94 protein-coding genes, 1 tRNA gene and 1 pseudogene are annotated in these 97,812 nt (G+C 53.0%); 24 read left to right on the forward strand and 72 right to left on the reverse strand.

Annotated features, from left to right (window positions below; genetic code table 11):
• The first annotated feature begins 121 nt into the window (after positions 1 to 121).
• Positions 122 to 1,522, forward strand: a complete 1,401-nt coding sequence (locus tag BLP93_RS13705; protein ID WP_092121910.1) for an IS1380 family transposase — start codon at positions 122 to 124, stop codon at positions 1,520 to 1,522.
• 786 nt (positions 1,523 to 2,308) lie between these two features.
• On the opposite strand, the gene BLP93_RS13715 is transcribed toward BLP93_RS13705, so the two are convergent.
• The 19 genes from BLP93_RS13715 to BLP93_RS13815 form a co-directional block, all read right to left on the reverse strand.
• Positions 2,309 to 3,223, reverse strand: a complete 915-nt coding sequence (locus tag BLP93_RS13715) for a glycosyltransferase family 2 protein (RefSeq protein WP_092122942.1) — start codon at positions 3,221 to 3,223, stop codon at positions 2,309 to 2,311.
• A gap of 2 nt (positions 3,224 to 3,225) precedes the next feature.
• A complete protein-coding gene (locus tag BLP93_RS13720; RefSeq protein ID WP_208596656.1) occupies positions 3,226 to 3,888 on the reverse strand; it encodes a class I SAM-dependent methyltransferase in 663 nt (220 codons plus the stop codon).
• 683 nt (positions 3,889 to 4,571) lie between these two features.
• Complete coding sequence (locus BLP93_RS16735; RefSeq protein ID WP_139163011.1) at positions 4,572 to 4,973, reverse strand: class I SAM-dependent methyltransferase; 402 nt, start codon at positions 4,971 to 4,973, stop codon at positions 4,572 to 4,574.
• Complete coding sequence (locus BLP93_RS13730; protein ID WP_092122948.1) at positions 4,966 to 5,646, reverse strand: class I SAM-dependent methyltransferase; 681 nt, start codon at positions 5,644 to 5,646, stop codon at positions 4,966 to 4,968. The genes BLP93_RS16735 and BLP93_RS13730 overlap by 8 nt, the downstream gene beginning before the upstream one ends.
• A 13-nt stretch (positions 5,647 to 5,659) precedes the next feature.
• Positions 5,660 to 6,793, reverse strand: coding sequence for a glycosyltransferase (locus tag BLP93_RS13735; RefSeq protein WP_092122951.1), 1,134 nt, complete (start codon positions 6,791 to 6,793; stop codon positions 5,660 to 5,662).
• 3 nt (positions 6,794 to 6,796) lie between these two features.
• Positions 6,797 to 8,602, reverse strand: coding sequence for an asparagine synthase (glutamine-hydrolyzing) (asnB, locus tag BLP93_RS13740; RefSeq protein ID WP_092122954.1), 1,806 nt, complete (start codon positions 8,600 to 8,602; stop codon positions 6,797 to 6,799).
• Positions 8,602 to 9,327 (reverse strand): class I SAM-dependent methyltransferase, encoded by a 726-nt coding sequence (locus BLP93_RS13745; RefSeq protein ID WP_092122957.1) that lies wholly within the window; start codon positions 9,325 to 9,327, stop codon positions 8,602 to 8,604. The genes asnB and BLP93_RS13745 overlap by 1 nt, the downstream gene beginning before the upstream one ends.
• A 27-nt stretch (positions 9,328 to 9,354) precedes the next feature.
• The gene (locus tag BLP93_RS13750; RefSeq protein WP_139163012.1) at positions 9,355 to 10,863 is read right to left on the reverse strand and encodes a lipopolysaccharide biosynthesis protein; all 1,509 of its coding nucleotides are present in this window, start codon (positions 10,861 to 10,863) and stop codon (positions 9,355 to 9,357) included.
• 1,039 nt (positions 10,864 to 11,902) lie between these two features.
• A complete protein-coding gene (locus BLP93_RS13755) occupies positions 11,903 to 12,445 on the reverse strand; it encodes an ORF6N domain-containing protein (RefSeq protein ID WP_092122963.1) in 543 nt (180 codons plus the stop codon).
• Between the two features lie 64 nt (positions 12,446 to 12,509).
• Positions 12,510 to 12,737, reverse strand: a complete 228-nt coding sequence (locus BLP93_RS16935; RefSeq protein ID WP_092122965.1) for a hypothetical protein — start codon at positions 12,735 to 12,737, stop codon at positions 12,510 to 12,512.
• 261 nt (positions 12,738 to 12,998) lie between these two features.
• On the reverse strand, positions 12,999 to 13,763 hold the full coding sequence (locus BLP93_RS13765; RefSeq protein ID WP_092122968.1) for a transposase: 765 nt from the start codon (positions 13,761 to 13,763) through the stop codon (positions 12,999 to 13,001).
• A gap of 320 nt (positions 13,764 to 14,083) precedes the next feature.
• Positions 14,084 to 14,224 (reverse strand): type II toxin-antitoxin system RelE/ParE family toxin, encoded by a 141-nt coding sequence (locus BLP93_RS17750; protein WP_208596660.1) that lies wholly within the window; start codon positions 14,222 to 14,224, stop codon positions 14,084 to 14,086.
• Positions 14,225 to 14,360: 136 nt separating this feature from the next.
• Positions 14,361 to 14,591, reverse strand: a complete 231-nt coding sequence (locus BLP93_RS13775; protein ID WP_092122971.1) for a hypothetical protein — start codon at positions 14,589 to 14,591, stop codon at positions 14,361 to 14,363.
• Positions 14,592 to 14,957: 366 nt separating this feature from the next.
• Entirely contained in the window at positions 14,958 to 15,719 is a 762-nt protein-coding gene (locus tag BLP93_RS13780; protein ID WP_092122974.1) for a PDDEXK nuclease domain-containing protein, read from the reverse strand.
• Between the two features lie 133 nt (positions 15,720 to 15,852).
• Positions 15,853 to 16,197 (reverse strand): MarR family EPS-associated transcriptional regulator, encoded by a 345-nt coding sequence (locus BLP93_RS13785; protein WP_092122977.1) that lies wholly within the window; start codon positions 16,195 to 16,197, stop codon positions 15,853 to 15,855.
• A 743-nt stretch (positions 16,198 to 16,940) separates the two neighbouring features.
• On the reverse strand, positions 16,941 to 17,822 hold the full coding sequence (locus BLP93_RS13795; RefSeq protein ID WP_092122983.1) for a nucleotidyl transferase AbiEii/AbiGii toxin family protein: 882 nt from the start codon (positions 17,820 to 17,822) through the stop codon (positions 16,941 to 16,943).
• A complete protein-coding gene (locus tag BLP93_RS13800; protein ID WP_092122986.1) occupies positions 17,815 to 18,435 on the reverse strand; it encodes a type IV toxin-antitoxin system AbiEi family antitoxin domain-containing protein in 621 nt (206 codons plus the stop codon). Before BLP93_RS13800 ends, BLP93_RS13795 begins: the two co-directional genes overlap by 8 nt.
• A 649-nt stretch (positions 18,436 to 19,084) precedes the next feature.
• Positions 19,085 to 19,297: a type II toxin-antitoxin system HicA family toxin gene (locus BLP93_RS13810; protein ID WP_092122989.1), complete on the reverse strand. Its 213-nt coding sequence runs from the start codon at positions 19,295 to 19,297 to the stop codon at positions 19,085 to 19,087.
• Positions 19,290 to 19,490, reverse strand: coding sequence for a type II toxin-antitoxin system HicB family antitoxin (locus tag BLP93_RS13815; RefSeq protein ID WP_092122992.1), 201 nt, complete (start codon positions 19,488 to 19,490; stop codon positions 19,290 to 19,292). The genes BLP93_RS13810 and BLP93_RS13815 overlap by 8 nt, the downstream gene beginning before the upstream one ends.
• Before the next feature lie 835 nt (positions 19,491 to 20,325).
• On the opposite strand from BLP93_RS13815, the gene BLP93_RS13820 reads away from it, so the two are divergent.
• Both BLP93_RS13820 and BLP93_RS17755 read left to right on the forward strand, forming a co-directional pair.
• Positions 20,326 to 20,547 (forward strand): ribbon-helix-helix protein, CopG family, encoded by a 222-nt coding sequence (locus BLP93_RS13820; RefSeq protein WP_092122995.1) that lies wholly within the window; start codon positions 20,326 to 20,328, stop codon positions 20,545 to 20,547.
• On the forward strand, positions 20,525 to 20,779 hold the full coding sequence (locus tag BLP93_RS17755; protein ID WP_092122998.1) for a type II toxin-antitoxin system RelE family toxin: 255 nt from the start codon (positions 20,525 to 20,527) through the stop codon (positions 20,777 to 20,779). Before BLP93_RS13820 ends, BLP93_RS17755 begins: the two co-directional genes overlap by 23 nt.
• Before the next feature lie 89 nt (positions 20,780 to 20,868).
• Here BLP93_RS17755 and BLP93_RS13830 read toward each other — a convergent pair whose 3' ends face one another.
• Positions 20,869 to 22,818 (reverse strand): M48 family metallopeptidase, encoded by a 1,950-nt coding sequence (locus BLP93_RS13830; RefSeq protein WP_092123001.1) that lies wholly within the window; start codon positions 22,816 to 22,818, stop codon positions 20,869 to 20,871.
• 35 nt (positions 22,819 to 22,853) lie between these two features.
• The gene (locus BLP93_RS13835) at positions 22,854 to 23,444 is read right to left on the reverse strand and encodes a LemA family protein (protein WP_092123004.1); all 591 of its coding nucleotides are present in this window, start codon (positions 23,442 to 23,444) and stop codon (positions 22,854 to 22,856) included.
• Positions 23,445 to 23,654: 210 nt separating this feature from the next.
• On the opposite strand from BLP93_RS13835, the gene BLP93_RS13840 reads away from it, so the two are divergent.
• Positions 23,655 to 23,855, forward strand: a complete 201-nt coding sequence (locus BLP93_RS13840; protein ID WP_092123007.1) for a type II toxin-antitoxin system VapB family antitoxin — start codon at positions 23,655 to 23,657, stop codon at positions 23,853 to 23,855.
• A complete protein-coding gene (vapC, locus tag BLP93_RS13845; RefSeq protein ID WP_092123010.1) occupies positions 23,852 to 24,247 on the forward strand; it encodes a type II toxin-antitoxin system VapC family toxin in 396 nt (131 codons plus the stop codon). Before BLP93_RS13840 ends, vapC begins: the two co-directional genes overlap by 4 nt.
• Before the next feature lie 71 nt (positions 24,248 to 24,318).
• Here the strand turns inward: vapC and BLP93_RS13850 are convergent, their stop codons facing one another.
• Entirely contained in the window at positions 24,319 to 25,146 is an 828-nt protein-coding gene (locus BLP93_RS13850) for an alpha/beta hydrolase (protein ID WP_092123013.1), read from the reverse strand.
• 244 nt (positions 25,147 to 25,390) lie between these two features.
• Positions 25,391 to 26,260, reverse strand: a complete 870-nt coding sequence (locus tag BLP93_RS13860) for a zinc dependent phospholipase C family protein (RefSeq protein WP_092123019.1) — start codon at positions 26,258 to 26,260, stop codon at positions 25,391 to 25,393.
• Positions 26,261 to 26,901: 641 nt separating this feature from the next.
• On the opposite strand from BLP93_RS13860, the gene BLP93_RS13865 reads away from it, so the two are divergent.
• Positions 26,902 to 27,540 carry a peroxiredoxin gene (locus BLP93_RS13865; protein ID WP_092123022.1) on the forward strand — a complete coding sequence of 213 codons (639 nt, stop codon included), beginning with the start codon at positions 26,902 to 26,904 and terminating at the stop codon, positions 27,538 to 27,540.
• A 413-nt stretch (positions 27,541 to 27,953) separates the two neighbouring features.
• Here the strand turns inward: BLP93_RS13865 and BLP93_RS13870 are convergent, their stop codons facing one another.
• The 6 genes from BLP93_RS13870 to BLP93_RS13890 form a co-directional block, all read right to left on the reverse strand.
• Complete coding sequence (locus BLP93_RS13870) at positions 27,954 to 31,517, reverse strand: S41 family peptidase (protein WP_092123025.1); 3,564 nt, start codon at positions 31,515 to 31,517, stop codon at positions 27,954 to 27,956.
• Between the two features lie 439 nt (positions 31,518 to 31,956).
• The gene (locus BLP93_RS16745) at positions 31,957 to 32,142 is read right to left on the reverse strand and encodes a hypothetical protein (RefSeq protein WP_139163014.1); all 186 of its coding nucleotides are present in this window, start codon (positions 32,140 to 32,142) and stop codon (positions 31,957 to 31,959) included.
• A 66-nt stretch (positions 32,143 to 32,208) separates the two neighbouring features.
• Positions 32,209 to 33,984 carry a sodium:solute symporter family protein gene (locus tag BLP93_RS13875; protein ID WP_092123028.1) on the reverse strand — a complete coding sequence of 592 codons (1,776 nt, stop codon included), beginning with the start codon at positions 33,982 to 33,984 and terminating at the stop codon, positions 32,209 to 32,211.
• Between the two features lie 59 nt (positions 33,985 to 34,043).
• Positions 34,044 to 34,295, reverse strand: a complete 252-nt coding sequence (locus tag BLP93_RS13880) for a DUF4212 domain-containing protein (protein WP_092123031.1) — start codon at positions 34,293 to 34,295, stop codon at positions 34,044 to 34,046.
• A gap of 138 nt (positions 34,296 to 34,433) precedes the next feature.
• Positions 34,434 to 35,186: a 3'-5' exonuclease gene (locus BLP93_RS13885; RefSeq protein ID WP_244148769.1), complete on the reverse strand. Its 753-nt coding sequence runs from the start codon at positions 35,184 to 35,186 to the stop codon at positions 34,434 to 34,436.
• Positions 35,187 to 35,286: 100 nt separating this feature from the next.
• Positions 35,287 to 37,221 (reverse strand): DUF294 nucleotidyltransferase-like domain-containing protein, encoded by a 1,935-nt coding sequence (locus BLP93_RS13890; RefSeq protein WP_092123034.1) that lies wholly within the window; start codon positions 37,219 to 37,221, stop codon positions 35,287 to 35,289.
• Between the two features lie 404 nt (positions 37,222 to 37,625).
• On the opposite strand from BLP93_RS13890, the gene BLP93_RS13900 reads away from it, so the two are divergent.
• From BLP93_RS13900 to BLP93_RS13910, 3 genes are read left to right on the forward strand one after another with little or no spacing between them, the layout of a single operon-like run.
• Positions 37,626 to 38,222, forward strand: coding sequence for a CvpA family protein (locus BLP93_RS13900; protein WP_161946340.1), 597 nt, complete (start codon positions 37,626 to 37,628; stop codon positions 38,220 to 38,222).
• Positions 38,185 to 38,991, forward strand: coding sequence for a nucleoside triphosphate pyrophosphohydrolase (mazG, locus tag BLP93_RS13905; RefSeq protein ID WP_092123043.1), 807 nt, complete (start codon positions 38,185 to 38,187; stop codon positions 38,989 to 38,991). The genes BLP93_RS13900 and mazG overlap by 38 nt, the downstream gene beginning before the upstream one ends.
• Positions 38,972 to 39,172: a hypothetical protein gene (locus BLP93_RS13910; RefSeq protein WP_092123045.1), complete on the forward strand. Its 201-nt coding sequence runs from the start codon at positions 38,972 to 38,974 to the stop codon at positions 39,170 to 39,172. The genes mazG and BLP93_RS13910 overlap by 20 nt, the downstream gene beginning before the upstream one ends.
• Positions 39,173 to 39,235: 63 nt before the next feature.
• Here BLP93_RS13910 and cmk read toward each other — a convergent pair whose 3' ends face one another.
• From cmk to BLP93_RS13950, 8 genes are all read right to left on the reverse strand, one after another.
• Positions 39,236 to 39,943: a (d)CMP kinase gene (gene cmk / locus BLP93_RS13915; RefSeq protein ID WP_092123047.1), complete on the reverse strand. Its 708-nt coding sequence runs from the start codon at positions 39,941 to 39,943 to the stop codon at positions 39,236 to 39,238.
• Positions 39,936 to 41,057: a histidinol-phosphate transaminase gene (gene hisC, locus BLP93_RS13920; RefSeq protein ID WP_341844803.1), complete on the reverse strand. Its 1,122-nt coding sequence runs from the start codon at positions 41,055 to 41,057 to the stop codon at positions 39,936 to 39,938. The genes cmk and hisC overlap by 8 nt, the downstream gene beginning before the upstream one ends.
• A gap of 93 nt (positions 41,058 to 41,150) precedes the next feature.
• Positions 41,151 to 42,890 carry a type IV pilus secretin PilQ gene (locus BLP93_RS13925; protein WP_161946341.1) on the reverse strand — a complete coding sequence of 580 codons (1,740 nt, stop codon included), beginning with the start codon at positions 42,888 to 42,890 and terminating at the stop codon, positions 41,151 to 41,153.
• Positions 42,891 to 43,101: 211 nt separating this feature from the next.
• Positions 43,102 to 43,587 (reverse strand): pilus assembly protein PilP, encoded by a 486-nt coding sequence (locus tag BLP93_RS13930; protein WP_161946342.1) that lies wholly within the window; start codon positions 43,585 to 43,587, stop codon positions 43,102 to 43,104.
• Between the two features lie 170 nt (positions 43,588 to 43,757).
• Positions 43,758 to 44,405: a type IV pilus inner membrane component PilO gene (locus tag BLP93_RS13935; RefSeq protein WP_092123057.1), complete on the reverse strand. Its 648-nt coding sequence runs from the start codon at positions 44,403 to 44,405 to the stop codon at positions 43,758 to 43,760.
• Entirely contained in the window at positions 44,398 to 44,982 is a 585-nt protein-coding gene (locus BLP93_RS13940) for a PilN domain-containing protein (protein WP_092123058.1), read from the reverse strand. The genes BLP93_RS13935 and BLP93_RS13940 overlap by 8 nt, the downstream gene beginning before the upstream one ends.
• Positions 44,979 to 46,037 carry a type IV pilus assembly protein PilM gene (pilM, locus tag BLP93_RS13945; protein ID WP_092123060.1) on the reverse strand — a complete coding sequence of 353 codons (1,059 nt, stop codon included), beginning with the start codon at positions 46,035 to 46,037 and terminating at the stop codon, positions 44,979 to 44,981. The genes BLP93_RS13940 and pilM overlap by 4 nt, the downstream gene beginning before the upstream one ends.
• 48 nt (positions 46,038 to 46,085) lie before the next feature.
• Positions 46,086 to 46,550 carry a universal stress protein gene (locus BLP93_RS13950; RefSeq protein ID WP_092123159.1) on the reverse strand — a complete coding sequence of 155 codons (465 nt, stop codon included), beginning with the start codon at positions 46,548 to 46,550 and terminating at the stop codon, positions 46,086 to 46,088.
• 903 nt (positions 46,551 to 47,453) lie between these two features.
• Here BLP93_RS13950 and BLP93_RS13955 point away from each other — a divergent pair.
• The 3 genes from BLP93_RS13955 to BLP93_RS13970 all read left to right on the forward strand — a co-directional run bounded on the left by BLP93_RS13955 (position 47,454) and on the right by BLP93_RS13970 (position 52,435).
• Positions 47,454 to 48,311, forward strand: coding sequence for a transposase (locus BLP93_RS13955; RefSeq protein ID WP_161946343.1), 858 nt, complete (start codon positions 47,454 to 47,456; stop codon positions 48,309 to 48,311).
• Positions 48,312 to 48,657: 346 nt separating this feature from the next.
• Positions 48,658 to 51,696: a formate dehydrogenase-N subunit alpha gene (gene fdnG, locus BLP93_RS13965; RefSeq protein ID WP_092123067.1), complete on the forward strand. Its 3,039-nt coding sequence runs from the start codon at positions 48,658 to 48,660 to the stop codon at positions 51,694 to 51,696.
• A 13-nt stretch (positions 51,697 to 51,709) separates the two neighbouring features.
• Positions 51,710 to 52,435, forward strand: coding sequence for a 4Fe-4S dicluster domain-containing protein (locus BLP93_RS13970; protein ID WP_092123069.1), 726 nt, complete (start codon positions 51,710 to 51,712; stop codon positions 52,433 to 52,435).
• A 462-nt stretch (positions 52,436 to 52,897) separates the two neighbouring features.
• Here BLP93_RS13970 and BLP93_RS13975 read toward each other — a convergent pair whose 3' ends face one another.
• From BLP93_RS13975 to BLP93_RS14005, 7 genes are all read right to left on the reverse strand, one after another.
• Positions 52,898 to 53,221: a hypothetical protein gene (locus BLP93_RS13975; protein ID WP_092123071.1), complete on the reverse strand. Its 324-nt coding sequence runs from the start codon at positions 53,219 to 53,221 to the stop codon at positions 52,898 to 52,900.
• Positions 53,222 to 53,270: 49 nt separating this feature from the next.
• Positions 53,271 to 53,750, reverse strand: coding sequence for a MauE/DoxX family redox-associated membrane protein (locus BLP93_RS13980; RefSeq protein WP_092123073.1), 480 nt, complete (start codon positions 53,748 to 53,750; stop codon positions 53,271 to 53,273).
• Positions 53,747 to 55,435, reverse strand: coding sequence for a rhodanese-like domain-containing protein (locus BLP93_RS13985; protein ID WP_161946344.1), 1,689 nt, complete (start codon positions 55,433 to 55,435; stop codon positions 53,747 to 53,749). Before BLP93_RS13985 ends, BLP93_RS13980 begins: the two co-directional genes overlap by 4 nt.
• A gap of 92 nt (positions 55,436 to 55,527) precedes the next feature.
• Positions 55,528 to 56,094, reverse strand: coding sequence for a peroxiredoxin family protein (locus tag BLP93_RS13990; protein ID WP_161946345.1), 567 nt, complete (start codon positions 56,092 to 56,094; stop codon positions 55,528 to 55,530).
• A 61-nt stretch (positions 56,095 to 56,155) separates the two neighbouring features.
• A complete protein-coding gene (locus BLP93_RS13995) occupies positions 56,156 to 56,878 on the reverse strand; it encodes a response regulator (protein ID WP_092123079.1) in 723 nt (240 codons plus the stop codon).
• Positions 56,879 to 56,892: 14 nt separating this feature from the next.
• Positions 56,893 to 58,878 (reverse strand): ATP-binding protein, encoded by a 1,986-nt coding sequence (locus BLP93_RS14000; protein WP_092123080.1) that lies wholly within the window; start codon positions 58,876 to 58,878, stop codon positions 56,893 to 56,895.
• Positions 58,879 to 58,900: 22 nt separating this feature from the next.
• Positions 58,901 to 60,187 (reverse strand): ABC transporter substrate-binding protein, encoded by a 1,287-nt coding sequence (locus BLP93_RS14005; protein WP_244148764.1) that lies wholly within the window; start codon positions 60,185 to 60,187, stop codon positions 58,901 to 58,903.
• A gap of 609 nt (positions 60,188 to 60,796) precedes the next feature.
• Between BLP93_RS14005 and BLP93_RS14010 the strand changes: the two genes are divergently transcribed.
• The 11 genes from BLP93_RS14010 (at position 60,797) to BLP93_RS14060 (ending at position 72,143) form a co-directional block, all read left to right on the forward strand.
• On the forward strand, positions 60,797 to 62,206 hold the full coding sequence (locus BLP93_RS14010) for a DegQ family serine endoprotease (RefSeq protein ID WP_092123084.1): 1,410 nt from the start codon (positions 60,797 to 60,799) through the stop codon (positions 62,204 to 62,206).
• A 117-nt stretch (positions 62,207 to 62,323) separates the two neighbouring features.
• Positions 62,324 to 63,202, forward strand: coding sequence for a 4-(cytidine 5'-diphospho)-2-C-methyl-D-erythritol kinase (gene ispE, locus BLP93_RS14015; RefSeq protein WP_092123086.1), 879 nt, complete (start codon positions 62,324 to 62,326; stop codon positions 63,200 to 63,202).
• 25 nt (positions 63,203 to 63,227) lie between these two features.
• Positions 63,228 to 63,302: transfer RNA gene (locus tag BLP93_RS14020), tRNA-Gln, on the forward strand.
• Between the two features lie 20 nt (positions 63,303 to 63,322).
• Complete coding sequence (locus BLP93_RS14025) at positions 63,323 to 64,276, forward strand: ribose-phosphate pyrophosphokinase (RefSeq protein ID WP_092123088.1); 954 nt, start codon at positions 63,323 to 63,325, stop codon at positions 64,274 to 64,276.
• 29 nt (positions 64,277 to 64,305) lie between these two features.
• Positions 64,306 to 64,920: a 50S ribosomal protein L25 gene (locus tag BLP93_RS14030; RefSeq protein ID WP_092123090.1), complete on the forward strand. Its 615-nt coding sequence runs from the start codon at positions 64,306 to 64,308 to the stop codon at positions 64,918 to 64,920.
• Positions 64,921 to 65,121: 201 nt separating this feature from the next.
• The gene (gene pth / locus BLP93_RS14035) at positions 65,122 to 65,748 is read left to right on the forward strand and encodes an aminoacyl-tRNA hydrolase (protein WP_092123092.1); all 627 of its coding nucleotides are present in this window, start codon (positions 65,122 to 65,124) and stop codon (positions 65,746 to 65,748) included.
• A gap of 107 nt (positions 65,749 to 65,855) precedes the next feature.
• The gene (locus BLP93_RS14040) at positions 65,856 to 66,380 is read left to right on the forward strand and encodes a CarD family transcriptional regulator (protein WP_092123094.1); all 525 of its coding nucleotides are present in this window, start codon (positions 65,856 to 65,858) and stop codon (positions 66,378 to 66,380) included.
• 631 nt (positions 66,381 to 67,011) lie between these two features.
• Entirely contained in the window at positions 67,012 to 68,259 is a 1,248-nt protein-coding gene (rho, locus tag BLP93_RS14045; RefSeq protein ID WP_092123096.1) for a transcription termination factor Rho, read from the forward strand.
• A gap of 81 nt (positions 68,260 to 68,340) precedes the next feature.
• On the forward strand, positions 68,341 to 69,837 hold the full coding sequence (locus BLP93_RS14050) for a beta-barrel assembly-enhancing protease (RefSeq protein WP_092123098.1): 1,497 nt from the start codon (positions 68,341 to 68,343) through the stop codon (positions 69,835 to 69,837).
• Positions 69,838 to 70,481: 644 nt separating this feature from the next.
• The gene (locus BLP93_RS14055) at positions 70,482 to 70,820 is read left to right on the forward strand and encodes a P-II family nitrogen regulator (RefSeq protein WP_092123100.1); all 339 of its coding nucleotides are present in this window, start codon (positions 70,482 to 70,484) and stop codon (positions 70,818 to 70,820) included.
• A 63-nt stretch (positions 70,821 to 70,883) separates the two neighbouring features.
• Positions 70,884 to 72,143: an ammonium transporter gene (locus BLP93_RS14060; protein WP_092123102.1), complete on the forward strand. Its 1,260-nt coding sequence runs from the start codon at positions 70,884 to 70,886 to the stop codon at positions 72,141 to 72,143.
• A gap of 267 nt (positions 72,144 to 72,410) precedes the next feature.
• Here BLP93_RS14060 and BLP93_RS14065 read toward each other — a convergent pair whose 3' ends face one another.
• From BLP93_RS14065 to BLP93_RS14105, 9 genes are all read right to left on the reverse strand, one after another.
• Entirely contained in the window at positions 72,411 to 73,172 is a 762-nt protein-coding gene (locus BLP93_RS14065; RefSeq protein WP_092123105.1) for a hypothetical protein, read from the reverse strand.
• Complete coding sequence (gspM, locus tag BLP93_RS14070) at positions 73,169 to 73,675, reverse strand: type II secretion system protein GspM (RefSeq protein ID WP_092123107.1); 507 nt, start codon at positions 73,673 to 73,675, stop codon at positions 73,169 to 73,171. The genes BLP93_RS14065 and gspM overlap by 4 nt, the downstream gene beginning before the upstream one ends.
• Before the next feature lie 67 nt (positions 73,676 to 73,742).
• The gene (locus tag BLP93_RS14075; protein WP_139163015.1) at positions 73,743 to 74,891 is read right to left on the reverse strand and encodes a YbeD family protein; all 1,149 of its coding nucleotides are present in this window, start codon (positions 74,889 to 74,891) and stop codon (positions 73,743 to 73,745) included.
• Between the two features lie 66 nt (positions 74,892 to 74,957).
• A complete protein-coding gene (locus tag BLP93_RS14080; RefSeq protein WP_161946346.1) occupies positions 74,958 to 75,965 on the reverse strand; it encodes a type II secretion system protein GspK in 1,008 nt (335 codons plus the stop codon).
• A complete protein-coding gene (locus BLP93_RS14085) occupies positions 75,949 to 76,581 on the reverse strand; it encodes a prepilin-type N-terminal cleavage/methylation domain-containing protein (protein WP_092123113.1) in 633 nt (210 codons plus the stop codon). The genes BLP93_RS14080 and BLP93_RS14085 overlap by 17 nt, the downstream gene beginning before the upstream one ends.
• 5 nt (positions 76,582 to 76,586) lie before the next feature.
• Complete coding sequence (locus BLP93_RS14090; RefSeq protein ID WP_092123115.1) at positions 76,587 to 76,925, reverse strand: prepilin-type N-terminal cleavage/methylation domain-containing protein; 339 nt, start codon at positions 76,923 to 76,925, stop codon at positions 76,587 to 76,589.
• Positions 76,922 to 77,365 (reverse strand): prepilin-type N-terminal cleavage/methylation domain-containing protein, encoded by a 444-nt coding sequence (locus BLP93_RS14095; RefSeq protein WP_092123117.1) that lies wholly within the window; start codon positions 77,363 to 77,365, stop codon positions 76,922 to 76,924. The genes BLP93_RS14090 and BLP93_RS14095 overlap by 4 nt, the downstream gene beginning before the upstream one ends.
• A 5-nt stretch (positions 77,366 to 77,370) precedes the next feature.
• Positions 77,371 to 77,808 carry a type II secretion system major pseudopilin GspG gene (gene gspG, locus BLP93_RS14100; RefSeq protein WP_092123119.1) on the reverse strand — a complete coding sequence of 146 codons (438 nt, stop codon included), beginning with the start codon at positions 77,806 to 77,808 and terminating at the stop codon, positions 77,371 to 77,373.
• Between the two features lie 52 nt (positions 77,809 to 77,860).
• Positions 77,861 to 79,396, reverse strand: a complete 1,536-nt coding sequence (locus tag BLP93_RS14105; protein ID WP_161946347.1) for a hypothetical protein — start codon at positions 79,394 to 79,396, stop codon at positions 77,861 to 77,863.
• Positions 79,397 to 79,411: 15 nt separating this feature from the next.
• On the opposite strand from BLP93_RS14105, the gene BLP93_RS14110 reads away from it, so the two are divergent.
• Complete coding sequence (locus BLP93_RS14110) at positions 79,412 to 80,131, forward strand: heparan-alpha-glucosaminide N-acetyltransferase (RefSeq protein ID WP_161946348.1); 720 nt, start codon at positions 79,412 to 79,414, stop codon at positions 80,129 to 80,131.
• An 84-nt stretch (positions 80,132 to 80,215) separates the two neighbouring features.
• Here BLP93_RS14110 and BLP93_RS14115 read toward each other — a convergent pair whose 3' ends face one another.
• The 19 genes and pseudogenes from BLP93_RS14115 to BLP93_RS14210 all read right to left on the reverse strand — a co-directional run.
• Positions 80,216 to 81,664, reverse strand: a complete 1,449-nt coding sequence (locus BLP93_RS14115; RefSeq protein WP_092123125.1) for a sensor histidine kinase — start codon at positions 81,662 to 81,664, stop codon at positions 80,216 to 80,218.
• A 287-nt stretch (positions 81,665 to 81,951) separates the two neighbouring features.
• On the reverse strand, positions 81,952 to 82,314 hold the full coding sequence (locus BLP93_RS14120; RefSeq protein ID WP_092123127.1) for a response regulator: 363 nt from the start codon (positions 82,312 to 82,314) through the stop codon (positions 81,952 to 81,954).
• 316 nt (positions 82,315 to 82,630) lie between these two features.
• The gene (locus BLP93_RS14125) at positions 82,631 to 83,404 is read right to left on the reverse strand and encodes a sulfite exporter TauE/SafE family protein (protein WP_092123129.1); all 774 of its coding nucleotides are present in this window, start codon (positions 83,402 to 83,404) and stop codon (positions 82,631 to 82,633) included.
• A gap of 119 nt (positions 83,405 to 83,523) precedes the next feature.
• Positions 83,524 to 84,300 carry an ABC transporter permease gene (locus BLP93_RS14130; protein ID WP_092123131.1) on the reverse strand — a complete coding sequence of 259 codons (777 nt, stop codon included), beginning with the start codon at positions 84,298 to 84,300 and terminating at the stop codon, positions 83,524 to 83,526.
• A complete protein-coding gene (locus BLP93_RS14135) occupies positions 84,297 to 84,947 on the reverse strand; it encodes an ABC transporter ATP-binding protein (protein WP_208596658.1) in 651 nt (216 codons plus the stop codon). The genes BLP93_RS14130 and BLP93_RS14135 overlap by 4 nt, the downstream gene beginning before the upstream one ends.
• A 44-nt stretch (positions 84,948 to 84,991) precedes the next feature.
• Positions 84,992 to 86,203: a chromate efflux transporter gene (gene chrA / locus BLP93_RS14140; protein WP_092123133.1), complete on the reverse strand. Its 1,212-nt coding sequence runs from the start codon at positions 86,201 to 86,203 to the stop codon at positions 84,992 to 84,994.
• Positions 86,200 to 86,541, reverse strand: a complete 342-nt coding sequence (locus tag BLP93_RS14145) for a PadR family transcriptional regulator (protein WP_244148765.1) — start codon at positions 86,539 to 86,541, stop codon at positions 86,200 to 86,202. The genes chrA and BLP93_RS14145 overlap by 4 nt, the downstream gene beginning before the upstream one ends.
• A gap of 538 nt (positions 86,542 to 87,079) precedes the next feature.
• On the reverse strand, positions 87,080 to 88,033 hold the full coding sequence (gene trxB / locus BLP93_RS14155) for a thioredoxin-disulfide reductase (protein ID WP_244148766.1): 954 nt from the start codon (positions 88,031 to 88,033) through the stop codon (positions 87,080 to 87,082).
• Positions 88,034 to 88,496: 463 nt separating this feature from the next.
• On the reverse strand, positions 88,497 to 88,889 hold the full coding sequence (locus BLP93_RS14160) for a type II toxin-antitoxin system VapC family toxin (RefSeq protein ID WP_092123139.1): 393 nt from the start codon (positions 88,887 to 88,889) through the stop codon (positions 88,497 to 88,499).
• The gene (locus tag BLP93_RS14165; RefSeq protein ID WP_208596659.1) at positions 88,877 to 89,131 is read right to left on the reverse strand and encodes a type II toxin-antitoxin system Phd/YefM family antitoxin; all 255 of its coding nucleotides are present in this window, start codon (positions 89,129 to 89,131) and stop codon (positions 88,877 to 88,879) included. Before BLP93_RS14165 ends, BLP93_RS14160 begins: the two co-directional genes overlap by 13 nt.
• 178 nt (positions 89,132 to 89,309) lie before the next feature.
• The gene (locus BLP93_RS14170) at positions 89,310 to 90,239 is read right to left on the reverse strand and encodes a transposase (RefSeq protein ID WP_092123141.1); all 930 of its coding nucleotides are present in this window, start codon (positions 90,237 to 90,239) and stop codon (positions 89,310 to 89,312) included.
• Between the two features lie 310 nt (positions 90,240 to 90,549).
• The gene (locus tag BLP93_RS14175) at positions 90,550 to 91,119 is read right to left on the reverse strand and encodes a hypothetical protein (RefSeq protein ID WP_092123143.1); all 570 of its coding nucleotides are present in this window, start codon (positions 91,117 to 91,119) and stop codon (positions 90,550 to 90,552) included.
• Between the two features lie 8 nt (positions 91,120 to 91,127).
• On the reverse strand, positions 91,128 to 92,252 hold the full coding sequence (locus tag BLP93_RS14180) for a glycoside hydrolase family 71/99 protein (protein WP_139163017.1): 1,125 nt from the start codon (positions 92,250 to 92,252) through the stop codon (positions 91,128 to 91,130).
• Between the two features lie 656 nt (positions 92,253 to 92,908).
• Entirely contained in the window at positions 92,909 to 93,778 is an 870-nt protein-coding gene (locus tag BLP93_RS14185; RefSeq protein ID WP_092123147.1) for a transposase, read from the reverse strand.
• Positions 93,779 to 93,832: 54 nt separating this feature from the next.
• Positions 93,833 to 93,988: pseudogene (locus BLP93_RS14190) on the reverse strand (IS3 family transposase); the annotation flags it as partial.
• Positions 93,989 to 94,008: 20 nt separating this feature from the next.
• Complete coding sequence (locus BLP93_RS14195) at positions 94,009 to 94,224, reverse strand: hypothetical protein (protein WP_092123151.1); 216 nt, start codon at positions 94,222 to 94,224, stop codon at positions 94,009 to 94,011.
• A gap of 107 nt (positions 94,225 to 94,331) precedes the next feature.
• Positions 94,332 to 96,461 carry a winged helix DNA-binding protein gene (locus BLP93_RS14200; RefSeq protein ID WP_092123153.1) on the reverse strand — a complete coding sequence of 710 codons (2,130 nt, stop codon included), beginning with the start codon at positions 96,459 to 96,461 and terminating at the stop codon, positions 94,332 to 94,334.
• 35 nt (positions 96,462 to 96,496) lie between these two features.
• Positions 96,497 to 97,030 (reverse strand): hypothetical protein, encoded by a 534-nt coding sequence (locus BLP93_RS17475; protein ID WP_244148767.1) that lies wholly within the window; start codon positions 97,028 to 97,030, stop codon positions 96,497 to 96,499.
• A gap of 489 nt (positions 97,031 to 97,519) precedes the next feature.
• Positions 97,520 to 97,812, reverse strand: a 293-nt coding sequence (locus tag BLP93_RS14210; RefSeq protein WP_244148768.1) for a transposase, incomplete at its 5' end; no start/stop codon positions are given.

The following is a 97,812-nucleotide window of genomic DNA, read 5'->3' on the forward strand; positions in this document are numbered from 1 at the left end:
CCTAGGTTGAGCGATTACGATACATTCGCACTACAGTTCTGATTGCATAACATATTGTTTTTGTTTATAATTCTCTCCATTCAGGTCACTGCAAATATGCACCCCATGGGTGGAGGAGAATATGTCCAGAAACAATCACAACAAGGCTCATATCGTGAAAAAAGTTGAGGCCACCAACGAGACCTTGACCAGCCGGGCCGGCATCAATTTGTTCACGAGGTATCTGCATGCAATCCAGATCATCCCCTTGATTGAACTACTCTTCGGGAGAGTCCGCAAAAATTCAAAAGGGGCGTCCATCGTCGAGTTGTTCACTCAAATTTTGTGCTGGCACTTTGATGGTACCTGCCGTCATTTGTCATCCTTTGACACGCTGGCCAAAGACCCAGGATATGCGGCCAGCATTGAAATGGACCATAAACATATGGTTTCTTCGCATGCCATCAAAAGGTTTTTCAACTCGATCCCGTTACGTTTTTCGTCCATGTTTCGGATGCTGCTGATGCGCCTTTTTGTTTGGAGGCTGAACATCAGCAAGCCGGAACTGATCATCCTCAATATCGACGCCATGGTCATGGACAATAATGATGCTCCCAAGCGCGAAGGCGTCGAGCCGACTTATAAGAAAGTATGTGGTTTCGCACCATTGCAGATGACCTGGGGCAGGTTCATCATCGACGCTATATTTCGCAGTGGGAAGAAACACTCCAACCACGGCAACGATACCGCCAAAATGATCCACCGCGCGGTCAAGCTGATCCGGAGCAAATATTGCCAGGACGTGCCGATCATTGTTCGAATGGACTCCGGATATTGCGACCAGAAACTGTTCGCCGAAATGGAACGTCTCCAGATCGGATATATCTGCGGCGGCCGGTTTTTGCCTGATGTGAAAAGCTACATTAGTTCATTGCCCCAGAAAGCCTTTGATCGCCACTACGGCAAGACCGAGGAGGACATCTGGGAATACTGCGAATTCGGCGACCATCGCTCAACGTGGAAGCGTTTCCGCCGGGCCATCTTTTGGCGTCCACTACTGGAAGAGAAACGCTTTCTTCTCCCAGGAGCACGACCAGGAACCATGATCTACACCAATCTGGGCATGGGCCAAGCCATTGACGAACAACTCAAAAAATCCGGATATGAATACTTGACCAAGTCAGAAGAGATCATCAGCTCATATCACCAACGCGGAACGGACGAACTGGTCCATCGCTGCCTGAAGGATTTCGGTTTTGAACAGCTCCCCTTCAAGAACTTTGCTCCCAACGCGGCCATGTACTACACAATGCTTCTGGGGTTCTTTCTTTTCGAAACGTTCAAAGAGGACGTCAGTAATCCGGTGGTGTCCATATCCGCTACTCCGACCACCCTGCGCCGCAAGCTGGTGGATATAGCCGGGAAGATTGTCAGGACCGCGAAACAGGTCAAGCTTAAGGTGAGCGTTGCCGTCATGGAGGCTTTGAATTTCAAAGAACTCTGGGAGCGTTGCGCTAAGGCACCGCTTTTACTCTGGACTTAATCCTGAGCTTGGTCCTAGGGTTGATGGAAAGACAGAAGTATTGCGCCCAAAAAACGTTAAAGTGCCAATAAATTTGTTAAAAATTGCTGAAAAATTGAAAAATTAAGTCTACCTTCTCAGCAACATCGATAATTATCCTGATGCAAAGTCAAAACTTAACCTCAAATCGGCCCGAGTGGCTTGCGTGAATATTGAATCGATCAATTCAGGCACGAAAAAATAATGCCATTTAAATTTATGAGCCTCATCATAAATATAACAGGGAAGTAAAAGATTGCTATTATATGAATAAACGCTGCAATAAAAATTTTCAGAAAATCAATAGGCAATGATGTTTTTTTATAATAAAAGCCAAAGAAAAAAAGAAACGAAACAGCTAATCCTTGACGGATTACTAAAGTCGACAGCGATTCAAAAACAAAAAAAAAGTAAGACAAAAACAAGACAAAACAAGAAATAAACTTCATTTTTGATATTTGGTAAAAAAAAATCGATGCTGTAAAATAAAATATTACAACAAAAATACTAAGCGCAAACTCAAAAGACAATAATTGCGCAAGAATCCAAAAAAAAATATTGAATAAAATATAGTCATTGTTCAACGCAAAAACACCAGAAATATTGATTGAAGAAAAACTAATAAAATATTTATAATATATGCCAATATCGCCAACAAAACTTCCATCTAGAAATAGCAAATACACATAATGAAATACCCCAAAAATAATACTGAGACTATACATTATGCTGAGTGAAATGCTAATTCTAAAAATAGGCATCAGATTTCTACTTAATTTTATGGCTACTAATCACCAGCTTCAAGACGTCGTTACAATACAGCACTAATCCAGGGAGCCAGACTAGAGCATGCCACCATTTTAAAAAAATCATCATATTTGCATGGTGCGCGTACCTTGCCCAAAGAAGGCGAGAGCGCCATCGATAGCTCCTGGACGTATACGCCTTGCTTTCGGACAATAAAGCATACAGTTCGACCAACGGCACGGGATTCTGAACCTTCAGGGCAAGAATCCGGTCAGACATGCCGCCGGGCAAATATTCCTTAACGGCAACAGGATGTGGAATTGCAAGGCATTGGTTGTTTTCAGCGATCTTTGACCAAAGTAGGCCCGTTGGCACCCTGCGGCATGTCTTGTCGGCGCTAAAGATGTTTGCTTGTATCACATCCGTTCTGACAACTTCCTTCAAGTCCAACTTTACCCCGTGGTCTGCCCGCAATGCCGTGAAGTTGGTCATTGAAGCGGGAGGAATATTCGCGAAGTGTTTTTGTCCGGAGGTGATTTCAACCCCAAAGACAAGGCAAGTCAGAGGCTTTCCCGTATCCTTCAAGGATTCCATTTTTTGAATTGACGAGGCAATGATGTGCAGGGCGCCATGGGTAAAAAAATCATCAGAGTCCATCAAGATTGTATACTGTCCGGTCGCCATCAAAATGCCTTTTTTCAGGGCATGCGCTCTCCCCGAATTCTCCTGCCACATGTATACGAGTTTAATTTTATCCCCAAAGTAATTATTGCACAGTTCCCGCGTCCCGTCAGTTGATCCGTCATCCACGACAACAACCTCGACAAAGTAGTCCTGCTCAACAATGCTCTCAAAAAGTCTCTTCAGCAAATCACGCCGGTTATAGGTAGGTATAACAATTGACAAGAAAGCTTTTTGCATCTCTTCCTCAAGCATGTTCAACTTGCACGCACGGCAACCGCATAGCCGCGCTGGCCAGAGACTTTGAGTCGCGCGATTCGATACAGACCCTGGTTTTCGATTTCCCCAGCAGCCTGGACCACACCGTCAAATAATCCCGGTGTCACGTCGTCAAAGACGATCATGTCGCCTGGTCCCTGCCGGTCACGAACATAAACATATTCCGCCAGCACGTCGTCCAGGGTGTGTTGGGCGTCGAGGTAGGCGAAGTGGATCCGGGACAGGCCAGTACGGAGCAACTGCTGCTTGGTCCAGCCCTGGGTGAAGATGATCCGCTCCAGTTCCTCCGACCAGGGCGACAACAATTCGGATCGGGTCTTCTTGCCGTTAAGATCGTCGATGCAGTTCCAGTACAAGGGCGTGTTGTGGGGCAAGATATCCAAAGTGAGTACCGTGCCAGGACATCCGGCGTCAATCATGGCCCGGGCCATGCAAACGGCGGAAAATCCGCGTGCCATCCCCGTTTCCAGAATGGTCGCCGGTGAATGGCCACGTTCTTCGTGCGCCCTGGTGTGGAGGAATTGGCGCAGGGTGGCGTAGAGTAGCCGTCCATGCTGCCAGTTGAGCCGGGACTTTTTGATCACCACCTGGGTATGCAGGGCCAGGCTGTCCAGCCATTGACGGTCAACGGCAAAGCCCATGCGCGCCTCCCAGGCGTCCATTTCAGGGTACTTTGCCGCTTTGGCTTCCGCATGCAACTGCTCATATGTGCCCCGGTCAGCACGGGGCGAGAACCAAAAGGGTCCACGGGAAACGTCCGCTCCCGGAAAAGCAAGCCAGCAATCATGGATTTGAGTTGTGTCAGGCGCATGATGGTCACGTCTCATTGGAAGCATCAGATAAATTTGTAACAACCTGCGACGCGAACCTGCTCTCCATTACGAGTGCATGGAAGCAAGCCACGTTGGTCACAGGGTGGTGCATGTCACATTCAATCGCCTTCCGTAGTGCAAGGTCATAGGCATCAGTCCGTGTATCGCGCAAATCCGTCCGTTTCCATATGCGGGGGTAAGTAGTGAAGCTGCGATGCACCTGGTTTCAGGCCCGAAAAGCCTGGTAATCTTTGAGACTGACCTTGGCATATACTGTCTGGCCCCATGCCAGGGGTATGAGGTCAGGCAGGCGGCGGAAGGCATCAGATGGATCTGAAGCAGCGGTGCTTTCGTTGCCTGAACATGTTCCGCTATGTGCTTAAAAATAGCAAATCCTGATCAAAGTGTTCCAGGGCGCTTTGGGTGATGATCATGTTGATTCCAGCCAGGAACGGTCGAACCAGGGTGCAGTCGGCTACATGCATCTCAAACCGGGAATCAGCGGACTGGTCTCACTGGTCCCAGTCACGATGCCTTTTCACATCCACTCCGACATAGCGCTGAAACGAATCACCAAGGAGGTTCTGCAACATTCTCCCATACCTTCCGCTCCCGCAGCCAAACTCAAGAATATGTACATCCCCGCCCAGCGCATCAGCCACCCTGGTCCACGGCAATGACATCCAGAACATATCGCTTAACCTTCTTGCCGGTGGAGCCTTCATACTGATTGTCGGCCAAAGCCCTTCCAATTGCCATCGGGGTAATACAAAATGACGCAGATCCAAATCCAGATCGCATTGTTTGCGAGAAAAACGGTTGTTCATCCATTTCACCAAAAAACATGTGATCCGTTGAAAATTGGTAGGGCCATGGTCGGCATTAAGGGAGTGTAATGATGTTGCTTCAGTCATCACACTTTTCCAAACAGCACCACAACGTTCCGTGATGCATTTCCAGTTCTGTAACATCTTTCCGGAATAAAAGTTTCAGAATAATATTTCCTGCAATAATTTTGAGACGTCGCTTGTAATTTGAATGTAGTATTCCTTCGCTATCCAACTGAACGATCCTGTAGCCAGCATTTGATGCATTATGTCGTAAAAATGCCTTGGCTTCTTTTGTGCTGAAGAACCAGCGGTGCCGATCAGAAGGAGGCTCTACGGGGAGTCCGTAGAATTTTAGATGTTTGTCCGGCGCATAGTCCCCACGACGCAACATTGACAAAAAACCGCCGTAGGGATTGGGGAGAGAGATGATGACATTTTTTCGGGCGACCCTGCACAATTCATGGAACATGAAGTGAATTTTTTCCAAATGTTCCAGAACATCCAGGCAAAGCACCGTGTCAAAGCTGGTATCTTCAAAGGGCAGTGGACCTGCGTCCAGGTCTATTTCCATATCAACTCTCTCACCAAAACCAATCCCGCAGTACGCCCCCCCCCCTTGTTCCACATAAGGTTTCAGATATTTCCCATCCGCCCCAACATCCAGCACGCTGCCCAAAAGAAGGGGGTTGTACTTGTCATAAACATAGGCCGGTTTTGTCTCGCGGTCAGTATATGCGTTATCAGTAGTGTACTTCATTGTAGTAAGCTCCCTAAATATCCATGTTCTCTATTTCAGGCACTTCTGCAACCTTCAGAATCCTCCTGCACCTCTCCTTATAGGAAATCCTTTGAGCCAAGGCATACGCTTTTATTCGCATATGCTCGGCATAGTCCCGCTCTCTCAACACGGCCCGTATCCCCTCCACCAGCCCTTGCGGGTCTTCGGGCGGGACAAAATGCACTTCTCCATTTCTGAGCCAGTATTCTAGGGCTTGGATGCGGGTGGCCACCACGGGCGTGCCTGAGGCTAAGTATTCACCCAGCTTGACCGGGCTGGTCCACTGGGCGCTGGGGTGATGGGCCGAGGGGGGCAGCAGGAGGACGTCCGATGCCCAAAGCTGCTCCGGAACCTCGCTGTGCGGAAAGCGGCCGGCCAGGGACACGTTGTGCAGCGACCTAGCCCGGACCTGGTCAGCCACCCGGGCAATGTCCTGATCATGCCCGCCCACCAGGCGATAATCGAATTCCGGTGATAGCGCTGCAGCGTCCAGAATCGAGGGAATGCCTTTATAGTCGTACAGATGGCCAGCGTAAACAACAAGGGGCCGGTTTCGTTCTGGCTTGCTGTAGTCTGTGGGCCGGGTGAAAAGATCAAGGTCCACGGCGTCGGGCAGAACGTGAACTTTGTGTTTTGGGGCCCCCAAAGTCGCAAAATTGTCCCGCAGGACCGGGGCAATGGTCACCAGGGCCTTGAACTGATGCAGCTCGCCCAGCCCCTGGATCATGCGCAGCAACGGCCGCGATGTATTGCCCACATGAGCGTGCGACTCGGCAACAGTAGGCACACCTATTGCGGCGAGCCGGACCGGGGCAATGTAATTCCTGGAAAAGGCGAAATCCGGCCGGATATCTCTTGCATGGTGCAAAACCTGTCGGGCAAAAGCGTTGTGGATGTTCAGCGGCAGCATGTACCATCTGCCAGGAGATTGGATAAACGTTACACGGGTTGACAGATGAAATCGTTCCTGAAGCTGTTTGTCGGTCAAATGTCCGCATTTGGCTTTCCGGCACACCACTGTCACGTCATGCCCAAGCTTTGCAAACCCATCAGCCATCTTGATGGTGTTGACGGCATTGGCGAACAGAGAGTCTGCGGGAAAGGCAGAGGCAACAAGAATATTCATACATCAATTTCCATATTTGGCATTATGCTCATACCATTTGGATAGTGCCGAGAGAGTCCAGGCCCGGGCGGTGCGATAGGGTATGCCAGGAGCCAAAAGTTTTTGAAAATCCTCTGCGAGTAGACCGTGACGAAACATCAAGCTATTGCGAATTTCCACCTCGAGCTTGTCAAAATCGTACCAATGCAGGGTCTTCATTGAAAAGCCCTGCTTGGGGTGGTTTAAAACCCGGTCTGGTACCTTCCCGGCTATGGATCTCCGGATGAGTTGTTTACCGTGTCCAGGCCGATACAGCGGCGTTGGCTGACTCAGTGCACGGTCAATCATTCTGCGGTCCAGAAAGGGTGCTCGGACTTCCAGAGAATGGGCCATGCTCATATTGTCCGTCTTGGCACAGATGGAACCGCTGCAAAAGGTCATCAGGTCAACGCGCTGTAATGCGTTTTGGGATGGCAGATCCTTGATCCAGTGTTTCCGTAAAGGGGCGAGCATGGCTTCATCATCAAAGCCTCTGCCCAAAGGAGCGAACATCAGGGCTGCTTCTTCCGGCAAAAAACGGGGAAAAACCTTCATGGCGTGCGCATGCAGGGAGGATTTTCCAGCAAATGTGGCAAACATCCCGGCTGATTCTTTCGAAATTAGACTGCGCACTGCTTTTTTCAGTCGGATCAAAGTAAACAGGCGCTCATCATACCATACATACCCGCCGAACAACTCATCTCCGCCGTCCGCGCTAAGTACGGTCTTAAAATGACGCACCACTTCTCTGGACAGATGATGCCAGGTCAAAAGTGCGGAATAACCCTGCGGCTGGGCAGCGGATATGGCAACCTGGTTCCGTAGATTGTCAACATCTTCGGGGATCAGATCAACAGTTATATTGTCCAGCCCCAAATATCTGGCCGTCTCCTGGGCCAGTGGCGCCTCGCTGCGAGGCTCATCCACAAAGTGAAGGGTAAAGGTTTTCAAATCCGCAATTCCAGCCCGTGAAAGCAGGCTGGCCATGCAAGTGGAATCCAGCCCGCCAGAGAGCAGCAGCCCCACAGGGACATCTGCAATCAAATGTTCCTTACAAATATCAGTAAAAAAAGAGGCAAATCCCTCGGGGGTATCAGGCGTTCCGTCAACACGGTCCGGAGGGCTCCAAAATTGCCTCGGGGTGCAGGACTCTCCCGGTGTCCAGACCATGTAATGTCCAGGGCACAAAGCCTGCATTCCCTCCCATACAGCCAAAGGCGCAGGCACATAACCCAGTGTCAGAACAGAGCACAGAGCTTCGTACGAAATGGTAGCGGGACGGGGATCAATAATCCTCAGTGCCTGGGGAGTGGAGCCAAATGCAAGATTTTCGTCCCACACGGTATAGTAAAGGGGTTTCTGGCCAACAGGATCCCTGGCCAGAAAACATTTCTGCCTGTACCCATCCCAGATCGCAAAGGCGTACATCCCTTCAATGCGGGACAGCAGGTCAACATCCCAGACTGCATAGGCATGCAACAACACCTCGGTGTCGCTGGTTCCACGAAACACGCATCCTTTGTCCTCGAGTTGTTCCCTCAATGCCCGTGCATTATAGATTTCGCCATTGTAGGTGATGACAATTTTTGGCCGATCCGGATGCACCATGGGCTGTGCACCGCGTTCAGACAAATCCTGAATGGACAGCCGACGATGAAACAACCAGACCGGGATCGAACGGTCAACCCATTCGCCCCCAGCATCAGGACCGCGGTGATGTAAAAGTTTATCAACTTCCTGGATAGACTTTTTATCTGGTAAATAATTTATGCTTCCGAGGATGCCACACATCAAAGATTTTTCCTACACACAACTACCTGATTATATTTAAACTTGCGTCCATCATTAGCAAATAACTGCCTTAATAGTATGGTAAAAAAAACTTTATAATTCCAAAAAGTAAATCGAAGTGGCGTTTGATGAAAATGAGATAGAATTTTAAAATTGTTGTTCTCTATATATTTTTTAAACTCAGAAAAATTCCATTCTCTTACATGCTCTGGTTTTTCAGAAGACATGCAACTATATCCTCTTAACCTATCTCTGTCAGGTGTTGAAAATATAATTTTTGTATCATATGAAATTATTGAGTGAATAAAAGAAATTAATTTTTCGGGATTAATTAAATGCTCAATGACATCAGAACATATTAAGTAATCAACTTTATCGCTAACTTTTACAAAATTGGGACTTTCAAAGTCTACATCAATCCATTTGCCAAACATATATTTATTTTGGCAGTATTGAATAGGTGCAGGTTGATCTAATCCTATTATATTTTTTGATTTACTTCCTATAATGTGATGCAATTTGTATCCGCAACCACATCCAATATCAACAACGACATCGTTTTTTTTAATATCCCCAGCTATGTACTGATAAACTCCCCATTGATAATATTTAGATGATAATTCTCTGTTTGCATCCCAATAACTTTCTTTTCTGTTTGTATCGAAAGTTAGGTTTCTATCAGTCTTGTATTCAGTATAACCATCTTTTATAAAATATTTGCTCATATAAACCTCAAATTATTTCAATTTAATCTATTTAAAATGTCTGACTATAGAAAAAATATCATTTTTTAAAATGCTAAATCCATTTGGAGTTGATGTAAAAATTAATACAAATACGAACAAAAAAAATAATCCACTACACAAAACATTTAAAAATAGCAATTCGAAGCAGGGAGCAGGCAAATGAAAAAAAATCAACCCTGACAAAACACTAGCAAAAACAGGCCTTGCAATTGATGTAAAAAAATCTTTAGTAGTGTAAGGAACGTGCTTAGACATATAAAACAGCATTGGCAAAGACAAAATATATGTACTAGCCACATAAGCAAAGGCCACACCGGTTGTTCCCCACATAATCCCTAAAGAAATGAAAAAAAGAAAAAATGTCGAGGTCAATATGCCTATTCTTAAATATTCTTGTGACTTGCCACAGGTGACTAACAAAAGTGAAGTTATTGTCAATGGTAACTGAATGAAACCAGCTAAAGACAAAATTCTAAACAAAGGAACGACTTCATCCCAATTCTTTCCAAGCAAAAGCAAAATGAGGCTTTCTGAGTAAACAAAACAAAATGCCATTACAGGCATCGAAAAAAAAGAAATTATTAAAACATACTTATCGGCATATTTTTTAATTTTGTCTGGCTCATTTTGTATTCTTGAAAAAGCACTTACAGACACATTCGCTATAGGTTTTCTTATGGCAAAGATAGGCATCTGTACAACGCTGTGTGCCCTATTATATATACCCAAACCATATGGGCCTATGAACTTGCCAATTAGTATTTGATCTACATGCTGTGTAATGTAAGTTAGTATGTTATATCCAGAGACATGCATGCCAAATCTAAGCATTTTTCTAGCGCCTGTTCTTCTTTTAGGCAAGTTGGGAATCCAGGGGCAAAATATATAAGTCAATGATACTGAAGCAATTGATATACTTATAGTACTTAAAACAAGTGCCCAGTAATTAAAGCCTTGCAAAGCAAAAAAAATAGCTATTGACAACCCTACAATAGAAGAAAATATTTCAATAAATCCAAGAGTCAAAAAATACATATGTCTCCGAAGTAAAGCTGCGTGCTGAATACCAAACCCTTGAATAACTACGGACAATGATAAGGCTATAGTAACATATGTAAGCTCTGGCTTGTTGTAAAACAAAGAAATAAATGGTGCCAAAGCAACAATAGATAAGCCCACAAAAATGCTTATTGCTATGTTTAGCCAAAAAAGCGTGCTTATCTCACCTGGAGAAATGGTTTCTTTTTGAACAGTAGCAAGGGAAAGGCCAGCATCTTTAAACAAAGCTGCAAACCCAACAATCACAGAAACCATAGATACTATACCAAAATCTTGTGGTGTGAGTAACCTGGCTAAGACAACTGTCCTCAATATATTCATAACTACCATTACACACCGAGAGGTAACAGTAGTTACGCCACCGCGAATTGATCTGCGTGACAAATCATGAGATAGTTGATCAGAATCAAAAAGATTTTTTCGGGAAAGGCGTAGGTATTTATTAATGTTTTTCAATTGAAATATCCGGGAGCCTCGGGCGGGCCGTGGGCCGGGGGCTAGCCCCTCTAACCAAAGAGATTAATTTTGATTTTGGCTGAATCTCTGAGACAAGCAATCCACTATTTTTATTAAACTTTATCTTCAAAAAAGGCCTATTTTTGGGCCTTACAGACAACTTTTATCTCGAAAACCGGCGCATTTGGCACTTAAACATACAAGATAATATAATAAAAATTATAAATCGCCTGGACTGTACACTTCCCATTCCAGCATATTCTCGCTTGATTCCTGACCGTAGCCCTGAAAGTTTCCCGCATTGCAGCAGAATCTAATTTACTCCTCGGCATGGCCCCCATCTTCAACCGAAGCATGTCTACAAAGCTCTGGCTTCCGACCGCTAACTCGACTGACCAGATTTCACTCCGACAAAATACGGTATCTCACGCCCGCCCGAAGACTCGATAGATAGAGGGTTGGACGCCGAGGCGTAGTCTTTTATCAGCGAGATCAGAGAGATCAGCCTTTAAAAAATAGGCTGGGTCTCTGAGACCAGCAAGTCTTTGCTTTTATTGAACTTGACCCTCAAAAAAGGCCTATTTTGGGGCTTACAGACAACTTTTGCAGCCAAACACATCGCTTTTTACATATAACTATTTAATATATTGTGATAAAAATCAAAAATCAGCTGGGTTGTACACTTCCCAATCCAGCATATTTCAACTCGAATCATTTCCATAGCACTGGATGTCTTCTCGCATAGCAGCAGAATCTGGTTTACACTGCGGTGCGGCCCCCATCTTCAATCATACTTTCTCCCCACGAATCTTCACAAATCGACACGAATCTTTATCGCTTCGCGGTTAACTCTCGTACGCTCGCTGACTCGCCCAGTGCAATACGGCGTTGCCGTAGACCGAACGCCTATTTAACCGGGCGAGCTTGAGGCACCGAGGCGCGAAGGGAGAATTCTTTTACGTTCGGCACGTTAAACCTCCGCGGTCTCCGCGGCTCTAGGGCCGCAGGCTCGGGCGGAGATACAATGATGCAAAGCTTCTCATTTGCCTTTCTTCTTGATCGTATGCTTGAACTTGAGCACCGCGAAGTTCAGCTCCACGACTGTTTCCGTATCCGTTGTCTGGAGTTCATCGTCAAGAATCTCGGCAATGATTTCTCCGCTTTTGCGCATCAGGGTTTGTTGTTCGGCCTTGTCCTGAACACCGGAAAGGGTTTTGATGTTCCGGGAGAGTTCCCTGATCTTGGCGAAGGTTTCGATGATGGCGAATGTTGTCTGCACGGCCTGGGGGCTTTTGAGTATCGTTGCCAACATGTACAGGCCTTTCTCGGTGAACGCCTTGGGAAGAACCCTGGTTTTTACAAACTTTGCGGTGGAAAATTTCCCCCGCAAATCATCAAGCTCAAGATTCGTTAGCTCCATCAGGTATCCAGACGGAAATTTATCAGGATTGTTCTTGACGGCTTTGTTGATATCCCTGGTTTCCACGCCGTAGAGTTCCGCCAGATCACTGTCCAGAATGACCGATACACCACGGATTTCTTGAACTTTCGATTCAACGTGCTCAAATTTTACCATATCCATGCGTGTTCCTTCTCCGTGGGCTCCGCGTCTCTAGGTCCGTTGCGGCCCGGGCGTGAGATCTAAATCATCGGTCTTTGTTACCTGCCAAGTCCGCGGTAAATCCAATGGACCGTGTTCCGGCCATCGGTTGGATCATCCGTTGCCTGACGGCTTCGAGCAAGCTGAGAATCGCCTGATCATGGCCGATCAGTTTCGTTTCCCATTCCTCAATCTTCGCTGCAGGTTCCTTGTTCGTTGCAAGCAGCCCTCGTAACTTTACAAACGTTTTCACGACCAACAAGCTGACTTCCACGGCTCCGGGTCCGTGGGCTCTGCGTCTCGTTAACATACCACCCCATTGCCGCTTCCAACCCTTCGTCAATCGCGTGCGTTGGCTGATAACCGAACAGTTGGCGTGCCTTGCTGAATAGATGGCTGGGTCTCTGAGACCAGCAAGTCCTTGTTTTTATTAAACTTGTCCAAAAAAACACCCCTTTTTAGGGCCTTACAGACAACTTTTGTCGCACAAAACTTCAGCTTTAATGCCTAAAGCATTAATATAGCTCAACAAAAGTCAAAAATCGCTTGGATTGTAAATTTCCCACTCCAGCATATTCTCGCCATCTATCATCCCGTAGTCGTGAAATCCTTCATGCACTGTTGCGGTACTTTTTTTGTTGCGCGGCATCGCGCCCATCTTCAATCGGAGCATGTCAACAAAGCTCTGGCTCCCGACCGCCAACTCCACAGACCAGATTTCGTTCCGAGACAAGTTCCCTTTTCTAATCGCGTTGTCAATCCAGCCGGAATAATGCTCTCGGAAATCAAAACCATCGGGCATCCCCATGAGACGCGCAAGCTCCTTGACGGCTATGAGACGATATCTTTGCTTGGGTTGGGTAATTTCATGATAACCACTATGTTTCCAATCTTTGGGATGATCCACGGCTCCGGCGCGGTTCATATTCAAATCAACATACAGTGAACAGCGTGCCAGATACTCGTCCGTCTCAATTGCCGTGGCGTGATACCGTTTTTCCCAGAAAGCTCCCTTGCGTCCTCGACGCTTGTTGAACGTCGCTCCAACCCTTGATGCTACAAGCTGCATCATTCTCGGTATCGCATCTCTGTCTTCCTGTCCCAGCACCAACAGATGAATATGGTTCGACGTGACCGTAAAATTGAGAATCGACACATTGTACCGATCACGGCCTTCCTGGAGCCATTTTACCCATAAATCACGATACCATGCGTACTCCAGAAGAAAATCCCGGTTATGGCAGCGATGGGTAATATGCCATACATGGCCAGGGACAAAATATCGTAGAGGGTAGCCCATCACACATCATATTTACATTGCTGGGTCATGAAACCAATTCGGCTGGGTCTCTGAGACCATCAACATTTTGTTTTCATATCGCCCAGCCTTGGAAATCTGCCGACGGCATCGGTAGTCGCGATCCACTGCTTGGGAGAAAGCGTAAAACTGTTGAGCACAGCCTGTGATCTAACCCTGTCGAATTCGACGGGGTTGAAGCGCGGGTTGTTCCGTCGCTCCCATAAGTCAAGAATTTCCAGTGTGTTGCGGTTCCGCAACCAGTTGCGAACGATAGGATAATCACAAAAAAATCGAATCGTTTGCAAGCATTGCTTCACTGCTCAGTAAACCTCATCGTGTTTCCCAATATCAACGAGTACGATCAGTTCATTATCGGTGTCAGAAAGTTTTTCAAACGTGAAAACAATGCGGCAATCATATTCTACGTGGCAGGACCAAAGTCCCTCTAACTTTCCATGCAGTTTGTGCGTTTACAATCTCGCATCAAAAGGATTCATACAAAGATTTGTCAAAACGAAAAATATCTTTTCCTGCAGAGGTACATTATTTCGGGTCGTCTTTTTAAAACCTCTTTTAAACCCTTGGCTCCAGGCAAGCTTATAGGTCATTGGTCAAAAGATCCTTTTTCAGGTCTTCGACGCTTCCAAAGCAGGCTCGTTTTTCACGGACAGCTTGCAGGGTTTCTCTTGCATTGGCCGCGATCTGATCCCGTCTGTCCTCAACTGCACGCAATCTCAAAGTTTCCAGTACGGCTTCCCTGTCCTCCAGCGGCAAGGTTTCGACGGCTTCGATGGCCCTTTGAAAGGGCGTATGTTGGTGAATGTTCATACTATCTCCTAGCTGTTCTGCTTTGGGCTGGGGTCTGACACCTATCAGAGGGCTGGGTCTCTGAGGCCAACAAGTCCTTATTTTTTCAACTTGACTCTTAAAAACACCCCTTTTTAGGGCCTTACAGATAACTTTTATCGTCTAAAACTTCGAATTTATGGCTAATCTATTGATATTGTACAACAAAATTTGAAAAAACGATTGGATTGTAAATAATACATTCCAGCATATTCTCGCCTTCTTTCATCAGCGGGATCAGCGAGATCAGCGTTAAAGAAAAACATTTTGACGCTGATTGCGCGGATCGGGCGGATAATTTAATGCTTCGTGCCGCGGTCTGCCCCCTTCAACATTCTGCAATGCCTTTCACTTTCCCTCCTGCAACAGCTTCATGTCTTCTTCGATCTCTTCAACGGTAGGAAGGGATCCTTTTAATTCATCGGGAAGAACTTCAGTAAGAGTGAATTCACTAACACCCATTGGCTTGTTAATATCCCGAAGGGCAAACTCCGTTTCGATTTTATTTTTATCACGGCAAAGCAACATACCGATCGTTGGATTGTCATCATCTGCTTTGAGTAGACTATCAACTGCAGAAAGGTAAAAGTTTAATTTTCCAGCATATTCAGGAATAAATTTTGTATTCTTAAGTTCGATCACTACATAGCATTTCAACTTGACATGGTAGAAGAGCAGATCCAGGTAATAATCCGAATCTCCAACTTCTAAATGATATTGTCTGCCGATAAAGGCGAAACCTTTTCCAAGTTCTAAAAGAAATTTCGTAATCTGCGCGACAAGCTGCTGTTCAATATCACGCTCATTGAACGGCTGAGCCATACTTAGAAAATCAAATGTATAAGGGTCTTTGATGGCCTGCTGAGCAAGATCAGATTGTGGCTTGGGCAATGTGACTTTAAAATTGCTGATTGATTTTCCTTGCCTGGCATAGAGGCTGGCTTTGATCTGCAAAACCAGCACATCCCGGCTCCAGCCGTTTGCAATAGTTTCCTGAATATAGAAAAGAGCTTTATTATGATCTGAAACTTTATCCAGTAGAATTTTGATATGAACCCAGGGTAATTGTCCCCCGATCTGAGGGATTATTGCTGGAACCGTTTCTGTCATCTGCGAGATCAGCGAGATCAGCGTTAAAGAAATACATTTTGACGCAGATTGCGCGGATCCATTCAAATTATTTCTCGCCCGCTCGAAGACTCGCTAGAGGCGCGGAGGCGCAGAGGGGGGAGGCATTAATTCCTCAATCCTTAAATCCCTCAATTCCCCCTATCTTCCGCACCTCTGCCTTCAACTCCGCAATCTCCAGCGGCAGTCGGTCGTACTCCTCCACCTTGCGCCGCAAGAACTGCACCGTAACCCGGGCCTTTTCCTCCAGCCCGCTCGGCGTCAGCTTATAGAGATAGTTGACCTTATTCTCGGCATTCTTGAAATTCATTACCTTGATGCAACCTTTGTCCACCAAGGCTCTCAGGCAGTAGTTGACCTTACCCAGTGATATCCCGGCCTTTCGCGCCAGTTCGCGCTGGCTGACCTCGGGATTGTCGTTTATTGTTTTGAGGATATGGTAATGGATGGCTTCGTTCATTGAGCGCCTCGCTGCAAGTCGTTCAAGCTTGAACAGGGTGCCTTCTGAATGATGTTGTAGAAAAAGTCAATTCAGTCTTCGCCATATGTTAAGAATGCTCTCGCCCGCTCGTGGACTCGCTAGAGACGCGGAGGCGCAGAGGGGAAAGGATTTAAATTCCCTCTCCGTGAGCTCCGCGGCTCTAAGCCTGCTGCAGGCTGGGCGTGAGATAATCAAAGCAGTCGGCTCTCGCCCGCTCGAGGACTCGCTAGAGACGCGGAGGCGCAGGGGGAGGATTTTAAATTTCCTCTCCGCGTGCTCCGCGACTCTAGGCCTGCTGCAGGCCGGGCGTGAGATATTCAAGGCAGTTGGCTCTCGCCCGCTCGAGGACTCGCTAGAGGCGCGGAGGCGCAGAGGGGGAAAGGATTCAAATTCTTCTCCGCGAGCTCTGCGACTCTAGGGCCGCTGCGGCCCGGGCGTGAGATATTCAAGGCAATTGGCTCTCGCCCGCTCGTGGACTCGCTTGAGGCGCCGAGGCGCAGAGGGGGGAGGATTTAAATTCTCTCTCCGCGAGCTCCGCGGCTCTAGGGCCGCTGCGGCCCGGGCGTGAGATATTCAAAGCATTGGCTCTCGCCCGCTCGAGGACTCGCTAGAGGCGCCGAGGCGCAGAGTAAGTGATGAAAGAGCTTCCAGTTTTTTCCGCGTCCGGGGATGGAGGGGATCTTCCTATAGCCCATCGCCCCTTACCCCATAATCCTTAATCCTTACCCCATCGCCTCTACCCTCATATCCATCTTCCCCAAAACATGATGAAAATAATCCTTGGACCAGACATCCAAATCCCGGGGGTCGGAGATAAAGGGCGCGACATCAGCCCTGGCCAGTTCGAAGTCTACGGATTCGATGCGCCGGGCGATCAGGTCCTTGCATTGGTCGGCTGAAAGCGGTTCTTCATGGGTATAAACACCACGCTGCCGGAGCCTGGCCTCCAAATGTGGAAGCAAAAGCGGCACTTTTCTGCGTACCAGGAAGGCAAAGTCAAACCAGTCTCTTCCTTTGACCCTGTTTTTCCATCCCCGGTACAAAATAGCGTCCATCTTTCCGGCAAACAGGGCAGGTCCGCTAAAGACCCGGACTGAAAACGGCACAGGATCGTCAACATACCTGACCTCATATTCCGCTCCGGGCGGAGGATCAGTGTCGATTTCCAGTTTGACCTTGCACAGGGCGTTTTTATGAATCCTTTTGGCAACGGCCTGGGGCGCTTTGGCCTTGATAATATGAAGCCTGGTATTGGCCTTGATAAAGGCCGACTCGATGGGCGTATGCACGTCTTTTTGGCGATCTTCGATGTCCACACTGAATCCGAATGCCTTCATTTCATATTGCAGGGCTTCAAGATACGGCGCAAGCTGAAATGATTCCGCGGATGCCAGGAGTGAAAAATCAAGATCTTCGGAAAACCTGTCCAGATTGTATAAAAATCTCAGGGCTGTGCCGCCGTAAAACGCGGCATGGGTGAAAAAATCCGTTCGCGACAGGCCAAGCAGGGCCACGGCCTGGATGGTCTCGGCCAATGCCCTGTGCGCGGAGCCATGATTTTTCTCCAGGTGCTCCTCAAACATCTGGACACAGGCTTCACGCATGGCGCCTCCTTTGAAGAAATTTTCCAAAGACCTTTAAGGTTGAGGTATGATAATATGCGCTCAAGTCCCTCAGAATCTTCCGGTCCAATTGCCTGAATTCATCCAGGTCCAGACGCAGGTCCTCGAAAAGCAAAGCCTCGATCCCCTTGATGGAGCGCACTCCGGATGCGCGGTACAATTCATCGCACAGGGCTTTTTCCGGACAGGCCATGAGAAAACGGTCCGGCGCATCACCCATGAGGGTTACACCATGAGGATACGCGGCCGCAGGGACATCCTGATAAAAAAAAGACCCGGCGGGTGTGTCGTATCTCTTTTTCCTGCCCTTGCTCAAAGTAGCTGAAGTGATGTGTGCTGCATGCTCGGGGATCAGGCCGTACCAGGCAAGGGCATAAACAAAGGAGACATACGAAGGGCCGTAGATCCGATTGGCCGCCCTGCACCGCGTTACAATATCATCCGCGCTTCGGGCCCGAACATACAATCCCCTCTTGAGGCGGTGCAGCACCCCCTGGCGGACAAGGCGGACTGTCTTTTCCCTGGGGTTGGCATGATGGGCAAAGTGATGCTGCAGCCATAATGAGTCAGGCAAATCAACAAGTGCGTTTTGCATATTTACTCCAACAAATACGCTTTACCTATACTTGCCGGAGAAAATACGCAAGCAGCACTCATCTTGCGAATTCCGCCCCATCTTGATGTCACAAATTGTGATTTCAAGTTTTCCGATTCTTCCCTGGTAATCTGGAACATGAAATCAGAGGAAGCGCTTAATATTCCGCTTGACAGCTTGCATCAGGACACGGTGTTCAACTCCGTATAGTTCCCCTCGGCGGCTCCGCGGCTCTAGGCCTGCTGCAGGCTGGGCGTGAGATAAAATCCTTTGGCTCTCGCCCGCTCGAGGACTCGCTAGAGACGCAGAGGCGCAGAGTAAAGAGTTTTTTTCCTCTCTGTGAGCTCTGCGGCTCTAGGCCTGCTGCAGGCCGGGCGTGAGATAATCAAATCAGTTGTCTCTCGCCCGCTCGCGGACTCGCTAAAGGCGCGGAGGCGCGGAGAGGAAAAAGATTTTTGACTGAGCCTTTTCAAACCCTCGGCGGCTCCGCGGCTCTAGGGCCGCTGCGGCCCGGGCGTGAGATATTCAAGCCATTGGCTCTCGCCCGCTCGCGGACTCGCTTGAGGCGCGGAGGGGAACTATTTGTTCTTATCCGAGATGGAGCAACGGACAAGGTCCTCCGATTATAACTCACTACAGCTTGTCACTATTACAAAAGTTCCTTGAATTCCTCCACGGTCAGGCCCGTGTCCTTGATGATCCCACCCATGGTGAAAGCATCAATGGGATTGGCTCGGGGTATGGTGATGATCCTCTCGCCATTGGTCATGGTGATGTGTTTTCTAACTCTGGCGACCCAAAATCCATGCTTTTCAAGAGCATTCACGGCCCTTTGGTGATTGATCCCGGGCAGTTTAGGCATGAGCGACGTCGACGTACCTGATTTCGTTTTCAACGGTCAACAAATTAACCGTATGCAAATAGTCCTGAATGGCTTCCTTAATGTTCTCAAGCGCTTCATCCTCGGTCGCCCCTTGCGACCAGCATCCCGGCAACCCTGGGACCCAGACCGCGTATCCTTCTTCAGTCTTCTTGATATTCACGGAATACCTCATTCTGTACCTCCTCATATATAGCTGGTTGGATTCTGACCCTGAACCATCGTGGGAGCCACGGGGTCTGTCCCACCGACCGTCTACAATCATTTTTTTAGCCCAAAAAAGCCTGTTTCGATTTGGAATCAAACGATGGTACCGCAGAAAGACCTTTCTTCCAAATACAACACTTCTCAAGATAATCATCAAAACGTGCCACTAAAAGCTTCGATACCGAGCAAGTGGCAGCCCCTGCTGTTCGACAAACCGACATGAAACTTGCCATTGCGTCGCGGTTGCTCTCGATCCATAGAGCTCCCCTTTTCTTTTATCAGCAAGATCTGCGAGATCAGCGTTAAAGAAAAATTTTGACGCGGATTGCGCGGATCCATTCAAAATTATCTCTCGCCCGCTCGAAGACTCGCTAGAGACGCAGAGGGGGGAGAGTTTTAAATTCCCTCTCCGCGTGCTCCGCGGCTCTAGGCCTGCTGCAGGCCGGGCGTGAGATAATCAAATCAGTTGTCTCTCGCCCGCTCGCGGACTCGCTAAAGGCGCGGAGGCGCGGAGAGGAAAAAGATTTTTGACTGAGCCTTTTCAAACCCTCGGCGGCTCCGCGGCTCTAGGGCCGCTGCGGCCCGGGCGTGAGATATTCAAGCCATTGGCTCTCGCCCGCTCGCGGACTCGCTTGAGGCGCGGAGGCGCAGAGGGGAGGGAGATTTTATTCTTCTCCGCGTGCTCCGCGGCTCTAGGGCCGCTGCGGCCCGGGCGTGAGATATATTTGGCTCTCGTGGCTTGACCGGGTGAAGATGGCTGCATATTACATTGGTTGACATCGTTTGACATCGATGGAGGTTCCATGACTCAAATTACCGCCCGCTTATCGGATGAAGTTCTCTCTTCCCTGGATGCTGCCGCGACTCGATTACGCCGCTCGCGTGCTGAAGTGGTACGCCAGGCGGTAGAGTACTACCTTGATGATTTCGAGGACATCTCCCTCGCCATCGAGGTATTGCAAGACCCGGCGGATCTGGCATTGGATTGGGAGAAGGTAAAGCGTGACCTACTCAATCTCGATTAAACGAAGTGCTGCAAAGTCACTCGAGAACATCCCCAAACCCGACCGACTACGCATCATCGAAGCGATTGATTTTCTGCGGGAAAATTCTAGCGCCGGATCTGTCTTGAAGGGCGAGTTCTCCGGATTGCGTCGGATACGGGTTGGCATGTACCGAGTCGTGTATGAAGTCCAGGATACACAATTGACGATTTTAATCGTACGGATTGGTCATCGACGCGGGGTTTATCGCTGAAACACCCTCTCATGATCTCCTCACGGCCGAGATCAGCATCCATGACATCTTCTTCCGGGAACCATGAGCCATGGCCGTAGCTGCGATACCTACTCCTGAACCGTCTGCCCCGGCAGCAACGGCGGCATCGGGCATTCCAGGGCGTCGCAGACGGCCCGCAGCACTTCCGCCTGCGAGATGCTGACCATCCCGTCCGCCACGATCACTTCGGAGCAGGCCGTAATCAGATCCCTTTTGGATGACTCCCGGAGCCGGTTCAGCTTTTCCAGGGCCTGGTCCAGGGCTTGAATGGCGCATTCTTCTTCGGAACGCAGAGAAAGGCCGGGCAGACCTAGCTCCTCTGCTCCCTTGGCAAAGGCCATGGACACGTCTTCAGGCCTGGCGCCCACATGGGCCAGGGATGAGAGAATCAGCGAGATTTCCAACACGGCCTGGTGCAGCGCCACATGGCCGAACACGTGGGACTTTCGGATTTCGAAGGAGGGCTCCAGATGGCGCAGCACGGCGCGGTGCACGGCCCATTCGAAGAGACCCACCCGTCCATCGGCCTTGATCATGGCCTGCAGCGTGTCCTGAAAGACCGGATAGCGGTCAAAGGGCATTCGGCGCAGGGCCGGAAAGCACAGGTCCAGGAGCGGCAACCGCAGCTCCGGCCGGACATTCGCGGCGGCGAAGTTGAGGACGTCTTGTTTCAGGATCGTTCCGAATCCCGCGCCAATGGCATCCAGCTGCCTGCCGGCCACGACATCGTCCTTGTCCAGCAACAGGGCGAACATTACGGCGAAGACGTGGACGGGGTCATGAGCGGCCTCCACAAGATGCGGAGGGATTCGGCGCTTGAGCTGTTGGGCGTGGGCCACATGGGCCTCGTCCAGCTGCCCCACCGTGGCGGTCAAATCCGCGGCCCGGGGAGCACGAGCCGCGCCGGCCGGTTCGGCGGGAGCGGCCGGGGCCAGCCCGGAGAAGGCGAAATCCTCCCGGGGTGCATGCCGGTCGTCCCGTACTCCAGGCGAAACATGTTCGTTCAAGGCCGGATACGTTCCGTCCCAGCGCGGATCCACCCGCCGGATGCGTTCCTCCAGGGGCGGATGGGTGGCGAACAGGGAATTCATGAACCCTCCCACGCCCTGGGCGAAAAACATGTGGCTGGCCTGGGCCGCGTTTTGGTGTTCCAGCCGTGATCCCTGGGACAGGACGCCGATCTTTTTCAGCACTCCGGCCATGGCCTGGGCATCCCTGGTGAACTGCACGGCCGAGGCATCGGCAAGATACTCCCGTTGCCGGGAAATCGCCGCCTTGATCATGCTGCCGAAAAACATGCCCAAGGAACCGACAATAATGAACCCGACGCCCGCAACCAGAGGCAAGGCGGACCCTTTGCGGTCCCGGGAGCGCCCTCCGCTGTAAACGGCCATGCGCAGCATCATTCGCCCGGCCAGACCGAGAATGATCAGACCGTGGATCACGCTCATCAAGCGAATGTTCAACCGCATGTCGCCGTTCAGGATATGGCTGAATTCATGCCCGATTACGGCCTGCAGTTCCGAACGGGTCAAGAGCCTGGCGCTGCCGTTGGTCAGGCCGATCACGGCGTCGCCGGGCGTCTGCCCCGCGGCAAAGGCGTTGATGCCGCTTTCCTGGTCGAGAAAATAAACCGGCGGAACCGGCACGCCGGAAGCAATGGCCATTTCCTCCACCACGTTCAGCACCTTGCGTTCGTCGGGATGGCTGCTGTCCGGAGACAAGAGGCGACCGCCCAACAATTCGGCAACGGCTGCCCCGCCCCGGCGCAACTGGGCCATCTTGAACAGGGTGCCGGAACCGATGATAAAGAGGATCACCACGCCCAGCAGGACCAAAAACTCGGCCATGGCCAGAAATTCGCGCCATGCCGAAGCCGCTGTCGGCGCCTCGACCATCAACAACAAGAACACCAGCAGGTAGACCGTGAGCACGATCCCTGCCGTAGCCGCAATAAACAGCACGACCATCAGGCCGCTTCTGCGGCGGGCCCGTTCCTGACTCTCGAAGAAATCCATGACTGTGCCGGGATAAGGTTGCGATACGGTTGACGCTAGAACTGCACTTTCGGCGCTTCGCGGAATTCACTCCCATCGAACTCCAGCAAGGCGGCACGCTCGAAGCCGAACGCCCCGGCAAACATGTTCTGCGGAAAGGATTCCCGGTAGGTGTTGTAGGTCATCACCGTGTCATTGAAGGCCTGGCGGGCGAAGGCCACCTTGTTTTCCGTGCTGGTCAGTTCCTCGGTCAACTGCATCATGTTCTGGTTGGCCTTCAGGTCCGGATAGTTCTCCACCAGGGCGAACAGCCGGCCAAGCGCTCCGGAGAGCATGCCCTCGGCTCCGGCCAGACCGGCCATGGCAGTGGCCTGCCCGGGATTGGCCGCCGCGGCCTGCATGGCACCATGAGCCTGATTGCGGGCCATGATCACGGCTTCCAAAGTGCCCCGTTCATGGGCCAGATAGGCCTTGGCCGTCTCCACCAGATTGGGAATCAGATCGTAGCGCCGCTTGAGCTGGACGTCGATCTGGGCAAAGGCGTTCTTGTAGCGGTTTCGCAAGCTGACCAGCCGGTTGTAGATGCTGACGACCAGGAATCCAAGGACGACGAGCACGACCAGAACGACGATCAACGAAGTGGACATGTCGAATTCTCCTGTTTGAGGACGAAAAGGAGGGGTAAAGGCCGTTACGCGGCTTCGCCGGACAACATCTTGTTGAAGTTGATCAAAAAGCAGGAATTGTCAACTTTTTCGGAAGCCGAGCGGCACCAGATGGAATGTTTCGAGTAGCCATGGGGTGAGTCTTGACTCGGCAACCCCATACACATACCTATACACATCAACGGAGGTTCTATGCGTACGAACATTGATCTTGACGATGTCCTCGTGGAGGAAGCCATGCGCCTTTCTAAGGCAACAACAAAAAAAGAGGTTGTCCATCAGGCGCTGAAGGAGTTTGTCGCCAATAAGCGTCGCAAAGATTTACGCGACCTGCGCGGCAAGATTTCCTTCGCACCTGATTATGACTACAAGACCCTGCGGGAATCTGCATGATTCTGGTGGACACCTCGGTATTGGTGGACTGGCTGCGCGGGATGAACAATAAGGCCGGGGAACAGTTTGATCATATTATCAACAGTGATCAACCGTTCGGCATCTGCTCCATTGTCTGTCAGGAACTGCTCCAGGGATCAAAAAACCGGCAGGAATTCGAATTGCTCAAAAACTATCTGCAGACACAGCGTTTTTTTCACCCGCTTCATCCCATCGGCTCCTACATCGAAGCCGCAAATATTTATTTTGCCTGCCGTCGTAAAGGTCTGACTCTCCGAAGCACCGTGGACTGCCTGATCGCCCAGATCGCTCTGGAAAATGATTTACTGCTCCTGCACAACGACCGGGACTTTGAGTTCATCAGCCAAGTGACGGACCTGCGTTGTTATTGAGTCACCGAAGGCAACAGGCATAACGGCATCAAGATGGATGCATGCCACTCCAAAACTTACGGGAACTATGGTCAATGCTTTTCCTCGAAAACGTATTGCTCCAGAAACGACCGCAACCCTTCCACGTATACCGCTCCGGAGCTAAGAAAGCCCATGTTGTGGCCCCCGGAGATTTCCAGAAACATCTTCGATTCCGGTGCGGTTGCGTACAGAGCCTGCCCATGGGCGAAAGGGACCAGTTCATCCTCGGGACTGTGCACCACCAGCACGGGGGCCTGCACATCGCTTATTCGGGCCAGGGAATTGTAGTTGTATTTGGCCAGCCAGCGCACGGGCAGGAGCGGATACAGTCTGGCGGCCATGTCCGGCAACGAGGTGAAGGCGGATTCGATGATCAATGCCCCGACGGGTTGGCTGGAGGCCAGATATGTGGCCACGGCCCCGCCCAAAGAACGGCCGAACACGACAATCCGTTCCGGAGCGACGTTTTTATCCTCCAGAAGAAACTTCCAGGCCGCCCGAACATCCCGATAGGTTCCCGACTCGCTGGGCCGGCCTTCGCTATTGCCGAAGCCTCGGTAATCGAAGATCAGCACGGACAGTCCCAGATCGCGGAAGATCCGGATGGAATCCAAACGGTGTCCGATGTTCCCGGCGTTGCCGTGGCAGAACAGCACCACGCCGCGTGCATTTTCCACGGGCACGTACCAGGCGTGAATATTCACGCCGTCTTCCGTGCGCAGGGTCAGGTCATCGAACTCCCATCCGTAATCCGCCGGCGTCTGGGCAATCTCGGCGACAGGATAATAAATCAGGGCATCCTGGCGCAGATACACCAGCCCCGTCAGCCCAAGATAGAGTAAAACCGCGACAGCGGCGATGGAAACCGTGGTATACATGGTTGTCTCGTCGATAATTTATCAATGCCGCACGGAACTACTCAGCTTCAAAGCAGGAAAAGGTTACTTTTTAAATCCTGTGGCAAGCATGACCTGGATTCCCGCCTGCGCGGGAATGACTTTGTTTTTCAATGCCGTCACCGAGTCAGTCATACCCGCGCAGGCGGGTATCCAGTCCACTTGTACTCGGATGAGCTGATTAGTTACGGCCGCACGAACAATCCGTTCATTCTTTCCACCTACGTCAATCACACGCTTTCTGGGGAAAGGCCTGCCGCAGCTCGGCGAAATCCAGCCGCTTCGTCCAGTGTTCGGAGCAAAGACAGAACAGCTTCAAGGCAAGGTTTTCAGCCCGCTCAAAAAGGCGATCCCAGTTCACCTTGTGAAAGGCGGTCCAGACTGTGGGTGCGGCGGCGGCCTTGTCCGGGTCGAACCCGTCCTCCTCATCCAGTTGGGCATAACACAGGTTTCGCAGTTCGGAGAGATCCAATGCCGGAGGCCAATGAAAAAAGCTCAGCAGCTTGTGCGCAAAGCGGCCCTGCGCAAGCCGGCTCACCAGCAACTGGTTGCTCAGGGCGCCGCGGACGTCGCCGAGTCGCAGGCCCGCATGCCCGGCCAGAATGTGCAGGACTTCAGCCCGGTCCGCCAGGAATGGCGCAATAATGTCCGGATAACGACTTGTGCGGTTGACGAGTCGGTCGAGACCGGTTTCCAGGAGACGGTGCAAGGATCTGGTAACGCCTGAGGACGGCCGGCCGGGACGTCTTCCGGAAAGAGCGTGGATAACCGGATGAAAGGTCGCATCCAAAGCAACATGGGACAGGTACCCCAGGACAAAGGCCTGATCCCGCCCGGAGGCGTCCTCTCCGGCCTGCACGACCATGAAACTGAACGCCTCGGCCCGCATCACGGGGTCTGACCCATGTAGGACCTTGGCCATGCGCCGGCCCCGAGCGCGGTAGTGATAGAAAAACGCATCCGGAATAATCGAACCCAGCGAGAACATCCGTGGCTGATTCAATACGAGATTGGCCGAAGGATGAGGGAGATCGCCGTTCTGCAACCGCGTCATGAGTCTTTGCGCGAACCAGAGATGAGTGTTTTCCTTGGGCATTGACCGTCCGATACGCGTAAGTAGTTAATGGAGGAGTCAAAAAAACTGTAACTACTTAGCTGAGGTCCGTCTTGCCTTGATTTTGCGGCCTCGCGGACTCCTTCGCCGGCTTCGTAACATCAAACCATTGCGAGAATAAACAGCACTTGGAGCTTCAAGTGCTTGGCAATGGTTTGATGAACGTATCCTGGCTCAGTCAAACATGCGAGACCGCAAAATCAAGGCAAGCCGGACCAATCCTGGGTACTTTCAGAATATGCTGAAGAGTTACAAAAAACTAGACAATAGATAGTAGGTAAGCAAGCCCGCTCCCAGCGGACCGTAGATGAACAGTCACGGCAGGCAATTCGAGCCTTTCTTCCTGGCGAGCAGCCCGAAAACGATCCCCCCGGCCAGAATGGAGATCAAAATGATCCAAATCGAAGACATGCTTTTCCTCCTCACATCCATCCGCTCTCGGTTCACCATTCGAGATTACGATGCTGTCGGTGAATTATTTCGCTGCCAAGCGCATAATCGATGCATTTAAAATAGCGGCTTCACGTATTGACAGAACCAAATTCGTTTCGATAATGTGAATCATTCATTTTTTGAAAGCTGATTAAACTTTCGTGTTCACCTTAATCCCAGGAGGTATTGTCATGAGCTGCGAAGTCAATGTTCCCCATCATCACCATCCCATCGAGCACGCCAAGGTCGGCAGGAAAGTCTGCGACTTCACGTTGGAGACCTATGTCCCCCGGGAAGGATCATTTGGAACGGTGAACCTGGAAGAAGTCCAGAAGGCCGGGAAATGGACCATCCTGTTTTTCTATCCGGCTGATTTCACCTTTGTCTGCCCCACTGAGTTGGCCGATCTGGCCGAGAAGCACCAGGCACTTGAGCAATTGGGATGTGAAGTGATTGCCGTTTCCACGGACACGAAATTCGCGCACCTGGCCTGGCGCACCAGCGAGAAGCTGCTGGAGAACGTCAGGTACATCATGGCTGCTGACCCCACGGGCGCGCTGTCGCGATACTTTGGGGTATATGATTGTCAAACGGGTCTTGACCTGCGGGGCACGTTCATTATCAACCCCGACGGGGTCCTGGTCTCCACGGAGATCAATTTCTACAACGTAGGAAGAAACTCCGACGAGCTGCACCGCAAGATGGAGGCCAACATCCACCTGCGCGAAAATCCCCAGGAAGCCTGCCCGGCCAAATGGACCAAGGGCGCAAAGACCCTCACCCCCTCCGAAAAACTGGTGGGCAAGGTGTATGAGTCCCTCCAGGAATAGTTGGAAGTGACAAGATCACCACTATTCAGCAGATTCTCATCCGAGCCACCCCCCCGGCTTGCATAACGAAGCCCCCCTTCCTGTGCCGACAGGCAAAGGTTGGGGGGCTTAGAGTTTTTTATGCTTCATCCGCCTGGAGCTAACTTTTTATTTGAACCGCCCGTTTCGCTCAAGACACGGAGGACGCCAAGGAAATAATTTTTGAAAGCAGGGAAAGAGCTGCTTTCCAAAAGGATTGCTGCTCCCTCGCGGGAGAAAACAAACATCGCCGTCAGGCGTGAAGCCTTTTGACTTCCGCATCTTTCTTGGCGGAAGTCAAAATATCTTCTTTACGTCCTCCGTGCCTTGAGCGAAGCGGGCGGTTCCTAGATTTTACCACTTTCCCCATGTACTTGAACCGGATGAGCCGTTTTTTAAGGCACCGTTACCGCGGCATGGAGCGGAAGCTTTTGCAGCATTTCCCTGACCGCCGCCTCCAGTTGCCGGTCGCGGCCGGCTATTTCATCCGCCGGAGTGTGTTCGACGACCAGATCCGGCATGGCGCCGTTGTGCTCCATGTCGGTGCCGTCCGGCAGATACCAGCCCCGAAACGGCGTGCGTACCGAGGCCCCGTCGATCAGGGAATGGCTTCCGGTGGAGATCACGCCGCCGTATGTCTGTCGGCCGACGAGCGTTCCGCGCCCAAGGGTGGTGAATGCATGCGCCAGGATTTCCGAATTGGAAAAGCTCTTCTCGTTGGCCAGCATGTTGATCGGCAAGGTGTACCGCGGGGCGTCAAGCCGATCCTGGGGATATCGGCCATACCTGTAGGGCTCGGCTCCCGCCGGAATGGTGTAGGCATGCTCCGAGGCCATGATGGACGTCAGGATTCGGTCAGAGGTGTGCCCGCCGCCATTGTTGCGCACATCAATGATCAGTCCGTCCTTGCCTTCCGCGGCGGCATACAAATACGCCTGAAACCGTTCCAGCGACGCCTCGTTCATGGCCTGGATGTGAATATATCCGATTCGTCCTCCGGACATCTCGGCAACTCGACGCCGACTCTCCTCCTGGAAGGCCTCATATCGCAAATGCGCAAATTCACTATAAGAGATCGGGGTGAGGATTGTCTGGTATGCAAGCCGTCGATTCCCCACCGGTCGCTCAAAGCCCACGATGACTTCCTGGTCCACTTTCCCCCGTAATCGTTCCAACAGCGTGTCTGATTCGTCAAAACCACGCATGTCGATGCTCGTGACGACATCGCCTTGCTGCATGCGGACCGGACCGCGATCCGCGGGACTGCCGGGGATGATCTCCGTGATCCGGTATCCCTTCCGCCCATTCTCCAGGGCTACTTGTTCCGAGTCGATGCCCAGACGCCCCGACGGCTCGCGCAACGCGGAACCGGGGCCCGGATTGTGAAGTCCCATATGCGAGGCAGCCAGCTCTCCCAGCAACCGATTTGTGATGTCACTGAATTCGCCGGCTGTCCGAGCCCGGACGACAAGTTCCTCGTAATCCGCCACGAGGGCCTTCCAGTCCAGGCCTTTCAAGTCGGGACGATAAAACGCTTCCTCGATCACTCGCGCGGCTTCCCGGAACTTCTGCAGGGACTGCCGGCGAAGATCAATCCGGATGCGGTCGGAAATGTCCACGTTCGTATTGGTCCGCCCGTTCAACGTCGCGATGCTGACACGGCCGTCGACAATGTAGACCACGCGATCGCCGACGATGTTCAAATGCTGGACATTGCCACGAGGCCCCAGGCGTTTGCGGTCGCGTCCATCCCAGTTCACGACGACAAGCCCCTCACTGCCATTGTTGAAAACGTAGCGGTCGCCGCTCGGCGTCATTTCGTTGCCGATCTGATTTGCGGGAGAGAAGGTCACCCGCTCCACCCGGCGCCAGGCATTTTCCAGTTCAAGCCCCCGGTCGACCTGCCATTCAGGTTGGGAGATGGAGAGCATTGTACCGGGCTTGCGAACCGGCAGAGGGCGACGCTTTTCAGCGGCTTGTTGCGCTTCCCGGTAGTAGTTGTTCAGCTCGGCCCTGGTCCAGTTTTCCATGTCCGGATCGAGATAGACCCTGTACAGGTCATAGCTGTCGCCCGTCCGATTTGAGACGAAGGTCAGCTTTCGGCCGTCCGCGGACCACCTCGGGCTGAAATCATTTCGCGGATGGCGGGTGATGTTCACGGGTTCCTTTGACCCGTCAGCTGGAACAATGAAGATGTTCGTGCTGAAATTCAGATCGTTCTGGGCATAGGCGATATGGCGGCCATCCGGAGACCAGCGCCACTCCAGGTTGCTGTCCCAGCCCCTGACAAGGGTGCGCTTGTCGCCCGTGAGAAGATCCATGACCACAAGATCTCCACGGCCGCGGCGAAAGGCAATGGAGTTGCCGTTTGGGGAAGGAGAGACATTGCGGTCATTGGTCTGCTCGGCAACAACCGGCAGGACGCGGAACTGCACGGCGTCGTGCCAACGGGCCGGCTTCTGCTGGCCGGGAGTCAGAGCGGACTGATCCGCCGTGCAAACATCTTTGGACTCCGAGGTTTCATCCTCGGGCAACTCCAGACCCGGCTCCGGGTCGACGGGATCCAAAGGATCGTTTGGCCCCACCGGGGTAAACGGATCCTCCGCCATGCCGCTGTCAAGGCTCGCATACATGTACTTCGGATCCGGCGATACATGAAGCGGCACGAAAGCCAGGTCCGAGGCCTGCGCTTGCTCCGCGATTTTGAGCGCTTCCGCCGCCTGACTTTCGGAGGAAAGTTGGATTTCCTTGCGGGTCAGTACCACCTGGGCCTTATAAATTGAAGACGTGCCGTCCTCATCGCTGCTGAAATACAAATACAATCCGTCCGGCGACCAGGCGATATCCTGGTGGCGCGCATGGGAATCCGGAGTCACGGCACGGGTGGGGCTGTACGCATCCATATGACGGACATAGACTCGCCCATAGGCGATAAATGCCATCATCTTTCCGTCCGGACTCAGCGCCGCCTCGGTCACGTCGCGGTTGATCCAGCGCAGCGCATGGCCATCCCACCCGTCATCTCCCATCCGAAGGGCAATGGCCGTGGGTTCGGCCTCGGGATCTCCCAGATCCAGGGAATAGAGGCGATCCCACACCTGGAGAACGGCTGTGCCTCCATCCCGGGATACGTCAAAATGATGAACATCCCGACCTTCGAAATTCGTCAGTCGCTGCGGCTCACGAGTGTCATCGTCCAGGCGGATGCTGTAGAGATTCACCGTATCGAGTTGGCGATCCGACATGAAGACCAAAGTATTGTCGTCGATCCACCTGGCATTGCCGTCGTCGCCTTCCCATTCCGTCAGCGCCTCGAAACGGTCATTGATCAGATCGTGAACCCAGACGTTCATGGCATCCGGTCCCCGGTAATGTCGCCGGTTCCAGTCGTGGTAATGCCCTCCGCGGGTAAAGGCGACTCGCTTGCCGTCCGGAGAAAACCGGGGATCGGAACCGAACGCGTCATGGAGACGTTCATGCTCTCCGCCTTGCGGAGATACTCTGTAGGGACGCTGATCGCGGTAGACATCGGCCTCGAGCAAACTTGAGAAGGTGATGACCTCCCGGCCCTCCCGGTCACGCGTCCAGTCCGGATTATTGATGAAGCGGTCGCTGTAGGTGAGCTGGGTTGATCGGGTGCCGTCGCGCTGGATGCGCCAGAGATTCATGTACCCGTCGCGCATTGAGGTGAAGACGATGGATTCACCGTCCGGGCTCCAGCTTGAATGCAGATCATCAAGGTTGTGGCTGGTCAACCGCTTTGCTTCGCCGCCTTGGACAGGCGCCAGCCAGAGATTCCCGCCGGCACTGAAGACGATCTCCGAACCGTCCGGGCTGATGGAGGGAAAACGTGGCAACTTCAAAAATTCGGATTCAGCGGAAGCATGATATGGCGCGAAAACGCCCATTCCCAATGCGAGCAGCATGATTACGGCAATCCGCGCGGCATACTCACGCATCCGGGCTCTTTTTACGTTATTTCCTTCGCCTGCCTTCCCTTGACTGATACACTTCATGAAATATCCCCAAAATTTATACTGCAACAACTCACGGCGAACGCGGGAAACTCGCTGCCCCGGCGTCCAACCGATGTATTCCTGGCCGATGAGCCGCCGGTTTATCAAAACCCATACCAAGCGCCGGAAGACGCTGCGTCGGATTTCGCGCAAGCATCTGGCCGGTCAATCGGCATAATTTTGCCCATTAGAGGCCGTTTTGCCCCTCTCTTTGAGACGAATCCTTCACCCAATCCGGTTCACGAGCGGAAAAGACAGTGAAAGATTGCTCCTATTAGAGAAAAAGCATGAATGTTGGAGTCCTCGTCACGGTTTCTGCATCGAGAGATTCCACTTGGACGATCCGTTATTGATTATGTTGCGTTTTTACAACGGCTGATATCTACCGAATACTATTTATTTCAAAAAAATAATGCAGCACTTCAGGTCCGGACGAGCCGCCTTGCCTGACGATCGTCATAACATTGACGCGCGTCATTTTCTCGACAAATTCCACGAAATGCTCAACATGTAATTTTGCCAACTCTGCATCTGGTGCGGATTGCTGGGCAGGCTCTGATGTACGCATAAAAAAAGCCCCTGACCCATGTAGTGACATGGGTCAGGGGCTTTATGGCTTCCGCTGCGTTGAATGCTAATGGTCCACGGCTGCTCCGGCTCCCCGAGGCGAGCGGATGGACTCCACCAGATCCTGGATTTCCTGGGGCGGGGCCTTGGTCACCGAAGACACCGCAAATGCCACGAGGAAGTTCAGGACCATGCCCACTGTGCCGATGCCTTCCGCGGTAATCCCGAAGAACCAGGGGTCGACACCGAGGAACCTTGTCTGGATGATGTAGAACATGGTGAACCCGATCCCGGCGATCATCCCGGCAATGGCCCCTTCCTTGTTCATCCGCTTGGAAAAAATTCCCATGATGATCACCGGAAAGAAGGACGAGGCGGCCAGACCGAAGGCAAAGGCGACGATCTGGGCCACGAATCCCGGCGGGTTGATCCCGAAGTAACCGGCCACGAGCACGGCTATGCCGATCATGATCCGACTGAGGAGCATGCGTTGCTTCTCCGAAGCCTGCCGATTGATCATCCGGTAATACAGGTCATGGGACACGGAAGAAGAAATTACGATCAAGAGGCCTGAGGCCGTGGACAAGGCCGCGGCCAGACCTCCAGCGGCCACCAAGGCAATGACCCAGTTCGGCAGGTTGGCGATTTCGGGGTTGGCCAAAACGATGATGTCGCGGTCGATATACAGTTCGTTGTCGTTGGGCGTGGGCTGATTGGCCACGATCCGCTGCCCGTGCTCTCCTCTCTCGTCGGTGAACCGCGGAGTTCCCTCAAATGCCGGTCCCGCGCGAAACTGCATGATTCCGTCGTTGTTCTTGTCGATCCAGGCCACGAGGCCCGTCCGCTCCCAGTTGAGAAACCAGCTTGGCGCTTCGGCGTACGGCTGCTCGTTCAAGGTGTCGATGATGTTGTAGCGGGCGAAAGCGGCCACCGCCGGAGCCGTGGTGTACAGGATGGCGATGAACAGCAGGGCGTAGCCCGCGCTGATCCGGGCGGCCTTTACGCTGGGCACGGTGTAGAAACGGATAATTACGTGCGGCAGACCGGCCGTGCCGACCATCAGAGCCATGGTGATGCAAATGACCGAGAGCATGCTCATGTTCCCTTCGCCGAATGCCGAGGTGTACTCCCGGAACCCCAGGTCCGTGGCAATTCCGTCAAGGGCCGTGAGCAGGTATTGTCCGGCATACTGGCCCTCGGCGATGGTGGACCCGAAGCCGATCTGGGGAATGGGATTTCCGGTGACCTTGATGGAAATGGCCACGGCGGTGATCACGAACGCCGTAATCAGCACGCAGTACTGGGCCACCTGGGTCCAGGTAATGCCTTTCATCCCGCCCAATGCTGCATAGAAGAAAACGATGGCCATGCCGATCATGACCCCCGTGTTCACCTCCACCTCCAAAAAGCGGCTGAAGACGATGCCAACGCCGCGCATCTGCCCGGCGACATAGGTCAATGAAACAAAAATGGCGCAGATCAGCGCCACGAGGCGAGCCGTATCCGAATAGAAGCGGTCGCCCACGAAATCCGGCACGGTGAATTTTCCGAACTTGCGCAAATACGGAGCCAGCAACAAGGCCAGCAGCACGTATCCGCCCGTCCAGCCCATCAAGTAGACGGCTCCGGTGTAGCCGAGAAAGGATATCATCCCGGCCATGGAAATGAACGATGCGGCGCTCATCCAGTCCGCCGCGGTGGCCAGACCGTTGGCCAAGGGCGGAATCCCGCCTCCGGCGACGTAGAAACCCTTGGTGTCCTTCACCCGCGAACGCCATGCAATGGTCAAATACAATCCAAAGGTCAAACCGACCATTATGTAGGTCCAGTGTAATATAGACATGGCATTCTCCTTTCTCACGAGATGCTGTCGATTGCGTCCCGGTGAAATTTATTGTGCTTCTATTCTTGGACGTCGTATTCCTTGTCCATTTTGTTCATCAACCAGCAATAGACAAAAATGAGTACGACAAAGACATAGATCGATCCCTGCTGGGCGAACCAGAAACCGAGCGGAAAACCTCCAATCATAATCTTGTTCAACGGATTCACCAGGAGAATGCCGAACACGAAACTTACAAGTCCCCAAATCCCCAGAAGAATGCCGATCAGGCGCAAATTCTTTCCCCAGTACTCATCCATTCGTGTTTTCATCTTACCCCTCCCGAGGATTATGGTTGGATATGGAAACTGCCTGGAAAAGACCCCATTGTCTTTTCCTCCGCAGGGCGCCGCACGTTTGTTCCGATCGCGCACCATCTCAACCACCAACGGCAACGGATCAAGTGCTTTCTACAACCACCGCCAGCTTCGTCCGGCCAGATACAGATCCCGCAGAGTCTTGATCTTCCCGCCGTGCAGCTTGTGCACGAAATACAGAAAGAGATAGGCTGTCTGCATGGCGTCCTGAAGCGCGTTATGTTCGGAGAAGAGCGGCAGGCCGTACTCTTTGCTCAAGTCCCCAAGCGTGTAGGAGACGTTCAGGTTGTAGCGATCGTAGTAATTCTCCCATTGCGATTCCTTGTATTGCATGGCCAGACGCATGGTATCCAGACAGGGATTGCGCAGGATGCCACCCAAATGCTTCTTCAGCGACCGGTTCACGAAGCCGATGTCCATGCCGACATTGTGACCCACCAGCAATGCCTGCCCGCAGAAGGAAACGAACTCCGGAAGCACCCCTTCCAGTTTCGGCGCGTCATCCGTCTGGCCGGGAGTGATGCGGTGAATCAGCGTGCTGCTTTTCGGTACGCATTGATCCGGCTGAATGCAGGTATAGAAGCAATTCTGAAGATCGACCCGCATTTCGCGGATCCGCACCGCGCCGATGGAAACGATCTCGTCCCGCCGCTCATTCAGCCCGGTCAGTTCCGTATCAAAAACGACAAACTCATAGTCCGTCAAAGGCTTGTCCTGACTGAAGGCGGCAAAATGCTCCCGGTTTGCCTTGAGTAACGGATGCTCTTCGGGTCTGCTCCACGACCAGGCCGACCACCTGGGAATCAGGCTCTGGAGGGGAGAAATCATGGACAGGATAGTGGTCATCTTCACACTCGCGTCATGTTGTTTTGGAAGCGGGCATTGTGTTTCAAGCATCATGAGCAACGCATTTGCGTCACTGCGTGGTCCATCATTCCCGCTTCCCTCATACATTCAACTTGAAGGACGATTTCAGATAATTTTGCAGACTGGTAATGACCGAAAAAGCTCCCTTGAGAGTCTGCTTTTCCAATTCGGAAAGTTTCGCCGGGTCCACATGGTTGTTCGGAACAACTCCGCTCTCCATCAGCTTCAGTTGATGGACCAGGCGCATCTGCATCAAAAACTCATATGCTTCTTTGGACTTGCTGTAGAGTTCGCCGGGAATGTGCCCGCCGTCGGCCACTGCCTTGAACCGCTGGAGCGTGTTTGTCTCCCGGATGCCGTGACGCAGGGCCATCAGCCGGGCAAAATCCCAGAAAGGAACCAGACCACGGGATTTCAAATCCAATCGATTCTTGTGTTCCCCGTCGCGCTCCACGATGAAGTTGCGGAAAAAGGACAGCGGCGCCCGCGAGGTAACGCAGTCCTGCGCCAGGTGCCGAAAGAACAACTCCTTGCCCTTCAGTGAACTCGTCAGATGATCACGCAGCCGTTCCGCCAGCGACTTGTCGCCGTATCCGGCCCTGAAATCGAAGAAAATGGTCGAGTGCAACACTTCCTGGGGCTCCGGAACGCTCACCCAGCGGTCAAAGTTGGCGCGCCACCCCGAATAGGTCAGACGCCACTTCGGGTTGGACGCCATGATCTCGCCCGGACACCGGGGAAATCCGCATGCCACAAGATGTTCAATGGCCAGCTGCGAAAATTTCTCGAAATATTGTTCGGCCTTGTCCGCTTCCTGGGCATCCCGCGGATCTGCGTAGATCAAGGCATTGTCCTGATCGGTGCGAAAGGTTTGCTCCTTGCGCCCCTCGCTGCCCATGAGCAGCCAGCAAAAGGGCACCGGGGCTGGACCGAGTTTTTCCTGCAGCATGGTCAGCAGGCGATCCAGGATCATGTCGTTGAGCACGGTGATCACCCGGGTAATGTTGTTGGCCTTGCCGCCTTCCTCGATCAGCGGACGAACAACCATCGGGACGTGCCTGGAAACCTCGTGCAGGCCCTCGAAGGTCCGCTGCGCAAGTATTTCCCTGAACAGGTAGAGCGGCGACTGCCCCTGCAGAACCATAATGTCGTGGCTGGTGATCACGCCGATGATCTTGCCGCCGTCTTCCACGGCCAAGTGGTGGATCTGGTGAGTCATCATGGAGAGCAGGGCATCGAAACAGACAGCATCGGCCGGGATCGTCCGCACCGGGGAACTCATGATCTCGCGCACCGGCGTTCGGTACTCCAAGCCCTTGGCCACCACCTTGGACCGTAGATCCTTGTCCGTGATGATCCCGCGCACCACGCCCTTGGCGTCCTCCACGAGCAGAGAGCCGATGCGCAGCCGGGCCATGTATTCCGCGGCCTTTTGCACCGAGTAGGTTCCCGGAGTGGCTTCCACGTCGCGCTTGATCAGGTCCGTCACCGGAACGCTGAACAGCAACAGCGAGCCTTCGCCCTTGGGCGTCAGCCTCTGACGGCGCAGTTCGGAAAAAGATTTGTGGATGTAGTTTTCCGAAAAGGACTTCAGATAATATTGCGCCAGCCGGATATCCTTCTGAACAAGGGCCAGGAATGACTTCTTGTTCAACAGAAAACAGAAGGTGTCCTCCACCGTTTCCACCGTCATGCTGGCCGGAGCGCCTCGGATGATGCCCAACGCCCCAAAGACGTTTCCCTCGCCTCGAAAGTCCTTCAGCGTCACATCGCCGGATTCGTCCTGCAGGTAGAGCTTCACTCCGCCTTTCTGGATCAAGTAGAGATGAGTGACTTCCGTGATCCCCTGGGTCAGGATGACGGCGCCTTTGGGAAAAAAATCCAGAGCCGCATCCTTTGCCAGCTCTTCCAGAGCTTCTTCCGGCAACTCGTTGAACGGAAGGGTGTTCCGAAGAAAATCCAGAACAACTCCGGAATTGAGCGTGTGGCTTTGCGGGGCTTTTTGCGAAAACATCGGCAGACTCCGGAGAATGGCTCTCTTGTTCAATGCTGGCTATGATATTTTTGATGGTGCGTCATCATTGAAATATTGAAGATGTTTTGACAAGACACCTGTTTTTAGGTCAAAGGCGGAAATCAACCGTCAACAAGATGACAAGAGCGTCTCGTTTCATCTTCAGTTCGGCCATGTGCCATTGAACTGGCTTTTTCAACCTTTCATGTCCACTTCGAAAATGCCGACATGTTGCCCAGGATATCGAAACATGGCAGGTTGAGAGGGATCATTGATCCGATCAACAAGCTGCACATGCTCAAAGATCATGTTTTGATGATGATCTACAATTCTTCTTGATTCCGGCAATTCCTGCAACTGCACACCAACATATTTTTCATGGGATCCAAATGCCGACAACCGACATGAACACACTGGACATCCTGATCCTGATCATTTTGGGATTTGCAATGATTCGAGGACTTTTTCGCGGCTTCATCGGCGAGATTTCCTCCGTCATCGGACTCATAGTCGGTTTCATCCTTGCGAACCGGTACTATGCCCAGCTCACGCCTCTCGTTGAAAGCATACTTCCCGACCCAGGCACCGCCCAGATGCTCAGCTACGCTCTGGTTTTCTGCACCGGGCTCGTAGGCGTGCTCATGGTGGCCTCAGTCTTGCGCCATCTGCTCAGGGTCGTTTTGCTGGGCTGGGTGGACCGATTCGCGGGCGGCGTGATTGGTTTGCTCAAGGGCGGACTGATCTGCGTTCTTCTGGTCCTGCTTCTGACGACGTTTCTCTCTCCCAAGGCCGATATTCTGGTCGAGTCCCGCCTGGCCCCCCAGGTCAACCGCTTTTCGGCTATCCTGGCGGATCTCCTGCCCACGGAGATGCGCCGCCAGTTCGAGGACAAAAGCCAGCCACTGCGCCAGAAATGGCGTGAAAACGTACAGCAGCGCCTGACCCGCGCTCCGGAAAATAGCCATGAACACAGACCACATTGCCTTGCAACGCCTGCGTGACGTTCTGGAACGACTCCTGGGTCCCGGCGGCTGCCCATGGGACCGGGATCAGACTCCTCAAACATTGGCCGACTACTTGGTGGAAGAAGTCCATGAATTGGTGGATGCGATCCGGTCGCACAATACCGAGGAGATGCGCGAAGAACTGGGGGATGTCTGGTTCCTGCTGCTGTTCGTGACCACATGGATGGAACGCCGGGGCCGGTTCACCTTGAGCGAGGTGCTGGATCAGTCCGCGGCGAAAATGATCCGCCGTCATCCTCATGTTTTCGCGGATGCCGAATTTGCGAATCTGGAAGCGCTATGGGCGAACTGGGAAAAGGAAAAGAAAAAGGAAAAAGCCGATCGCGGTCCATTTGAAGGGATTCCCACCGCATTGCCGCCGTTGCTGCGGGCGTACAGAATCCACTCCAAGGCCGCACGCCTGGGCTTTACATGGCAGGATGAAGAAGGAGTCCGGGAGCAGCTGGATCAGGAGTGGCGGGAATGGCACTGCGCGGAAAATCCAAGCGCAGACGGAGCGGACGACGAGGCGGACACAGCTCTGGATGAATACGGGGATTATCTGTTCACCCTGGTGGAATACGGACGACGCAAGGGACTCAAGGCCAACGAGGCTCTGGACCGCGCCAACCGAAAATTCCTGCGCCGCTTTGAACAACTGGCGTCATTGGCCGAAGGCAGAGGAATCGATCTGGAGGAGCTGGATTTGGATGCCTGGAATGCGTTGTGGAACGAGGTGAAAAAAAATGGACCAGACAAAGGTTGATGAAATCCTGAAACTGTGCGCCGAGCTGTCCGTGGAAGAACTCGAACAGCTGTCCAAGGATCTCAAGAAACTGCTGTTCCGATGCCGGGTCCAGGAAAAAATAGACGTCCGTCGCGAGGACATGGCCCAGCGCCTCAGCGAAGCCATGTCGCACCGCGCGGACAAGACCGGAGATCAGTGATCAGCATTCTTGATTGCTCGCGTTAGTTTCCCTGTGAGGTTGCGTGTTCACGATGGCGTGTTTTCACGCATCTGCCGCTGGAAGGCGTGCTACGATCTGAACGATCCTTTCGGCGACCGCCTCCGGAGTCAAACCCGCCGTGTCGATGATCACGGCATCAGCCGCGGGCTTGAGCGGAGCGATGGTCCGGTTGCGATCCTGATCGTCGCGTCGGCGTAAATTCTCGGCCAGGGCGTCCAGGTCCTCCTCCACGCCCATTTCCTTGAGTTGCAGCCAGCGCCGTCTGGCTCGTTCCTCGGGTGCGGCTTCCAGGAAAAACTTGAACTTGGCCTGGGGAAACACCACGCTGCCCATGTCCCGCCCCTCGGCCACCAGCGGAGTTTCAGCGCCGAGACGCTGCTGGGCCTGCTTCAGTATCTCCCGGACCACGTCCAGCCGGGCCAGGTTGGAAGCCCACATCCCCACCTCCTCCTGCCGAATCTCCGCGCCCAGCGGCTCCCCGTTGAGCAGCAAGGCGGACTCTTCGCCTCGACCTTTCACGGCGAACCCCAACCCGGCCAGACCGTTCCGCAGATCAGCCTCGCTCCTGGTCCAGCTTTGTGGCCCCAGGTGCAGAGCAAAGGCTCGAAACATGGCTCCGGTGTCCAGATAGGCTATGCCCAACCTTGCCGCGACCATCTTGGCCACAGTGGTCTTGCCCGATCCGGCCGGTCCGTCCAGGGTGACGATCAGAGGTTGGTCAATAAAATGTTCGCGGGATTGTTCAGCCATGGAGCACGGCCTCTATTTCCCGGATAAAAATCTGATTTTCCTCTTCAGTCCCGATGCTCACCCGCAGGTATTCATCCAAGCCATAGCTTTTCAGCGGCCTGATGATCACTCCTCGCCGCAGCAGTTCCTGGAAGACGTGCTGCGCCGACAATTCATTACGGTTCGCGCGGCCAAGCTTGAAAAGCAGGAAATTGGCCTGCGACGGGAAGACGCGGCATCCCATACGTTCCAGTTCCGTGGCCAGATATGTCCGTCCGGTGATCACGCAATCCAAGGTAGCCCTGGTGAAATCGATATCTTGCAGCGCGGCCGTACCGGCGACTTCCGCCAGAATATTCACGCTGAACGGCGGCTTGACGCGGATCAGGGCATCCGCCAGCCAGGGCGGCATGACCCCGTATCCCAAACGCAGTCCCGCCAAGCCGTACAGCTTGGAAAATGTCCGGAGCACGACCACGTTGGGCATATCCTTCAGACGCGGCAACAGGGTATATTCATCCATGGGCCGTGCGAAATCCATGTACGCTTCATCGACAACCAGCAATACGTGCGGGGGCAGCTGTCCGGCCACGCTCTCCAGTTCCTGGACCTCCGGCGCATATCCGGTGGGATTGTCCGGAGTGGTCACGAAAACAACGGCTGTTTCCTCCGTGACGCTTTGCAGCATCCTGACCCAGGGAAAATGAAAATCCTCATCCAGGGGAATGGTCCGCACCTCCACGCCGCACAGTCTCGCCAGGAGACGATACATGCTGAAGCTGGGCTCAAAGAGCAGGACATGGTCCTTGCCCGGTCTGGCCTTGACCCGGATCAACAGGTCGATGATCTCGTCCGAACCGTTGCCGGCCACGATCCATTCCTCCGGCACATCCAGATGACGGGCCAGGGCCGCGCGCAAGTCGGGGCTGCCCGAGCGCGGGTATCGGAACACGCCGCCGATATGTTTGGCCAACGTCTTTTGAACCAGGGGAGAAACACCCAGCGGATTCTCGTTGCTGGCCATCTTGATCACGCGTTGCAGGGCATATTTCTCCCGAATTTCATCTATGGACAGTCCGGGACTGTAGGGGCTGAAGTCTTTGATCTCTGGACGAACAAAGGTATCTGATTGCACAATATTCTCCATAAAAAAGCCCAATGGCGCCTGCCGACAAGCTCCACCGGGAAATTGGGCGAAGTTACCCCTGCAGGGTACAGCGCGTTCGTGTTACAAAATGCTCGGTCGGATAAAAATCAACAATTCCTGATTTCTTGATCGTTCGGAGCGGCTTTTGAAGAGCCATCCCAAACCGGGAATATCTGCAAATCCTGGAACGCGATTTTCCAACCGATCTTCGGTACTTTTGAGCACTCCTCCAAGGACAAGGGTCTGGCCGTCTTCAACCATCAGTCGCGTCCGTGTCGTCTTGGTATCTATGTCGCTTCCCACGGGATTGTCGTCCCTGATCTCCAAGTCCAGAATCAAATTATTGTTTGGCGTGATTTGGGGGATGACAGAGAGCATGAGCACTGCGTCGACGTAGTCGGTCCGGGTGCCGCGCTCATCAGTAACCTGTATCGCAATACGCGTGCCCTGCTCAATCTGGGCGCGTTGATTGTTCAGAGTGACGACCCGCGGTGAGGATACTGTCCGGGCAATGTTCTGGAGCTCCGCCAACTGCAGTTGCGCGTCCAACGTAAACATGTCCGGCCCCATGAGCTTGGAGATGAAGCCGCCTATTCCAAAGGTCGGCGCCATTGCTAACGGCGTATTGACCAGATATCCTGACTGGGCGACTCCGGCTCCCGGAGGTGGCGGAAGACTGCCCGCCCCGCCGTACAGACCACGATGATACCGCGTGGAAACTGTCTCAATGCCGCCTCCCCATTGGATGCCCATGCCACGCTGAAAATCTTCCGTTGCATAGACCACTCGGGCTTCGATAAGCACCTGGCGCTCAGCTCGGTCCAATCGATCGACCGATCCCTGAATTTCTCTGATCCGCGATGGAGAATCCGTGACTATCAAGGTGTTGGTCCTGGGATCGGAGCTCAGCCTGCCCCTCTCGCTGAGAAACGGACGTGTGCGGACATCCATCTCGGCGGCTGTGGCGTAATTGACCTGAATGTAGGCCGTTTGCAGCGGTTCCAGGCGTTGGATGGTTTCCTCGGCCTGCATGGCTGCTTCCCGGACCCGGCGCACCTGCTCCCGCTCGGATTCCAGCTGCTGGGCCGTGCTGATGCGCAGGATATTGCCACGTACCACCATACCCAGGTTGCGCTGAAGAAGAACGAGATCCAACACCTGATCCCAGGGTACGTTGTTCAGTTTCATGGAAATCCGGCCGCCGACCCCGGCGTCCAGGATTAGATTGTATCCCGCCACCTCTCCGATCAGCCGCAAAACATGCTCCACCTCTGCATTCTGCAAATCGATGGAAATCGGCTCGCCGAAATACTCATCCCGCATGCCGGGAAAGAGGGTCTCTTCCAACACCGTCGGCATTGCCGCAGTGTCCCGTTGCAGCGCATCCCGCTGGATGCCACGAGGACTCGACACGGTCGGCGCTGGCCCCCTTGCAGGAGGTTCAGGCTTCGTCTCATCGACAAATCTCAACATCACCCTACCGGGGAATGCTTCGGATTCGATGATTACCGGGCTGGTGGCGGTCAGCAGCACTTCGAGCCCTTCCATGGTATTGCGGAGCAAGGCGCTTTTTACTGGATGGGCGTAACCATGCAGTTGATGCAGCTTGGTCAACGCGGGCGGACTGACGAGATTCGGAAAAACAATCCGAATTTGCCCGGGCCGGGCTGGCGCAAGTTCCCATGTCGGCTTCCATGATGTCTCTAAGTTGACGCCGATTGTCGCGTCGTCATCCTGAAAAAAAATCACCCGTCCCAATTGGTTGCGTGGCGGCTCGGCTACCGGCGCCAATGTCCGCGGCAACGAATCAGAATCGGGCAATAAATTCTGGTTAACAAAGGCAATTTCCGGGGTTGAAGCTGTTCCAACTCCCTCGGACAGATTCACTTCGGCGTGTGCCGGGGAAGTATGTAAGGGTTGCGTTTTTGCGGTGCAGCCAAATAATACCGTAATGAGAAATATTATCACTGCCGCCGCCAGATTGAAACATGCCGAGGCTCGGTTGCCTGCACCAAGCGGAGTTCCCTCGAAACTACGAATCATGACCATCTCCCCGGCTTGGATTCAACCTGAGTATGATTTCCCTGGTCTGCTCCCGTCCTGCGATATCCCGACCTTGTTCCACGATGACAACCTCTCCCGTCGTTATTTGATGCACAGCGCCTCCATATTGCCCAACAAACATCCCGGGCCGAAGAACATACCCCTTGCCGTCGGGCATTTCGACCATGGCGGCCAGTCCCCGCTCCGGAAACAGTTCATTCCAGAGGATGCCCACGACTCGTAGCTGAGTCGCCTCGACACGTTCCAAGGGAGTGAGGGCTCGCTGCGGGATCTGCGGCTGAAAGCTTTCCTCGGGGGGAATGGGACGGACAAAAGGACGAAACGGATCCGGCTTATCGTCAGGCCTGTACCAGTAGCCGTCAGGAGTCTGCAGCCAGAGCGGCAACTCCAGAGCTGTTCCCATTAAATCAGGTTCAATGTTGTTGGTGTTTTCGTCTGCGTCACTATCAAACAAATTGGCTGATCCCGGCGCTATGGACATGAATATGACCAACATCGCCATGACCAGAGGGAACTTCATGCTTGTATACGAAGATAAAGCAAATTTATTCAGAAAATTACTCATTATGCTCATTAAATAGAGTTGATCAGACTTATCCTGATTCTGGAGCGAGCGAAGCACGGCTATCGCCGCCGTCCGCCCTGCTGTTGTTGGGCCTTGCGTTCCTCGGCGGCCTTGATCTCCTGCTCGGTTAGTGCGCGGTACACTTGAATGCTGCTTTCGGCTGTAAGGGTTACGGGACCGACGCCGGCCGCGGTTGCGGCGTTCGGCTGCAATCGCAGACGATCCAGACTGACCAGCCGGTCCAGGCGCGACATTCGATCAAAGAAAGTGATCAGGTTATGGAATTCGCCTCGCATTCGCAGTTGGACCTCCCGTGATGCGTAAAAATCATGCGCCACCTCGCTCCCCGGCTGAAACAGCAGAAACTCAACCCCCACATCCATTCCCAGCCGCTCGATGGCCGCCAGAAGCCGCTCGCGTTCCTGCGCGTCTGCGGGAAGCAGCATTTTGGCCAACAGCAACTCGTACTCGCGGGCAGCCATTTCTTCCTGCAACTCCGGCAACCGGGCGGCCAGGCGTCGATTGGCCGCGATGGAGTTTTCCAGACTCTGGATCTCCTGCTCCAGCTGCGTTGTCCGCTCCAGCTTGGGCATGAAGGAGAAAAAGGCGTAACCGCCGAGAGTGCCGACGACCAGAACGATCAATATCAACAGTTTGTGGAGCTTGCTCAGCGTCTCAAGACGTTGCGTCAGGGCCTGGCTATCCATAATTCGCCTCCCGTTGATAATACTCGTCAGGCGGCGGGCCAAAGGTGATCCGGAAGTGAAATTCCACCAAGGTCAACCCCTGGACTTCGCGGCGCAGAGTCCGCTCGGTCACGACTCCCCGCACGAAATCGGAGGTCCGCAAGATCTCGACATATGCTGCGAACGACTGATTATCCATGGCCACGCCCTTGAGCTGGAGAGCGCCGTTGTGGTCCAACTGGAATGTTTCGAACCAGATCCGGTCCTCGGGAAGCAGTGAGATCAAGGCGTCGATATAGCGTACCGGAAGCGTTTGAATGCTTCGGATGCCGGTGATAATTTCAATCTTGGAGGCAACAGCCTTGATCTCATTCTCCATCCGCCGAACCTGGGCGACTTCGGCTGTCAGCGCCCTGTTTTCAACCTGTCTTGCTTCGTGCACTCTTTCGAGATCGGACAGCTTGGCACTGACCCAAAGATGGGACAAGAGGATGGCGCCGCCCACCAGAACCAAAGCAAACACCAGGGCTCCCAGATCCAGCCGCAGGGTGGATATTCTGGGTCGCTTTTCCGGCGGCAATAAGTTGATGCGGATCATTTTACGGCCTCCCGCAACGCCAGTCCGGTGGCCACGGCGTACTGGGGTCCCACGGCCCGCAGATAAGCGTGATCAAACCGGGAAACGTCCGGTTCGAGTTTACGCCAGGGATCAAGATACTGTACATCCATTTCCAGATCCCTGGCCAGCTTGTCCCGCAATCCGGAAAGCAGGCTTCCGCCGCCCGCCAAAAACAAAGTGGCGGCAGGTTTGGAACCGGGTGACGATCCAAGATAGAAACCGATCAACCGGCGAACCTCGGATGCCCAGGAAGCGAATACGTCGTCCAGCTCGTCTTCCATGGCGGCAACCTCTGTCGCCGGCATCTCGCCAGGGCCGTTGATTTTCATTTTTTCGCATTCGGCCTTGGTACGGTTCAACAGCTTTGCCAGCCGATCCGTCAGCTGCTGCCCACCAATGCTCAATTCCCGATGAAAAACCAACTGATTCTTCCAAACCACGCAGAACACGCTTAAGTGTCCGCCAATATCCAGAAGATAATGGGGCTCATCGGCATATTCCGGGTAATTGAATTCAAAGCAATTGCTCAAGGCAAAGGCGTCCACATCCATCACCCGGACCTCCAGCCCGGCCTTGGTCAGAATGAGAAGGCGCTCTTCCACCTCACGCTTCTTGCTGGCCACCAGGAGAATGTCCGTTGTCCCTTCCTTGGAGCCCAGGCCGAGATTTTGATGGTCCAGATAGACGTCCTGAAGATCGAAGGGAATGTATTGCTTGGCTTCCTTGGCCAGAAAGAGTTCCATGTTTGTCGCGGCCTCGGTGGAGATATTCACTTTCTTGACGATCACCGCATGTCCGGTCATCGCGGAAACGACGCTTTTTTCCCGGATCTCCAGATTTCGCCAGAGTTCTGCCAGCCTGTCCGCGGCCTTTTCTCCCTTGTCCATGTCGCCGATAGCCAGCGGCAGTCGGCCGATCCGGCTCAATTGCGGTTTCTTGCGGCGCAGGTCCAGAGCAACAACTTTGATCCAGCCGCTGCCGAGGTCCACGCCCGGAGGAGGACCTTTTTTTCGGAACTCAATGGTAATTGCCAAGAACTTACTCCAAAAAGACTTGTCTCGCGGCCGAAACCGCGCGCGGGATCATTTGTTTGGAAAGTGAACGGCGCAGAATGGTCGCAAGGTCAACACAGGACAATTGGCGGCTTTGACGACCTTTTCCGCGACGGATCCGAACAAGATCCGGTCAATGCCCTTGCGGCCGTGGGTCCCCATGACGATCATGTCCACATTTTCCTCGTCCGCGCATTTGACGATTTCCTCCGCGGCATACCCGCTGACCACGCGTCCGGTTACGCTCACATCCGGAAGGTATTGGGAAATGAACGCTTCCATGCTCTGCTCGGCACCGGTGACTATTTCGCCGACAAAGGTCTCGATGGAGTTCGGAGGGACATGGAAGCTGACGTACTGGTTCAATGAAGGGGCCGAGTACAACAAAATCACTTCAGCGCCAAAGGCCTTGGACAGTGAATGCGCATACTCCGCCACCATGGGGCTGACTTCAGAAAAATCAATGGCGCAAAGAATTTTTTTCATCTCTACCATCACCATTACCTCCTGCGTTAGATGCGGACCTGGAATACGTATGGCATACTCGGTTCAGTTTGGTAAACCATGTTTCTGGTGGGCAGTTTCTGCAGGCGCCTCAGGGGATCCATACCTTTAACAAATTGAATGCCAAGTTCTCCTGAGTCGCGGCCCGGAAACAGAAAAGGAATTTGTAGCAACATAAATTATTATTTGAGTCCATGCTAAATTACCTGAAACCGATAATGCGTTCATTTGCCACTAATGTCCATTTTTTTCCCGCTTGCTGGTTTCAGGGTTGGCAAAGCGGCCTTACGAGGCTGATCATCATTTTCAGGCATCGGTTTCGATCAGCTTGATTTGAATTTCGGAATGCAAAAAATATTGAAAAAGCTTCAAAACTAGCGCACATTGCAGCGAGAAGAAGCGTAATCCCGGCGATGCCTCAAGCGTCGCCGGCTTTGGGACCTATTCGGGCATCGACGTTGACGTCCGATCATTATGTAAAGAATCGATCTCTTTCCATTGCCGAAAAACGCTCGCACTTTCAAGTATCCAGTCAAAAAATGCTGCGAGGCGAGCGAGGCATGACAATGCCGGGTGATTGCCAGGAACGTTAAGCGTATCCAGGATTTTCTTTTATTTCATGGCAACTACGCAGCCAAGTTCGATGAAAACTGGAACGAGTCCGGGTTGCCCTGATTTTGCGGTCTCGCATGTTTGACTGGGCCAGGATCGTTCACCGAACCATTGCCGGACGCCTGGAGCACAAAATGATGTTTATTCGAGCAATGGTTCGAAGTTACGAAGCCGGAGAAGGAGTTTGCGAGGCCGCAAAATCAAGGCGACCCGGACTCAGCTGAATAGTTGCATTTCATGCGAAAATCTCTGTCGTTTTTAAGAAAAACTGGAAGCCAGGTCATGCGTATTGCCGATTACGAAAAGCACATTCAGTCCGAGACCAGCGCTCGCCGGTATCTGTTGAAATTCTGCTGGAAAAACCACCAGCGCTTCTGTCCCCGCTGCAGACAACGCAGGAATTATCCCTTGACCGACGGCCGACGCCGTTGCGCCCAATGCGCCTACACATATCATGACTTTACCGGCCGCTGGATCAACAATTGCGACCTGAAAAGCCGGGAGTGGCTACGACTCATCAAACTCTTCGAACTCGACCTGACTGTCCTGGCCATGACCAAGGAGATGGATCTGGCCTACAACACCGTCTACAAGGCCATCACGACCATCCGTTGCGCCATTGCGGCCAATGCCATCGATGCGCGGGATTTTTTCGGCTCTGAGCGCAGCATAGAACTGAAGACCTCCGGAAGGGTTCTGACAGTTAAGCCCTGCAGCAATCTTACGACCCCGGTCTTCGGAGTAATTGAGCATTCCGGACTGGCTTTTGTCGACCTCGTGCCGGGCTTGCATCCGGAAACGGTCTTCCATTTCCACCAGAACTTCGGCCTGCGCCTGGGCCACTGGGGAAAGACATATTTCAGCGCACCGTATCAACGCTACCATGCCCTGCTGTTCTGCTCGCCCCAACCTCCCCCCAGGTTCATGGAATTCGCCTTGTCTCCGGAAACGGGCGAAACAACAAAAACACCAGAGTTTTTAGGCTACCTCCTGGGCAAGATTCGCCGCTACCGCGGCCTTTCTCCGGAAAAATTCCCCCTGTACGTCAAGGAACTGGAGGCCCGCTACAACAATCGCGACCAGGATATATTCGAATTGTCCGCAAGCCTGCTTTGCCGGTTTGTGCCAAAATTTGCGTAATCAGAACAGTTGTTGACCTGCAGTCCATTTCATTCCATTATTCGATATAGGATCGAAACCATTACACCCTGGATTGAAACGCTATGTCCCCGAACCAACCCCTTGCATCAACCCTGCCTTTTTTCGGGCTCGGCTTTCAGCTCGAACCGCTGTTGGTGCGGACGAAAGTTCGGCTTCGTAATGCTTTCTTGCGGGCGTGCCGGAGCATATTGCTTCATTTTCATTTAGCCGGCCATAGGAACATGATTTTCTGCCAGGCCTATGGATACGATCTTTTGGTTTTTCAGGCTCGGGAAATACGAGGTCAGTGAGTTCTTCCGTCAACCGTTTCAGGTAAGGAGGCTGTATGCAGATTACCCGCAGAAACTTTTTAAAATTCTCGGCCGTGGCCGGCTCGGCGCTGGCCTTCGGTGGTTTGGGGTTTGATCTCAAACCCACCGTAGCCAGGGCGCAGTTGCTGAAACTGCAGGAGGCCAAGGAAACAACTTCCATTTGCTGCTACTGTTCCGTGGGCTGTGGCTTGCTGATTCACACAGCCCAGAGCGGACCCGACAAGGACCGGGCCATCAACATTGAAGGCGACCCGGACCATCCCATCAACGAAGGTTCGTTGTGCGCCAAGGGCGCGTCATTGCTGCAGCTTGTCGAGAACGAAAACAGAATTTCCAAAGTCCTGTACCGCGCCCCCAACTCCGACAAGTTCGAGGAAAGATCCTGGGATTGGGCTCTGGACCGAATTGCCCGGAACGTCAAGGATGCCCGTGATCTGACATTCATTGAGAAAAACGCCATGGGGCAGGTCGTCAACCGCACCAACGGCATCGCCCATACCGGCTCCGCAGCTCTGGACAACGAGGAGTGCTGGTATCTTTCATCCCTGATGCGTTGCCTTGGCCTGGTGTACATAGAACACCAGGCCCGGATCTGACACAGCGCCACTGTAGCGGCTCTGGGAGAGTCGTTCGGACGCGGTGTTATGACCAATCACTACATCGACCTGATGAACAGTGATTGCATTCTGATGATGGGCGCCAACCCTGCTGAAAATCACCCCATCTCCTTCAAGTGGGTGATGAAGGCCAAGGAAAAGGGCGCCACCCTGATCAACGTCGATCCCCGCTTCAACAGGACTTCATCCAAGTCCGACCTGTACATGCCCATGCGCTCCGGAACGGACATCCCGATTCTTGGCGGCATGATCAAGTACATCCTGGACAACGAGCTGTACTTCAAGGACTACGTCCTTAACTACACCAACGCCAGCTTCCTGGTAAATCCTGAATTCGGTTTCGATGACGGACTGTTCACCGGTTTCAATCCCCAGACTTCGACCTACGACAAAACCACCTGGTCTTTCCAGATGGATGACCAGGGCATCCCCAAAAAAGATCCCAGCCTCCAGGATCCGAACTGCGTCTTCCAGCTGATGAAAAAGCACTACGAGCGCTACACCATGGATATCGTCGTTGAAACGGCGGCTACGCCCAGGGATCAGCTCGAAGAGTTCTACAAGACCTTCGCGGCCACTGGCGCTCCGGACAAGTCCGGGACCATCATGTACGCCATGGGCTGGACCCAGCACACCACCGGCGCGCAGGTCATCCGCACCATGGCCATGATCCAGCTCCTGCTGGGCAACATGGGCATGGCCGGCGGCGGCGTGAACGCCTTGCGCGGCGAATCCAACGTTCAGGGTTCCACGGACCAGGCGCTGCTCTTTCACATCATTCCCGGCTACAACCCTGCTCCCCGCTCCACCATGGCCACCTTCGCGGATTACCAGAAAGCCACCACCCCGGTGACCAACGATCCGAAAAGCGCCAACTGGTGGCAGAATCGGCCCAAGTACGTGGCCAGCCTGCTCAAGGCCATGTACCCCGATCAGGATCCGGACGTGAGCTACAACTACATGCCCAAGCTGGATCCCGGCCAGAACGCATCCTGGTTGGTTCTCTTCGACCACATGCTCCAAGGCCAGTTCAAGGGCTACTTTGCCTGGGGGCAGAATCCGGCCGCCTGCGGCGCGGACTCCAACAAGACCAGAAACGCTTTGGCCCAGCTGGACTGGCTGGTGGTGGTCAACCTCTTCGACAACGAAACCGCCTCCTTCTGGAGAGGCCCGAACATGGACCCGGCCAAGGTCAAAACCGAGGTCATCGTCCTGCCGCCCGCGGTCTGGTGCGAAAAGGAAGGCTCCATTTCCAACTCCGGCCGCTGGGTCCAGTGGCGCTACGCCGGTCCCAAGCCCATGGGCGACTGCATCCCTGACGGCGACATGGCCCTGGAGCTGGTGCGCAGGATCCGCGCCCTGTATGAAAAAGAAGGCGGCGCTTTCCCGGATCCGATCATGAACTTCAACACCGCGGGCGTTACCAATCCGGACAAGAAGTTCCCGCACGACTTCGATCCGCACCGCGTGGCCAAGCTGCTCAACGGGTACTTCGTCAAGGACGTGAAGATCGGCGACACCACCCATAAGGCTGGAACCCAGGTTCCCAACTTCACCGCGCTCCAGGCCGACGGCTCCACTGCCTGCGGCAACTGGGTCTACAGCGGCTGCTACACCGAAGCCGGAAACATGATGGCCCGCCGCGACAAGACCCAGACCGAAATGCAAGCCAATATCGGCATCTTCCCGGCCTGGTCCTGGGCTTGGCCCTTGAACCGACGCATTGTCTACAATAGGGCCTCCTGTGATCCGCAGGGCAAGCCCTATGCTCCGCACAAGGCGGTCATCGCCTGGGACGGCAGCAAGTGGGTAGGCGACATACCTGACGGCGGATGGGCGCCCGGAGAACGGCACCCCTTCATCATGCAGGCTGAGGGCGTTGGCAGGCTGTTCGGACCGGGAATGGCCGACGGCCCCTTCCCGGAACACTTCGAGGCCATGGAATGCCCCTTCGAAGAGCATCCCTTCTCCACCCGGCTGCACAACCCAACAGCCCTTGAATTCGTGGGCGAGGCCGTCAAACGTGCGGTGTGCGATCCTCGCTATCCCTTTATCGGCACGACATACCGGGTGACCGAGCACTGGCAGTCCGGGGTCATGACCCGCTGGACTCCCTGGTTGATTGAACAAATGCCGCAGAACTTCGTGGAGATTGATCCGGAACTGGGCAAACTCCGAGGCATTGAAAGCGGCGACTTGGTAATTGTCGAGAATATGCGCGGCCAGATCAAGGCCGTGGCCATCGTGACTCCCCGGCTGCAACCGATGAAGGTCATGGGCCAGACCATCCACATGGTCGGAACCACATGGCACTACGGCTGGGTTCATCCAAGAGACGGCGGGGATTCAGCGAACCTGCTGACACCGTCGGTGGGCGATCCCAACACCTTCATCCCAGAGACCAAAACATTCATGGTCAACATCAGAAAGGCTTAAGGAGGAGTGCGCGATGCAAGGTAAAACATTCTTTATCGATCTGACCAAGTGTACTGCCTGCCGGGGCTGCCAAGTGGCCTGCAAGCAGTGGAAAAAACTGCCGGCAGAGGAAACCAGGAACTGGGGTTCTTTTCAGAATCCCAAGGATCTGACCTTCAATACCTATAAACTGGTTCGCTTTACTGAAGTCATGGAAGGGGAGAAATTCAGGCAATGGTATTTCTTCCCGGATCAATGCCGCCATTGCATTTACCCGCCTTGCAAGATGGTCGGGGACATGTACGACGACAAAGCTATTCTTCAGGATGAAGAAACCGGTGCCGTGCTCTTCACTGAGCATACCCGGAATCTGGATTTCGAGGAAATCAGGATGTCCTGCCCCTATGACATTCCACGCTTGGACGAGGACTCGTTGATCCAAAGCAAGTGCGATATGTGTTTCGACAGGGTCCAGAACGGCATGTTGCCGGCCTGTGTTCTGAGTTGTCCCACGGGAACCATGAACTTCGGTGAACGCGACGCCATGATGGAACTGGCGAACAAGCGTCTCGAAGAAGTCCGCAAGATCAGACCCGAGGCGGTTCTTGCCGATGCGCGAGACCTGCGGGTGGTCTTCCTTTGCGAGGAAAGTCCGCGCGCATATCACCGATATGCCGTGGCATCCGCGGACGTACCGACTATCAGTCGCAAAGCCGCGTTGGCCAAGGTGGTTGCACCGGCCAAACGGATATTCGGGTAATCAGTTTCGGGACCGCATCAAGCGGTCCCGGGACTTTCTCTTTTTCGAAACAAAGGCCGGAGCCCTCAGGGGCTCCGGCCTTTGTCATTTCAGTCAGGAGCAATCAGATTATGCGCTAAGAGTACGAAGGTTGGGTTCGTCTTTCGCGGCCTGCCTCTCCCTTCGTGATCTTCGTGCCCTTCCTGGAGATAAAGAGACGTAATTATTCAGCATGTTCTAAAGTACACAAATTGTCCGGCTTGCCTTGATTTTGCGGTCTCGCATGTTTGACTGAGCCAGGATTCGTTCATCAAACCATTGCCTAGCATTTGAAGCTCCAAATGCTGTTTATTCACGCAATGGATTGATGTTGCGAAGCCGGTGCGAGGCCGCAAAATCAAGGCAAGCCGGACCTCAGCTGAGTAGTTACATAGAGTCTACATGGACTCAGAAAAACATGTTGCACAGAAATTGCTGAAATGGCTATGAAACTCTTTCAAAAGCGATGGGGCCGACGCCGGGTATCACTATCCGCAACGTTGACCTGTCCACGATCTCTCCGACGATCACTCCTCCTGTCTGCGTATGCAGCCAAAGCTCCCCGTCCCGTTGCTGCCAGCGAAAGGCGACCATGTCCATGTCCGTTTCCCATGTTCCCTGTCCGGAAGGTTTGAGTTCCAGCAGGATAAACAACGCCGCTTGCGAAGAGCTTTGATATTTTCCCTCCAGGTACGAAGGATCCGCGCAGGCGCCGCTGAATAATGCGACACACGCCAGTGCAACGAACATGAGCCAAAATTTTCGCATGGAGTACCTCGCACAACCGCCGGCGAATCTTCATCGCCTGCATCCACGTTTACGCCATTTTCTCAAGCTTGGATGTAAAATGGTTTTCCAGGTGGAGTATCTTATCGAAAAAAAAGATGTGCACCGTCATGGCAACCCAGATCACGTCCCGAACCGCGGTCCGCCAGGAGATGGGATCATCCACGCTGGTGAAACACCCGCATGGTATGGGTGAACCGCGCCAGAGATTGATCGTCACGGCGACGGTGAAGACGACCAGCAGGCCCCCGATGATCGTTACCGCGGATTTTGCCCGAAAACCGACAACCAGAAGCACTCCGCAGACCAGCTCCAACCAGGGCATGAATATGGCCAGAAAATTGACCGACCAGTAGGGCGCCAACTGATAGCTGGCGATGGTCTCGGCGAACTCGGCCGGATAATTGATCTTGTACATGCTTGCATAGATGAACAATGCCCCGATATACAATCGAAGAGCCAGGGCCACATATTCATGAGTAAGGATCCGGATCAAGAGATTTCGGTTCATGGTTCCACCGGGAGGCCTTGTCGTTGCCATTGCCGCAGACCGCCGTCCATGACCCGAACATTGACCATGCCCCGCTCAGCAAGCTTCGCGGCCACCAGTTCGTCATAGCGCCTGCTGACGTTTCGGCCATAGACAACAATATCCGTCTTCGGATCCAGTTGCGCGAAACGCATGGAATACACGAACTCGAACAGGTTCAACGGCAGGCTCTCCGCTCCGGCAATGCGGGTTTGATTATAAAATTCCACAGGCCGGGCATCCAGAAATATCGAGCCCTGTGACGCATGTTTCAGCCGCGCCCAGGAAACGTCGATCAGATTCGGAGGCGGCAGGCTCCAGGTTTCAGGACGAACGGGTATCCTCCCGGGGCTGGTCACGTTAAAGATCAATCCCAAAAACAGACTGATCATGAACAGGGCCATGCAGTCCACAAGCGTGACCCGTTTAATGCGCAAGGTTTCCGTCTTGAGCAGAGAATTGATCCGGTTGGCCGCGGCTTCCAGCAAACTGATAGTTTGGCGACTTTGCTGAAGATCTTCAAGTGTTTGCCGCAGTTCGGCATTCCTTTGCAGGAGATCGCTGTTCAACTTCTGGATTGTTTCAAAGGCCAATGCGTTTCCCAGACTAACGAGAAACCCCTGCAACAGGGTCGGAAACAGTTCCTCGTCCGACAACCCGTCTTTTTGCTGAGCCAGGCAATTGCCTACTACCATCAGTCCATAAAAGTTCGCGTCAATCAAAAACGCGGCGGCGATTTGCGACGTATCGTCCAGCCCCAGAGACAGTAGCGTATCGAGGTCCAACACCTGGTAATGCTTTTCCCCTTGGCTGGGCACGAACGGGGGGTGCAGCAAGGCTCTGAAAACCTGATTCAGCCGTTGGACGTCGAAATCCGGAACAGATTCGACGGGGTACCCTCTGTGAATCGAAGAAATGCTTTGATCATCGCGGTTCCATAACACGATGAATCCATGCTGGGCACTGAAAGCGCCCATGACCGAAAGCAGAAATGAGGAAAGTAGGCTGTCCTTGTCCAGATTGCCGCTCAGCTCCCGGGTGGTGTCACAGACGGTTCTGAAGTGAAAGTAGCGCTGATCCAAGCGCGTTTGCGTCTCCTGGGAAATCAGCAACGCCTGATGAAGGTTTTCGTTCCTGATCCGCAATTCATCATTCAACCGGCGGATGGTCTCGTTGACGTTGGAAACTTTTAGGGCGTCCATGAACGCGGACGTCAGGCGGAGCAAGAACTCCTCGTCCTGATGATCATAGGGTTCCCCGCTGACTTTCGGACCATACCCCAGCACCCCGAAGCAATGCCTGTCCACGTACCACTCGACCAGAATACGCAACGACTCAGGCAGCCCCTCATTCTTGGCATTCTCATTCATCGTCACGACACGAACCTGATGGGGCAGCATTTCCTCTCCAGCGGAAACCTTGTCGGTGAGGCCCGTCAGGAGATCATCAAGCGCATCCTGAAAGTCTGCTGCGAAACCGCGCAATGCTACTGTCTCATTTCCTGATTGAGCATCCTTGGCAGCGAGCAAAGCCTGAGCCGTGCCCAGAGGTCCCATGCTCAACAAAACAAAGCTCTTCATCACATCTGACGGATCGGTCAATTGGCTCAACTCACGAACCGTCTCGAACAGCACATTGAGCTGAAAGTCCCGACGCTCTTCATTCACGGGCGCTGATACGTTCGTCTCATGCGAATGGTCCATGGCTCACCGTGGGTTGAGGCTGTCCCGTTGACCCCGCTGGTGCGGTCAGTCGGCAGTTATGGAAGCTTCTGGAGTTCGTTGAACAGGTTGTCCGGATTGATGCGGCCAAGATGGGCATAGAGGACATTTCCCTCGCCATCGATGAGAAAGGTAAACGGGGTGTCCGGCTCGCCAAGGATTTTGTGCAGACTATAGTCGCCGTCCTGAAGAATTGGGAAAGGAAACCGCCATGTTCTGAGCAAGTGCTCCACCTCCATTGGCGTGGCCCCGGCAGCCAAGGCCACCATGGCCAGCTTGCCGGAAAGAGCCGTGTCCCGCTGGATGCGATGAAATAGCCGAACCATGTCCGGGGCTTGGGTATGACAAACCGGACAATAGACGCCGACGACTTCCACCAGAACGTATGCTGCTTCCAGTTCCTGAAGAGTCATGCTGTCCTGGTCCGGCGAAAGGCCCAGGTAGGTTCGATGTTCCTCGGGCCCGGGAGCGGGAAGGCTGTAAGACATGACATCTTCAAGCCGGTCGCCGACTTGCGGCGGATTCTTGGCCGCGGCGTAGTTTACCGTCAGGCAGAACAACAAGCACCCCATGCTGATGGATGTGAAAATTCTTTTGGAAAACATCTGTATCCTCCAAATCAAGGTCGGTAAAACCTGTTGCATAGGCAGGCGGAAGAGAAGCTGCCTACATGCTTTTCAATTGTTTGCGCGCCTCTGTCTCGTCAACCATGATCCGGGCCAGCTTGGTAACTCCGACCATTTCAAACACCTTCCGGAAATTTTCGGCCAGCCCGGTCATGATTACCGCTTGATCCCGATTCTTACTCTCTGTCAGCAGTTGAATGAGCACGGCGATACCCGCACCGTTGACGGAGGCGTTCTCGCTGAACCGGAACAAAATCCTGCGCAGGTTGCGCTCGTTTATCTGTCCGTAGGTCTCCAGAAGCAATGGCTCGGAGGCGGCGTTCACGTTGCCGCGGATGTCGATGCATGCCAATTCTCCATCCTGATCCCAGGCGATGTCTTTTTCCTCGCTTTCAGCCATGGCCAGGCGTTCTTCGGCCCGACGCAGGGCTTGATCCAGAGCGGATCTTTGAATCGGTTTGTTGATGAAATCCGTTGCATTCATGTTCAAGGCGCGAATAGCCAGATCCAGGTCGCCGTGTCCGGTGATGATGATCACTTCGGCCAGCGGGTTCAATTCCTTGATCCGTTTCAGGACTTCGAGGCCGTCCATCCCCGGCATCTTGATATCCGTAATGACGATGGCCGGATCTTCTTTTTGAAAAACATCAAGGCCATCCTCTCCGTTCTCGGCAGTGAACACCGTAAAACCATATGCGTTTAGGAAAAGCCGAAACATGGAAAGAGTCGGCTTTTCATCATCTATCACGAGAATTTTGCGCATTTGCCGAGCCTCCATTATTGGTCTGCAACGGGAAACGTCAAAATGAATGTGGTCCCATTGCCTTCTTCGCTTTTAATTTCAATGGTTCCGTCGTAATCCTTGATGATCCCGTAGGAGATCGACAAACCCAGTCCCATGCCCATGCCCGTCTGCTTTGTCGTGAAGAACGGGTCGAATATTTTTTTCACGATCTTGTCGCTCATACCGCAGCCCGAATCAGTCACGCTGAGACAAACCCGATCATGTTCTTGAAATGAACGGATCATGATCTCCCGGCGCCCGTCCTCCTCAAGGGAGACGTACTTGTCCATGATGGCGTCACGGGCATTGGTCACCAGGTTGAAGAGAACCTGCTCCAGTCTGTTCACGTGGGCCAATATCGGAGGCAGGGTCTCGTTCAGGTCCAGCGTAACGACAATATTTTGCAGGCTCAATTGGTGCATCATGATCGACAGTACGCCCCGAACGGGCTTGTTGATGTCGATGGGTTCCTTGGTAAAATCCGATTTGCGGCCAAATTCACGAAGATGATTGATGATTTCGGTAGCCCTGTCCACCTGGGCGCTCATCTCGTTGCTGATCTGACGCAGACTCTCATCGGAAAGCGGAGTCTTCTCGTTCACGGCCATGTCCAGAAACTCGCTGCCCATCTTGATCATGTTCAACGGCTGGTTCAATTCATGAGCGATGCCGGCCGACAGCTGACCCAGGCTGGTCATCTTGCTGGCCTGAATGAGCTGGGCGTCCTTTTCCAACATTTCCGTAATGTCCGACGTGGAGACAATGATTGCCTCCCGGTCCAGATATCTGGTCCGGCAGGCAACCACGTTCACGTAGAACGGCACCTCGCCCTTCTTGAAGTGCATGGCTTTGGGATAGATAAAACTCTCCGCGCCGGGATGGTCATTGAAAAACATGGAAAATTTCGACTTGAACTCCGGGGCCAATTCCAGAAAAGATGTCTTCAGCATCTCCTCTTTCGTGTAATCATACGTGGCCAAGGCGCTCGGGTTGGCGTCAAGGATCCGGAAGGTCCTGCTGCTGAGCACGAAGATCGGCGCCGGACCGCTGCGGAACAGGGAGCGATATTTCTCCTCTGATTCACGGACCCGATTACGGTAGAGCTTGATGCTGCGCACCATGTGCTTGAAAGAATCCGCCAGTTGCTGCACTTCATCGCCGGACTTCTTTTTCTTGACCAGACAGTCCGTACAATAGGCCGGCTTCTCGGGAGCATAGTCAAAGCTGACCCTGCCCAGTGTCTTGTCCACATACCAGCAGGGCAGGTCGGTGTTGTAGTAGGCCGGACAGTGCTCCTCCTTGTCCATCTCCTCGATTCCCAGCGGCTTCACATCCAGGTTGCCCTGGGTGATATCGTCGGCGATCCTGGTAAGTTGGGTCAGAGACTTCGTCACATACTTGGAAAACTTATGGCTGATTAAAAAGATGATGATGAAAATGGCAAAAATAAAACCGAGAAACGTAATCCTGAGCTTGCCGATCAGTTGATCGATATGGCGCTGCTTCAACCCGACATGAACGGTGCCGATAGTGTAGATCCCCTCCCATACCGGAACGGCGATATCATAGACGGATGCGTCCTCAATGGTGAGCTGGGCAATGCTGTAGTTACGTTCCGGAGGAATGGGGTTGACAAAACGCAGTTCTTCCGGAAAGGGGCGGATCAATGTGTTTGCCAGAACATTCTGCTCATCGTCCACGATGAAGATATACTCCACCAGCATTCTGCGCTCCCCAAGCTGCGCCGCGTCGAAGATCAGGCTGACCAGGTTGGCGTGATCCCGTGTCAGCACGTATCCCCGGCCTTGATCCGCGATGCTTTGGGCGATGGCGATGCCCCGGCCGGTAAGTTCATTGACCAGGCTGGAAATAAGAATCCACCTGGCCAGCAGGGCAATGGTCGCGCTGATGACCAGGACCATGGCCAAGGTCGAGAAGAATATCTTGTTTTTCAGACTGATTTCTTTGAAGGAAATCATAAGACTCCATTATACGGAAAAATCATGGCCTATCCCGGACAACTTGGTTTTCCACGACCTCTTCGTCCTGTTCCAGCACGTCGCCCACCGGATCACCCTCCTGGGACCTCAACTTTTTCCAATCCGTAAGAATCACCAGCCGACCGTTCCGAATGATCGTGAAATAAACTCGCTCCAGACCCTGATGGTTTGTCGGGCTGAACGACAAGGTATTGGCGATGCCCAAAGAATAATTCTTGATGGATTGAATTGCGTCGATGAACTTGGCTCGGTTTAAATTTCTGCCTGCCCGGCGCAATCCTTCCACGAGAACCTTGGCGTTGATGTACCCTTCCAGGGCGACAAGGTTGGGCTGATCCTCGGGAAACGCCCGCTGGTGCCGTTCGAGGTATTCCACGACCCCCCACAACAGAGCCTGGGATTCCAGTGAGTCCGGCGGTGGAACGACCTGCGTGATGATCACGCCCTCGCCGTCCCTGCCGAGAATTCTGGCCAGCTCCTCGGAACCTACGAACGAGACGTTGTGAAAAATTGGAAAAAAACCTCTGGCCCGCGCCTGCTTGATGAACTTCGCGCACGCATCGTAGGTGCCGACCATGATCACTGCCTCGGCCTCCGACTCCGCAATGGCGTCCAGTCCTTCCTTGATGTCCAGGGTGCCCCTGGTATAGCTGCCTCTGGCCACCGGCGCCAGATCATAGTTGCGCAGGGCCAGTTCGGTACCCCGCAGGCCATCGAAGCCGTACGCGTCGTATTGATAGAAAACCGCGATCTTCGTGAGTCCGAGATCCTCCACGAAATGCCGGACCACCTCCTGGGTCTCCTGGTAGTATGAAGCCCGGATGTTCACAATATACCGATTGAAAGGCTCCCGGAAAGCGTTCGCCCCGCTGAAGATCCCCAGCAGTGGAATCTGGGCCTGCTCGATCAGGGGGAGAATCTTGACAGTGGTTGGCGTGCCGACGTAACTGAACAAGGCAAATACCTGATCTTCAACGATCAATTTCTGGGTATTCGCCAAACAACGTGGTGGGTCGTAGCCGTCATCATAGGCAATTATCCGGATCTTCCGTCCATGCACCCCCCCCGTCTCATTGACGTGGTTGATGTAGGCCAGAGCCCCGTGCAAGCTTTGCGTGCCGAGAAAACCCGCATGCCCACTCAAGGCCAGGGATGACCCGATCAAAATTTCCGAATCACTCACCCCCGGCACATCATATGGCGCCGGCTCATCGTTCACCCCCTGGGTGCACCCCAGAACAAGGAAACCGATTAGTGACCAAATAAGGACATATTGCGATATCCGCACGGCACGCTCCATTTTCAATTTTAAACAACACAACCATTCAAGTGATATTTATGCTTATCGTATTTTGCTCCCTTCTGACAATCAAAATGACTTCCCAAGGAAATGCCTCATCTTCGGATTGATCCGTTTTTCCAATTATTTTAACAATTGACATCATCCCGCTGAAAATCTAATTTTCCTGACCTAAACGTAACGCGAAGCGATTACAGCTTTGCTCCAACTTCTTGATCATTTCGCCGCCGAGCAGTCAGCTTGATTCATAACATTCGCTTCCCTTCAAAAATAGCTAGATTATAAATAATGTAACTTTTCAACGTAACTATTCAGCAAATTCTAATCGTCACGGGGTTGGTCCGGCTTGCCTTGATATTGCGGTCTCGCATGTTTGACTGAGCCAGGATTCGTTCGTCGAACCATTTTTCATTGTTAAACCTGCTGTTTCCTTGTTTTCCGCTTTCATGTGGAGGCGGAAGTTCAACAATCGGATTGCCTTTCATGCAACATGAAAATCTCTCATCCACCTCATTCTTGCCACCCAGGCAATTCGACATTATTTCAGTGTTTGATTCTGAAAACCGCCCAACTATGCCGCAATGAGGAGGTAATTCCATGATTTTGTTTCGCAACGCTTTTCTCGCCGCTCTTATTTTTTTCCTATTAACACTCTCAGCCCAGGCCCAGCTTCCCGAATTCACGGATTTGGCTGAAATGGCTGCGCCGGCGGTCGTCAATATCAGCACTGTGCGCATTGTTTCCGGCGGCGAAGATCTGCGGAGGTTTTTTTCGCCCTTTCAACGCCGGGGAACGCCTTTTGACGATTTCTTCGAGCAATTCGAACGTTTTTTCGGTGATGAGGCGCCCACTCGCCGAACCCAGTCCCTCGGTTCGGGGTTCATCATTTCCACTGACGGATTTATTGTCACGAACAACCATGTCATCCGGGACGCCACGGAAATTACCGTCAACCTTCTGGACAACGACGTGTCCTACATCGCTGAAGTTGTCGGTCGGGATACGGAAACGGATCTCGCCTTGCTTAAGATCGAAACGGACCGGGAGCTGCCGACTTTAGAATTTGGAGATTCCGATCAAGCTCGGGTCGGGCAGTGGGTTGTCGCCATCGGTAATCCCTTTGGCCTCGCCCACACGGTGACGGCCGGTATTGTCAGCGCTAAGGGCCGGATTATCGGTACGGGGCCGTACGATGATTTTATCCAGACAGATGCCTCCATTAACCCTGGAAACAGCGGCGGTCCTCTGCTGAACATGGAAGGTCGGGTCATCGGCATTAACACGGCCATTGTCGCCACTGGCCAGGGCATCGGCTTCGCCATTCCGAGCAACATCGGCAGCGAAATCATCAGCCACCTCCAGGACCACAAAACCGTCCAGCGCGGCTGGCTGGGCGTGACCATCCAGGATCTGGATGAAAATACGGCCAAGGCACTTGGATTACCCGGCACCAAGGGCGCATTGGTTGCAGAGGCCATTCCCGGTGAACCAGCTGATCAGGGCGGTTTGCGCTCCGGCGACGTTATTGTATCCGTCAATGGGCAGGATGTTGTAGACTCCAGTTCGCTGCTTCGCGTAGTCGCCCAGCAAGAGCCAGGAAAGGAAGTTCGTGTTGTAGCTGTCCGAGACGGCAAGGAACGGAATTTCAATGTCACCTTGGGTACAAGAGATACAGAACGTTTGGCTCAACGGGAACGCCCGTCGCCACACGCTGAAGACCAGGCCACCGCTTTAGGGATCACTTTGCGCCCCATTTCCGAACGAGAGGCCCAGGCAATGGGAATGCCACGCCCCCAGGGGTTGCTGGTCACTGATGTCGAGGCGAACAGCCAAGCCGCTCGAAGTGATGTCCGGGCCGGAGACATAGTGATCGAAGCGAACCAAAAACCAGTGAACAATGTTGACGCCTTTGAGTCAATATTGGAGGAGGCTGCCGAGAGAGGAGTTATTATGCTCCTGATCCGACGCCACACCCAAACCATCTTTCGAACCATCCCCTTTGAATAATACATTGCCGCATGTCAAAAAGGGCGGAGCACCAAGCTCCGCCCTTTATCAATCTCATCACCAATTCTTCAAAAACAGCACGACTTTACCTCTTGCACCTGACGTCGCCCTTCCCTTATGAACACGCACAATCACTTGCCCGTCACCCTGCGCCCAGGTTGCAAGGTGAACATTTTCCTGGACATTCTCCAGTTGCGGGCTGACGGATATCATGACTTGCTGACCATCTTCCTCCCGCTGCCGACACCGCACGATATTCTGACCATTATGTCCGGCCGCCCAGGAACCGGTCTTCAACTGCAATGTTCAGAGTCTTTAATCCCGGACTCTCAAAACATTCTTTTCCACTGCTACCGCGACTTTTCCGACGCCACGGGTTTTGCCCCCGACATCGAGGTGCATCTCGATAAAAATATCCCCATGGGAGCCGGACTTGGCGGAGGCAGCAGCGATGCGGCTTCGTTTCTCTTGTTCCTGAACAATTTTGCGGGCAATCAAGGCCTGGAGCAATCCAACCTGCACCATATTGCATCAAATCTTGGGGCGGATGTTCCTTTTTTTCTGACGAACCAGCCGGCAATGGCCACCGGTCGCGGCGATCAATTGACGCCTGTTCAACTGCCTATGCAGGGACTGACCATGGTTCTGGCCTGTCCGCAAATATCCGTCTCCACGGCATGGGCTTACAAAGCCTGGGACGATCATCAATCCCGCAAATCAACCCCTCCCTTTCCATTGACACCCACCGTGTTACCAGATAATATTCCCGCTTTGTCAAATTTTGTCTTTCACAACAGCTTTGAACGTCCAGTATTCATGGAATATCCGCAATTACGTATTGTGAAAGAACTGCTGCTGGGCCTTGGCGCCGACGGGGCTGCTCTCAGCGGAAGCGGAGCAAGCATTTTTGCCGTGTTTCGTGAGCAGTCCGCAGCGGCAAACGTTCTGGATCAATTACGGCAGATGGATGTTCCGACATATCAATACACATTCTGAGCAATGTGAATCCCTCACTGATTATTGGGGTGTCGCCAAGCGGTAAGGCACGGGTCTTTGGAATCCGCACTCGGAGGTTCGAATCCTCCCACCCCAGCCACTCATCAAGGATCATCCCTCATGGCACTTCACGGTGAACTCAAGATACTTTCCGGTTCCGCCAATCCATCACTTGCCAAGGCAATTTGCGATCATCTCGGATGCCTGCTGACGCCGTGTCTGGTTGAGACATTCAGCGACGGCGAGATCCGGGTTGAGATCGGCGACAATGTCCGCGGCGACGACGTTTTCGTGGTCCAACCGACATGCGCTCCAGTCAACTACAACCTGATGGAGCTCTGCCTGGTTCTTGACGCCTTGAAACGGGCCAGCGCAAAGCGGGTCACCGCGGTAATCCCCTACTATGGGTACGCGCGTCAGGACCGAAAGGTTCTTCCCAGGGCGCCGATCAGTGCAAAACTTGTCGCCGACTTTCTTACTGTCGCCGGGGTGCACAGACTGTTGACCATAGACCTGCATGCGGGCCAAATCCAAGGTTTTTTCAACATCCCCGTGGACAATCTTTATGCCGCGCCGGTACTGCTTCAGCACATCAAGTCTCTGATCAACGACCCGAGCGAACTGGTGATCGTCTCGCCCGATGCCGGTGGAACGGAAAGGGCACGAGCATACGCAAAACGCTTATGCGCCAGCTTGGCCATCATCGACAAACGCCGTCTCTGTCCGAACCAGGCTGAAGCCATGAACGTCATCGGCGATGTGGAGGACAAAGTGGCCGTGGTCCTTGATGACATGATCGATACCGCCGGCACTATGGTTCAGGCTGCCAAAGTCCTCATGGAAAAGGGCGCGAAAAGCGTTGTCGCCTGCGCAACCCACGGCGTGCTCTCCGGGCCGGCCGTCCAGCGGTTGCAGGAATCCGCTTTCAGCCAAATTCTTGTTACGGATACCATTCCTCTGAAAAATGAAGCACTGGCCTGCTCCAAAATACACTCCCTGTCCGTTGCAAGTCTTCTGGCCAAGGCTGTTCACAATATCCACACCGAATCTTCCGTCAGTGTTTTATTTGTCTAATAAATAAATTTTGCCAAGGAGATATATCCATGTCGAGTCAATCAACTCTCAGTGTGGCCGTTCGCTCGGAAACCGGCAGCGGCCCTTGCCGTCGCCTGCGTGACAAATCCGTCGTTCCCGGTGTCTTTTATAATGCTCAAGGCGTCAACCTTCTCTTTTCCGCAGAGCGGACACCGCTTCAAAAACTTTTCAACAAGGTTGGCCTGTCGCAGGTCTTTGAGCTGGAGATTCTTGAAAATGGCCAAACCCAGCAACAGCCTGCCATCATCCGCGACATTCAGTTCCACCCCGTCAAAGGAACTATCAGTCACGTCGACTTTTTCGGTGTTGACCTGACGAAGAAAATTACAGTCTACATTCCCGTTGAAGTTACCGGAAAAGCGAAAGGCATTATCCTCGGCGGCGTTCTGCAGGTGTTTCGTGATGAACTCGAGGTCGTGGGTCTTCCCATGTCCATTCCTGAGAAAATCGTGATTGATGTGACCAGCCTGGAAATCAACCAAAATGTTCACATTCAGGATCTGAAACTTCCGGAAAGCGTTGAATTTATTTTTGACGACAATTTTGCCGTTGTCGGCGTGACGAGTCCTTCGACTGGCGAAGCCGGGTCCGAAGGGGGCGAAACTGAGAAGGCCGGCGAATAAGCGCTCATTGCCGGCCCGCCCCTGTTTATGCATAGACATGCACCTGGGGCAGGCCGGCCTTTCACCAGACGTCTTCAACAGCAGCCTCTCCGTCTTCCAAAAAAAATCGGCAGCATTGCATCCGCGCCAACATCCGGATCACAGCGTTGTCGATTGCATCCCCCTAATGAATGCAATTTTCGTCAAGCCAATCCATGATACATGATTAATCAAGGATTTCGAGGCATCATAGTCGGCCTCGGCAACCCAGGCACTGAATACCACCGAACACCGCACAACCTCGGTTTTCTCGCTCTGGATGCACTTTTTGCCGCAAGGCACTCCACTTGGCGGATCATCAGTTCTCCCGTCCCTAAATGCGAACTCTGGCGCGGAGATTTTGGCGGTGAGACTTGGCTTGCTGCCAAGCCGTCGACATATATGAATCGCAGCGGAGACGCTGTGGGTCCGCTTATTCGCTGGTACCGACTTGGCCCGGAAAATCTTATTGTGGTTCATGACGATCTGGATCTTCAACCGGGCACAGTGCGCTTTAAAATGGGAGGTGGTGCGGCGGGCCACAAGGGAATCCTTTCCATCTCCTCCGCGCTGGGCACCAATGAATTTGCTCGTCTGCGTCTGGGCATCGGCAGACCGCCCAAGGGCCATGACCCCGCTGGCTATGTTCTCCGAAACATTCAGCCTGAACTTGACTCAGTTTATTCCGAAGTTCTCGGCAAATCCGCCAATGCCCTCACGACTTTCTGCACCAAGGGAATATCGGTTGCCATGATGGAATATCATAGCAATCCAAAACTACCTTCGCCAGGACAGACACAATCAGCTTGATTGTTCCTCAAGAAAACCATGGACTCTTCGCTGATTTCAGGATATTGTGAAAAAAGTCATTTGGGGAAGTTCAGATCAGTTCGGTACCTTTATCAGGAGTGGTGAATGTGTTCTCGGTTAATGATTTAGTTGTTTATCCGGCACAAGGTGTTGGAAAGATCGAGAAGGTCGAAAGCCAGGATATCGGTGGATGTTCGACTAATCTGTACGTTATCCGCATTCTGAACAACAACGTGATGGTCATGGTGCCGGTTCATAATGCGACCAATGTCGGACTACGGCCCCTTTGCACGCCTGACCAGGGCGAAGCCATGCTGGAATACATCCAGGACCGGTCCGACTTTACCGGATATACGGGCCAAAACTGGAATAGACGGTATCGGGAATATTCCGAAAAATTGAAAAGTGAAAACCTCCAGGATGTCGCTTATGTCCTCAAGGAACTGATCCTTATCGGTAAAGACAAGGAACTTTCCTTTGGCGAACGACGTCTATTGGAACAGGCATTGCATCTCATCACGACTGAACTCGCCTTTTGTCTTTCAAGTACTCCCGCGGATATCCGGACTAGAATTTATTCTTTTTTCGATGACATCCTGAAGCCGGCTGAAGAGGAAAGCGTTGCGGAGTAGCTTTTGAGGTGGACATGCCCACACACCTGCACACCTAATTACAGTCCGTTTCCTCATAAATGTCATGATCTTAAATCCGACGTAACGTGTCATTAGAATATCAACTCACCATATGTAGCTTGTCTTTTCTGACGTTTATATATAATGCACTGATCCATCACGATCAACTCTTTGAGACATCCTCCGATCACATGTTGCAAGCCGACAACACCAATTAAATATATACATTATATGATTCAAGACTAACCAGTCTTTTATCTTCTTTGGCTAACGCTTCCTTTCAATTTAAGTTGTTGGCGACAGTCAACAGTATTATGCATGTGAAGATACATAGGTATCTTATTTTTATGCTATAATGCAATTTCTTCGAGATCACTTACTTGAGATGCTTTTTTCTTATGGCTTCCGCGACCTCGCAACTCCCTGACAGCATTCATTTTCGCACAATTTGATCAGGTATAGCATTTGCCAGGTTGATGTGGCCGGCATTTACCACGTTGAATTCACCCTGCTCATTCCATATGGGGCCGCACAAGACACGTCGAACCATTTGCCGTGCTGGATCAGAAATTTGCTGAACAGACACTCTTTCCTTTAACAATTTCAGGAGACACGACCGAAGGTACGCATTATGAATTTGTCTGAATTGAAAACCAAATCCATGTATGAACTGACGGAACTGGCAAACCAGTTTAAGGTTGAAAATCCAAGCAACCTGCGCAAGCAAGAACTCATTTTCGCATTGCTTCAGGCGTGCGCATCACAGAATGGGTCTATCTTCGGAGAGGGGGTTCTCGAGATTCTTCCGGATGGTTTTGGCTTTCTCAGATCTCAGATGTACAGCTACATGCCCGGCCCTGATGACATATACATCTCTCCGTCCCAGATACGACGATTCGGCTTGCGAACTGGAGACGTCATTTCCGGCCAGATCAGGCCGCCCAAGGACGGAGAACGTTATTTTGCGCTCCTCAAGGTCAAGGAAATCGGGTTCGCTCCACCGGAAAAATCCAAGCAACTTGTCCTTTTTGACAACCTTACGCCGATTTATCCGGATAAACGCTTTGTCGTTGAAAACGGCAAGGAAAACTATTCTTCCAGGATCATTGACTTGTTGACTCCCATCGGCATGGGACAACGCGGGTTGATCGTTGCTCCGCCGCGCACCGGAAAAACCGTGCTTCTGCAGACTATTGCCAACTCGATCAATGCCAATCATCCAGATGTGTACCTGATTGTTTTACTTATCGATGAACGTCCGGAAGAAGTTACGGACATGGCAAGGACCGTCAACGCCGAAGTTGTCAGTTCCACCTTTGACGAACCCCCGACGCGCCACGTTCAGGTTGCGGAAATGGTACTGGAGAAGGCCAAACGTCTGGTTGAGCGCAAATACGATGTTGTTATACTTCTGGACAGCATCACCCGACTTGGTCGCGCCTATAATACCGTAACCCCCTCCTCGGGCCGCGTTCTCTCCGGCGGCCTGGACGCCAACGCTCTCCAGCGTCCCAAGCGCTTTTTCGGCGCGGCTCGGAATATTGAACAGGGCGGCAGTCTGAGTATCATTGCCACGGCGTTGATCGACACGGGTTCCCGCATGGATGAAGTTATTTTTGAAGAGTTCAAGGGGACGGGCAACATGGAGATCTACCTGGACAGACATCTTGCGGACAAGAGGGTCTATCCTGCTATAGATATTAACCGTTCCGGAACGCGCAAGGAAGAACTCCTGCTGGATGAGGATGTTCTGAACAGAGTCTGGATAATGCGCAAAATACTGTCTTCAATGAACTCACATGACTCCATGGATTTTCTCCTGGGCAAAATGCGTGGATCAAAAGCCAACCGTGAGTTTCTCGACATGATGAACAAGTAGCGACTGACGAGGTGCGGGCGCCATGGTACCTCCACGATGATCCCTTCTTGCTTATTGCCCTGCAATCATTATAAGCGGGAGATGACGACACTAGGCAGTTTTTTTCATCTGTTTGTCTCCAACTTCCATTTGCGCCGCGATGAAGACCAGCAGGTCAATAATGAATCCGCATTCTTTAGACTGCGAATCGGTGCCCATTGTTTTGCGATTTTCCTCCTAATTCTCAGCCTCCTGCTCCTCCCCCAGGCTGCAAGCGCGCAATTATCCCTTGGCCGATTTACAATTTCCGATGAAGTCGAACTCGGCCGAAAATTCAACATCCTGATCCGTTCCCGCCTGCCCATGGTGGAAGATCCGGAAATACTGGAATATGTACAGGGCATCCTTGAACGACTGAACCAACAGATGCCGCCCCAACCCTTCCCTGTTCAGATCGGTGTAATACGCCATGGAGCTCTGAACGCCTTTGCCGGCCCCGGCGGCCATATTTTCGTGCATACCGGCCTCTTGCAGCACCTGGAAAACGAATCCGAGTTTGCCGGGGTGGTGGCCCATGAGTTGGCCCACGTGTCTCAACGTCATATCGCCCGTCGCATTGAGAAAGCGCAGTTCGTTAATCTGGCAACGCTGCTTGGCGTGCTGGCCAGCGTGTTCCTGGGCGGCGATGCCCAGTCAGCTCTGCTTTACGGCTCAGTGGCCGCGGGACAGAGTGCAATGCTTTCCTACAGCAGAGAAGACGAACGCGAGGCCGATCAGGTCGGAATGAACTATCTTATCGCCGCGGGTTTACGGCCTCAGGGCATGGTTCATTCATTTGAGACTATCCGTAAACTGCGCTGGCTGGGCGGCTCCGCTCCTCTGTACCTGAGCACGCATCCAGGCATTGACGAACGGATCGGCTCCATGAAGGACAGGGTGGATCGTTTGCCGGCCCACATCCGGGAGCGTGAGGAAAACAACGATAATTATTTGCGTGCCCGGATGCTGGTCATGGCGCGATACACCGAACCAGACCAGGCACTGGCATTTTTTCGGGGAAGGGAATTGGGATCCTGCCTGGATGATCTTGGGCTCGCCATAGCACTGGATCGCGGCAACCAAACCGCGGAAGCCCAGGCTGCTTATGAGCGTGCCTTGGCATGTTCTCCGAATGACCCACTTATCTTGCGCGAAGCCGGTGTTTTCTTTCTTCGTCTTGGAAATTTTGATGAGTCAGCCCGCAGACTCCAGGAAGCAGTTCTACGCAACCCCCGCGATTTGATGGCCCTTTTTCACTACGCCCGGCTCCAGATTGCCGTGAACCAGGAAGATGAGGCAATCAAGCTCCTGGAGCGAATTCTGAAGCATCTGCCGGAGCAATCTTCTGTCCATGCCCTGCTGGGTCGCGTCTTGGGTCAGACAGGACGGCTTTTTTCCGCACATACCCACCTCGCCTACGCGGCCATCTATTCAGGGGACAAAAAACAGGCTGGTTTCCATATGGCACGCGCTGAAGAACATGCCCGTTCAACTCAGGAGAAATCCGAGCTGGAAAAGATTCGCGAAATATTGAAGGAACGCGAAGAACTGATGAGATGATCTCGAACCACACCCGAGATCTTCGCAACACTTGGCACCAAGCAAAGTTCGGATTCCCGCCCGCCTTCGGCGGATGCCTTCAAACCTCCGCCCCCCCTTCTCCTTTTCACACCTCACTCCATACTCCCTTCGCTCCCCTTTCCCTATCACCACCTCCCACTCAATCTTCCTTTTCGCCGCCAGCCGCTGTGCTGGAACCTGTTTAATCAGGATCCCCAATAATGAGGCCATTACCTCGCCAGCACTGCTTCAGATGTCAAGCGACATCAAAATCCCCCACACCCAACATTATTTCATAAATGTAATTTAATTTCTATTTCTCATTTTTTATACAACATTTATTTACATTATTGAATAATAATTTTCCAGCCACAACGGCTTTCTTCATTTTAAATAAGTAATTTCAATATGTTGAACAAGATGGCGCAACACTTGCTTTATGCGGTTTAACACCAATTCAAGCAGGGAGGAAAATGTCATGCAACTCATTGATGATCACAGAGATCCGCAGGTACTACGGCACAATTCACGTTCAAGAGCAGGTTCCGGATTCCAAGGGCAACCAGGATTCACGATATTGTGAGATAGCAGAAACACTAGATGTTTACATTAAAAATCATCAACACTCAAAAGGAGGCACGATAATGAAAATGATTACTGCGATAATCAAACCGTTCAAGCTGGATGATGTGCGAACGGCATTGACGGAAGCGGGGGTTCAGGGACTGACGGTGACGGAGGTCAGGGGCTTTGGAAGACAGAAAGGGCACACGGAAGTTTATCGCGGCGCGGAATATGTGGTCGACTTCAGACCGAAGCTGAAACTGGAAGCGGCAATCCCGGACGATATGGAAGACAAGGTCGTGCAGGTCATCCAGTCCGCGGCACATACAGGAAAAATCGGTGACGGCAAAATCTTTGTCTACAATTTGGAAAAATGCGTGCGCATCCGAACAAGTGAAAGCGGACCTGACGCATTATAGACGATCCCATCCCTGGTAAAGAAAAAGTAATCCATCGTCACCATCTTATGGAGGAACAGCGTCGTGGAACAGTTGCTTGAAATCAGTTACGCCCTGGATACATTTTATTTCCTCATGTCCGGAATGCTGGTCATGTGGATGGCCGCCGGATTCACCATGCTTGAATCAGGCCTGGTTCGCTCAAAAAATACCGTTGAAATTCTGACAAAAAATATCGGACTCTATTCCATTGCCTGCATCATGTATCTCCTCGTGGGCTACAATATCATGTATGGAGACTCCAACAGTTCCATCATCCCCGGAATCGGATTTCTGGTAGGCGGAGACAATTCCGTGGCGGACGTTCTCGCCGGAGGGGAAGACGCCCCATATTATTCCAATATTGCGGACTTTTTCTTCCAGGTTGTCTTCGTCGCCACGGCCATGTCCATCATTTCCGGCGCCGTGGCCGAACGGATGAAACTGTGGTCGTTCTTTATCTTCGCCATCGTCCTGACCGGCTTCATTTATCCAATCCAGGGATACTGGAGCTGGGGCGGCGGATTTTTGGATGGACTCGGTTACTCCGACTATGCTGGGTCAGGCATCGTGCATATGGCCGGGGCATCCGCGGCTTTGGCGGCAGTACTCCTGCTGGGTGCCAGAAAAGGTAAATACGGTCCTGATGGTCAGATCAATCCCATTCCAGGCGCCAACATGCCCTTGGCCACCCTGGGAACCTTCATCTTATGGATGGGATGGTTCGGATTCAACGGCGGATCTGAACTAAAGGTGTCGGATGTGGAATCAGCCAACACCGTAGCCATGGTATTTGCCAACACCAACCTTGCGGCTGCAGCCGGAGTAGTGGCTGGCCTGATCACGGCTCAGCTGATGTTCGGCAAAGCGGATCTGACCATGGGCTTGAACGGTGCGTTGGCTGGCCTTGTGGCCATCACCGCGGGACCTGACTCTCCGTCCATGATCCTGGCAGTGTTCATTGGAGCTGTCGGCGGCGTGATCGTTGTGTTTTCCATCGTCGCCCTGGACAAACTTCGCATCGACGACCCTGTGGGCGCCATATCCGTTCACGGCGTCGTCGGCATCTGGGGTTTGCTGGCGGTTCTCATGTCCAATGATGAAGCCACCTTCTTCGGACAGCTTGCCGGAATCGTCTGCATTTTCGGATTCGTGTTCATTGCCAGCTTGCTGTTGTGGATGATCCTTAAACTGACCATTGGAATCCGGGTGAGCGAAGAAATGGAATACCAGGGCATGGATCTGGCCGAATGCGGACTGGAAGCCTATCCGGAATTCTCCGGCTCAAGATTATCCAGCAAATAACCGACCATCAAATTCCAAAACAAACGGCCGGGCTGCTTAACGCGGCTCGGCCGTTTCGTTTATTGAAAACAACATCCCGGCATTACAAAATAATTCCTACTTCGGCCTGAATACCACCCGTCCTTCAGTGCCATCTTCACAAAGATACCTGTCCGATATGGACAGCAAACATATTTGAAACAGGGGACCGCTGAAGATTAAACCACGGGGCGCACGGGGACCACGGGGAAAGAAAACTGCGTTGTAGTTGCTGAGCTGAGGTTTAGCTTACCAGATGCTGCCCAGCCGTCCTGAAGCGGAGAACGGCATGTTGCCGAGGCCAAGCAGGGTGCCGGAGATGGTGTAGGTGGAATTTTTAAGGTTGTCCCAGTCCAGCAAGGCTTCCGCCTCCGCGATAAGGGCAATGGGACCGTCGGCCCGGATGGATGTCAGGCGCAGATGATTGCCGTCAAGGAAAGCATGGCCTTGGAGGTTGATGGTCATGATCCCCGGAGCAAGCACCAGCAACCCGGGCGCATGGATCTGCAGTTCCCCCAGGTAAGGCGGTTCATTCCAGTTTCGCCAATTCAGAAAACCTTCCGTTTCCAGAGTTCCTTGAACCCGCAACTCCGGAAGCATCTTTTGAATATCCACTGCGCCGGAGAGATTGAGATTCCTGTTCCATCCGAATCCGGCAAACAGCACAGGACCTGTGGAGGCTTCCAAGGTCACTGGCCTGGATGTTCCCAAATTGATGGTCAACTCAGGAAAATAAAGGCGGCTCTGATTCATCATCACATCGAACCCGCCATACGTTATATGCGTCAAACCACGGTCGCCAACGGCCTGCCAGGACCATGTCGTCTGTGGCAGGTTCCCCAGAGTGCTCTTGAGCACCTGCCCCCAAAGAACCTCACGGGACAGAAAAAAAAGCAGACCGAGGAGCAAGCCGATGAAAAATATGGTGCCGGTCACTCCCAGGCGTTTAAAGAAACCGGGTTCAGCACGGACCGTGTCAGCGGCAGCTTGCGTTGTTTTTTCGGAGGTCATCGAAAAAGTACCAATTGAAGATCGGCCAGAGAGGGATTGTCCATGCGCCGGTTAAAGGTCAAGGTTGAGGTTCGCAGCCCGGCATCCCGGCTCAGGGCCTCCAGGAGCGCGAGCAGATCCGGCAGGTTCAACTGTTCGTAATACAGCTGGACCCCGTCGCGGCCAGTGGCTTGCAGAGCCGGCCTGACCGAGGTGAGCTTGTCCTCCAGACCAATGTCCCTGCTGACCTGGCGCGCGGCAATCAGGACGGGCATGGTTGCCTGGGGTCGGTCATGCTTTCGTTCCGTTCCGCGGATTTCCTGAACCATTTCCAGAACCCGCGCATGACGTTCCAGAGCCAGCCGGCTCTGTTCCTCGGTACGTACGGTCCAGGCATGGAGCCAGAACCAGAGGAAAAAAAAGATTAATGCGATAAGCGTCGTCAGCAAATACAGCGCGCCGCGTTGCCGCTCCGGCGGCCAATCCCGCCAGTATGCCACTCGTTGAATCGTCGTAGCGAACATGCTTCCTACTTTGAAATATGGTGACAGTGACACGAGGGCTGCCGCCCCCCCATCTCCTCGCCGCAGCTCAATAACTGACTCGCAGCGTCACGAGAATATCGGCCTCCGAACTGGATGCCTGGTCCAGATCAAAGCGTAGGTTCCCATGACCTTCCAGGGCACGGAGCAGGGATTCCAACTGCTCATAATCCGCTAATCTTGCCCTGATGGTTCCGGTGTTCGGTCCCATGGAAAAACTTTCCACGTGGAAGCCTGGAGGAGCGGAAGAACTGAGCACTCCGAGCATGGACAAGGGGTCCGGCCCCGTCTGATCACGTCCCTGAAGCTGGCTGAGACGGAAAAGCAAGCGCCCGAACGGATCGTCACCCAGCGGAAGAGAAAGTGCTTCGGAATACAAGGTGTTCGTCGCCTGCTCCAGGTGCGAAAGTTGCGTCATCTGCGTTGAGAGTCGCAAAGCCTGACCGAGAGAAAAAAGTCCGCCAAGAAGCGCCGCCGCGACGCACAAAGCCGCTAGTTTGCGTAAATCAGCCCGGTTGCCGTTTTCAGCCGGCAACGGAAGACGCAGGGCCGACCAGCCGACAACAGGCGCAACCTGGAGCAAATCGTTAAGTTGCCACCGCCTGGGTGCGGATGTGACGGCAGAAGCATTTTCGCCGTCCATGGGCTGCACAGCGAGTCTTTTCCGCAGCTCCGCCTCATCGCCATGGAAACAATTCAGGACATTGCCGCTCAGGAACGCGAATGTCCCCTCTTCCGGCTCTTCCCACGCCCAGTCCCGTCCGCCGTTAAGAAAACCGGCGTTCCAGGCCAAAAAAAGTGGCGTGGTTACGGCATTGGCTCTGCGAAGGGTATCATGATGGCGGCGAGAAAATGCTGCCAACGCAGGGTGATGAAAATACCCCAGAAAATGGTTCCTTCCCGCATCGGACACAATCCCGGAACCGTTGCCAGAAAAAGGTGCGGCCGGGAACATCTGTTCGATCTGCAATTTTGCGGCAGCGGCCAGTTGACGATGGCTGCCGACATGATTGGCTATATCCGGCTGGAAAAAGAAAAAGAATCGTTCCGGCAGCAGGACCAGAACCGGCATGGACCGCGTTGAACGAGGTGCTTGCGCGGGATGGAGGGCTTGTCCGTCAAAATGTTCCCAAACGGGAACGTCATTGATGAACCGGACCAGATAAAAGGGACTGTTGGGAGAAAGGGCGGGAGGCAAATTCAGCTCGGCGTTCAAAACGTGAAGTTCAGTTTTCGTATGATGGTTTCAAGACCGGCCAGCCGGTCACATCGCCCCTGTTTGGACGCCTCTTCTCGGAATGATGTCCAAAGGCCTGGACTCCAGGATGTCCTTGGCAAGGATGCGGGGCGGCGTTTCCGCCAGGATAGCGGAATGTTCCACGATCACACGGTGCATTTCATACCATGCAGGTAGACGGACCTCAACAGATATTTCGAAAATGTCCGACTCCAGGGCAATATGCGGCAGCACTCGCTGATACAGGTCCATGGGCAGCCTGATTTGCATCATCAGTTCGTCGGTGCTCCGGAACCCTTGCTCTGTCCGGTATCGGTCAATAGCAGGCCAGTAGGCTTCCAGTTCCGGAGCCAGGGCCAGCAGGACATCGGACGCGGCAAAGTTGAGGTTGACCCGGCCATCCCGGCCCCAGACAGTGAACCGCTCCCGCACCCAGTCCGGATCGAGCCCGGCGAATCCCCGGACCAGAAGCAGCTCCTCCGGCCGCTGCATAGCTCCCTTTCTGGGACGATAGTTTGGCTGAACTTCGGCGTAAGGCCTATCCGCCCGGCGTTCGGAGCCCGGCTTGTTCGGATCGTATCCCAGGCCAAGCCAGAGCAGGATGTCCTGAACCTCCGCTTCAAGAGCCTCGTCTTGCAGAATTCGGGGCAAAGCGGCATGCAGGCGCTGCATGCCCTGCGGGGGAAGACTTGGAGGATGCAGAGCATTCAGGTTCAGCTTCGCATTGGCCGGCATCACAATGATCCGGATGCCGTCTTCCTGCCAGGTCCAGGATTCCGGACGCCCGCCGTCGCTTGAACTTGCCGCATTGCTCTGTCCAAGCATTTCCAGGGCCTTCGCCAGGGCAGCTTCGGCTTGCAGTTCCGCCTGAAGCGCCTGGACCAGAAATGTGTGATCTTCAACGACATGGACGGCGCGCTGGGAGACCTGCAGGACAAGCGTACTGAAAAGGATCAACGTCACCAGGACCAGAACCAGAATGGCCCCCCGTGGCTGCATGGCGCGCGGATCGTCGTTTTTAGAGCGCGGCGTCATGTTGCAACGGCAGACGGAAAACGAAACGCCAGGAGTGATGCCCGGGAGCCTGCAAATCCAAACGCATGCCGGCCGGGAACGGCCTGTCTCCGGCATGCAGCCACGACCGCAGATCGATCCATCTGGATTCGCTCAAATCGTAAAGCGCAAGAGCCCAGCTCTCCAACTCCGGCATAATGACCGTCGATCGGACATAGCCCAGTTCCAGCTGTTCCTCGTCACGTTGCAGGCCCTGGTCCGTGAAAAACCAAGTTACCGTCACCGGCATGGGACCGGGGAGAAGATGATTATGTCCTGTTTCCAAGGTAAAGCCTTGATCCGTGAAAGTGATTTCCGTATCCGGAAGAACATTGCGCAGGTCCATGCTCAGCAGCCGATGCAGCACGCCGCGAGAGCGCTGCCCCTCCGACGCCTGCTCCAGCGCCGACGATACCACGGTCCCGCGTCCGAGAACCGAAGCAATCATGGCCACAAGCAGGCCGGCGGCGGCAAGGGCGACAAGAACTTCCAGGAGAGTGAAGCCGACAACATCACGGCCGCGACATGCTTTGACCGCTGGAAACCGGTGTACGCCAAAGCGCCGCTGGAGCATGGAATTTGAGGTCGACAAGGACATGAAACTCACGGTGCGACAGACGGCCAGATCCAGTTCATTTCACGCCCGGCAGCGCGGGTGACCACTAAAATCCAGGGAGTGGGCCTCTCCGGCGAGGCAGGCATGACACTGACGTGCCAGTCCGGCATGGCCTGCGTTTCGGCACGGGCCAATTCAACGCCCATGAGCGCTTCCTGGGCTATCCCCAGATGATCCCAGAGCAGGTCGGCTTCCCTGGCCTGGTTCAGACCGTGATGCTGGAGTGCGAGCAGGCCTGAGGCCAGGGTCGCGGCCACGACCAGAGCCACCAGAACCTCCACCAGGGAAAATCCCGTTGCATTATTGTGCGGCCGGGTGAAGATCATCGACGCTCCGAAGCCAACAACCGCACGTCAAGTTCGCTGGTCTTCCATTGTTCTCCGTTTGCAAATACAAGAACAAGAGGATCCATATAGCCCGCGGGATAGATTCGCAGAAGCGCTTCCGAACGCGGACAAGGCGACGCGTTGATGGTGCAGCGGGTCACCGGCTGATGCATGCTGTGCGAGGCGTCGTTCCAGACAATGCGCCCCTGGACGTGATCCAGGCGGACCTCCTGAAATCGACCCGACAAAAACGCCGCATGTCGGACCTGATCCAGAAAGACATTCAACTCGTGCAACGGGACGTCAGCACGGCGAGGACCAGTGGGATCAAGCCTGGGCAGCAGGGTAAACCAGCCCAGACTCACGATGAGCAGCACAATGAGCAGCTCCACCAGAGTCAGCCCGGTCTGCCCGGAGTATGCGTCACAGTTGCGTCTCATGGGTGTCACTCGTCGAGTTCCCAACTGTTGATGTCTCTGGCAAAACCGGAACCACCCTCTTTTCCGTCGGACCCCAGGCTGGTGATTTCGTAATCCCGGCCCTGCTGCCCCGGCGATCGGTAACGGTATTCATTGCCCCAGGGATCCCTGGGCACGGAAGAGGCTTCAAGATACCCACCCGGGCGGTAGTTTCGGAGCGGGGCGCCTCTTTCCGGTTTCGTGATCAACGCGGCCAGTCCCTGCTCCGTGGTTGGGTAGACGCCATTGTCCAACCTGTAAAGCCGCAAGGCGGATTCCATGGTCCGGATGTCCACGCGGGCTTTGGCCGCCCTGGCTTCCTCCGGACGATCCATGATTCGGGGCACCAGCAGCGTGGCCATTAACCCAAGAATGACCACGACGATCATCAGTTCGATCAGGCTGAAGCCTGGACTTTGTTTCATCAATCTACTCCGTGCTGTTGTCGATATGTGTCTGTGCAGCGAGGCCGCAAGACTAAGGAGAGCCGGTCCCCAGTTGAGGAGCTGCCTGATCATCAGGAAGAGAAATCCATTGCGGGGCCAATTCCCGGCGCAGACTCTCCCGGATTGGAAGAAGTCCTTTTCCGTGAAAATACCCTGACAAGTCCGGCTCCATGGCCACCCACCACAGGAAAAAGCGCTCGTCCGGAACATGCCGGGCCAGCAGCAGATATCCGTCGCGAGCCAGGACCGGATCTGCAAGAACGTATTCCCGATCGCCCCAGCGCACTGTCGCGTCGACATCCACCGGGAGCGGCCGCAATTCCGCGGGCGCGGGCTCCGGCGATTCCAGGAGCGATCCGTCTCGTAACGAATACCAGCGTTGAACCTGATCGATATCGCTGATTCTCAGCAAACCCTCATCAGCGGCGACATGGGCTTCCAGTCGTGGTGAGCCGAAATGCAGCTTACGCAGCCAATGCTCATTCTTTGTGCGGTAGCTCAAGATTCCAGATTCCAGATCGAGTTGTTCCAGCAAGATAAATGGGTGAACGAAGGCTCCTGATCGAGAATCCATCAATTCACCCCCGGAGATCAAACGCCCCTCCGGAATGTTCCAGACCACGGTTCGCTCACCGGACGGAACTTCGAACAACTCCTGAAACCCCTCATCTTTTTCCATAATGCGCAAAGCAATGCGCCCGTCATGAAACATCGCGGCATCAAAGGGACCACCCGGAATACGTCGTTGATCCAGCAGGTCAAGGCCCGGCAAGGCCCAGATCAGCAGCCATCCGGCCTGGTCAACGATTTGCAGAAGACCTTCCCGCGGACTGAACTGCACGGCCAGGGGCGGATAACGCAGGGTTCCCAGATATTCAAGCGGACCATCCACCGGCCCGACATGCAGTCGTCGGCCCACATCCACCAATGCGACCCGGGTCAGCGAGGAGGACAGGGCCGCGGTGCTGAGCGCCCGTTCACTGGCAACAGTCGCCACATGGGCGCAGTATCGCAGGTCGAAGATATGCAGTTCATCTTTGGAGATCTCTCCCCCGGCGCCAAGATACGGCCCGGATCCGTCCCAGGCCAGAAGAGAAACCGGCGTTTCCGTCGGCAAGGTCAATAAAGGGCAAGGCCAGGAACTCCAGATGCGGATGTCCCCATTATCCAGACCGGCGGCCAAACCAACGGCAATCGGACTGTCGGTTCGAGGGCCGGCCTCGGATTGTGGACCGGCCTGGAATGTCATTGCCCCGGTTGCGAGTTGCAGCATCACCGGCTCGTGAGCGAGTTCGATGAAGTACCGGCCGGTTTTGTCCGGCACGGGAAAATCAATTCTGGGTGAAGGATATTGATGGGCAAGAGTTTGCCGGATCATTTCCTCCAGCGTCATGGTCGCGCCGAAAGGCGCCGCTTCGGTCAGAACGTGTACGGGAACAGGCGTGGAGACATGTTTGGCGGGAGCGCAGCCCTGGACCACGGCCAGCAGCGTGAGGATCGCCAGAAGCCGAAGCCCTTGCTTGCAATTCCCGAAAATCCGGGTATGGGTCTTGCCTACTTCCAACATGATCGTTCCATTACCATGCCCGCCGATTCACCACCATCCCGGATATCCCTCCTGGACCTGTTCCGGGGCAGCGCCGTGCTGCTCATGCTTGTCTACCATTTCTGCTTCGACCTGCGATATTTCGGCGTTATACGCTTCAATTTCGAGAGCGATCCGTTCTGGCTGATTTTTCGCTCGATCATCGTCAGCAGCTTTGTGCTGGCTGTGGGCGTCAGCCTTGCCCTGTCCACCCGCAACGGCCTCGATCCAGGGCGTTTCATCCGCAGACAAGCAATCCTGGTAGCGGCGGCGGCCATGGTTTCCCTGGGCACATACCTGCTTTTCCCGTCAACCTGGGTAGTTTTCGGAATCCTGCACTTCATCTTTGTCGGCAGGATTTTGGCATTGTTTTTCTTGCGCTTCCACGCAATGAACCTGCTCTTTGCCCTGCTCTTCCTGCTTGCCGGACTACTCCTCGAACACCCGGCGTTCAACCATCCCTGGCTGCACTGGCTGGGTATGATGACGCACAAGCCGTTCACGGAAGATTACGTCCCGGTACTGCCGTGGTTCGGTGTCCTGCTGCTGGGCATTCCACTCGGAAAAATGTTTGCACAAGGCCGATTGCCGTTGCAGTTCGTCTCCAGCTTGCCGACTGTCCTCGCTCCCTTATCTTGGCTGGGCCGGAACAGCCTGGCCGTCTACCTGCTCCATCAGCCCCTGTTCATGGGCATCCTGTACCTTGTTGTGCGCTGACCCGTCTTCGGCATGAGCCGATCAAGTTCGAAACAAGACCGAACAGCTTAAGTGATTGGATCCCGGTGAGACCAAATCCAAAACCTAGGCTTCTTTTGTACTGGAATCAAAGGTGATGACGAAACGGGTGCCATTCGAGCGATCCAGGTCAATGGCGCCTCGCAGCTGGTGCGCAGCAATCATTCTGGCGATCCGCAAACCATACGAACGTGTTGACTGAAGATCAATTTCCCCTGGCATTCCTACGCCGTTGTCGGCAACGACGAGCATATAGCCCTTGTCGTCCTCATGTAAGGAAACGCTGATTTCCTTGTGTTGAGCACCGGCTCGGGGATTGTTGCCGGGAAATGCGTACTTAAAAGCGTTGGTTACCAGTTCGTTGACGATCATGCCGCAGGGGACGGCGACGTCGATCCCCAGAAGGATGTCCTGAGCCCTGGCTACACAACGAATGTCGCTCTGGATCCCGAGGGAGGCGCTAAGTTCCCGCAGAAGCGTGTCCAGATAATCCTGAAAATCGATCTCTGCCAGACTCCCTTTGCTGTAAAGTCGCTCATGGACCAGGGCGATGGCCTTGATCCGTCCATCAAGATCTTTCAGTGCCGTGGAACCGACCGGATCCTCCACCGTCTGGCGCTGCATGTTCAACAAGGCGGAGATCACGGCCAGGTTGTTTTTCACCCGGTGATGCACTTCGCGGAGCAGCATCTCCTTTTCCTTGAGGGATGCCTTCAGTGATTCCTCTGCCTGCCTGCGTTCGGAAAGATGGAGATTGATACGTTGTCCGGCAATCAAGAGCCCCAGAAAACCGAAGAACCAGATCGCTCCATACGTGAACAGGTCCGTGCGTTGAAGCGTCCGCAGACTATTCCTGAACGGCTCCCAGGGCACGGAAACACTGATTCCCCCTTGGATATCGCCAAGCATGAAACCTTGTTCCGCATGGCACTTCAGGCATCCTTCTTCGGTAACCAGGGGTCGCATGAAACGGAAATAGAGCTCATCGTCGAGTGTTTCAATGGAAGATGCCTCAGTTTCCCCTTTCTGGAGCGCGGATAAGGCCTTTGTCTCCCATTCGTCCGGCGCATTTTCGGACCTGAGAGGTTTGAGGCTGGTTATCCGACCGCGCAGCCCGTATTCTTCCCGGCCCATTTCCTGAACTTGGCGGGTCATGTAGGCTGGATTGACCAGAGTCAATTCTTGACCGCAGGAAGCGGATATGTCTCTGTTCGGAAGATGCGAAAGGTAGGGGTTGGGAGGCGTTTTCGGCGTCACTGGCACATAGAGACCGCCTTGTGCAGCCGCCCATCGACGATACACGGAATCACGGGCAAAGGTGTCCCGGGCGCTGGCCTGCGCGACCTCCAGAGATGTGGAATAGGCGTGCCGGTAGTTCAGTTCCGCGAGGACAATCGCGAGGATCGTCCAAAACCCAGTCAGAAGGACAAAAACCCATCGCAGCTTCCGCCCCTCTCCTTGCTGATATGTGTTCCGTACTTTAACCGCACGATCCTGTTGCAATTCACTGTGCATATGTCACTCGCGATTACCGAACTCTCCTTAAGTAGAAAAACGGTATTTTGCCATGCCCGCGGGCTTGGCCGGATTTTGAGGAATGGAATTGTTACTGCTGAACATGGAATCGAAATGCAGCCGTTGTCTCAGTCGGCTGTTGATTGGGCTAACGCTTTAGATGAACCATTACCCAAGGTCAAAGAAATTTTTTCATCCCAATGTCAATGTGTGATGAAAGCGGAGTGGTTCGGCAGGGGCCGATATGCTTCAAATCGGCCGAGAGAACGTATGAGGCGTGCAGGTACTTACAAACTCTCCAGGCATGTCTTGAGTTGCTTTTTCAATACGGGCTTGAGCAGGAAACCGTGAGGCTTTGTCTTTTCCGCCTCTCGAACGACCGCTTCTTCTGAGTGGCCGGTTAAATAAACGATGGGGATATCAGAAAAGGATCGGATATGCTCAGCCGCGGTTATCCCGTTCATCCGGCCGGCCAGATTGATGTCCATGAGCACCAGCTCGGGCTGCGCATCCTTGACCGCGACAATTCCATCTTCACCCGTGGCCACGGCCTTGACGACGACATGCCCCATATTGGTCAACAAGCTTTCCAGGGCCATGGCCAGAATCCCGTCGTCTTCAATGATAAGAACTCGTTTTTGACTCGTCATGCTCAAACTCCAGGTGATGATATTCAGCTCTCTCGCACCTGAAGGCGGATCATTTTGCCATCTGTTAATATGGGTTTCTCCAGGTCACGGTAACAGTTCCGAACAGCTCAGGTAAGGACATCTCCACCGTCGTCAAGACAAAAGGAACAAACAAAAAAATGAGACTCTGCATGTAGCACAAAATGTCAGAGCAATTGGCAACTATTCAGCACATCCTGCTTGGTCTGTCGTCAGCACTGGATTCCGGCTTTCGCCGGAATGACTTAACGTAAGGATCATTTCCAGTCATACCGGCGAAAGCCGTATCCAGATCTTTTTACAACAAACCGGAACCCAGTCCCAGAGCCACGACGAACAGCATCACGGAAACTATGACCTGCAGGAACTTGATGGTCACCTTCTTGACCAGCCTTGCCCCCAGAAATGTTCCCACGAAAGCGGCCACGGTCGCGGCAACCACTGTTGTCGGGTTGCTCAAAATGTCCTCGGATGCGAGCATACCCGCGTAAACCGTCATTCGAGAAATATCTACGATCACGGCCAGCATAACCCCGGTGCCGATGAAGACCTCCTTGGTCAGTCCGCTTTTGATCAGGAAGGCGCTGCGCATGGCGCCCTGGTGGCCGGACAGGCCGCCGAAAAAACCGCTCAGCATGCCTCCGAAGGGCAGGTATCTGCGGTCAAAGGACAGTTTCTGGAACCAGGGCCAGACCTCCAGCACCGCGAATCCGGCCATGAGCACGGCGATGGTCAACTTGGCCGGCTGGACGTGGAATTCCCGCCCGCCCAAAGTATAGGAAAACAAAGGCGAGGCCTCGGCCAGGGAGAGCAGCAACCAGGCCCCGAGAAAGCTGGAGATCAGGGCCGGCGCTCCGAAACGCAGCAATACGCGCTTGTCCGCATTGCGCCCGAACATGGCCGCCTTGAAGATGTTGTTCAGCAGGTGGACCACTGCTGTCTGGGCCACGGCCACGGGCACCGGAAAGAAGATCGCGAACACCGGCATGAGCAGCGTGCCCATGCCGAAACCGGAAAACAAGGTCAATGCCGCGGCAATCAGGGCCGCGCTGCAAACGATGAGGGTTTCCATGGTGTCCCTTTAAAGTTCGTATGACAGGATTGGCCAACTGAGTGTTGAAAGGTCCTTTTCCGGCAGTTCGTTCAAAAACCCCAAGTGCAAGGAGCAATTGGGAGTTTTTCAACGGACTGTCAACGCAGTTGATCTTCCTTGTTGAAAAACGTCCGATAGCCCAGCTGGAGCATGGTGATGATCGAAAGGGCCACCGCCCCGAGGATGCCCAGCATGATGGCGATCTGATAGGCGATGGCCGTGGTGGGGTCGGTCCCGGAAAGTATCTGCCCGGTCATCATGCCCGGCAGAAAAACGATGCCCATGCCGACCATGGAATTGATGGTCGGCATGATGGCCGAATCAAAGGTGCTGTTGACGATATCCCGGGTGGCCGCCTTGGGCGTTGCGCCGAGGATCAGGGCCTCCTCCACCAGATGCTTCTGCGTGGTCATGCCGTCCAGCAGGGATTTTACGCCCAGGGAAATTCCCGTCATGGAATTGCCGATGATCATCCCGGCAATGGGTATGAAGTATTGCGGATCATACCATGGCGTGATGCGCACCACCACCAGCAGGAAATAGGCGATGCAGGTAAGCGTTCCGAAACACATGGAAAAGGCGATCACCCGGCGCAGCGGACCGGTCAGCCTGGTCCGGAACTTCCGGAAGATCGTGTGGATCGCGAAGGCCGCCATGACGATAATGATCGCGCCGGTGATGTACGGGCTGGGATTGTCGAAGACGTAGACCAGGACGTACCCGACCAGGACGAGCTGTAAGGTCATTCGTATTGAGGAGATCACGATTTCTTTTTCCCGCCGGATGCCTCTGATGCGGACGATGGCCAGCACGATCAGTACGAAGACGTACGCCAGGGCGACCTGCAGGAAGGTCAGATCAATAATGTCGTTCATAAACTGCACCCCTTGTTCAGGCATGTACCGCCGGACATTTCGATGATCACGTCCGCATGGTTCCGCGCCGCGGCCTTGGAATGGGTGACCATGACAATGGTGCTGCCGTCGGCCCGGGCATGACTCGTAAGCATCTCGAAGATCAGCTGCGCGGTCTCCTCGTCCAAAGCCGACGATGGTTCATCCAGGAGATAGACCCGCGGCTTCATAAGCAGCACCCGGCCCAAAGCCAGCCTCTGTCGTTCTCCGCCGGAGAGTTTATCCGCCGCTTCCTGCAGGGGCTTGGCCAGCCGGACCTGTTCCAGAATTTGCGTGAGCGACTGCTCGTCCGGCTCTTCCCGGTCCTGAAAGCGCAGCCCGGCCAGAAGGTTGTCCCGCACGGTCAGCCCGAAAAGCGCTGGAGTCTGGGACAGCATGACCACGTTCCGGCGATGGGTCACGGAATCTTCCTGGGCAAGATCCCGCCCCTGGAACAGAATCCGGCCGCTGGTGGGTGAGATCATCTTGTTCAGCATGCGCAGCACCGTGGTCTTGCCGCTGCCGCTGGCTCCCACCAGGGCCGTGATCCGTCCCTCGTCGATGCGCAGATCGGGCAGATCCAGCACGTCGAGGTACTTCACGTCCAAGAATTCAAACAATGGCTTCACATTCATCTCCCGCATTCATCTTTGCTGTTTCCCGATCTGTTTTGTCACGCCAACCCGTAGAGGCTGATGATCAACCCACCTACTCCGGCAAGAATCACCACGGCCCAGGACGGCGTCTTCCATTTTTCGAGGAGCACGAAACAGGTCAAGGCCAGTGCAAATTCATAGGAACCAAGAATGGCGCTCGTCCAGACTGGTTGATACAAAGCCGCTCCGAGAATGCCGACCACCGCGGCGTTGGCTCCGCGCATCAGAGCCTGTGCCCCTTCAGATCGACAAAAGGTGTTCCAGAACGGCAGTACGGCCACCAGCAGCAGAAAACCCGGAGCGAAAATCCCGATCAGGGCGATGATGGCGCCAAGTATTCCGTTCGGAGACGGCTCCACCACCACTCCAAGATAGGCCGCAAAGGTGAACAATGGTCCGGGAACGGCTTGTGCCGCGCCGTATCCTGCAAGAAACTCGTCCGGAGTGACCCACCCCGGCTGAACAAGTCCTGCTTCCAGAAGCGGCAGGACCACATGGCCGCCACCGAACACCAGGGCTCCGGCCCGGAAAAATGATTCAAAGAGCGCCAAGCCTTGGGAGGACGTGGCAATGGCTAGGAGGGGCAATCCGAAGAGCAGGATTGCGAAGATCCCCGCGGCAATGAATCCGGCCAGGCGAGAAACCGGAAAGTGAGCACGGCTGACGCAGTAGTCGCTCTGTCCACTGCAAATCCATAATCCAGCCAGGGCTCCGACAATGATCGCGGAAATCTGTCCCAGCGCGCCCCCGGCCAAGAGGACGATCAGGACCGCGCCCAGTGCGATGGTGGCCCGCTCCCGGTCCGGACAGAGATTCTTGGCCATGCCCCACACCGCATGGGCGACAATCGCCACCGCGACAACCTTCAAGCCATGAATGACGCCTGCGCCCGCCGGTCCTTCCATGAACGATGCGCCGTATGCGAAAAGGATCAGGATGAGGGCCGACGGCAGGGTGAAGGCGGTCCAGGCCGCGGCAGCACCCAAAGGCCCGCCCCGCATCAGCCCCAGGGCGAATCCCACTTGGCTGCTGGCCGGGCCGGGCAGAAACTGACACATGGCCACCAAGTCGGCATAACTCTTTTCATCAAGCCATTTGCGACGCGCCACGAACTCGGTGCGGAAATATCCGAGATGGGCGATGGGACCGCCGAAAGACGTCAGACCCAAACCGAGAAAAGCCTTGAAGACCTCCCATACCCTCTGCGCTTTGTTCGATTCCGGCATCATAACGAATCCCCCTGTGGATTCCGCTTCATTGTTTCCTTGATCAATTCCCCAAGATGGCGCTGGGCCACGGCCAGTCCCTCCAGGCCTTTCTCCGTGATTTGGTAATACTTCCGCCACACCCGCCCGTCCCGTTCCTTGCGCGAAACCAGGTAGCCCTTGCGTTCCATGGCATGAAGCATCGGATAGAGGGTGCCCGGACTCAGCCGGTACCCATGTTCGGCCAGCTCCTCGATCATCCATTGGCCGTAAATCTCCTGGAGCGCGGCATGGTGCAGCACATGCAGCCGGACCAGGCCGGAGAGCAGGTCATGGTGCTCCTGCATCAGATCATCTTTCATGAATTCCCTCCGACATCGCAATTCGTAATCGAAATTCGATATAATACCCATGATCCGACTTGGCAAGACTGAGCCCGATATACCATTTACTCACCCAATCAGACTGGGCACGAGCAAATTATTGTAACAGAAAATCTTTCCGCCGACCCGACTATTTTGAAGCACATTTCAAAAAAGTCCTGACTATTTTTAAATCTGCTTCAAAATAGTCAACATGAAACGTCATCTTCAATCGTCAATCAGAGAAGATCTCGCAAAGAAAATGGTCCTGATCACCAGCCCGAGACAGATGGGCAAAACCCATCTTGCCAAGGGTCTCATGGGGGATTTCAGCAAAAAGGATTGGGTTCGGGTGAACCTTGTACAACAGCATGAGCAGCAACTTGCGGATTTTCTGGAAGCTTGCATCCCGGAAGATGCTCAGACCGATGGCATATGTTCGTGGCCCTGAACGGCTGGTCCTGGCAGATTTCGGAAAGCCGGTCCCGCTAGAAAAGGTTGCGCATTGCATTATGACAATGCGGCTGCAAAAGAGGCGTCACACTTCGCAAGAAGCCGCTTTTCCCTTTTTTTCCTCCACGAGATGCGCCACGGCTTGGGTCGCGATGCACCCTTCGGCCGCGGCGGTGACGATCTGTTTGATGAATTTTTCCCGCAGATCACCGACGACGAAGATGCCGCTGATGTTCGTTTCGCATCTTTCATCAGTGATGACGAATCCTTTAGCGTTCATTTTCATCCCGGCTGGCACGAGGCGGTTGTCGGACTCATAGCCGATGAAGATAAACACGCCATCCGTAGGCAGGACTTGCTCCGCGCCGGTTTTAACATTGCGGATGCCCACCGCATGGACGCCGGAGCCGTCGGCGTGCAGGTCCGTGACCACGCTGTCCCAGACCACCTGGATTTTCGGTTCGGCCAGAACGCGTTTTTGCAGGATCATGCCGCCGCGAAAGGCGTCCCGGCGATGCACGAGGTGGACGCTGGATGCGATCTTGGACAGAAACAGGGCATCCTCCAGCGCGGTGTCCCCGCCGCCGATCACCACCACGCGCTTGTTCCGAAAAAAGAAGCCGTCGCACACGGCGCAGTAGGAAACGCCCTTGCCGTAGTTTTCAAGTTCGCCGGGTATCCCCAGCCGGCGGGGTTGCCCGCCGCAGGCCAGGATCACTGCCGGAGCGTACAGCTCGTCGCCGTTGTCCAGGCGCACGATATGTTCGTCCAGTCCCGGTTCGACCTCCACCACTTCCCGGGCCAGGATTTCCAGGCCGCAGGCCTTGGCGTGATTGGTCATGGCCGCGGCCAGATCCGCCCCGGAGATGGACTCGGTACCCGGCCAGTTTTCCACGATGTCCGTATTGTTCAGTTGACCGCCGGGCAAGCCTTTTTCCACGAGAACGGTTTGCAGGGCCGCGCGTTGGGCATAGATGCCAGCCGTCAGGCCACTGGGGCCGCCGCCGATGATGATCAGGTCCAGGGTTCGGGTCGTCATTTCGCTTTCCTCCATGGTTGGACTGGAGTGATGGAACAGCCGTCGCCGCGGCGAAACAGGATCGACGGATCAGCCTTCACTGACTTCATAATATGACCACTGCCCGAATAAACAACATGCGTCTTCCAGGCAGTGCACATTTGGGGTCACATTTGGGGTCAGGTCTTGCTTTTTGATGTATTTCGTTCTTTTGTGATGATTCTGCTGACAGTAGCGCAATGAAGGCCAAGATGCGCGGCGATCGACTGCTGGGAATAACCGTAATCAATGTGGGCTGCTGCGATGGCCTTGTTCCGGCTCGGCTTTGTTTGCCGTTCCGGGAAAAGCTTCTCCAGGGAAGGTCGCAGCGCAAGGCGTTTGGACCCGAGGGACTTCAGTGAATACGGCTTTCTTCCGCAGAAATGGAGACAGCTTTTCCAGAAAAGATTCCGCCCTCAGAAGACATATTCCCTTCTTACACTGATCATTTACAGCCTTTAGGAACAGTCATTACCATCTCGGAATATTTCGCAAGAAAACCGTCTGCTGTCAAAAACCGCATTGGTTCACTTATAGATTGGGCTAGAAGAAGGCGGTCAAATGGGTCACGATGGAGAAGTGGTAGGTCGTGAACACAAGCAGCATGGCGAGTTGTTATGTCGAGTTCCTGGAAACCGCTTTCTGGAATTGCAATTTCAAAATCATGAGGATCACCTTGCAGTTTGCCAATTTTCGTCTTGATTGCAATTTCCCAAATCGATGCTGCGGAAACATAAATCTTGTCGGCATCGAGCATAATCCGCCGCGCCTTTGAACAAAAGTAGATCACTATCCAGCACCGACCAATGAATATTTGCGTATCGATCAAGATTCGCATTCACGCCCCTCGAACTCCGCAAGAACATCATCCGGCAAGGGGGCGTCAAAATCTTCCGAAACCTTGACTTTGCCGCGCAACACACCGAAACGTATGCTTTTTTTCTCATTATCAAATGACAAAAGCCGAGCCAATGGCTTGCCTGAACTGGAAATAACGATTTCCGCGCCTCTTTGCACCTCTGCAAGCAGCGTATGTATCTGCTTGTCCAATTCCTGTACTGTGACAGTCATTGTCGCCATAAATCGACCTCCTTGAATGCTTCCCATTCTTTCGATGTGGCGTGGGTCTCCGAAGCCTAAACCAACAGGTCCTTGACGCCCAGGAAAATCACAAAGGCTGAGGTTTTGATTATATACCAGGCATGGAAGGCCGCTGTTGTTCTGGAGAAGATATAACAGGGCCGGACTGCTGGCAAACCTACCCACCAACAGCACCGGGCAATCTCTTCATCGAATACACCCCCTCCACACCCCCAACCGGCGTAAATCTTCGTTGATCCTTGGAATCCAGCAGGTGTTTCACCCCGTCGAACACCTCGGTCACGAACTCTTTTGAGCCGATGATGCCGGAGTCCGTGAAGTACCGGCAGCGGTGGCGGAAAACATCGACGCGGTTGAGGCGGTACCTCTTTTTGCGCTCCTTTTCCACCACTTCTTTCTTCATCTGCTTGCCCTTGCCCGTGTCCATGGCACCGGTTTCGTAGACGAACTGCCGGTACTTGCGGATGATCTCGTTGGGATTGAACTCGTTCCATTCGTGCATGCCCAGGTTCATATCCAGTAACCCATGCCTATTCCCGGTCTGCACCAGATAACCCAGGCCGGACCAGCGGTAGTTTTCGGGCTTGTCCACTATTCCGGCCCGAACCGGATTGAGGTCTACGTACGCCAACAGGTTGACCAGGCTGGTTCCCTCCTGAACGATGACGCTCTTGAAGCGGTCACCCCAGAAGAATCCTTTTCTGTTCCGACGCTTGTTGAAATACCGCGTAAACCCCTGCTTGATGTCCTTCACGAATGCACCCAGGTTGACCAGTCGCCGACGATATTCCTGCACCTGATGCGGCATGATCACGGCATCGTCGCCGAACTGCTTCCTGTATCGCTTCCCAATCTCTTCATCAGTGGCCGCCTCTTCCGTGTGCATCCGAACCACCAAATGAAAGTGATTGCCCATCAAGCAGAACCCCAGCAAGTCAACGAAATAGAAATTGCTCAACCTGGCAACAATGGCCATAAGGTGATCTTTCTCAATGTCCTGCAAAGGAAAGCCGTCCAGAGCTGTCCTGGACATGATATGGTAGATGGTTGAGCTGTCGTTTCGGACAAACCTGGCGATGCGTCCCATGATTGCCTCCCTTGGATGAAGAAGTGTTGGTAAAACGGAAGTTAAACGTGAATATTATCGCCAGTCAAGTAAAAAGAACCTGTCCCTATGCTCCCTTACCAGATCGGCAAGAATGGAGAGAAACAACAACCGGTCGCCGTCCCTCAGAAAGATCTCTGATCGAGCAGTCACATGGTAGAGGGCGCCGGGAAACTCAATCCAAAGTAGTCTGGCCATGTATTCATGGCTTACCGCAAGAAATCAAAATACAAGACCTGACCCCGATTTCGTACTTGTTCATTGCGACGAAATCTGGACACGACTCGACGAACTATACATTGTATTTTGATTGCGGAAACATCCGAGCATAATCTTGAATATATCTCCGCCACGGCAGATCTTCCATGTACTCCATGTAGCCAACCACAGCATCAAGGTCTTTTTGCGATAAATGATTGCAATCCAGCATCGTCTTCATGAGCTCCAGGCTGTTCCAGACGCCAATGCTGAATACATTGGCGAGCTGAGTCATATCCCTATCATCCGTGACAACGGGCACGTCCAGGGCGAGGGCATGAGCAAGAATGTCGATATCTACTTCTTGGACACCTAATGACTGGGCCAAATTATAGTCGGAAATATAGCCATTTGCCAGGACAGCTTCCTTTTGCTGAGCACGCGAGATGTTGATCCGCTGAGATCTGTTTTCCGAATACATGTCCTTGTTCACCCAACAAAACTTTTCCCGTAGCCGAGGCTGCCTATCATACTCCTTCTGAAAACGATGTGTGATGTAAAGTGTGAATTCGTCAGGACAAAAAGGGCGGAAAAGAAGGGGGTGAATGGATTGTGCGAAACGCAAATATATATTGGTATCAACAAGGATCTTGGATTGCGCCATGTTGGTATCTAATGGGTCAGATAATAATGCAGTTCTTTTGCTTCGACGGTCTGAATGTCGAAAAGAGATTGCAGGAATCCATCCCCCCTCGATGTTTCGCCGAGGAACTTCCTCAGGGAATCGAAAATCGGGGTTTTGAAATATGTCTCGGCCAAATACACATATACTTCAGGAGGCAGATAGTCGTCTTCTCCCGCTAAGGAATGCGCTGAATCACTTCTGAGCTTTTCGATTAATGTCGATTTCTTTTCGACATATTTTTTGATGACAATATAGGAACTATTCAACTTCTCCAATTGATCATATCCATTTTCAGTCGCATATGAATTGACGGATTTATATATAGTATATGGTGATATGAAAAGAGGATCGGCCAGGGCGATCATTTCTGCGACAAGCTGATTTGCATCGAGACCGACAAGGTCTTTATAAGCTTTTGCAGCAATTTCCTCGGGAAACAAAAAAGATTGGGCGAAAAGCTCTGCAAATTCCTCGGAAAGATCTACATCACAGGTGCACTTTGTAATAATGTGCCCGATTTCGTGAGCGACCCAAAACTTGAAATCCAGAAGATAGGAGTCCATGTTGATGTACATCCATTCTCTCTTGCTTCGCGGTGATTCGATATACAGCGCGTGGGCGTCATTATCCTTGCTGGACGTCACGCCCCAGAAAACCGGCACGGGAACAACATCGTACGCATGGATGATGTTAACAAGGTCGGAATAGTTGATCACGTCTGTCAGGGACTTGTCGGCTAGGCCCCTGACCATGGCCACAGCCTTTTGGATGTACGCATAATCCATTAACGGACGCTTGAGGACCGGCGGAACCTCCAGCGCCGCATCCGGAAGGTAGTCGGAAATCGAATCAAGGAGCATCGCCTTTTTCAGGGCACCCGCAAAATGCGCATCGGTCAAGGCCCTGTGTGCCTTCTTGCGAAAATTGAACGCCGCCTCCAACGGTACATCGTCCACAACAAGGTCTGAATGCGGCAGCCTGAGCAACATCCCAAGCCGCACGAGTTTGTCAGGCCGGGGAAACTTCTTCCCGGCCAACCACTCCCCCACGATGGTCCTGGAAACCATGAGCCTTTCGGAAACCTGGCTGTTGTTGAATCCCAGGGAATCCATAGCCTTCTTGACGAGTTCGATATTGAGACGCTTATTCATATGCGAACCAATTAAGTGCCAAGTCAACTTTTGTCAACATTTAGTAAACATTTCCATGCTCTCACTCTCGTCAAGATGACCAGCTAGACAAGCAACCAGAAGCTTACATCAGCAACCACCCCGCCGCGGCCTCATCGGTAATAGCTCCACCCCACATGTGGCGTAGCCTCGTAGGTGCAACTTCTCAATTTCTTATTGTGTTCGTTTATCTGATTGACTCAAGGAAGCGCATGACGATCCGATAAGCGGGTTCGTATGTGCGAAACGTTTTTTCGTCAGGCTGTAGCTCTCCGTGCAGTAGCGAATTTCTGAGTGCATAAATCACCTCAACCAGTCCGAAGAACAGTTCTTCGCTAGTACAGCGGAACTCCATATCCCCTACGACAATCGGGCGTTCCGCTCCGACCAGAAGATTACTCATCGGGCGGGGGCAACATGTCTGATATAGGCCCCGCAGATGACCCTGCTTCGTCGTGGAAAGTTCGATATACTGTGGATGAACAATAAGACCGGTCTCGTCATAGTCGGTCTGAGTTATCGTTGTAGCTACAGCACCAGCCCGATTTGAAACGGTGGAAATCCACTGCCCGTTCTGCTTGTTGACAACGATTTTGGGGTCAGGTCTTGTTTTTTGATGTATTTCGTTCTTTTTTGATGATTCTGCTGACAGTAGCGTAATGAAGGCCGAGATGCGCGGCGATGGACTGCTGGGAGTAACCGTGGTCAATGTGAGCTGCTGCGATGGCCTTGTTCCGGCTCGGCTTTGATTGCCGTTCCGGGAGAAGCACCTCCAGGGAAGGTCGCAGCGCAAAGCGTTGGACCCGAGGGATTTCAGTGAATACGGCTTTCTCCCGCAGAAATGGAGACAGCTTTTCCAGAAAAGATTCCGCCCCCAGAAGACATTGCCCAACAAGCTTCTTCCAGGGTGACTCCTCGCTTATCCCCGCAAGAACGAATTTTCGGTACTCCTGTTGCGCCTTCTGCCGATCATTCCCGAATTGGGAAAGTATCCAGTCTGAGGTGAGCAAGCCCAGCTTCTTCTTCAACCCGGCAGTGGCGCAATAACTGGACCAGGGGTAATCCTTGGGATGCCGCGCCATACCGGCCCGAACCGGATTAAGGACGACATAGCGGCACAACTCCAATAGATGGGAATCCTTGTCTACCACAATGGATTTGAACCGCCCTTGACAAAAAACATGCCCTACCCTTCCGTGAGTCCGGTTGAATTTCTGCGTGTAGATCCCATTCAACTGCCGCATGCCTTCCGAGAGATTTCCATCCGGTGTCTCGATCAGGAGGTGATAGTGGTTGCCCATGAGGCAATACCCATGACAAATCCAGTTGTACCGCTCTACCAGATCGGCAAGAATGGAAAGAAACAACAACCGGTCGCCGTCCCCCAGATAGATCTCTGATCGAGCATTCCCCCGAGCAGTCACATGATAGAGGGCGCCAGGAAATTCAATCCGAAGTGGTCTGGCCATGTATTCAGCTCACCTCACGAAAAATCAAAATACAAGACTTGACCCCCAAAACTCGTTGTACCATGGAAAAAAGACTCTTCCAAAGGCGAGAGCGTCCTCCTGGGAACCGAAGCTACCAGGGAAGGTGGGATGATATTTTAATGTCTTGAATTGTGCTTCCGAGAATGGATTGTCATTACTGGTATATGGTCTGCTGTGAGTCTTCGTAATCAAGCAAAAAGAACCTGTCCCTATGCTCCGCCATCACCAAGAATGGATTTCCATCGGCCGTGAATCACCTCCCAAAAGAGATAGCCAACAAAAGCCGTAATAAAGCCCAGAGTATATCCAACGAAGGTTTTACTGACGACATCATAGCCATGTGTATTTGCATAATCCAAGATTTGGAATGACGCCAACCACAAAATGGTTCCCCAGCTACCAATTTGAATTTGCCAAGTTTTCATTTACTCCCATGGTTTCGTTGCTTAGTTGTCCTAACGCCAGCACCACCAGCCGGTGTGGAGCGGCAGCGTAATACCGGTCTGAGTGCATGCAGTTGTTCAATGCGTTTTTACTCGAAATAGGTTTCTTCGCATCTTTCTGTTATCTCGCTACGCATTTTTCCATCTTCAGGATCTCTTTCTTTTTTAATAAGCCCCATTTCTTGCAGCTTACTTGTCCTTTTACCTACCATCTGATGCGTTGTATCAATAAGTGCAGATATTTCCCCAGCTCTCATTCTTCTTTTCTCGTCGTTAAGAGTCGTGACAATATCTAACTCTACTGGGTCCAACATGATGTCTTTATTTAATTTTTTGACTTCTTCTTTGAAGTCGTCTGACAGGTTGAAAATGGTACATGTGCCCTCCATGCATTCTGGACATCGCCACTTAAAAAGTTCGATACTATCTTTTTTATCCATGGGATGGCAAAATCCACATTGACCGCATTTTATTGTTTGATTTTGTGAAAGGTATAGATGGATTGCTCTTGTATATTCAAAGCAGCGTTGTACAAAATAGTTTCTATATTCACGACCTTCAGGATAGCCCCAGTTCATCCTTTCACTTTCACACAATCCAAGAAAAAGAGCGTAAACGATAACGTCTTTACCTTCTTTATCGCGCGTTGATTTATATCTTGATAAGAAAAAGTTTGATTCTAAAGACGATAATAATTCCACTAAATCAGGATGTACGATGAAATGACTGGTGTGAGGATTTCCACCAAGTGCTTCGAAATACTTTCCACCAACTTCCTTATCAATAATTCTTTTTCTTACACTCCTGGCTTCGTCGATAATATATTTCAGAAGTTGCTGCTGATTGTGTCGATCTAGCTTGTTCTCGAAAGGCTCTAATGCATAGCGATTCAGCCTATCAAAATATTTAGATATTGTATTTTCATAATACTTTTTTGAGGCTAATCTAATTGATGCGACTGTAATTTTGTCTCCCCTTGAAATTTTATCGAGAAAACAAATATGAAGAATATGCCCCATTATTCTTGGAACGTTAAATGATGCTCTAAACATCATTGTCATGTGATCTTGGATAGAGACGGAAGATGTAATGTCAAAGTAGCTATTTAATGATTCTCCAAATACAGAAAATCGTGTTAAAAGTAACCTATGTGCATAATCAGAAGCTGCCCGCTCCATTTCCTGAACTTCAATAGCCTCATATAATTCTGAAAAGTCTAGACCGATGGTATCCGTCTTGCTGGGATCAATTTTTCCGTAATAAACGCGCCCTGGATAACCTGCCACTTTCAACTTGATCGTTTCATTGCTTGAATTGTTTAACGGTGACAGTACGACATCAACAAAAAGCCTTTGATCAAGCAACCCTATTTCAGAAAAATCATCGAAAAATGCAACCAATCTTAATAATCCCGATTCTGAAATTAAAGTTTTGATTTCATCTAAAATTTCGCTAAATGGGAATGATTTTAGTACGACATCTGAATATTCGTTATAGATATCACTGTCATCTAGAGTTTTATCAAAGTCTGATAAGGAACCTGATGTCTCAGCATTTAATTCGACTTGACCCGGAGATATTTTTGCTCCAGCTTTTACACCAACAGACGTAATGCTTGATGATTCCTGCTGTTGCTTGATCCTCAACTGATTAGTAATTTTCTGAAGCACCGGTATTTCGTGCTTTTCCAGCTTGGCCTTCTTTACACGAACCCCAATTTCAGTAAGTGAACTTTTTAATTCGTCGTACTGTTTTTTTAGCCCTCTCCATCGTTCAAGAAGTGTTAACTTATCACAAGCTTCTCCGACTTCCTTGAGAAGTTCAGCAATTATTTTTCCAAGCATAATTTTACGCAACATGTGGGACCTATATGCTGCGTTCGATATGCCAATTTTGTCCAACTCTTCTTCAGGGATGTTGGCTGCTTCGAGAACATCATAAATCGACTTTACATCGATATAAATTGATATGACGTCTTTTCGTTCTCTCAATACTGATTGAGCTTTGGCAAAAATTGTACTTTTACCGGTACCTTTGCGACCAAGTAAAAAGGTTGTGTTGCTTGAAAGAACGGCCTGCAAAACAGCGTCACCAGGCAAGGCATCTACATATATTTGATCAACAGGCTTCTCGCCTATTTCAGCTTCAAAATCTCGAAGCTCAGCTCGTCTGTATTGACGAAGTGATTCTGATATTTTTGAAAATTTTTCTAAATTCATATTTTAGCTCTTCTTAGATTAGATATATCCCTTCCTCAAGTATGCCATGATGCATGATGACCAGAAGATGGTTGATCTATCGCCTTCTCAATCCGATAATCGTCCATCACGAATCCACCGCCTATATCTTGGACTGTGATCCGACGATCTTGAACTCCATTCGGATGTACCACGCCAGCGAATGACTGTTGTTCTTGTTGACGGTCAACCAGAGAATTTTGATTCGGCGATCTCTGCAGACAGCCTCCGTAAACTCCAGCATCGCACGTCCGAATCCATGGCCACGCGCGGATTTTCGGACGTATCTTGCTGAGCAGGACCGTGCTTGTGTCCGCTTCCGGGACAATGGCCATGTAGCCTTGAATCTCGCCATCATGGGAGACGGTGTAGTACTCGTATCCGTCGACAAGCTGATTTGCAACAGCTTCCGCGCTCTGAAACTTGTCCAGCATGTATTCGATCTGTTCCTGTCCGACGATGGAAACGTAGTGTTCCGTCCAAATCTCACGGGAAAGATTGACGACATCACGTATCTGACCTTGGCTTTCCACTCTGATAATGTCGGTCATGTTCTTTTTTTGCTCCAATAATTGCCCTCATCTGCACAAATCCGATCAAAGCATGGTCGGGGCATCCGGTACATGGCATGGTCATGTAGTTTCTTGGCCTGACAGTCCGTTGAAAAATCCTCAATTGCTGCGTCGCTGCAAAAAGTTCAAACTCTCACGTAGGACTAAAGCGGGCTTTACCTGCAACCCAAGCAGAAAAATATGAACCGCCCGCTTCGCTCGAGGCGCGGAGGACGCCAAGAAGAATTTTTGCCTTCCGCTAGAAAGATGCGGCAGGCAAAAGGCTTCACGCCTGACGGCGAAGTGACATCACCCCGATAGGGGTGAGACATCCTTTTGGAAAGCAGCTCTTTCCCTGCTTTCCAAAATGTTTCCTTGGCGTCCCCTGCGCCTTGAGCGTAGCGGGCGGTTCAAAACTTCTTGTTTTTTCTTGCAGGCTATCAGGAATAAGTCACTAAATAGTCGAGCCTGAAAAATCCGATATTTTCGTTACAGGATCATCATAGAAGGCTGACGGGTTGTGGTGCCGAAAAACAGCCAAAGCGTAAAAAGGGCAAAAAAGTGTTCGAACTTCCGAATCCACTTCCTGAAATTGAATGCCGCGGCAGCCATGAACAGGTTGATCGCGTCGCCGAGAACCCCTTTCAGGTAGTTTCGGGACAAGCGATGATCCTGTTTCAGGTGACCAATTATCGGCTCTATTCCTGCTCTACGGCGAAAACGCTCACGGGCGATCCGTCGTTGATAGGGGCTATCGCTTTTCTTCGGACGCCCTGGCCGCA

Source organism: Desulfonatronum thiosulfatophilum (assembly GCF_900104215.1).
GTDB classification, from domain to species: domain Bacteria; phylum Desulfobacterota; class Desulfovibrionia; order Desulfovibrionales; family Desulfonatronaceae; genus Desulfonatronum; species Desulfonatronum thiosulfatophilum.

Coding starts and splice junctions, on each gene's coding strand:
- BLP93_RS13705 (WP_092121910.1), top strand. CDS start 122: ATGTCCAGAAACAATCACAACAAGGCTCATATCGTGAAAAAAGTTGAG.
- BLP93_RS13715 (WP_092122942.1), bottom strand. CDS start 3,223: ATGCTTGAGGAAGAGATGCAAAAAGCTTTCTTGTCAATTGTTATACCT.
- BLP93_RS13720 (WP_208596656.1), bottom strand. CDS start 3,888: ATGGGCTTTGCCGTTGACCGTCAATGGCTGGACAGCCTGGCCCTGCAT.
- BLP93_RS16735 (WP_139163011.1), bottom strand. CDS start 4,973: ATGACTGAAGCAACATCATTACACTCCCTTAATGCCGACCATGGCCCT.
- BLP93_RS13730 (WP_092122948.1), bottom strand. CDS start 5,646: ATGAAGTACACTACTGATAACGCATATACTGACCGCGAGACAAAACCG.
- BLP93_RS13735 (WP_092122951.1), bottom strand. CDS start 6,793: ATGAATATTCTTGTTGCCTCTGCCTTTCCCGCAGACTCTCTGTTCGCC.
- asnB (WP_092122954.1), bottom strand. CDS start 8,602: ATGTGTGGCATCCTCGGAAGCATAAATTATTTACCAGATAAAAAGTCT.
- BLP93_RS13745 (WP_092122957.1), bottom strand. CDS start 9,327: ATGAGCAAATATTTTATAAAAGATGGTTATACTGAATACAAGACTGAT.
- BLP93_RS13755 (WP_092122963.1), bottom strand. CDS start 12,445: ATGGATATGGTAAAATTTGAGCACGTTGAATCGAAAGTTCAAGAAATC.
- BLP93_RS13765 (WP_092122968.1), bottom strand. CDS start 13,763: ATGGGCTACCCTCTACGATATTTTGTCCCTGGCCATGTATGGCATATT.
- BLP93_RS13775 (WP_092122971.1), bottom strand. CDS start 14,591: ATGAACATTCACCAACATACGCCCTTTCAAAGGGCCATCGAAGCCGTC.
- BLP93_RS13780 (WP_092122974.1), bottom strand. CDS start 15,719: ATGACAGAAACGGTTCCAGCAATAATCCCTCAGATCGGGGGACAATTA.
- BLP93_RS13785 (WP_092122977.1), bottom strand. CDS start 16,197: ATGAACGAAGCCATCCATTACCATATCCTCAAAACAATAAACGACAAT.
- BLP93_RS13795 (WP_092122983.1), bottom strand. CDS start 17,822: ATGCGTGAAGCCTGTGTCCAGATGTTTGAGGAGCACCTGGAGAAAAAT.
- BLP93_RS13800 (WP_092122986.1), bottom strand. CDS start 18,435: ATGCAAAACGCACTTGTTGATTTGCCTGACTCATTATGGCTGCAGCAT.
- BLP93_RS13810 (WP_092122989.1), bottom strand. CDS start 19,297: ATGCCTAAACTGCCCGGGATCAATCACCAAAGGGCCGTGAATGCTCTT.
- BLP93_RS13815 (WP_092122992.1), bottom strand. CDS start 19,490: ATGAGGTATTCCGTGAATATCAAGAAGACTGAAGAAGGATACGCGGTC.
- BLP93_RS13820 (WP_092122995.1), top strand. CDS start 20,326: ATGACTCAAATTACCGCCCGCTTATCGGATGAAGTTCTCTCTTCCCTG.
- BLP93_RS13830 (WP_092123001.1), bottom strand. CDS start 22,818: ATGGATTTCTTCGAGAGTCAGGAACGGGCCCGCCGCAGAAGCGGCCTG.
- BLP93_RS13835 (WP_092123004.1), bottom strand. CDS start 23,444: ATGTCCACTTCGTTGATCGTCGTTCTGGTCGTGCTCGTCGTCCTTGGA.
- BLP93_RS13840 (WP_092123007.1), top strand. CDS start 23,655: ATGCGTACGAACATTGATCTTGACGATGTCCTCGTGGAGGAAGCCATG.
- vapC (WP_092123010.1), top strand. CDS start 23,852: ATGATTCTGGTGGACACCTCGGTATTGGTGGACTGGCTGCGCGGGATG.
- BLP93_RS13850 (WP_092123013.1), bottom strand. CDS start 25,146: ATGTATACCACGGTTTCCATCGCCGCTGTCGCGGTTTTACTCTATCTT.
- BLP93_RS13860 (WP_092123019.1), bottom strand. CDS start 26,260: ATGCCCAAGGAAAACACTCATCTCTGGTTCGCGCAAAGACTCATGACG.
- BLP93_RS13865 (WP_092123022.1), top strand. CDS start 26,902: ATGAGCTGCGAAGTCAATGTTCCCCATCATCACCATCCCATCGAGCAC.
- BLP93_RS13870 (WP_092123025.1), bottom strand. CDS start 31,517: ATGCGTGAGTATGCCGCGCGGATTGCCGTAATCATGCTGCTCGCATTG.
- BLP93_RS16745 (WP_139163014.1), bottom strand. CDS start 32,142: ATGCGTACATCAGAGCCTGCCCAGCAATCCGCACCAGATGCAGAGTTG.
- BLP93_RS13875 (WP_092123028.1), bottom strand. CDS start 33,984: ATGTCTATATTACACTGGACCTACATAATGGTCGGTTTGACCTTTGGA.
- BLP93_RS13880 (WP_092123031.1), bottom strand. CDS start 34,295: ATGAAAACACGAATGGATGAGTACTGGGGAAAGAATTTGCGCCTGATC.
- BLP93_RS13885 (WP_244148769.1), bottom strand. CDS start 35,186: ATGACCACTATCCTGTCCATGATTTCTCCCCTCCAGAGCCTGATTCCC.
- BLP93_RS13890 (WP_092123034.1), bottom strand. CDS start 37,221: ATGTTTTCGCAAAAAGCCCCGCAAAGCCACACGCTCAATTCCGGAGTT.
- BLP93_RS13900 (WP_161946340.1), top strand. CDS start 37,626: ATGAACACACTGGACATCCTGATCCTGATCATTTTGGGATTTGCAATG.
- mazG (WP_092123043.1), top strand. CDS start 38,185: ATGAACACAGACCACATTGCCTTGCAACGCCTGCGTGACGTTCTGGAA.
- BLP93_RS13910 (WP_092123045.1), top strand. CDS start 38,972: ATGGACCAGACAAAGGTTGATGAAATCCTGAAACTGTGCGCCGAGCTG.
- cmk (WP_092123047.1), bottom strand. CDS start 39,943: ATGGCTGAACAATCCCGCGAACATTTTATTGACCAACCTCTGATCGTC.
- BLP93_RS13935 (WP_092123057.1), bottom strand. CDS start 44,405: ATGGATAGCCAGGCCCTGACGCAACGTCTTGAGACGCTGAGCAAGCTC.
- BLP93_RS13940 (WP_092123058.1), bottom strand. CDS start 44,982: ATGATCCGCATCAACTTATTGCCGCCGGAAAAGCGACCCAGAATATCC.
- BLP93_RS13950 (WP_092123159.1), bottom strand. CDS start 46,550: ATGGTAGAGATGAAAAAAATTCTTTGCGCCATTGATTTTTCTGAAGTC.
- BLP93_RS13955 (WP_161946343.1), top strand. CDS start 47,454: ATGCGTATTGCCGATTACGAAAAGCACATTCAGTCCGAGACCAGCGCT.
- BLP93_RS13970 (WP_092123069.1), top strand. CDS start 51,710: ATGCAAGGTAAAACATTCTTTATCGATCTGACCAAGTGTACTGCCTGC.
- BLP93_RS13975 (WP_092123071.1), bottom strand. CDS start 53,221: ATGCGAAAATTTTGGCTCATGTTCGTTGCACTGGCGTGTGTCGCATTA.
- BLP93_RS13980 (WP_092123073.1), bottom strand. CDS start 53,750: ATGAACCGAAATCTCTTGATCCGGATCCTTACTCATGAATATGTGGCC.
- BLP93_RS13990 (WP_161946345.1), bottom strand. CDS start 56,094: ATGTTTTCCAAAAGAATTTTCACATCCATCAGCATGGGGTGCTTGTTG.
- BLP93_RS13995 (WP_092123079.1), bottom strand. CDS start 56,878: ATGCGCAAAATTCTCGTGATAGATGATGAAAAGCCGACTCTTTCCATG.
- BLP93_RS14000 (WP_092123080.1), bottom strand. CDS start 58,878: ATGATTTCCTTCAAAGAAATCAGTCTGAAAAACAAGATATTCTTCTCG.
- BLP93_RS14010 (WP_092123084.1), top strand. CDS start 60,797: ATGATTTTGTTTCGCAACGCTTTTCTCGCCGCTCTTATTTTTTTCCTA.
- ispE (WP_092123086.1), top strand. CDS start 62,324: ATGAACACGCACAATCACTTGCCCGTCACCCTGCGCCCAGGTTGCAAG.
- BLP93_RS14025 (WP_092123088.1), top strand. CDS start 63,323: ATGGCACTTCACGGTGAACTCAAGATACTTTCCGGTTCCGCCAATCCA.
- BLP93_RS14030 (WP_092123090.1), top strand. CDS start 64,306: ATGTCGAGTCAATCAACTCTCAGTGTGGCCGTTCGCTCGGAAACCGGC.
- pth (WP_092123092.1), top strand. CDS start 65,122: ATGATTAATCAAGGATTTCGAGGCATCATAGTCGGCCTCGGCAACCCA.
- rho (WP_092123096.1), top strand. CDS start 67,012: ATGAATTTGTCTGAATTGAAAACCAAATCCATGTATGAACTGACGGAA.
- BLP93_RS14050 (WP_092123098.1), top strand. CDS start 68,341: ATGACGACACTAGGCAGTTTTTTTCATCTGTTTGTCTCCAACTTCCAT.
- BLP93_RS14055 (WP_092123100.1), top strand. CDS start 70,482: ATGAAAATGATTACTGCGATAATCAAACCGTTCAAGCTGGATGATGTG.
- BLP93_RS14065 (WP_092123105.1), bottom strand. CDS start 73,172: ATGACCTCCGAAAAAACAACGCAAGCTGCCGCTGACACGGTCCGTGCT.
- gspM (WP_092123107.1), bottom strand. CDS start 73,675: ATGTTCGCTACGACGATTCAACGAGTGGCATACTGGCGGGATTGGCCG.
- BLP93_RS14080 (WP_161946346.1), bottom strand. CDS start 75,965: ATGACGCCGCGCTCTAAAAACGACGATCCGCGCGCCATGCAGCCACGG.
- BLP93_RS14085 (WP_092123113.1), bottom strand. CDS start 76,581: ATGTCCTTGTCGACCTCAAATTCCATGCTCCAGCGGCGCTTTGGCGTA.
- BLP93_RS14090 (WP_092123115.1), bottom strand. CDS start 76,925: ATGATCTTCACCCGGCCGCACAATAATGCAACGGGATTTTCCCTGGTG.
- BLP93_RS14095 (WP_092123117.1), bottom strand. CDS start 77,365: ATGAGACGCAACTGTGACGCATACTCCGGGCAGACCGGGCTGACTCTG.
- gspG (WP_092123119.1), bottom strand. CDS start 77,808: ATGAAACAAAGTCCAGGCTTCAGCCTGATCGAACTGATGATCGTCGTG.
- BLP93_RS14105 (WP_161946347.1), bottom strand. CDS start 79,396: ATGTTGGAAGTAGGCAAGACCCATACCCGGATTTTCGGGAATTGCAAG.
- BLP93_RS14110 (WP_161946348.1), top strand. CDS start 79,412: ATGCCCGCCGATTCACCACCATCCCGGATATCCCTCCTGGACCTGTTC.
- BLP93_RS14115 (WP_092123125.1), bottom strand. CDS start 81,664: ATGCACAGTGAATTGCAACAGGATCGTGCGGTTAAAGTACGGAACACA.
- BLP93_RS14120 (WP_092123127.1), bottom strand. CDS start 82,314: ATGACGAGTCAAAAACGAGTTCTTATCATTGAAGACGACGGGATTCTG.
- BLP93_RS14125 (WP_092123129.1), bottom strand. CDS start 83,404: ATGGAAACCCTCATCGTTTGCAGCGCGGCCCTGATTGCCGCGGCATTG.
- BLP93_RS14130 (WP_092123131.1), bottom strand. CDS start 84,300: ATGAACGACATTATTGATCTGACCTTCCTGCAGGTCGCCCTGGCGTAC.
- chrA (WP_092123133.1), bottom strand. CDS start 86,203: ATGATGCCGGAATCGAACAAAGCGCAGAGGGTATGGGAGGTCTTCAAG.
- BLP93_RS14145 (WP_244148765.1), bottom strand. CDS start 86,541: ATGAAAGATGATCTGATGCAGGAGCACCATGACCTGCTCTCCGGCCTG.
- trxB (WP_244148766.1), bottom strand. CDS start 88,033: ATGACGACCCGAACCCTGGACCTGATCATCATCGGCGGCGGCCCCAGT.
- BLP93_RS14160 (WP_092123139.1), bottom strand. CDS start 88,889: ATGCGAATCTTGATCGATACGCAAATATTCATTGGTCGGTGCTGGATA.
- BLP93_RS14165 (WP_208596659.1), bottom strand. CDS start 89,131: ATGGCGACAATGACTGTCACAGTACAGGAATTGGACAAGCAGATACAT.
- BLP93_RS14170 (WP_092123141.1), bottom strand. CDS start 90,239: ATGGGACGCATCGCCAGGTTTGTCCGAAACGACAGCTCAACCATCTAC.
- BLP93_RS14175 (WP_092123143.1), bottom strand. CDS start 91,119: ATGGCGCAATCCAAGATCCTTGTTGATACCAATATATATTTGCGTTTC.
- BLP93_RS14180 (WP_139163017.1), bottom strand. CDS start 92,252: ATGGATTCCCTGGGATTCAACAACAGCCAGGTTTCCGAAAGGCTCATG.
- BLP93_RS14185 (WP_092123147.1), bottom strand. CDS start 93,778: ATGGCCAGACCACTTCGGATTGAATTTCCTGGCGCCCTCTATCATGTG.
- BLP93_RS14195 (WP_092123151.1), bottom strand. CDS start 94,224: ATGAAAACTTGGCAAATTCAAATTGGTAGCTGGGGAACCATTTTGTGG.
- BLP93_RS14200 (WP_092123153.1), bottom strand. CDS start 96,461: ATGAATTTAGAAAAATTTTCAAAAATATCAGAATCACTTCGTCAATAC.
- BLP93_RS17475 (WP_244148767.1), bottom strand. CDS start 97,030: ATGACCGACATTATCAGAGTGGAAAGCCAAGGTCAGATACGTGATGTC.